A 113816-nucleotide genomic window follows, 5' to 3' on the forward strand; every position below is an offset into this window, starting at 1 on the left:
CTAGTGACCGGTGGCGGCTTCTACAGCACCGCCGACGACATGCTGCGCCTGAATCACGGAGTCCTTTCCGGCAAGCTCCTGTCGGCCGCATCCAGGAAGGCCCTGCTGACCGTCGAACGCCCTGGGTCCGCCTATGCCCTGGGTGGCCGTGTCCGGACCTATGAGACGAAGGAACAGGCCGCCCAGACTGTCGCGACGAACGACGGAACGAGCGGCGCCTATCGCACAGTGTCCTGGCGTGTGCTCGATGATGGCCGCACCGTCATCATCCTGAGCAACTTGCGGCCGGATGACTCGAAGCTCTTTGCCTTCACGGAATCGCTTCTCGGGCTTCAGAGCGCACCCAAAGAGAACTGATCATGAACATTCAACGATGGAGCATGCTGCTTCTCCTGGGATCGACGCAGCTGGCCTGGGGCGCACCCGACAAGGTGGATGCATTCCTACGCGCGGAGATGGCTCGCAATCACATCCCTGGCGCGGCGGTCGCGGTGGTTCGTGACGGCAAGGTCATCAAGCTCGCGGCTTATGGCACGGCGAACCTGGAATGGAACGCGCCGACCAGCACCCGCACGGCGTTCCAGATCGCCTCCGGCACCAAGATGTTCACGGCAGTGCTGTTGATGGACCTCGTGGGCCAGGGGAAACTCAAGCTGGCTGACCGCGTCTGCCAGTACATCGCCGACTGCCCAGTTGCGTGGAAGGACATCACGGTTCATCAGCTTGCGAGCCACACGTCCGGGATGAAGCCCGGGCCGGTGAACCCCGACGTATCCAGCGTCGCTGTGGCGGTAGAGGCGGCGAAGAAGGTCCCACTTGCGGCAACCCCAGGTGAGAAGGCTGCCTATGGATCTGACGACTTCGTCCTCCTTGCCCACATCCTGGAGAAGGCGGGCGGTGCGCCCTATCAGCAACTCCTGCGCGACCGCGTCTTCACGCCCTTGCAGATGACGAACAGCGGATTTGATCAGGCCACGCTCACCGAGGGACATGTCGTTCTGACCAGCGAGGTGGTCCGCGAGCGCTCGGCGACCTATCAGTGGAAGACCGACCACCAGCAGCAGTACTGGTTCGTGTATCCCCACTACACGCTCGCGGCCGGGGGACTCTTCTCCAGCATCACAGACATGGCGAAGTTCGCCGCTGCGCTGATGACGGACACGCTCTTGAGCGCGGAGCTGCGCAAGGCCATGTGGACGCATCCCACGCTCAACAGCGGCAAGCCCGGCAGCTTCGCGGTGGGCTGGACTGTGGCCCGGTATCGCGGGCGTCCCGAGGTGGGCCACAGCGGCGGTCCGGCGCTCTCCGATACGGTCTACTACCCGGACGAAAAGCTCGCTGTGGTCGTCCTGACGAACCAGCGAAAGCTGGTCCCCAACCTCGCGCATGGAGTGGCGAACTTCTACCTGTCTCCCCCGCCCTTCCTGAATGCCCCCGGCATCACCGACGCCGTCCCCGAGCGGACTGAGACGTTGAACCAGCTCCTGCCCTCGCTGGTCCAGGGCAAGGCGGAGTCCCATTACTTCACCGGGTCCGCGAAGGACGCGCTCGCGGAGCTGAACGAGTGGCTGCCAATCCAGCTTGGTGGAATGCCTCGGCTGAGCCGCCTGGTCCTCCTGGAGGATTCGGCGGACCACCTGTCTCGGACCTACCGCGCTGTGTATGGCAAGGACCAGACGCTGCGCTGGAAGGTCACGTTTGATGCGGCCGGGCTGATCTCGGAACTGGACGTCGCGGACGAGTAACCTACTCAGCGGTCCTCGCTCCGGATCCAGACGTGGTGTTCGACCTTCGACCAGTTCTTCTTGGCCGCGGGTGACAGCGTGGCGTAGCCCGGCCGGGAGGTTTCATCCAGGTAGTGCTGGTAGGCCTCCTGGAGCGTGGAGCCGATGCCCAGGACGTAGGCGTACAGGAAGAGCTCCGTGGAGTAGCCGTACTGGGCTGCGTTGTTCGGCTGCTCGTAGACGGTCGCGATCAGCACTCCGCCGTTCTTCGGCAGATGCGGCCCGACTCGCTCAAGGATCTTGTCCAGCTTCTCCTGGGTGCGCTTGTAGTTGGCGGCGGTGATCAGGCCGCTCATGAGCCACTCCACGACAGAGGCGGACCAGTTGTACGACTTCGTCCCTGTCACCACCTCGATCCCGTTCGAGGTCGGCACCCGGCGGAGTGTCACGGCCGTAACCTGGTATTGACGCGCGGGCGGTGACGGCTTCAGGGGGACTGGCGTCAGCTGCGGCTTCACTGTCGCCGTTGTTGGTGGCGTGGTGCTCACCGGCGCCAGGGGCACGGTGACCTGCGGCCCCGACTGTGGGGTCAACCGCGTCGTCTTTCCGACCAGCCGCGAGCCCGACAGGATGGCCTGTCCCTGTCGCTGGAGGGGCGCGTAGCCCTCCTTGGGCTTGAAGGCGAGGTGCTTCAACTTCGCCTCCTGCACCGCGTCCGCGTAGCGGATCTCCTGCGCCTGCATCTGCTGCGTCCCGTGGAAGGCCTGGTTCGACTCGAACACCTTCCCCATCAGGGACTCGAACTCGCCGCTCCGCTGGTTGGCTTTCGAGTCCACCAGGGCGCAGCGCACGTACCCGTAGCCGTACATCTTCCCGCGGTTCTTCGAGTAGATGTGGTCGACGTCGTGCCCTGAGACCACAGGTCCGAAGGCAGCGGCCCAGGCGTTGCGGTACCCGCCGTAATGCGGGCTGACCCACAGCTGCTTCTCCCCCGTGAAGCTCTCCACCACGAGGACGTCCTTGGACTGGTAGCGGGCCAGCGAGTAGCAGTGGCCCACGTACTTCTCCAGGGCCGCCTGATCCTTCGCGGCGACGGGAATCGGGGGATCGACGACGGGGGGCGGGCTCACGGGGAGTGCGGAGCCAAGCACGCCCCTCCACACCGGGGCAACACGGCCGACCGCCTGCGCTCCGAACACCTTTCCAGCGCCCGTCCGCCTACCTGCCTTGTACCCAAATCACCAGGGGAAACGGGGAGTTGAGGGCCGGCGAGCATTGAGGGCTTTCCTTGGTAGCGCAGCCAAAGGACTATTGAAGCGACGTGCAGGACGGCGAGATAGCACTTCGCTGTTTTGTCGTAGCAAGTGGCCGCAGCGAGAAAGCGCTTGAGGTCAAGTAAGAAGGACTTCCACTCGGTAGCGCGTACCGTCCGGTCAATGCCGTATTAGGGCGATTGAAGCCAAGCCCGGCCGTGAGCGGCGGGCACCGCGAGTTCCAGCGCAGAGAAGTGACGTGGTGAGCTGGCGTCAGGACGAGTCAGCAGCGCGAAGATGCTTCTATCCGTGCGGCAGCAACTCGCTGATGCGGGCGTTCAGGCGAGCTTGGACGCGCAGCAGTACGTCGACGAGGTAGGTCTCGGAATTGACGCCGTTGGCCTCGCAGGTGGCGACGAGAGCCTAAAGGCCGGCGAGGTTCTGCCCTGCGGCCTCGTGGCCGACGAAGGTAAGCGCCCGGTGGACGTCGTGCCGAGATGCTTGATGACAGACGCGGACCGTGCTCGGCGAGCACCGCGAGGAGCGAACTGTTCGGTGACTGAGTTGGGGGCGACTCGGGCGCCGTGCGTCGCCGCATCCACTCGCGGGGTAGTAGCTCACCGATGCGCGAGTGGGGATGCGTCTGCACACGCAGCAGCACGTCGCGCGGTTCGTAATTCTGACCAGCTCGGCCCGCTTTTCGTTAGGTTACAGTCCAGCACCGTCGACAGCGATCATCCTATCAATAACAACAGCAGCGACCAAATCCTTCAACTCTTGCTCGCTCGAGCCAGCATAACGCTTGATAATTTCATCATAAACACCAATAGCCTCGGAACGCTTCCCCTCCCGCTGCAGGGCCTCACCTTTTCCATGCATAGCCCTGGCAACAGACATCCTCAAATACGAATCAGAAGCCTCTCCGAATCGCCTCTCAACCTCATCATAAACAACGAGGCTTTCCGCCCATCTACCTCCATCAGAAAGCGAGTTCGCCTTGCCGGTAAGCGCCAGCGCCAGCATCCCATCTGAACCAGCCTTCGGCGCACTCTCAATGCGACGAATTAATTCACTATACGCCTCAACGCTATCTACATACCTTCCAATGTCATAACAACAACTACCTTTTCGAAACAAGGCAACAGCAACCATATCCCCCATCCCAGACTGTTCCTCGCCTCCGAAGCGCCTCACTATCTCCTCATACACTGCTACGCCGTCTGCGACCTTCCCCGCGCCCTCCAGCGACAAGCCCTTTCCAATAAGAGCTCCGGCAACTCGCTCCTTCAAAACGTCCTCGACGGCTTGGCCAAATCTCGTCAAGAAATCATCATATGCCGCGACAGCCTCGGAAAACCTTCCTGCATCTGAAAAAGCCTTGGCTTTATTGAACAACGCGTATGCAACACGCTCTTTTAGCCGAGCCTCCGAAACCCTGCCAAACCTTCGAACGACTTCATCATACACAACGACAGCACCATCAATATTGTTCATTGAAACCAGTGCCGCCCCCCGGCTATTGCTTGCCATTCCCCACCTGATGTTCCAGTGAGGATCACTTCCATCTGTGCGGTCTTGAGCAATCTCGCATAGGCGAATCCAGAGATTAGAAGCCTCAAGCCACATCGGAGCCCACTCGCGCTTCGCCTTGACGGTTTCGGATGCAATTCCACGACAAATCGCTTCAAGAGCACCATCTAAATCCGGAATCTGCGACTTAAGAAGCATTGTTAGATTGACACTCCTCGCAATCTCCAAAGCTTCCGGATACGCCGCCCTGCGAACAGCTCCATTCACCCCCATAAGAAACGCGGCCTGCATCGCCCTATCCGGACTTTGCTCGGCTTCCCGCCTAACCAAGTCTGCACCATCCTTGACGCGGCGAATCACGGACCTAATCAAGTACGTATCGTCATCATCCGGGACATCTGGAGCGACGAGACCCGAAAGAAATTTCTCAAAAAAATCCAAAGGGTCTCGAGTGAGCTCCGGCTCGTCAAGATTCAATTCTCGAACAAGTGCATCAAGAACCTGACGAGCTGGAAGAGTCGCGCTTGTTGTCTTCAAATCACCAGTTCCAACAGATGACGTAGTGCCTGTGCCAGCATCCTGTCTCATTCCGCCTGAACCAAGAATATCAGACGCTCCATCCTTACCTTGCAGTTGAATACTTGGGACAACGAGTCGAACATTGCCGTGCTCCACAAGCCAGCCTGGAAGTCTCTCGACCTCGGAGCGTTCAAAACAGAACCAGTAGAGATTGTGTCTCAGTGGCTCTTGTCGAAGTCGGCGCCGAAGGGCTCCCATGACGACATCTTTTTCCCATCCAGAGTACCCAACAACCAGCGGAGAGCGATGTGAAAGAATGCGATCAAGCAAATGGCGCATCCCGTCATTTGCCTCAGGGTCATTGGCGGCTCGAAGCTCAATCTCACCATTCAAATTGCAGCAGTCATAAAACCAATGAGTCCCGTGAACATGAACAATTTGGGGGTCGTTTCTTTCGACATCAATGCGACGCGTTGTTCCGGGATGATCGCAAACAATAACATCTAACCTAAAAAGCCGCAGTGCCTTTGCCAGCAACTCATCGAAATTTGTGGTGACTACAATATTCGCTAGTCTTCCTGAGCTAACCAAGTGTGCCAAGCGCAGGTTTGCGGCAGAAATATGTGCAGACTTGATCTGGTGATGAAGGAAAGCTCGCCTTTGCTCGGCGTGCGGATAGGCGGCCTGAAATAGGGCGGCATACCTATCCATGGCGCTACCGTCGAGATTGGGAACTTGCTCGCCGCGCTCTCGAATCGCGGCCATGCACTTCTCTTCGATTCCCCGCGCTAGCGGAATCGGCGGATATGAAATGCCAGCTCCGACAATAAAGAAGTAGGGTGCTGCTGGGCGCCCAGCGTGCCACGGCAATGTCCTGGTCGCGTTCGCTATTTCGCGCACTGCCTCTGGTAGGGACAACAATCTTGGACTCATTTGGTGCGCCACCCGCAGTCAGTCAACAGCAAACACATGGGCAACATATGGATGTCGAACAATTGTCTTTTGGCTTTCAGCCTATTCTTGAAGACTCATCGCCATTGCATGCCGTCGACTCTCTTTGTGTTCTATTAAACAAGAATCGCCTAAATCCGCTGTCTCTATATAAAGGCAAGTATCAGTCGAAGGTACGATGGGTTTCCTGTGACGTGAAATGCCCTCCGTGACGGTTTACTGCCAGTGCATCCTGACTTTGACGGCAGCAACATGGCTTTTGGTGCTGCTGTCCTTCCTCAAAGCAGTTTAGTACCTCGCGGCATCGAAGGCCGGAATCGCCGAGCAGTAAGGTCATCGACAAGGCGGCGCTAAACTCCCCTCCACGCGACTGCAGTAGAATGGTAGCCCGAGTCCCCAGTGCCTTCCCAGCGCCTGTCCGCCTGCCTCCCCTGCACTCAAATCGTCAGGAAAGTCGGGAAGTTGAGGGGCCAGCCGAGCGCGTGGTACGAACTCCCGTTCAGTCTCCCCCTCTCAATTTCAAAGTGCCTGGAGTCGGCTTCCATGAGCGAGCGCAATGACGTCACGCGGCCTTCGTCCTCCGCATCGGTGCCTCCCCCCGGAGCCCCCGAATCGACGGGCGCGGTCCAGGCATTGGCCCAGAACGTGACCACCCTCCCCGCTCCCGTCCCCACCGCCAGCGCCGAGGACGATGCCCGCGAGCGCATCGCTTCCATGGAGCGCGAGGCCAAGGCGCTCGCCACCACCGAGCCGCAGACCGCCGCCCTCCTCTTCCATGAGGTCGGTCTGCTCTGGGAAGAGCCGCTCAAGAATCCTCGCAACGCCGCTGTCGCGTTCCAGAATGCGTACAAGCTGGCGCCGCGCTTCCTCGCGAACATCCGCGCCGCTCGCCGCCTCTTCGCCGACGTCGGCAACTGGCAGATGGTCGTGCAGCTCATCGACGCGGAGCTCATCGCGTCGGACGATCCCCGCCAGCAGGCCTCGCTCCTCTTCGAGAAGGGGCAGATCCTCGAGGAGCGCCTGTCCCGCGACAACGACGCCGCGGATGCGCTTCGCCAGGCCCTGGACCGCAAGCCCACGGACGTCACGCTCCTCACGCAGCTCGAGTCCGTCTACGCGTCACGCAACGACGCGGGCGCGCTGGTGGAGATCTACCGGCTGCTTGCCGCCGCCGTCGTTCCTCCGTCCCTTCGCGCCCACTACCTCACCTCCGCGGGCATGGTCCTGGAGGAGCGCCTCAAGCAGAAGGAGGCCGCTGCGGCGGCGTTCCGTGAGGCGTTCGCGCTCGACCGCTCCGACCCGCTGCTCCAGGCCGCCATCAAGCGCGTCGCCGAGCGCGAGGGCCGCACCGATGAGTTGCTCTCCGCCCTCCTCTCCGAGGCCGAGGGCCAGGGCTCCCAGGGCGCCCCCGCGTACCTCCACATCGCCAAGGCCCATGACCGCCTGGGCCGCAAGGACGATGCCCTGTCCGCGCTGCTCGCCGCCCGCCGCGTGAGCCCGCATGAGCCCCTGGTCCTCAGCGCGCTCGCCGGTATCTACGAGACGCAGGGCCGGTTCGAGGAGCTGGCCGACGTGCTGCTCGCGTGGGTGGGTTCCATCAACGACGAGAGCGAGCTCGTCGCCATCAACCTGCGCCTCGCCGCGCTGTACGAGGACGACCTCAAGCGCGACCAGGAGGCCGCCGCCCGCTACCAGGCCATCCTCTCCCGCATCCCCAGCCATGCCGCCGCGCTCGCGGGCCTGGGCAAGCTGTCGTACCGGATGCAGAACTGGGAAGGCCTCGTCGCCGTCTTCGACGCGGAGGTCACCGCCGCCGAGGACGCCAAGGGCAAGGCCGCTCGCATGTACAAGGCGGCGGAGATCCTGGAAGAGCGTCTGGGCCGCCAGGAGGACGCGATTGCTCGCTACAACGCGTGCCTCCAGCTCCAGCCGGGATACCTCCCCGCGCAGAAGGCCCTCACCCGCCTCTACGAGCGCCAGGGCCGCTTCGCCGAGCTCGTGTCGATGTTCGAGCAGGACCTGCTCCAGACGTCCGACCGTGACCAGGTCATCACCACGCTCAACAAGATGGCGGTCATCTACGAGGACCGCCTGGGCGACCTCGACCACGCCATCGAGTGCATGAAGCGCATCCTCGACCTGGCGTCGGATCACCTGCCCACGCTGCGCAACCTGGCCCGCCTCTACGAGCGCGCCGGGCGCTACCGCGAGCTGCTGGAGACCAACGACCTGGAGGCGTCCTTCGCCGGCGACACCAAGCAGGTGCTGTCGCTCCTCCACCGCAACGCGGAGATCCTCGACGAGCACCTGAAGGACCGCGTGGGCGCCATCACCGCGTATGAGCGCGTGCTCGCGCTGTCGCCCTCGTACCTGCCCGCGCTCAAGGCCCTGGGCCGGCTGTACGCGCAGGACGGCCGCTGGGAGAAGCTCATCGACATGTACCGCGCGGAGTCCGAGATCTCGGCCTCCACCGACGCGGCCGCCGCGCTCATCTACAAGATTGGCGAGCTGTACGAGCACCGCCTCAAGCAGGAGAACGAGGCGCTGGCGTCGTACCAGGAGGCGCTGATGCTGGCGCCCAGCTACTTCCCGGCACTGCGCGCGCTGGCCCGCATCCACCGGGCCCACGGCGCGTGGGAGAGCCTCGTGGAAGTGCTTCGCGCGGACGCCGCCAACCGCACCGACCCGCTGGAGCGCGCCAACGCGCTCTACCAGGCCGCCGCCATCTGGGAGGATCAGCTCGGCCGTCCGGAGCTGGCCATCGACGGCTACCAGGAGGTGCTGCGTCTCACGCCGGGCCACGCAGCCACGCTGCGCGCACTGGAGCGCCTGTACGTCGCGCAGGACAACGTGAAGGAGCTGGTCTCCATCCTCGACCGCGAGACGCAGGTGGGCCAGACGCCCGCGGCCAAGGTGACCGCGTACCTCAAGCTCGCGCGGCTGTACCTGGACCGCTTCCAGGAGCCGTCCCGCGCCGCGCAGTGCTGCGAGTCCGTGCTGGGCCTGGAGCCCGGCAACCTCACCGCCCTGACGCTGCTGGAGCGCATCCGCGTTTCGGACCGCCCCCGCCGCGCGGAGCTGCGCACCCGCATCGCCGAGCGCGTCACCGACACGCGCCTGTCCAGCGCCCTGCGCCTGCTGGCCGCCGCGGATCAGGAGAAGGGCCCGCCCACCGAGCGCACCCTGGAGGTCTACCAGCGCGCGTTCGACGCGGACCCGTCCGACGCGAGGCTCGCCTTCAGCCTGGAGCGCGTGCTGCGCCAGAGCGGGGACACCGCCGCCCTGTCGCGCATGTACGGCATGCGGCTGGCCGTCACCACCGACGCCACGGAGGCGCTGGAGCTGCTGCTGCGCGCCGCCGAGCTGGCGGAGAAGAACCCCGACCTGGAGCAGGCCGCCGCCCTCTACCGGCAGGCGCTGGAGCTCCAGTCGCAGTGCCTCCCCGCGCTCCAGGGTGCCCGCCGCGTGGCCCTGCGCCGCGGCGACTTCGCCACCGCCCGCACCATGATGGAGACCGAGGCCCGCGCGAGCCGCGACGCCAAGAGCGCCATCGAGGGCTTCGTCGCCGCCGCGAAGCTCGCGGCCCAGAAGCTCAATGATCCCGACGGCGCCGCGGCCCTGTACCGCCTGGCGCTGGAGCGCGACCCGCTGCACCCGGGCGCCGCCACCGGCCTGGAGGAGCTGCTCGCGCAGCGCGGCGGTTCCTCCGACCTCGCGGCCCTGCACGAGCGGCGCGCCGAGGCCCGGCTCGCGCAGCGTGACGTGGAAGCAGCGGCGGCGGCGTACGTCACCGCGGCCCGGCTGCACAACGTGGCCCTGGGCGACCGTGCCCGTGCGCTCGCGGTGCTGGAGAAGGCCCTGACGGCCCGCCCCGGCTTCCCCGACGCGCTGGAGACGCGCGGCCTGCTCCTGCTGGAGGCGCAGCAGTACGCGGAGGCCGCGCAGATGCTCGGCCAGCGCGTGCAGCAGGGCGGTGACCCTCGCGTGCTCGCGCAGCACCACCTGACGCTGGGCGCGCTCTACCAGCAGCACCTGGGCGACCCGGGCCGCGCGGCCGCGCACCTCCAGACGGCGCTGGCCACCCTGCCCCGCCACCCGGAGGCGCTGGAGCGGCTGGCCACGGTGTACGCGCAGGGCCGCAACTTCGGCGGCGCGGTGGACTGCCTGCGGCGCCTGTTGGATCAGGACCTGCCCAACGACGCTCGCGCGCGCTTCACCGTGGAGCTGGCGCGCATCCACGACGAGGGCCTGGGCGACGTCGCCTCCGCCACGGCGCTCTACAAGAAGGCGCTGGAGCTGACGCCGGGTGAGCCCACGCTGGTGGACCGGCTGGTGGTCCTCTACGAGCGCCAGCGCAACCTGCCGGAGCTGGCGCAGATGCTGGAGGCCCAGGCGGCCGCTACGGCGTCCTCGGACGTCAAGCGCGCGGTGGCCCTGCGCATCCGCGTGGCCAGCTTCTACGCGGGTCCGCTGGCGGAGCCTGCTCGCGCCACCGTCATCTACCGGCAACTCGTGGAGCAGGACGGCCAGAACCTCCAGGCCCGCGCCGCGCTGGCGGAGCTGTATGGCCGCGACATGGCCAGCTACCCGCTCGCCATCGAGGAGCACCGGCAGATCCTGCGCCAGGACCCCTCGCGAGTGGACAGCCTGCACGCGCTGTTCAAGCTGTGGGAAGCGCAGAAGCAACAGGACAAGGCCTTCGCCGTCGCCGCGGTGCTGACGTTCATGCGCGCCACCAACGAGGTGGAGCAGGCCTTCTACTCGGAGGCGCGCGTCCGGCAGCCGCAGGAGCCCCGCGAGGCGCTGCCCGCCACGGACGTGGACACCGTCCTCATGCACCCGGCCGCGCGCGGCCCGCTGACGGAACTCTTGCGCGCCATGGGCGAGCACCTGGGCAAGGTGCACCCGCCGCAGTTCGAGATGCTCGGCGTCAATCCCAAGCAGGACAAGCTCAAGCCGGACTCGGCCGTGTTCAAGGCCGTGCGCGCGGTGGCGCAGACCTTCGGCGTGGAGGAGTTCGAGGTCTACCTCGCCCGGCGCGGCCTCTTGCAGTTGGAGACGACGGAGCCCCTGTCCCTGTGCGTGGGCCAGGACGTCGTGCGCCGCTTCAACGCCCGTGAGCAGAAGTTCCTCATCGGCAAGGCGGTGCTGGGCCTGCTCAACAAGACGGCCGTCCTCTCCAAGCTGTCCCAGGGCGAGACGGTGGACCTGTTTGGCAACGCCATCCGCGTGCACGTGCAGCAGTTCAACGGCCTGGGCCGGCGCAACGACGAGACGACGAAGCAGCTCAAGAAGGCGTTCAGCCGCAAGGCGATGAAGGCCTCGGAAGGCCCCGCGCAGACGCTGTCGGAGCAGTCGAAGATCGACGTGGCGACGGTGGTGGACGCGCTCGGCTACTCGGCGGACCGCGCGGGCCTGCTGGTGTGCGGCGACCCGTCCGTGGGCCTCACCATGGTGCTGCGCGAGGATCCGAACGTGGTGGCCAACAAGCAGGAGGGCACCGACGCCATCCTCCAGGCCGTGCGCGAGCGCGCGGACCTGAAGGCCCTGCTGTCGTGGCTGCTCACGGACGACTTCTTCCGGCTGCGCCAGCGGCTCGGCCTGGCGCTGTAGCCGTCTTCCGAGCCCTACCTACTCCCGGCGGACCAGCGCGTCCGTCGGGAGCCCCGTCAAGAGCCGGCCCACGGCGTCGTCCACGTGGGCCCGGTCCATGGCCTCCACCGTCACCTTCACGCGGTAGTCCATGGCCGCGTCGAAGACGGGATAGGAGCCGATGGCCACGTGGGGCATGTCCAGCGCCACGCGGTCCAGCACGGCCGCCAGGGCGCTCTCGCCCAGGTTGAAGTACAGGTTGATCAGGTGCACCGGCGTGCCGCTCAGCCGTGAGAGCACCGTCTCCAGCTGCAGCCGGAAGAGCTGCGGCACTCCCGGCAGCAGGAAGAGGTCCCCCACCGTCAGCACCGGGAACCACATGCCCGGCTGGGCCAGGAGCACCGCGCCCTCGGGCGCATCCGCCAGGCGCAGCGACTCCGGCGTCACCGGCGACGTGCCCGCGCGGGCCTGGATGGCCGACACCATCTCGGGCAGGCGCACCACGGGCCGGCCCAGCGCGAGCGCCACCGCGCGCACCGTGACGTCGTCGTGGGTGGGGCCAATGCCTCCGCTGGTGAAGACGTAGCGGGCCTTGCGCCGGGCGCGGGCCACCGCGTCCACGATGGCGTCCACGTCGTCCAGGATGGTCTCCACCGAGACCAGCGGGATGCCAAGCTCCCGCAGCCGCTGGATGAGGTGGGGGCCGTTCTCGTCCTTCACCTTGGCGGTGAGGACCTCGTTGCCAATGATGATCGCCGCCGCGCCGGTGCGCTCCATGGGACCGCGGACTCTACTCCAACGGACCCCGGGGGTGGACTCGCGTGCTGCTGCCGCGCGGACCCGCCCTGTCCTGGAGTCAGCAGGAGCGGACGGACATCCTTCGCGCATGGACTCCCATGAGACCCGGGACGCGATCCGCGCGTCCGTGCGTGCGCTGTGCAACCGCTTCCCCCCCAAGTACTGGCGGACCCTGGACGCGGAGCGTGAATACCCCCACGACTTCGTGAATGCCCTCACGGAGGCCGGCCTGCTGGCCGCACTGATTCCCACCGAGTACGGCGGCGCGGGGCTGGGGCTGCGCGAGGCGGCCGTCGTGCTGGGCGAAATCAACCACTTCGGCGGGAACGCGTCCGCCTGCCATGCGCAGATGTATGTGATGAACGTGCTGCTGCGTCACGGCTCCGTGGAGCAGAAGCAGCGGTACCTGCCGGAGATCGCGGCCGGGCGTCTGCGGCTCCAGGCCTTCGCGGTAACGGAGCCGAACTCCGGCTCGGACACCACCGCCATCGAGACGACGGCGGTGCGGCACGGCGACCGCTACGTCGTGAACGGCCAGAAGATCTTCATCTCGCGCGTGCTCCAGTCCGACCTGATGCTCCTGCTCGCGCGGACGACGCCCCGGGCGGAGGTGCGCAAGAAGACGGATGGGCTGAGCGTGTTCCTGCTCGACCTGCGCAAGACGCAGGGGCTGGAGGTCCGGCCCATCCGGACCATGCTCAACCACGCGACGAACGCGCTGTTCTTCGAGAACGTCGAAGTGCCCGCCGAGGGGCTGATTGGCGAGGAGGGCAAGGGCTTCTCGTACATCCTGGACGGCATGAACGCGGAGCGGGTGCTCGTCGCCTCGGAGGCCATCGGGGATGGCCGCTGGTTCATCGAGAAGGCCGTCGCGTATGCGCAGGAGCGCGTCGTGTTCGGCAAGCCCATTGGGGCAAACCAGGGCGTGCAGTTCCCCATCGCGAAGGCGCACACGGCGCTCACCGCCGCGTCGATGCTGACGGAGCAGGCGGCGACGCTCTTCGACAGCCATCAGTCCTGCGCGGCCGAAGCGAACATGGCGAAGTACCTGGCCGCGGAGGCCGCATGGGAGGCCGCCAACGCCTGCATGGACACCTACGGCGGCTATGGCTTCGCCGAGGAGTACGACGTGGAGCGCAAGTTCCGCGAGGTGCGCCTGTTCATCAACGCGCCCGTGAGCCGGAACATGGCCCTGTCGTACATCAGCCAGCACGTACTGGGGTTGCCCCGCTCGTTCACCTAGAGCGCCTGACACGACTGGTGGTGGCAGTCCCAGGATAACTTCTCCCTCTGGCAGCCCTTCACGCCATCCGTATCCTGAGCGCCATCAGAAGGCCCACCGGGGCGTCCGGTGGCCTGCGCTCAGGAGAGTTTTGTATGCGTTATCGGCTGTTCGGCCGTACAGGCCTCTACGTCTCGGAACTCTGTTTCGGAGCGATGACATTCGGCGGGAAGGGCTTCTACGAGCCCATTGGCAGGACGGCCCAGGCAGAGGCCGACGAGCTCGTGTCCATCTCGCTCGAGAACGGCATCAACTTCTTCGACACCGCTGACGTCTACTCCGAGGGCGAGTCCGAGAAGATCCTCGGCAAGGCCCTCGGTGCGCGCCGCAAGGACGTCGTGCTCGCCACGAAGGTGCGCGGCAAGGTCGGCACGGGTCCAAACCAGCAGGGCCTCTCCCGCGCTCACATCATGAGCTCCATCGAGGGCAGCCTGAAGCGCCTCGGGACCGACTGGGTCGACCTCTACCAGATTCACGGCTTCGACCCGGTGACGCCCTTCGATGAGACACTGCGCGCACTCGACGACGTTGTCCGTTCCGGGAAGGTGCGTTACGTCGGCTGCTCGAATCTCGCGGCATGGCAGCTCGCCAAGGCCAATGGCATCGCGGCGCGCCAGGGTTGGGCTCGCTTTGAGTCATTGCAAGCCCACTACACGATCGCCACCCGCGACCTCGAACGCGAACTCGTGCCTCTGCTGAATGACTCGCAGATGGGGCTCATGGTCTGGAGCCCGCTCTCCGGGGGCCTGCTGTCCGGGAAATATGGTCGTGACGGCAAGGGCCCTGACGGCTCGCGCCGAGCCAGCTTCGACTTCCCGCCCGTCAACAAGGACCGCGCCTTCGACTGCATCGACGTGATGCGGAAGATTGGCGACGCCAAGGGTACGGGCGTCGCATGCGTCGCGCTTGCGTGGCTGCTCGCGAAGCCCCACGTCTCCGCGATCATTGTCGGCGCGAAGAACGAGGCGCAGCTCCGGGACAACCTGAAGGCGAGCGACTTCGTGCTCGACCCCGCCGAGGTCACCGAGCTCGACAAGGTGAGCGCACTGCCCGCCGAATACCCGGGCTGGATGATCGAGTTCCTGGGCAACCTCGGCAGAGCGCCGAAGAACGCTCGCTAACGGCATCGGATGAGGATGACGATGCAAAAGCGCAAGCTTGGACAGGGATTGGAAGTCTCGGCGCTCGGCCTCGGCTGCATGGGTATGAGCTTCTTCTACGGTCCGCCCAAGGACACCGCGGAGATGACGAAGCTGCTGCGCGCGGCGGTGGACCGCGGCGTCACGTTCTTCGACACCGCGGAAGTCTACGGACCTTTTCTCAACGAGGAGTTGGTCGGTGCGGCACTCGCGCCCGTACGCGACCAGGTGGTGATCGCCACCAAGTTCGGCATCAAGCACGGCGAGAACGGGCCCAGCCCGCTGTCGGGGGTCGACAGCCGACCTGAGCAGATACGTCGAGTGACGGAGGCGTCCCTGAAACGCCTGCGGACCGACAGGATCGACCTGCTCTACCAGCATCGTGTCGACCCAGCGGTGCCCATCGAGGACGTCGCCGGCACCGTGAAGGACCTCATCGCCGAACGGAAGGTGAAGCACTTTGGCCTCTCGGAGGCCGGTGCGGCGACCATCCGCCGCGCGCACGCCGTGCATCCCGTGACGGCGCTGCAGAGCGAATACTCGCTCTGGATGCGGGAGCATGAGGCCGGAATCATTCCGACTCTCGAAGAGCTGGGCATCGGGCTGGTGCCCTACAGCCCCCTTGGGAAGGGCTTTCTGACTGGCAAGATGGACGCCAGCACGCCGTTGGCCGACGACGACCTCCGCCGGCTCCTGCCGCGCTTCTCCCAGGACGCGATGGATGCGAACCAGGCACTCGTCCGTCTGCTCCAGCAAATCGCCGACGACAAGCGAGCCACACCGGCCCAGATTGCTCTTGCCTGGGTACTGGCCCAGAAGCCCTGGTTCGTTCCAATCCCTGGCACCACGAAGTTGCACCGGTTGGAAGAGAACCTGGGCGCGCTCGACGTCGAGCTGACGCAGGGCGATTTGCAGCGCATCGAGGAGGCCTCAGCCCAAATTCGCATTCAAGGCGCGCGCGTGCCCGAACGGCTCCAGGCTCAGTTTGGACGCTGACTCTCTGAGGGGCGCGAGCGACCGGGACGTTATACTGCGGCCCGTGACCGCCGCTTCCCTGTCGTCTCCGCGCTCCGAGCTTGGGCACTTTCTCCGGACCCGCCGGGCGCGGCTGCGACCGTCCGACGTGGGGCTGCCCGAGGGTGGGCGGCGGCGCACGCCGGGGCTGCGGCGCGAGGAGGTCGCGCAGCTCGCCGACGTGGGGGCGAGCTGGTACACGTGGCTCGAGCAGGGGCGCGACATCCAGGTTTCGGAAGCGGTGCTCGAGCGACTTTCGAGCGCGCTGCGCCTCGATGCGGCGGAACGTTCGTACCTGTTCGAGCTTGCCCAAGGTCGCTCGCCCCGTCCGCTTGCCGCGACGCCGCCGATCGTGAGCCCCCTGCTCGCGGGCACGATCGAGGCGCATCGTCATCCGGCGACTGTCTCGACCCTGCGCTGGGACGTCGTCGCGATGAACGGGCCCGCGCTGAAGCTCTGGGGTGATCTGCGTGGCACGAATGCCCTGCGGAATCTCTTCCTCGGCAAGGGACCGCCGCTCGTCACGGTGGAGCGCGAGGCACACGCACGAAACCTCGTTGCGCGCTTTCGCTCGGAAGCCGCACGCGCGAGTGCCCACGAGCAGTTCCAGGAGCTTGCGGACGAACTGCTGGCAAAGAGCCCCGAGTTCCGCCGGCTCTGGACGCAGCATGACCTGGATGCCGAGCCCGAGGGCACGAAGGTCGTCGACATCCCCGGAACCGGCCGCATCGAGCTCGCGCACGTGACGCTGATGCACATCGAGCCGGACGCACGTACGCTTCGAGTCCTCTTCTATTCTCCCGTCGGCCCCGAGAGCGCGCAGCGAATGGCGCGTGCTCTCGCGGAACGTTGAAAGCAAGAAGACCGTCAGGCGCTCCTGGCTGCGGGCGGCGCCTCCCGGCCCTCGCGGACGTGGACCACCACCTTCCCAATGGCTCGCCGCTCCGCGAGGGTGCGCAGTCCTTCGGCGGTCGCTTCCAGGGGGAGCCGGAGGGTGATGCGCGGGAGGATGCGGCCCTGCGCGTACCAGGCGAAGAGCTGATCCATGGTTTCGCGCAGCGCGGCCGGGTCGTGGTAGCGGAAGTAGCGCAGCGACGAGCCCAGCACCGCGCGGTGCTTCACGAGCAGCCGGTGGGCGGGGATGCTCGGAGCCTGTCCCGCGGCGAAGCCCACGAGGACGTAGCGGCCCCCCCAGCCCAGCGTCGAGAGCGCCGGGTCGAAGAGCGGTCCGCCGACCGGATCCACGCAGACGTTCACGCCCGCTGAACCCGACTCAGAGAGGACCTGCTCCTTCCAGGCCGCGTCAGCGGAGCAGATGACCCGGTCCGCTCCGGCTTCGCGCGCGATGGCGAGCTTGTCCGGGGTGCTCGCGACCGCGATGACCGTGGCGCCCAGCGCCTTGCCCAGCTGCACCGCCGCGAGCCCCACGCCTCCGCTCGCTCCGAGCACGAGGAGCACCTCCGAAGGCTTCAGGTGGGCGACGCGGATCAGTGCCAGCGCGGTGCTCACGTAGGCGCTGGTCAACGCCGCGGCGACGTCGAAGGAGACTCCCGCCGGCAGCAGGAACGTCTCCTGGGCGGAGGCCACGGCCTGCTCGGCGTAGCCTCCGTGCCAGAGGATGGCCACGACCCGGTCCCCGGTCTTGAAGCCCGAGCCCTCCGGGGCGCTAGCGATGGTCCCCGCGGCCTCCAGCCCCGGAACGAAGGGCAGCTCGGGCCGGGTCTGATAGGTCCCGCCGATCATGAGGAGGTCGGCGAAGTTCACGCTGCACGCATGCACGTCGATGCTCACCTCGCCGGGCTTCGGAACAGGCTCGGGGACATTCGTGAGGGTGAGTTGCTCGGGTCCGCCCCACCTCCCACAGACCATTGCTCGCACGTCATCGCTCCTGGGTGGAAGTGAGGCTTCGCCAGAGGTCTTCGTTCGCGGGCAGGCTCAGTGCCTCCGACACCAACTGCTCGAGCTGCTCCGGGCTGCGCGCGCCAACGAGGATCGACGTCACGAAGGGGCAGTGCACCAGCCACCAGGTGGCGACGCCGGAGGGTGACAGCGCGTGGGCGGAGGCCAGGGCCTTCAAGTGTTCGACCCGGGCCGCGTTCTCCGGGGTCCAGGCCTTCGCGTAGAGGTCCCGGCGCTGTCCGATGCGCGTGCCCTCAGGAATCTCCCCCGCCATGGCGTACCTGCCGCTCAGCAGGCCGCCCGCCAGCGGTGAATAGGGCGTGTACTGAAGCCCCAGTTTCGCGCAGGCCTCCAGCACACCGTTCCGCGCGTCGTCCTGTTCGAGCAGGTTGAAGCGGTTCTGGACCCAGCCGAAGCCCACCGGGCCTCCAGCGCGTGGAGCTGCACAGCGCCAGAGGTCGCCTGCGGCGACGTTCGACAAGCCGAAACGGCGGACCTTCCCTGCCCTCACGAGTGACTGGAAGGTTTCGAGGACATCGTCCCAAGGCGTCGCGGGATCGGGCACGTGCGACAGGTAGAAGTCGAGCGTGTCGATGCGAAGACGCGCGAGCGAGCGGTCCACCTCCGCGAACACATGCTTCCGTCCGAGCCCACCGCGAAGGCCCACCTTGGACGAGATGAGCACCCGGTCCCGCATCGCGGCGCCGCGCGAGGCCAACCAGGCGCCGATGATGGCTTCGCTGGCACCGTCCGCGTAGGTGCCTGCCGTGTCGATGATGTTGATCCCCAGCGCCACAGCGCGATCCAGGAGCGCATGGGCTTCGGCTTCGGTCTCTCCCTGGCCGAGCAGCTTCCGGGAGCTGCCGATGCCGCCGAAGTTCGCTGCCCCCAGGGCGAAGACCGACACGTTGATGCCACCAAGCTTGCGGTAGATCACGTCCGCCACGCCTCCGGGAACGGCAACGCAAGGTCGCCCTCCCATGCACCCGAGGAACCGATCAACGTGAAGTGCGCCGTGTAGGTCGCTGCGGGCTCGCCCTGGTCGATGAAGACCTGCGACGTGGCCGTGAGCCGCACCTTGCCTCCCTGGCGAAGCGTGTCGGCCTCCAGCGGGGGCAACGCGTCACACCTAGCCCGGTAGTCGCACGCGATGGGCCGGTGGATGGCGAACTCACAGCGACGCAGCAGGATCTGCACGGCGATTCGCTCTGCCCAAGCCGCTCGCACGAGCAGCAGCCAGGGAGCGAGCCCCGCCGAAGTGAACACACCCGGGCCGAACGCCGTCCCCCGGTGGTTCAAGGAAGGGCCCAGCGGCGCCACAAGCACGATGCGGCCGGGCTCGAACTCCTCGAAGCGGATCCCCAGGAACTTCGTCATGGGAATGCGTTCATGAAGATCCCTCGCCAGATGCGCGAGCACGTCCTCTCGGTCATCGGGTTGGATGTTCATGGCGCCGCCACCTGAAGGTCGGGGCCGGCCTCGATCACGACGTGGTAGTGGTTGCCTCCGCTTCCCGCCGCGTTGACTGCCGCGAAGCGCGCATCCTTCAGACCCTGCGACTCCATGATGACGCGCAGGTTGTCGGCTGCTCCTACGAGCGGTGCCGTCACGCCCACTGTCGCGGGGACCTCCTTCGCGGCCAATGTGAACAGTGCCTTCATCAGGCTCGCGGCTCCCGCTGCCGCTCCGGTGTGACCGATGTTCGGCATGACCGAGCCGATGGGGAGTGCCCGGGCTCTCGCGGTGGCGAGTGTCCTTCCCAGGGCGGCCAACTCTCCCTGGTCGCTGGCGGGATGGCCACTGCCGAAGCACTCCACGAAGGCGAGCGCGTCCGCGGGCACGTCACACCGTGACCATGCTCGCCGGATGGCCAGGCTCATCGCGGGTTCAGAGACGAGGCCGTGGTCCTGGGGCGTTCCGAACGCGCTCCCGATCGCTCGAATGATCCCGAGCACCGGCTCGCCACGCTCCTGTGCGTCCGACAGGCGCCGCAGCAGGCACACCGTGGCGCCTTCTCCGGGCAGATAGCCGTCAGAGGACGCGTCGAACGCGGTTGGCGTCTCCCGGCGGGACAGCAGCCCCAGCGTGCCTTCGTCCGCCATGCGCGTCACTCCGAGCCGCATGTCCGCCGTCGCCCAGAAGACCGCGTCGGCTTCTCTCGATGCCAGCCGGCCGCAGGCGACCTCCAGTCCTCCCATGGAGGCCGCCGCGCCTCCCGCCTCGATGGCGCAGGTCGGTCCGGTCAGATCGAAGGCCCGGGCGATCCTCGCCGCCATGAAGCTGGGCGACAGGTTGAAGAGGCTTCCGGCCCACAGCTCCGGCAGGTCTCCAGACAGGCGCTTCACCGCCGCTCGCACCGTGCGGGCCACGCCCTTGGGGTCCTTGCCCGTCTCGCGCAGCACTCGCTGGAGGTGCTCTTCAATTTCCGGCAGTCGCGCCGCGGCGACCTGATGCAGGCCGTACTCGGTGCAGTGCTCCGCGGAGACAACCACCGGGATGTTGCTTCCCCGTTCGATGGCGACCTTCGAGGCCGCGCTCCGCGCCAGGTCCACCAGCAGGTAGTGGAGCGGATCATGCCGGACGATGTCGGCGGGCCGCTCGTCGTACTGGCTGGCGCTTCCGGTGAACCGGTGTGCCTCCAGGTCCATCGGCGCTCCCAGCCCGAACGGCAACCTCCGGAACGCCCGGCGGCCCTGGAGCAGGTTCTTCCACAGCGTCCCGAGGTCCGGGGCGTCCGCGAACGCTCCCGCCATGCCCACGATGGCGATGGGCTCGTCCGTCCTCGCGGGGCACTTTCGCGCGCCTCGCAGCAGCGCCTGGGCCCGCGCGGGTGACGGCCGGTCCTCCACCACCGCGTGGTAGTTCTGGCCTCCGCTCGCGATGGCGCTGACGCCTCCGATGCGCGGCTGCTCGCCCGCCGGCCAGGACCGGGCCGTCTTCTCGACCTCGATGAGACCTCCGGGTTCGAGCAGGCTCCTCGGCTTGTCCCCGTGCACCGGTCCCGGAATGCCCCCGGACTCGAACATGGCGAGCAGCGCGATCAGGTTCGCCAGCCCCGACGCCTCCTTCGCATGTCCCAGGTTCCCCTTGATGGACATGACGGGCACCGGCGACCCGGGTTGGGCCGCTTCACCGTGCGCCTTCAGGGCCCGGTCGAAGACCTTCGCCTCCACCGCGTCACCCGCGCGTGTCCCCGTGCCATGCGCGATGATCACGCCCAGCTCCCGGGGCGCCACGCCTGCCTGCTCGAGCGCTCGCCGCACCGCCAGCTCGTGGCCGCGCGGGTTCGGGACCAGCATGTAGCCTTCGGCCGCGCCGTCGTTCGCTCCGCCGACGCCACGGATCACCCCGTGGATGGGAAGCCGCTCCTGGGTGGCCCGCTCCAGGCTCGTGAGCACCAGCAGCACCACGCCGTCGGAGATGACCGTCCCGTTGCCCTTCTGCGCGAACGGGAAGCAGCCCTCGGACGACAGGAGGCGTGAGTTCGAATAGAGGACCTGGTTGACCGTGTCGACGTAGGACAGCGCGCCCGCGATGGCCCACGGGGCGCCCTTCGCCAGCTCCCGCGCCGCCAGTTCAATGGCGGCCAGACCGCCGGTGCAGTTCCCGTCCACCAGCATCGCCTTCTCCGTGGTCCCCAATGCCTCCGCGATGGCGCTTGCCAGGCGGTGCGTGGCGCGCTCCCTCGGGTCCTCCACGAAGTCCGGCCCGAACGACTCCCGGAGCGACTGGCGCACCTTCCGGGTGAGGTCCGTCAGCTCCTGATGGGAGAACTCGTTCGGATGCGCGCCGTGCACCAGGTACGGCTGGAGCTGCCCCGCCACCGCCAGCACCGCGGCGTCATAGAGCCCGTGCCCCCCCCCGCGTGAGTGCGCGAGGAAGACCGGAACGGGCTGCCCGCCCAGCGCGCCGGGAGCCAGTCCCGCCGAGGCCAGGGCCCGGTGCGCAGTCTCCACCACCCACCCGTGTGGAACCTTCGCATCCGGCAGCTCGCGAGCGCCCACGACTCCACCCAGCAGCGTGGACGTCCGCGCCGCGCCCACGGCCGCAGAGGGGTCCAGATACAGGGCCCGGGAAATGCGCTCCTCGGGCCATTGGCCATACGTGGTCTTTCCCCCGTGCAGCACTTCCGCCAGTTCATCGAGTGTGCGAGCGCCCGGCAAGGCAAACGCAAAGCCAGAGATCGCAACGGGCGCGATCCCATCCAGATGTCCCTTCAGCATTGCCAGACAAAATAGGGATCCGATCCGGACACGTCCACGACCAGCCAAATCACATACATCCCTGCCGACATGCGAAGGCGTCAGCAGGATCCTACCCGACGTATTCGAGGGGTTGCCCTCAAGGAGCCCCGTTGCCCTCCTGGGAGCGTCGTTCCAGGGCCTTGGGACGGGTGATAGGATTTCAAGCTGCGCGCTCCATCCCGAGTCCCAAAGGCTGTCTTTTCGATCAAAACCAGGGTGGATTGACGCCAGACTTTCCGATCAGTATATCAACACAGACATCGCGGCTTTGGCCTATCCACTGGCTGCCGCCCCATTCCCCCTCATCCCCTGGACAGCCCATGAAAAGACTCGATCCGAGCCGTATCAAGGATTCGTTCATCAACGTCTCCACCTTCCCGGCGGAGCTGGGTGAAGGCCGCTCGGCTGCTCCCGACGCCGCGCTGCTCGACGCCGTGGTGGAGGCCGTCGAGAAGAAGAACGGGTTCGCGGTGGTGTACGGCGTGAACAAGCTGCTCGCGGCGCGCGGGCTGGACCTCCATACGGAGTCCGGCGCCGCGCTGGCCCGGGACTACCTGGAGGGCATCTTCCGGGCCATCGCGCCGCGCTTCGACCTGAAGCGCTACAGCCCCACGCCCGTCGCCTACGACCGCGTCGCCAAGATGGACGTGGACGGCTTCAACAAGAACCGCAACTTCACGCCCAACAGCGACCACACGGAGAGCCGCGAGTTCGTCACCACGAAGTGCGTCCACTTCGACTCGGCGACGCCGTTCATCGCGAACCTCTACGGCCCCAACCAGAACATCAGCGGCGGCATGCCGATGATCTGCGACACGCGCCGGTTCTGCCAGGACAAGGGCCTGGATCCCCGAGAGCTCATCGAGAACATCCCCAACAACTACAACGTCGCGGTGAAGGCGGAGTTCTCCGAGGAGATCCTTCGCGACTACTCGTTCGCGCTGAAGCTCGACCTGGAGAACGACATCGTGATGATCGTCCTCCACAACGAGGTGGTGGGCGGACTCGCCCATGCCGCCACCCAGCCGTCCCTCACCGACGCGAGCAAGGCCGCGAAGCGCCCCATCCGCCACGTCGAGTACCAGGTCGCGGGCTCCGACGACCTCAAGCGCTGGTACGACTACTACGGCCTCTCCCTGGAGAAGGCGACGAACCACAAGGAGGACGCCAACATCACCCGCTTCGTCCGCGGCGAGCTCGCCCCCTACCCGAACATCATCGAGGTGCGGGCATGACCACGCGACAGCACGCGGAGCGCAACGCGGCGGAGATGAAGGACCTGCTCGCGTACCTGGACGCCCGGCCCTGGCCGGACGGCTACGAGGCGGCGCGGGTCCACTACGATTCGCTCGGGCTGCCCATCGCCAGGGACATCGGCGTGGAGCCCGTCAACGTGAACGGCGTCCGCGCCCAGTGGCTCACGCCGCCGGAGTGCGAGCAGGACCGCGCCCTGCTCTTCCTGCACGGCGGCGGGTTCGTCTTCGGCTCGCTGGTGAGCCACGGCCACATGGCCGCGGAGATGGCGCGGCAGGCGCGCTGCCGGGTGCTCCAGCTCGACTACCGCCGGGCCCCGGAGCACCCCTACCCGGCCGCGCTGGACGACGCGACCACCGCGTACCGCTGGCTGCTGGAGCGCGGGTTCGCGCCCGGCCGCATCTCCATCGCGGGTGACTCGGCGGGCGGCGGCCTGGTGGTCTCCATGCAGGTCAACGCCCGGGCCAAGGGGCTGCCGCTCGCGGGCGCCCTGGTGTGCATCTCGTCGTGGTTCAACCTGGGCATCCAGGGGGAGAGCTACCAGTCGCGTGAGAAGGCAGACGCGCTGGTGCAGCGCAAGGTGGTGGAGGAGGTCGCGCGGCACTACCTCAACGGGCAGGACCCGCGGCAGCCCACCATCTCTCCCATCCACGCGGACCTCACCGGCCTGCCGCCCCTGCTCATCCAGGTGGGCGAGCGGGAGCTGCTCTTCAGCGACTCGCAGGCGATGGCGAAGAAGGCCCAGGCCCAGGGCGTGGACGTCACGTTCGAGGAGTGGCCCGACATGGTCCACGTCTGGCACCTGCACTTCAACCGACTGTCCAGCGGCCGTGAGGCCCTGCAGCGCATTGGCCAGTTCGTGATGGACAAGACAGGAGCGCGGAAGTGACGACGCCCAGCGACGCGGTGATGGGTCCCCACCTGCACCGCAACAACCAGAAGATGATCCCCGCCAGCGAGAGCGCCTGGGCCGTGGCCCGCGACTCGCACATGCTCAACATCCGCGTGGAGGCCGTGCGCGGCCAGAACCACTTTCGCGAGGTGGACACCGGGCACGAGTTCGCCAACCTGTGCTCCTGCTCCTACCTGGGGCTCAACAGCCACCCGGACGTCATCCAGGGCGGCATCGACGCGCTCAGGAACGCGGGCATCACCGGCCTGTCCATGGCGGAGTTCCGCATCCGGCTGGGCCTGATGGAGCAACTGGAGGAGCAGCTGGCGGACCTCTTCGGTGGGCCCGTGCTGCCCGCCGTCACGTCCAGCGCGCTCACGGCCGCCATCCTCCCGGTGCTGGGGTCCGGCCACCTGACGGACAGCGGGCCGCTGGCGATGGTGTTCGACAAGTTCGCGCACTTCTCCATGGCGTTCGTGAAGCCCATCGTCGCCGACGAGACGCTGGTGCTGAACGCTCCGCACAACGACATGAACTACCTGGAGGACGTCTGCCGGAAGTACCCGCGCGTGGCGTACGTCTGCGACGGCGTCTACTCCACCGGCGGCGCGACGGACCTCCCCGCGCTGCTCACGCTCCAGGAGAAGTACGGCCTCTTCCTCTACATCGACGACTCGCACTCGCTCTCCACGCAGGGCAGGAACGGCGAGGGCTACATCCGCTCGCGGCTGCGCGAGATGAACGACCGGACAGTCATCATCGCCTCCATCGCCAAGGCGTTCGGCAGCACGGGCGGCATCGCGATGTTCGGGTCGCGCAAGCACTACGACTTCCTCTACCGGACGGGCCCCATGGGCTGGTCCCAGAGCCTGCGGACGGCGGCCATCGGCACCTCCATGGGGAGCATCAAGGTGCACCGCAGCCCGGAGCTGGCGAAGCGGCAGGAACAGCTGCGCCGGAACATCGCGCTGTTCGATGAGCACATCCAGACCGCGCAGCGCGGCGACGGGCTGCACATCAAGGTCGTGGAGGTGGGCGAACAGGAAAAGGCCGTGAAGCTGTCGCGCGAGCTCTACAAGCGCGGCTTCTACACCTCCGCGGTCTTCTTCCCCATCGTGCCGGTGGGCAAGGCGGGCATCCGGCTCATGCTGCGCGGCGACCTGCCCACGGAGATGGTGCAGGCGTTCATCGGCCACCTGAAGGAAGTCCTCCCGACGCTGTAGCTGGAGGAGCGCGCGATGGCTGCCTTCCTGCCCCACGACGTCGTCTCCGCGCACGGGAACCTGCAACGGCTCGTGCGCGAGCTGGAGGCGGCGCTCACGGAGGGCCTGCATGAGCGCGTGCAGGTCCCGCTGCGCGTCGCCGTCCCCTCCGCCACCCGGCACGCCGCGTTCGTGTCGATGCCGGCCGTGTCGGAGCACCTGGGCCTCTACATCAACAAGGTCGCGACCCTGTTCGAGCGGGCCGCGACGGAGCCGCTGCCCACCATGAACGGCGTGGTGGCGGCGTTCTCCACGCGCACGGGGGAGCTGCTCGCGCTGCTGGATGGCGCGGCGGTGACGGAGCTCAAGTGCGCCGCCGTGTCCGCGCTCGTCACCGACCTCTGCGCGCGCACGGATGCGCGGACGCTGGCGGTGGCGGGGGCTGGCGCGCAGGCCCGTCAGCAGGTGGCGGCGGTCCGCGCGGTCCGCCCCATCCAGGAGGTGCGGGTCTGGGCGCGCAACACGGCCCGGCGCGGCGCGTTCGCGGCGGAGCTGCGCGCATCGCTGGGCGTGGCGGTGCACGTCGTCGCCTGCGCCTCGCTGGATGAAGCCATCCGGGGCGCGGACGTGATTGGCACCGCCACGTCATCGAAGAAACCGCTGGGGAGCTTCGAGGGCCTTACCCCCAGCGTGCACATCAACTGCATGGGTGGACACACCGTGGAGACGCGGGAGGTGCCGCTCGAACTGCTGCGCTCATCGACGGTCATCGTCGAGGACCTGGCCACGGCGCTCGCGGAGGCCGGGCCGGTCCACGAGAGCGCCATCACCCTGGGGCAGCTCGTGCGCAGGGACAGCGGCCCCCTGCGTGCGGGCCGCACCGTCTTCAGCTCCACGGGCCATGCGTTCCTCGACGTCCTCACGGTCGCGCACGTGCTGCGCGAGCTGGAACTGATTCATTGAACCTGGAGGAGCACATGATGAAGGAGTTGCCCCGAATCGATTTGACGTCCGCGACGCCAGGGTCCGAAGCCGAGCGCCGGGCGGCGTTCGAGATCGACCGGGCCTGCAAGCAGGTGGGCTTCTTCACCCTGAGCGGCCACGGCATCGCGCCGGCCGTCTTCGAAGACGTCTATGCCCTGTCACGGGCCTTCTTCCGCCAGCCGCTGGAGGCGAAGAACCGCTGCCGGTTGCAGTCCGGCTTCACCATGGCCGCGGACGACTACACGCCCTACGGCTACAGCGGCATGCTGGAGGAGAACGCCTTCGCGTACATGGGCCGCAAGGGGTTGCCCAGCGACTACGTGGAGAAGTTCAGCGTGGGCCGGCTCATCGAGGACGACAGTGCGAGCCTGCCGTTCAGCGCGGACGCGGAAGGACAGAGGCTGCGCTCGGCGCTCAAGGCGTACTTCCGCGAGTGCGAGGCGCTGACGTCCCGGCTCACGGAGCTGTTCAGCATCGCGCTGGACCTGCCCCGGGACTTCTTCGCGAAGAAGACGTCCGCGTCCAACGACTCGCTCCGCTCCCTGCTCTATCCCCAGCTCAGCCCGGAGCTCGTCAACGATCAGGGCATGGGCGAGCACACGGACGGGACGCTGCTGACGGTCCTGGCGCAGACAGGCCCCGGCATCCAGGTGAAGGAGCGCGGGGGCACGTGGATCACCCCCACGCTGGAGCGGCGCGACCACCTCATCGTCAACATCGGAGACCTGATGGCCCGGTGGGCCAACGACGAATACGTCTCCACCCCGCACCGGGTCGTGCTGCACGGTGGCGAGCGCCAGTCCCTGGCGTTCTTCAAGCTCGCCAACGACGACGCGCTCATCGAGTGCTTCCCCAAGTTCTGCAAGGACACGCCCGCGAAGTACGAGCCCGTCGTCTACAAGGCCTTCTCCCTCCAGAAGATGAACGCGCTGTTCGGTGTCGGCGGCGACGCCGGACGCTCCTGAGGCCACCCATGATCGGTGAATTCAACGAAGCGTTCCTCGCCGCCCTGGAAGAGGGGTGGACGCCCGCGCGTGACGCCACGGCGCAGGCGAGCACGATCGCGGCGATCCACGACCTGGACTCGCCCATGTACGAGAAGAGCCAGTTCGCGCACCCGCTCCTCTTCAGCCAGGCGGAGTTCGTGGAGCTGAGCCAGGCGTGCCGCGCCCTGCTCTCCGCGCAGCTGAAGCTGATCCACCACCTCATCGGCACGCGTTCGCGGGAGGGGCTGCTCGACCTGCTGCGGATGCCCCGGCACCTCGCGCGCTTCATCCACTGGGACAACCTTCGCCACGGCGACGCGACGATTGGCCGCATGGACATCGTGCCCACGCGGCAGGGGTACTTCTTCTGCGAGTTCAACATCTTCCCCGGCGTGGGCGGCGGTGAAGCCTACGAAGGCTCGCGCGCGGCCACCGAGGCGCTGGGTTTTCCCCGCGCCGGGTTGATGGGCAGTCCCCTGCGGGACCTCGCGCTGCTGTACGCGGAGGAGTGCCGGAAGCGGGAGCTGCGCCGGGTGGTGATCCTCGATTCGCGGGGGCACTCGGGCCTGGGCTACCCGCGCCAGGAGTACCTGAAGCGTTACCTCGAGGAGCTGAACCCGGGCGTGCCGGTCCACATCCTCGACGAGGTGAGCTACCCGGAGGCCTGGCTGAAGCGGGATGAGGCGGAGCGCACGCTCATCCACCGCATGTTCACCTACGAGGAGGTCACGGATCACTTCGTGTTCCTGGAGAAGCTCTGGGCGAGCGGCGCGGTGCTCACCAACGGCTTCGAACCGGAGCTGCGGATGAGCAAGCGATTCCTCGCGCTGCTGTGCGAGCCGGGCCATCAGGCGCTGTTCAGCGAGGACGAGGTGTCCGCCATCCGGAAGTACCTTCCGCCTGCCTTCTCGCTGTCGGAGGAGAACCTGGCGGGCGCGCTGCGCGACAAGGCCGGGCTCGTCTTCAAGATCGACGACAGCAGCTCCTACGGCGGCAGCGGTGTGCTGATGGGGACGGACTGGTCCCCAGAGGAGCTGGAGCGGAAGCTGCGCGAGCCGGGCGTCGAGCGGTGGATCTGCCAGCGCGTCGTGGAGGCGGAGACCGTCCGGCTGCGCGCGGGCGGTGACTCAGCCCCGGAGGAGTACCGGCTGGTGCTGGGCTTCTACTCCTACGGCGGCAGGACGAACGGCTTCCTGGTGCGCGGCAGCCGCACTTCCAAGGTGGTGAACATCACCAGTGGAGGCAAGCTGGGGTGGGCGTTCGTCGTTTCCGAGGAAGGACGCCAGGCCTTCATCCGTCACGCGCGGGGCCGCGCGGAAGACGTCACTTCAAGGAGTGCATGAACCATGGCGGCGAACCTCATCCTTCTGGGCGCACGGCAGTTCATCACGGAGCGGGCGTGGCAGTTGGGCCTGCGGCCGCTGATCATCCAGCAGCCCGGGCTGTCCGATGACGTCGTGAACCGGCAGTCCGACCGGGTCCTGCTCATGAACTACGACGACCCGGCGCTCATCCCCATGCTGAAGGCCGCGCACGCCGTCACACCGTTCGTGAGCGCCATCACCGTCGCGGAAGAAGCGCTCATCCCCTGCGCGCGCATCAACGAGGCGCTGGGGCTGCGGGGCACGCCGCTGGACCTGGTGGAGAAGACGCGCGACAAGCCGGCCATGCGGCGGGTGCTCGACTCCGGCGGGTTCTCCCCCGTGCAGTGGGCCTCGGTGAAGACGCGCGAGGACGCCCTCGCGTTCGCGGAGCGGCAGGGCTACCCGTTCATCCTCAAGCCCGTGGACGGCGTGGGCAGCATCGACGTGCGGCTCGTGCGCTCCGCGGCGGACCTGGAGGGCGTGCTCAACGGCCGCGCGTCGTGGATCGCCGAGGAGTACCTGGACGGCCCCGAGTACTCCGTGGAGTGTTTCTCCTTCGCGGGACGCCACGTCATCCTGGGCATCAACGAGGAGACGAAGAGCACGGACCCCAACGCCAGCGCGTTCCTGGAGATTGCCCATCAGGTTCCCGCGCCGATGAGCCCGGAGCGCGATCGCGAGGTGCGCGACTTCATCCGGAGCTTCCTGGACGTGCTCGGCATCCAGGACGGGCCTTCGCACACGGAGCTGAAGTACACGTCGCGCGGTCCTCGCATCGTGGAGACGCACACGCGGCTGGGCGGCGACCGCCTGTGGGACCTGGTCCGGCTGACCACCGGGCACGACCTGCTGGACATGACGCTCCAGTGGGCCATGGGCACGCTGAAGCCGCTGGAGGCGGATCCGGTGCCCAAGGGCGGCGCGGCCATCCAGTTCTTCACGCCGCCGCCCGGCAAGCTCAAGCGGCTCAACGGCGCGCACGCGCTGCGGCGCCTTCCGGGAGTCGTGGAGATCTCCCTCCAGGTCGAGCTGGGCGCCACCGTCCGTCAGGCCCTGAAGTCGGAGGACCGCGCGGGCTTCGTGATCGCCTACGCGGACACCGTGCTGCAGGCGCAGGCCGTGTGCCGGGAGGTCAGCCAGCGGCTCGTGTTGGAGACCGCTTGAGGGGAGGCGTTCACCGGCGCGGCGGCGGAGATGGACGCCGCCGCGTCGGCCAGGGCCCTCAGCGCGTCCAGGCGCTACGCGACTCCAGGGATTGGCAAGACTGACGGGCGAGGGAGCTTCACGTTGTGCTGCGCGAGCTTCTCAACGACGCGTTCGAACGAATCGCAGTACTCGGCCCCAAGAGGGCGCAGTTCGGCGTGAACCTGCGGAATGTCAAAATCCCTGTGATTACGGCTGACAAACAGCTTGGGCCTCGTCTTCTCTCGCTTTCGCGCATCCGAGACGACATTCGCATAGATGATGGCGTCAGACGACGAGAGGTCATAGTCGCGCCGGTAGTTCAACGCCTGCTCGAACATTTCGACTGTCAATTCAATCCGGCTCGCGGTTCGCAAGGACCGCATGACCACTGAGTCGAGTGCGTCGGATTCAGCCGTCTCCAACCCTAGAAGAACCGCGGGAGCTGTCTCGATGGGCTGAATCGTGACCTGGTGCTGTCTGGAACGGCGAAGCTGCCGGAACTGCTCCTCCAGCTGGTTTCCGAGCTTCTTTCGCTCCCGGCCACGGTGGGCCATCGTCCCGAACGGTTCACTGAGCGAGAACGCTGGAATCACCAACTCGAACAGTCGCTGCTCTGCCCCGGAAAGAATCGACTCCGCTGAGGCAGCCCCCTCTTGCCCCAGTGCAAGCTCAAGGATGAAGTTCGATTCAACATAGACAATCAAGCGGGCGCCCCAAATGGATCCAGCGCGACTTCATGCATGACCTGAGCGCCGCGGATCGCATCAAGGAAGCCAAGCTTCTTCAGCTTCGTTTCGGTTCCCGATCTCGAAGGAGCCGCTTTCAGGGCCAGCTCGGTCAACCACTGGACCAACAGCAACTCCAATTGCGTTCCGTGAAGCCGGGCCCCCGGCCCTGCCGGCAAATACCGCTCAACGACCTTGCTCATCGGAAACTCGGCATCCGGAAGCGCATCAGGGTGGCTGGTGGCCGTGCCCTTCCAGAGGAATCCGCGCTCCTGGGTGAGCAGCAGGAAATAAGGAACGGTCGCGGGAAGCCCGTGCGCAAGCATCCGGCGACGCAGTTGCATGGCGAGCGTAGGCGTCAACTTCATTGAGCCTTTGGCTTCAACCACGGCAATGACTTTTCCGCTCGGGCTTCGGAGCACGATGTCCGCATTCATGTCCACGACCTCCAGCAATGCTCGCCCATTGAATCAGTCATGACACCACGGCCGACGTCATCCAAGGGAGGCCCCGGGATACCAGAAGGCGTTCACCCCGGGAACAGACGGGCCTGGAAAGGCTGTGCCACGCCCGGCCTCAGCGCTTGCGCGCGAGGACCTGCCGCACTTCCACGAGGCACGCTTCCGTCACGGCCTCCACGGACAGCTCACCGTCGATGTGCACGATGCGCTCGTGGTTCTCTCGCAGCTCGATGGCCTTGAGGTACTGGAGCGCGATGCGGCGCTGGGCCTCGTCCGCCTCGAACAGCTCCGCGGGGCCTCCACGCACGGCCCGGCGCGTCGCTGCGACCTGGGGATCCACGCCCACGAACAACGTCAGGTCCGGCGACACGGCGTGCGAGTTCACCGTGTTCACCCACTCCATGGACAGGCTCGCGCCCTGGTACGCCAGCGAGGACAGCACGTAGCGGTCGCACAGCACCACCTTGCCCTGCTCCAGCGCCGGCAGCACCCGCGCGTGCAGGTGATCCGTCCGGTCCGCCGCGAACAGCAACGCCAGCGTCTCCTGCGCCAGCGGCCCGCGGCCGTGCGGCAGGCCCAGGCGGCCCGTGAGCGCCTGTCGCAGCATCGTGCCCACCGGGCCGTCGGAAGGCTCGCGCGTCGTCACCACCGCGTGGCCTTCCGCCTTCAGCACGGACGCCAGCCGCTCCGTCTGCGTGGTGGTGCCCGCGCCGTCCAGGCCCTCCAGCACGATGAACCGTCCCGGAAGGGCGACCTTCCTCACGGCGCTCACCGGGGGAGGAGTGCGGCGGGGTTGTCGAGGTGCAGCTCGCGGCGCAGCGCCAGCAGCGCTTCATAGCGCTGGAGCTCGTCCACCAGCACCTTGCGGCCCTGGCGGTAGCTGCGGAAGCCGTACACCAGCAGCCCCAGCGCGATGGCGGTGGCGCCCCAGGCCAGCAGTGGCGTGCGCAAGGAGTCGTAGAACAGCTTCCCGGCCGCCCCTGAAATCAGCATGAAGGCGATGACGGAAACACCCGCGTGGGTGAAGTGGGTGGTGCTCTGCCGGGTCGCCAGGCTCTCCTGCAACTGGTTGAACCGGGCCCGCTTGTCCTGGATGTCTGCGCTCACGGAGCCGGGCATCCTACATCACCGGCCCCTGCCCGTCGAGTCGGCGGCCGGGCCGCTCCACCTACACGGACGCCCCGTCACAGGTTTCCCTCATCCCAGCCATTGAACGGACGCACGCTCGCTCCCCGGGCCTGGCTTGCCACCCCTCCCCCCTCGCGTTACATGCCGCGCACCATGCCTCTCCACGCCGTCAGCAGGACGAGCCCCTCCGACATGAGCCGAGACTCCGAGTTGAACACCATCGAGGAGGCCATCCGCGACATCCAGGCGGGCAAGTGCGTCATCGTCGCCGACGACGAGGACCGCGAGAACGAGGGCGACCTCATCATGGCCGCCGAGCTGGCCACGCCGGAGCAACTGGCCTTCATGGTCCGCCACACCAGCGGCATCATCTGCCAGCCCATGCTCGCGGAGCGGCTGGACGCGCTGCGCCTGCCCCAGATGGTGGCGGAGAACACCGAGTCCCACCGCACCGCCTTCACCGTCTCCGTGGACTTCCGCCACGGCACCACCACCGGCGTCTCCGCCAGCGACCGCACCAAGACGATCCGCGCGCTCGCCGACCCGAACAGCACCGCGGACGACTTCCTGCGCCCCGGCCACATCTTCCCGCTGCGCTACCGCGAGGGCGGCGTGCTGCGCCGCGCGGGCCACACCGAGGCGGCCGTGGACCTGGCGCGGCTCGCCGGCCTGCAGCCCTCCGGCATCCTCTGCGAGCTGGTGAAGGACGACGGCACCATGCAGCGCATGCCGGACCTGAAGCAGTTCGCGCGCGAGCACAACCTCAAGCTCGTCACCATCGCGGACCTCATCGAGTACCGCAGCCGCAAGGACCGGCTGGTGCGCCGCGAGCCCGGCCAGAGCGTCGTGCGCACCCGCCACGGCGAGTTCACCGCCTACACGTACACCTGGACGCCCGACGGCGCGAAGTCGCTGGTCCTGGTGAAGGGCGACCCCGCGAAGGCCCAGCCCGCCCCGCTGGTGCGCCTGCACGGCGCCTGCGCCATGGGTGATGTGTTCGGGTCACCGGATTGCAAGTGCAACCTGCTGCTGGACCGCGCGCTGGAGAACGTGGCGCGCGAGGGCCACGGCGTCATCGTCTACCTGCCCGGCATGCACGGCAACGACTTCGGCATCCACCACAAGCGCGCGGGCGACGGCAGCAACGCGTCCGTCAGCCGCGCGGCCAACGAGTCGCGCGACGTGGGCATGGGCTGCCAGATCCTCACCGACCTGGGCGTGAGCACCATGCGCGTGATGTCCAACACGGACATGACCTACCGGGGCCTTTCCGGCTTCGGGCTCACCATCGAGTCGCGCCTGCCGCTCGTCGTGGAGTAGCAGGACCCGGGAGGTTCGCCGGGCGCCCGGTGTCAGAGCGGAGTGGCAGGTTCGTGGCCACTCCAGTTCGACCCGGGCATGCGAACCTCCCCCTCCCAGACGACGCGCGCGCTCCCGCCCTTTTCGCGGTTCGCGCTGCTGTGGCTGGGGCAGACGGTGTCGGGCATGGGCTCGCACCTGAACGGCTTCGGCCTGAGCGTGTGGATGTATGAGCACACGCGCTCCACGTCGCTCTACTCGCTCATCGCCCTGGCCGCCTTCGCGCCGGGCGTGCTGGTGGCGCCGCTGTTGGGCGGCATGGTGGACCGGCACGACCTGCGCAAGGTGATGATGCTGGGGCACGCGGGCGGGGCCGTCTGCACGGTGCTCATCGCGCTGCTGCTCGTGCTGGATCGCCTGAGCGTGGGCGCCCTCCTCGCGCTCGTCGCGGCGGGCGCGGCGTTCAACAGCGTCCAGCGGCCAGCCTTCGCCAAGGCTACGACGCTGATGGTGGAGCCGGAGCGGCTTCCGCGCGCCAATGGCCTCATGCAACTGGGATTGGCGATGGGCTACATCCTCGCGCCGCTGCTGTCCGGCGTGCTGCTGCCTCGGATCGGCGTCACGGGACTGCTGACCATCGACGTCATCGCGGCGGCCCTGTCGCTGGCGGTGCTCCAGGCCGTGCGCATCCCCTCCGCGCCCTTGGAAGAAGCAGCGCCGGTGAAGGCGTCCCTCGGAGGCCGCGCGCTCCAGGACGCTGGCGTGGGCTGGCGCTTCATCCGCGAGCGGCCGGGCCTGCTGGGGCTCCACGTCCTCCTCACGCTGATGAGCTTCAACCTGGGCCTCCTCCAGGTGCTCGTCACGCCGCTGGTCATGTCCTTCAGCGACGTGCGCACGCTGGGCGCGGTGATGACGGCGGGTGGGCTGGGCATGCTCGCCGGAAGCCTGCTGCTGCTCGCGTGGGGCGGAGCGCGCGGTGTCTGGACCGTGCTGGGGTTCGTGCTGCTCCAGGGCCTGTGCATGGGGCTGGGCGCTTCACGTGCGTCCGCGTGGGGCGTGGGCGCGGGCGCGTTCGGCGTCCTGTTCACCGTCCCCGTCATCATGAGCTGCAACCAGACCCTCTGGCAGCGCAAGGTGCCCACCGGGTTGCAGGGCCGCGTCTTCGCCGTGCACGCCGCGCTGTCCGGCGGCGCCATCCCCGTGGCCTATCTGCTCTCCGGGCCGCTCGCGGATCACGTCTTCGAGCCGATGCTGGCCGTGGGCAGTCCCCTGGCCTCCACGCTGGGTGCCTGGGTCGGGGGCACGGGGCCGGGCCGGGGAATCGCGCTGTGCTTCCTGCTGCTCGGCGCCGCCACGGTGTTGCTCGTGGCGACGTGCGCGCTCCTGCCGAGCGTCCGGCGCGTCGAGCAGGCCCTGCCCGACGCGCCTCCGGATCCGCTCTCCGGTCTTACTTCCTGACCCGGCTGTTCAGCCCAGGTCCTTCAGGGCGGCGCGCACGGCGGACAGGTCCGCGGGCAGCTCCACCGGCGGGTTCGCGTGCGCGGCCTTCACGTCCGCCAGCGTCTGCCGGTGGTAGCCCACCTTGAAGTCCGCGAACTTCAGGCCGTGCGCGGTGGCCACCACCGCGACGCTGGCGCCCTTCGCCATCACACCCGACGCGGCCAGCTTCTCCACCGCCGCCAGCGCCACGCCCGTCTGCGGACAGGCGAAGGTGCCCTCTCGGTCCGCGCGGGCCGCGGCGTTGGCCAGCTCCGACTCCGTCGCCTCCTCCACCACGCCGTCGAACGCGCGCAGCATCCGCACCGCGCGGCGGAAGGACACCGGGTTGCCAATCTGGATGGCGGACGCGAGCGTGGCCCCCGCCTGCATGGGCACCAGGTCCTGGAAGCCGCCCCGGAAGGCACGCGCCAGGGGGTTGGCCCGCTGCGCCTGCGCCACCGCGATGCGCGGCCGGCGGGTGATGAGCCCCAGGTTGAAGAGCAGGTCCAGGCCACGGCCCAGCGCGCTCGCGTTGCCCAGGTTGCCGCCCGGGATGACGATCCAATCCGGCGGCTCCCAGCCCAGATCCTGGCACAGCTCGATGGCGATCATCTTCTGGCCCTCGATGCGCAGGGAGTTCATCGAGTTCGCCAGGTACAGCCCCGTGTCCGCCGTCACCGCCTGCACCAGCTTCATGCAGCCGTCGAAGTCCGTGTCCAGCGACAGCACGCGCGCCCCGTTGGCGATGGGCTGCACGAGCTGCGCGAGCGACACCTTGTTCTTCGGCAGGAACACCACCGCCGGGATGCCCGCCGCCGCGGCGTAGGCGGACAGCGCCGCGGACGTGTCCCCCGTGGACGCGCACGCCACCGCGCGGATGGGCGTGCCGCGCGAGCGCAGGTGCTTCACCGCGGACACCAGGACGGTCATCCCCCAGTCCTTGAAGCTGCCCGTCGGGGAGACGCCGCACTCCTTCAACATCAGCGAGCCCAGGCCCAGCTCCGCCGCCATGCGGGGCAGCGGCTTGAGCGGCACGCGCCCCTCGCCCAGCGAGACGATGTCCTCCGTGGGCAGCTCGGGCAGCGCCCACTCACGCTTGCCCCAGACGCCGGAGCCGTCCGGCAGCCGGGAGGTCGCGAAGCGGGACTCGAAGCGGCGCTTCCACTCCGCGGCGGGCACGGCGCGCAGGGCGGCCTCGTCGTGGGCCACCTCCAGCAGCCCTTCGCAGCGCGGGCAGCGGTAGACGACCTCCCACAGCGAGGCGGTGAAGCCGCAGCCCTCGCTGCACGCGTAGCCCGCCTTCAGCGCCGGAGCGGTCACGCCTCCGCCTCCACCTTCGTGCCGCACGCCACGCACGCGCGGCCCGGCCAGGCCGGCACGTGGCAGGAGGGACAGGGCACGCGCTCGCCCTCGTCCGCGCCCTTGCGCTTCGTGGCCGTCTGCGCCGCCACCCGGACGCGGGGCAGCCGCATGCCGCAGCCGTCACACAGCAGGCCTTCCGTCTGGACGTGGCGGCAGTAGCGGCACGTCACCGCGCCCACGGGAGCGGCGGTGCGCACGCCGTCGTCCTGCGCGCGGCCCGTGTCCAGGTCCGTCATCGCCGCGACCGGCACCTCGCCCGTGACGCCCGAACGGGTCAGCTCCAGGTCGGGCACGGACATGGCCGGCAGGTCCGGTCCCGAGCGCAGCCGCGTCAGGTCCAGCTCCGGCAGCACGGGCGCGTCCACGGGCACGCGGCCACCCGCGTGGTGCGTCAGCTCCAGCTCCGGCAGCGGGGCCACCACGGGCTCCGGGGTGTTCACGAGGCCGGGAAAGCGCTTGCCGCAGCCTTCACACTCTTCGCCTTCCGACTGCACGTGGTCGCAGACCGGGCAGATGATCATGGACGGGACGTTACCGGTCCCCTCCCCTCACGGCAACGCGACCCGGGACGCAGGAAGTGGGCGTGCAGGCGTGCGTCCTTCCGCACCCGCCAGCTCCCCTCGGCTCCTCAGCCCGGAACCGAGGCCTGCCCCGTCATCGGGACGAAGCGCACCGGCAGCAGCTGCTCGACCTTCGGCAGCATCCCTGGCTGGCCCCGGCGGATGCGCAGCAGCTCTTGTGTCCCATTCGTGGCGCCCACGGGGATGATCATGCGCCCCCCGGGCCTGAGCTGCCGCAGGAGCTCGCGTGGAATCTCCTCCGGCGCGGCGGTGGCGATGATGGCGTCGAAGGGCGCGGCCTCGGGCCAGCCCAGGGAGCCGTCACCCTCCCGGAAGAACACGTTGGTGAAGCCCAGCCGGTGCAGCAGGCGCCTGGCGGGACGGGCCAGCTCGCGGACGATTTCCACCGTGAAGACCTCACGGGCCAGCAGCGCGAGCACCGCCGTCTGGTAGCCGGAACCGGTGCCTATCTCGAGCACGCGCTCACAGCCGCGCAGGCGCAGGGCTTCCGTCATCAGGGCGACCACATAGGGCTGGCTGATGGTCTGCCCGTGCCCGATGGGCAGGGGCACATCCTGGTGGGCCGCGCCCCGCTCCCCCGCCGGCACGAAGTCCGCACGGCTCAGGTTGGCGATCGCCGCGAGCACCCGCCGGTCGCGAATGCCCTGCCGCGCCAGATACTCCGCTCGGCCCCAGTCTCCCATCGTGGACGTCCCCCCGTGCTCCTCGACGGGAAACGTAAGCACCCCGACAGTCCGAGACAATCCGAGGGCCAGGGGCAGGCCACCTCGTCCCTACCCCACCCGGGCAAGCGCGAGCCGGCCCTCCCAGCGCTCCTCCAGCGCCTTCACGAGCCCCTGGTGGTCCGGGTCCTGGAGCTTGGGGTCGGTGTCCATGATGCGCCGCGCTTCCACCTGCGCCAGCGACAGGAGGTCTCCGTCGCGCACGAGGTTCGCCACGGCCAGCTCCGGCAGACCGCTCTGCCGCGTGCCCAGGAACTCACCGGGGCCGCGGATCTCCAGGTCCTTCTCCGCGATGACGAAGCCGTCGCTGCTGCGCTCCATCACGCCCAGCCGCTCGGTGGACTCCCAGGAGCGCGCGGCGCCCGCGACGAGGAAGCAGTAGCTGGCCGCGGCGCCACGGCCCACGCGCCCGCGCAGCTGGTGCAACTGCGACAGGCCGAAGCGCTCCGCGGCCTCCACCACCATGACGGACGCGTTGGGCACGTCCACGCCCACCTCCACCACCGTGGTGCACACGAGCAACTGGATGCGCTTGTCGCGGAACGCCTCCATCACGGCGTCCTTCTCCTCCGGCTTCATGCGCCCGTGCAGCAGGCCCACGGAGGCGGAGGGGAAGACGACCTGCAGCTTCGCCGCGCCCTGGGTGGCGTCCTCCAGGTCCAGCTTCTCCGACTCCTCCACCAGCGGATAGACGACGTAGGCCTGGTGGCCCTTCGCCAGCTCCGCGCCCACCGCTTCGTAGACACGCGCGCGCTGCTCGTTGTTGAAGACGCGCGTGGTGATGGGCGTGCGGCCCGGCGGGAGCTGGTCGATGATCGACACGTCCAGGTCGCCGTAGAGCGTCATCGCGAGCGTGCGCGGGATGGGCGTGGCGGTCATCACCAGCACGTCCGGCGTGAGCCCCTTGCTCATGAGCGTGTGGCGCTGGAGCACGCCGAAGCGGTGCTGCTCGTCGATGACCACGAGCCCCAGCTTCTGGAAGGACACGCCGCCTTCGATGAGCGCGTGCGTGCCGACGGCCAGGTGTATTTCCCCCTTCGCCACGGCCTCGCGCACCTCGCGCTTGTGCTTCGCGGTGCCCGCCGCGCTGATGAGCCCCACGCGGTAGCCCAGCGGCTCCAGGATGCGGCGGAAGGTGCGCTCGTGCTGCTCGGCCAGGATTTCGGTGGGGGCCATCACCGCCACCTGGTAGCCGTCCTGGAGCGCCACCATGCCGGCCACGAGCGCCACGGCCGTCTTGCCGCTGCCCACGTCGCCCTGCACCAGCCGGTTCATCGGCTCCGGGCGCGCCATGTCGCGTGCGATGTCGCCCACCACGCGGGCCTGCGCGCCGGTGAGCTGGAAGGGCAGCGCGGCACGGGCCTTCTCCAGCCGCTCCGGGGTGACGTCGAAGGCGATGCCCTCCTCCGCCTTGATGCCCTGGCGCTTCAGGGCCATGCCGAGCTGGAGGAAGAACAGCTCGTCGAACGCGAGCCGGCGGTGCGCGGGGCTCTGGTGCGCGTCCAGCGCTTCCAGGTCCGCGTCGTCGGGTGGGAAGTGGATGAAGCGCAGCGCGTCCGGCAGCCCCATCAGGTGGTAGCGGCGGCGCAGGTCCGCGGGCAGCGGCTCCTCCAGGTGGTGCGCGTGCTGTTCGCTGATGCGCGAGGTCAGCTCGCGGAAGGAGCGCTGCTCACCGCGCTCGAAGCCCGGGTAGACGGGGACGATGCGGTGGAAGTGGACGGAGGTGGTGTTCTCCAGGTCCTCGGCGGGCTCAAGCTCCGGGTGGGCCATCTCCCGGCCGTTCATGGAGGCGCGCACTTCACCGGAGAGGACCAGCTGCTTGCCCACGGAGAAGCGGCTCTTGAGCCACGGCCCCGCGTTGAAATAGGTGGCGGCGATGCTGCCAGAGCGGTCGCCCACGACGGCGCGGAACATGCGCTTGCCGCCGCGTCCCGGGACGAAGTCGGCCGTCTTGACGGTGCCCACCGTGACGCCGCGCTCGCCGGGGATGAGCTCCGCGATGGTGCGCAGCCGGCGGCGGTCCTCGTAACAGCGTGGCAGGAGGAACAGGATGTCGCCGGTGCGGCGCAGGCCCTTCTTGTCGAGGGCGGCGATGAGGCGCGGCCCCAGGCGCTTGCCCAGCGTCTTGAGCGGCGCGGACAGCGGACCGGTGCGCGGCGCGATGGACAGGAGCTTCGCCTCGGAGCGGGACGCCTCCGCGCCCGCGGCCTTGGCCTTCTTCTTCCGGGTCTTCTCGGCGGGAGCACGGTCCGCCTGCGGAGCGCCCTTGCGAGGGTCCGTGCCGGGCTTCGTCGCGGGAGCGCGGGCCACCGCATTGCCGGGACCGGCGGCCGCGGCACCACGGGCAGCAGTCATGCGCGCACCGTAGGGCTGGGCGTCGCTCTGTACCGGACCGGCCGTGCCGTTACGGGAGGCCGCCATGCGCGCGCCATAGGGCACGGGCTCGCCCCTGGCCGGGCCTGGGTTCGCGGTCCTCGCGCTCAACGGGAGCGTTTCGGACACCGGGGCCTGACGGGCCTGCGGTGCCCCGCCCACCTGGGGCACGGGGTCCTGTGAACGCCAGGGCGGCACGGTGTTGCCTCGCGCCTCCTGCGTCCCTGGCGGCGGCGTCAACCGGCGACGGGGCGGCGCGGGGATGAGCTCCCCTTCGAGCACGTGCGCCCGCTCCGGCGCACGCGGGACCCCCGCCGCCACGGCGTTGATCTCCCCGGTGACGACCACCCGCTCCAGCTCCTCCGGCAGCGCCACGCCGCTGAGCTTCAGCGCGCCCAGCACCTGGCGCAGCGCGGCCTTGCGGTGCTCCGGCGGCGCGGGCGGATCCACGTGCGGCAGCGCCGCCTTCAGCTCCTCCAGCGCGCGCGCATCCACGCCCCCGGCCGCCGCCAGGGTGCGCTCCATCAGGGTGCGCAGGTCCTTGACGATGCCGAGCTGCGCGAAGTCACGCTGACACGCGTACTTGAGAGGTCCAACGAGGCTGGCGAGCGGGTGGTTCACGCGGATTTTCCAGCCTCCATCCTACGAAGCGCTCCTGACGCCGCGCGGAAAACGAAACCGGGGGAGCGAGCCCAGGCCCGCCCCCCCGAAGGACACCCGGCCAGCCGGGCTTCAGCTCTGGCTGACGGGCTCTTCCTGCGGATCCTCGAAGCTGATGGCCACGACCTCCAACTCGCGGACACCGCCCGGGCTCTGCACCGTCGCGATGTCGCCCACCTTCTTGCCGATGAGCGCGCGCGCCACCGGCGAGGTGACGGCGATCCACCGCTTCTTCAGGTCCGCCTCCGTCTCACCCACCAGCCGGTAGCTGATGGTCTTGTCGTTCTCCGTGTCCACCAGCTCCACGGTGGCGCCGAAGACGACCTTGTCGCCGCCCAGCTTCGCCGGGTCGATGACCTCCGCGCGGGCAATCCAGTCACCAAGGGTCAGGATGCGCCCCTCGATGTGCGACTGCTTCTCCTTGGCCGCGTGGTACTCGGCGTTCTCACGCAGGTCGCCGTGCGCGCGCGCGACCTCGATCTCACGCGAAATCTTGCCCCGCTCCACGGACTGGAGGTGCTTCAGCTCGTCCTTGAGCTTCTGCAGACCGTGGGGGGTCATCGGGATGTTGTCGCTCCCGCTCATCGAACCACCGCTCCTTCCATCACCTGGCTGCATGCATCGGGGGTCCGGCGCTCCCTCCTGGAACCCGGCCCGCGACTCGAAAGGGTCAATGTAGGGAACGAGCGACTCGCGGGTCAACGAAAGCCTCATCACGACCGTCCGGTAGTGGCTGGGCGCCCGACGGCCGACCCGTTAGGCTGCCTTCCGTGCTGTCCGTCCAGGAATTGCGCGCGCTCGCCTCCGCCCTGCCCGTGGGCGCCTTCCAGCATCAGCTGGGCCCCTTCGCACTGGTGCAGCGTCCGCCGTCGGAGCTGTCCGCCGCCGCGCTCGCGCCCACCCGCATGGCGGACCCCGGCGACGTCGAACAGGGCATGCTCGCCCTGCTCTTCGAGTTCGACGACCTGCTCGTCGCCACGCTCCCCAACCTGAAGGACTCCGACGTGCTGCGGATTGGCCGGCGGCTGGACTGCGAGCTGGTGCTGGACGACGGGTCCGTGTCCAAGCAGCACGCGGAGCTCAAGTGGAGCCGTGCGGAGGCCCGCTGCACCGTGCGCGACCTGGGCTCCACCAACGGCACCTTCGTCAATGCCAGCACCATCGGGAAGCGCGAGGTGCCGCTGCGGGGCGGCGACATCCTCAGCTTCGGCAACGTCCAGTTCTGGTACCTGCTCACCGACGCGCTGCACGAGCGGCTGCGCGCGGGCGCGGCCTCCGGCCTGGGCTCCCACTCCGGCTGAAGGCAGCTCCGCCAAACTTCACGGACAGGCGCCGCAGTCCGCCGCGCACGCGTTGTATGTGTTGGAGGTCCCGCAGGACTCCGTGATCTGGCAGACGCCGTCACCGCACACGGCCACCTCTGATTCACGCACGCGCGTGGTGAGCGGCTGGAAGCCGACCCCGCCCGCCGTGCAGCTCGCGAAGGCGAGCCCCGCCGTGCCATCCGGGGTGCACACCGCCGAGCAGCTCCCCACGTAGACCAGCGGCGCGCACGTCATGCGCGGCGCCCCGGAGCCATCCACCACGGCGCACGCGCGCGTGGTGCTCTGGTTCGCGGCGAGGGGCGGGTTGTTGCTGCCGGCGTAGATGCCCTGCCCCTGGAAGAGGTTGCCGAAGAAGCACGACTCCGGCCGGGTGAACGTGGCCAGCTCCTCCGCGGAGGAGGCAATCGGCTGTCCCATCCCACTCCGGCCCTGCACGGAGATGGGCACGCTCACGCCGAAGGGATTCGCGTGCGCGGCGAGACACGCGGAGACGATCTGCTGCTCGGCCACCGTCGCGGCCGCGCCCCCGGCCCAGCCCGGCGCCAGCCCCAGCAGTCCGTGCCAGGTGTGCAACGTGTTCGTTGGCGCATGGGTATACGCGCGCGACTGCCCCGCCGGGACGGCGCAGCGCACGACGTAGCGCATGACTTCATCCGCGAGCGCCGGATCCATGCTGAACCACGACGCGAAGGCCTCGGTGGACATGCCATTGAACGACAGGCCATTGAACGACAGCCCGTTGAATGACAAGCCATTGTAGGACAGCCCATTGGCGGACAGCTGGTTGTAGCTGAGCGCGTCCTGCTCCTGCGTGGCCAGCGTCTCCACTGGCGCGGGTTCCTTCGCGCCAGGGTCACAGCCCGCCCCGAGCACCGCCAGGGTCAGGCTCCAGGCCCCGAACAGCATGCGCACTCCCGCTCCACGACGACGCCCATTCTCCATGTTCCCCATGTGTGCACCCTCCTGCCGCCTTGGGGTCCTCGGTGGGACCCGGGTCATTCGGACGAGAAGGGCGTCAAAGACAAACGGGCGAGCAGCGCCCCCTCACGCACGAAAAGTGTGACCACGTTGTACGTGGGGCAAGGCATGAGAGGCATGGGAAACGCGGGAGCGAGGCCAGGGCCGACACTCGGGACGTCTGGGGTTGAACGCGCAGGCCAGCGTTCATCCAGGAACGTGAAGGCCGTGGCCCTCCGGGGTGAGGGGACGCATCCCTACCCCGGCGCCACGGCCGTCTGTTCCAGCCCGTGAGAGTTTGGGATTACCGCTGCTGCGCCATGCCGAGCTTCACCTGGCCCTTGTTCAGCTTCAGGGCGGTCAGCTCGCGGTTGATGTTGGCCAGGTCCGTCTGGGTGAGGACGCCCGGATCATGTCCGCCCGGGGGGCCACCGCCCTTGGGAGGCTTGCCTTCCGGGGCGACGGCGCCGCCGCGGTCCGGATCCACCAGGGACACGCCGCCGCTCTCCACGGAGGAGAGCGCCTTGAAGCCGGCGGTGGTGCTGGCCGCGTCCTTCTGGCTGAGCTGCTTCACCAGCGTGAGCTTTCCGGTGCTCCGGTCATACCGGTACATCCGGGTGCCCTTGGCGCCTTCATCCACGGCCACGTCCACCGCGCCGGTGGCCTTCTGCGTCGCGGGGCTGGCGATGGGCTTCGCCGCCGGAGCGGTCTTCACCGCATTGTTCGGGGTCCTCACCTGCTGGGCCCCGGCCTGCGTCGCCGACAGCGTGGCGATCCCCACGGCCATCCTTCCCACTGCGGACTTCCAACGCGTGATCATGCTTCCTCCCGGTTCCCATACGCGCGACGGCGCGGATATTCGCCGGGACTCTAACTATTCGAACGCGACCAGGTCCTGGACCCACCGGGCGCTGCCCTGCTGGAGCCACCTGGCACGTGTGTCCCGGAGCGCCTGGGCGGGCGGCGTGCCGCGTCGCAGCGCGTCCAGCAGCGCCTGGAAGAAGGCCCCGGCCTCCACGTCCGGAACCTCCGTGGACGGCGCGACCACGGCCCGGGCGCCCGCCTGGATGAGCGCGGCCGGCAGGCTCCACACCGCGTGGTAGCGCCACGCGCCCACGTTCGCGTCGCAGGCGGCCAGCATCACCACCGGGGCGCCCTGGAGCGTGTGACCCTCCAGGTCCTCCGCGGTGAGCGCGTAGCGGCCGGCCGCGTCCGGGGACAGCGCCAGGAAGGCCGCGTCGGACACGGCGCCGGAGAGGCCGTGCGTGTGCAGCTCCACCTCCGTGGCGTCCTTCATCTCCGCGAGCACGGCCTCCGGCGTGGCCGCGCGGCCCCGCAGGTGGACGTCGCCCGGGCCCGTCACGCCCTTCCACGGCATCAGGTGCGGCAGCCCCAGGGACGCGGGCGGCTCCACGTCGGACACCACCAGCCGCTTCGGAGCGGGCGCCGCGGCCGGGGCCTCCACGCGGTGGCCGCCGGGGGCCAGGTAGCTCCAAGCGCGGTCCGCCGGCAGCAGCCCGGGGCGCCCCTGGAGGATGGGCTCCGCCAGCACCCGCACGGCGTCGCAGCCCGCGAGCACCTGGAGGAGCGGCTCGGGCACCGCGGGCACCTGTTCACGCAGGGGGCGCTTCAGGGCGTTGAGGTACAGCCCGCTGCTCGCGCCGGTGGGGCCCCGGGCGACGAAGAGCATCCGTTCATCCTGGCCGGCCAGCGCCAGCAGGCACGACGTGGGCGCGGTGCGGTCCACCTCCTCCGCGATGAGGTCCACGGCGGGGCCCCACTCCTTCGCCCGGCCGGCGTCCATCACCAGCACGTGGTGGCTGTGGGCCCAGGCCTTGCGCGCCTCGATGTCCGTGGAGCGCTGGAGCGCGGAGCCGGTGATGACCCTGCGGAGGATCCGCTGGCCCTCCTCGCGATCGCGCTCGATGAGGATGCGCCCCTCGATGTGGTCCACGAGCAGCCGCTCGCCGGCCGTCAGCGACGGGTCGTCACGCAGCACGCGGATGCGCTCGCGCACGCGGTCCAGCTCGCGGCCCGGCACCGCGCTGCCCTCCAGCCGCAGCAGGTCTCCGGCGACGGCGACCTCCAGGAGCGTGGGCGCGCTGGGACAGGCGAGCGCGTCCTGCACCTCGCGCCGGGAGCGCTTCGCGTCCAGGTCCTCCACGAAGAGCAGCGCCCGTGCGTGGTGGTATTCCGAGCGGCGCGCGCAGTCCTCTGGATCGTGCTGGACGTACTCGTCCAGGAACGCGCGGGCCAGCGCCGGGTCGTGGCTCAGCCGCGCGCTCGTCACCAGCTCGGCCAGGAGCATCTCCTCCTGGAACCAGCTGTCGCTGCGGAAGGCCTCCTCCAGCGCGGAGCGGGCCAGGGACTCGGCCTCCTTGCGGCGGTCCAGCCGGTTGTAGAGGCCCGCCAGGTGCCGCTGGAGGTCGACGCAGCGGTACTGGAAGCCCGCGCTCCGGCACGCGGCCAGGCCGTCCTTGAGGGACGTCTCCGCCGTCTGCGTGTCGCCCCGCGCCTGCGCCGCCTGGGCCCGGCCGCGCGCGAGCGGGGCGTCGTACCAGGCGGGCTCGCCGGACTGACGCACGAGCGTCGTCAGCTCGTCGACGAAGTGGTCCTCCAGGTGGAGCAGCAGGATGGCGCCCATGAGCAGGTCGCGCTCGTTGGAGCGCCGCAGCCGCGCGAGGAACGCGTCCGCCTCCGCGCCCTCCAGCGTCCGCGTGCCTGCGAGGATGTCGCGGTAGGTGTTCGCCAGCGGGCCGCGCTTGAGGAAGTCCGCCGCCGCGACGCGGGCCACGTAGGCGCTCGCCGTCTTCGTGCGGGTGACGTCGTCCAGCAGCTCGGCCAGCGGCGCCAGCGCCTTCACGCGCTCCACGGACGTGGCGGCGCGCAGCGCGTGGTAGAGGTACAGCCGCGCGAGGTCCGGGTTGCGCCGCGCCATGGTGGCCGGGTACGGCGTGCCGTCCAGCGCCAGCGCCATGCCGGCCGCGTTCATGGCCTTCCACGAGTCCCGCCGCGCCAGCGCGCCCTTGCGCAGGCCGTCCGCGCGCTCGCGGGCCTCGGTGCTCCAGCCGGGCTCCTTCGCCTGCGCCACACGGGAGAACTCCGCCGCGGCGGCCAGCTCCAGCGAGAGCGCCTGGAGCGCGAGGCCCCGGTTCCAGTGCAGCCGCGCGTCGTCCGGCGCGGACTCCAGGCCGACTTCCAGCAGCGACAGCGCGCGCTCCGGCTGGGCCCGGCCCAGGGCCGCCAGCGACAGGTCGCCCATGACGGCGGGCGACGCGGGCAGGCGCTCCAGGATGCGCTCCGCGCGCTCGAAGTCCCCGGCCGCGAGCCAGGCGGTCGCGACGCCGTGCAGGTCCCCCTTCGCCTCCAGCTCCGTCAGGGCCTTGAGGTCCAGCTCCGGCCGGCCGTCCCCGCTGCCACGCATCGTGCCCGTGGCACGGTAGTCCGCGAGCCCCGGGTGGCTGAGCCGTCCCTCCAGCGGGCGCGCGGCGGCGAGCGCGAAGGGCAGCACGCGCTCCTGTTCGGACGAACGCCACGGACGCCCCACCGCCAGCACCGCGAGCACCACCGCGGCAGCCGCTGCCGCGAAGCCCGCCACGCGGCGGCGATCCCAGCTCGGGCGAGAACGTTCGGAGCGAACAGGCGAAGACCGCGACCCGGTGTCGGGCAGCGGAGCGGAAGGAGTTACCGTCCCCGGCACGGCCCGTAGTCCCGCACCAGGCCGGGCTTCCGCGCTCGACGACGCCTCGGCGCTCGCATGCGCACCGGGCCGGGCTTCCGCCTCGGGTGACTTCACGGTCGCTGCATGCGCACCGGTCGCGGTCTCTAGACCAGAAGGCGCTCCAGCCGAGGGTCGTGCACCGGCCTCCGCGCGTGCGTCCGCGGCGGCCTGGACGAGGAGGCTCGCCTGCACCTGGTCCTCCAGGGCGGCCTGGCACTCGGCGCAGTCCGCGAGGTGGACCTGGAAGGCCTCGGCCTCCTCGAGCGGAAGCTCTCCGTCCACGAAGGCGGCGAGCTGTTCACATGACACCGTCACGCTGGACCCTCCGCGGTGCCTTCACGGGCCAGCAGCAGCTCCTTGAGCTTCTTGCGCGCCCGGAACAGGCGGGTGCCCACCGTCATGGACGGGATGCCGAGCCGCCGGCCGATCTCCGCGTAGCTCTGTCGCTCCATGTCCTTCATGCGCACCACCTCGCGCAGCTCCGGGGGGAGCTGCTCCACCGCCTTCCACACGTCGTCCAACGTGTAGCGCGCCCAGGTCTCCGGGGCGGCTTCGGCCTCCGCCAGGGTGTCCCCCATCGCGTCGGTGAATTCCTCCTGGGGGTGGCGCCGGTCGTGCCGGCACCAGTCGAGGAAGCGTCGAACGAGGATGGACGCCAGCCACGCCATGGGGGGCGCGGACCGGTCATACGTATGGAACGCGCGGAAGGCGCGCTCGTAGGTCTCCTGCAGCAGGTCCTTCGCGTCCGCCGGGTTGCGGCCCCGGCACAGGATGCGGGCCCGTGCCTCCAGCGCCGGCGCGCACTGCGCGACGAGCGCCTGGAACTCCGCGGCGTCCTCACGGGAAGCCGAAGGCACCTCCGTGTCGGAGGCGGAGGACTCCCCGGGCCGGGGGGCGACGCGGGGCGATCGCGGGCGGAACACCACGGGGGCGTTCCTAGCAGGAGCCGCCCCGCCCGCGAAGTCTGTCGACACCCTCCCCCGCGCTTCCCACCCGCCAGGTGGGCCGCCCGGAACGGCGGCCCGGAGGGCTAGCAGGAGCTGGTCCCCAGGCGGACGCCCGTGCGCACCCGCGTCTTGAAGGCCCCCAGCGCCGCGCCCACGCCCGTGACGCGGATCTTGCTGTAGCCCGTCCCACCCGAGCCGATGTTGACGCGCAGGATGCACAGCCCGTTCGGGAAGAAGACCCCCGGCGGAATCCAGTTGCCCGTCGTCGTCACCGAGCCCATCGAGTACCAGAGGCTGTTCTTGTAGCCGAACGCGGAGCCGATGATCGCCACTCCCTTGCAGGCGCTCTCGCCGACGTTGCTCGACGCCGGGATGACCTCCACGAACGGCTGGGCGAACTTGCCCCCCAGGCCCGACACCTCCGTGACGAAGCGGTTGGGACAGTCCGTCTGGTCATAGGAGCTGTCATTGGAGGCCGCCGCCGCGTCCAGGTAGCCGCACGAAGGATGGACGGCCGTGACCGCCGCGCCGTCCGGCTGCGCCAGCACCACGCCCGGGTTCACGCAGGACTCGTCCATGCCCTGCTCCTGGCTGGCGATGGACTCGTCCGCGACGCTGGAGTCATCCACCTGCGCCTCCTCCAGCGGGCCCCCACAGGCGGTGGCGAGCGAGGCGGCGAACACGAAGGCGGCGGAAGGCAGGAAGCGCATGGGGGGACTCCGGGGCTGAGGGGAAGCCCGTGGCCGGGCTCCACCCTGTTACGTCGGCTGTCGCGCTTATTCCCCCGCGCCATTTCCACGCCGTTTTTCGGCCGTGCTAAGGCACCGCGCGTGGACATCGACAAGCCCTACCTGCTGTTCCTGGGAGACGTGAAGGATCAGCTCGCGGCCAAGACGGCCCACGGCATCGTGGACTGGCGGCCCGACTGGTGCGTGGGTCAGCTGCGCCTCCCGGGCTGCGCGGCGGACTGTGGCCTGCCAGACATGGACATCGCCCAGGCGAAGGCGAAGGGCGCGCGCACGCTGGTGGTGGGCGTGGTGAACCCGGGCGGCGTGCTGGCGGACGCGTGGGTGGACACGCTGGTGCGGGCGCTGGAGGCCGGGCTGGACGTGGCCACCGGGCTGCACAAGCGGCTGTCGTCCTTCCCCGCCGTGGCGGCCGCGGCGGCGAAGCACGGGCGCAAGCTGCACGACGTGCGCTTCCCGGACCGGGACTTCGCCACGGGCCAGGGCACGAAGCGGCCCGGCCTGCGCGTCCTCACCGTGGGCACCGACTGCGCGGTGGGCAAGAAGTACACGGCGCTGGCGCTGGAGAAGGAGCTGCGCCAGCGCGGTTGGAAGGCGGACTTCCGGGCCACCGGGCAGACGGGCATCCTCATCTCCGGGCGCGGCGTGGCGCTGGATGCCGTCGTGTCCGACTTCGTCGCCGGCGCGGCGGAGTGGCTCACCCCCGCGAACGACTCGGACCACTGGGACGTGGTGGAGGGTCAGGGGTCGCTGTTCCACCCCTCCTTCGCGGGCGTCACGCTGGGCCTGCTGCACGGCGCGCAGCCGGACGCCTTCATCGTCTGTCACGAGCCCACGCGCACGCGCATGCGGGGCGTGAAGCACCCGCTGCCGTCCATCCAGGACGTCATCGACCGCACGGTGCTGGAGGGCCGCCTGACGAACCCGGCCATCCAGTGCACGGGCATCGCCATCAACACCGAACACCTGGGCGAGGACGAAGCGCGCTCGCTCCTGGAGGCCACCGGCCGGGCGCATGGCCTGCCCTGCGTGGACCCGCTGCGCACGGGCGCGGGCCCCCTGGCCGACGCGCTGGCGAGCCGCTTCCCGCGCGGGTGACACACCGCCCTTTCCGCGAAACCCTCTCCACCGGAGCGGGTCACGGTATATTGAGGAAACCATGGGACGCATTTTCGAGACACGCAAGGCGACGATGTTCGCCCGCTGGAACAAGATGGCGAAGGTCTTCACGCGCATCACGAAGGACATCGTGATTGCCGTGAAGGCGGGCGGGCCGACGATCGAATCAAACCCCGCGCTGCGCCGGGCCGTGCAGAACGCCCGCGCGGCGAACATGCCGAAGACCAACGTGGACGCCGCCATCAAGCGCGCCAGTGGTCAGGACCAGGCCGACTACCAGATCCTCCTCTACGAAGGCTACGCGCCCCACGGCGTGGGCATCCTGGTGGAGGCCGCGACGGACAACGTCACGCGCACCGTGGCCAACGTCCGCTTCCCCTTCACCAAGCTGGGCGGGAGCATGGGCACGGCGGGCAGCGTGTCCCGCCTCTTCGAGCACATGGGCGCCATCCGCCTGGACGCCGAGGGCGTGAACGCCGAGGAGCTGGAGCTGGAGCTCATCGACCACGGCCTGGAGGAGATGGGCGAGACGACCGGCGAGAAGGGCGAGAAGCAACTGCTCCTGCGCTGCAAGTTCGCGGACTTCGGCAAGCTCATGTCCGCGATTGAAGCCAAGGGCATCGCGCCCGTGTCCACGCAGTCCGAGTACATCCCCCTGCCCGGCACCCTCAAGGAGCTGCCCGAGGACCAGGCCACGGAGGTCCTCAAGCTGGTGGACATGCTGGAGCAGGACGACGACGTGCAGCACGTCTTCCACAACCTGGCCTGACGCCCCCCGCGGACTCAGGCCCCCGTAGCCGGGGCCTGCGTCCCGGCGCTCGGCAGGACGCGCTGCATGACCCAGCCCAGCACCAGCACCAGCGCGCAGCCGATGACGTTGAACCAGAGGTAGCCCACGTCCGAGAGGAAGAAGAGGGCAATCACCGTCGCCTGGGAGAGGACGGCCGCCGCGAACACGGCATGACCGCGCACGTGTTTCACGAAGAAGGCCACCAGGAAGATGCCCAGCACCGTGCCGTAGAAGATGGACCCCAGGATGTTGATGGCCTGGATGAGGTTGTCCAGCAGCGAGGCGAAGGTCGCGAACGCCACCGCGACCAGCCCCCAGAACACGGTGAACAGCTTGGACGCCACCAGCACGTGCCGGTCCGAGGCGCCGGGCTTGAACACCCGCCGGTAGAAGTCCACCGTCGTGGTGGTCCCCAGCGCCGTCAGCTCGCTGGAGATGGAGCTCATGGCCGCGGACAGGATGACGGCGATGAGCAACCCGAACAGCCCGCTGGGCAACCAGCGCTTCACGAAGGCGATGAAGATGTAGTCCGAGTCCTTCGTCTCCGCGCCCGGGAGCGCGCGCGCCACCATGGCCTTGGCCTCCTTGCGGACCGCGCTCGCCTGTTTCTGCGCGTCCTGGAGCAGCGCCCGTGAGGCCTCGCCGGCCGCCGCGTCACCGGACTCGACGGCCGCCAGGTAGCGCTCCACCTCCGCGCGCTTGCCGGACTGGACCTGCTCCCACTTCGCTTCCAGCCCGGCGTACTCGGCCGCCTGCGGCGTGCCCTGCACGCGGGTGCGCAGCGCGTCGTTGAAGAGCAGCGGCGGCGTGCTGAACTGGTAGAAGACAAAGACGAGGATCCCGACGAAGAGGATGAAGAACTGCATCGGGATCTTCAGCACGCCGTTGAAGAGCAGCCCCAGCCGGCTCTCGGAGATGGAGCGGCCCGTCAGGTAGCGGCCCACCTGGGACTGGTCCGTGCCGAAGTACGACAGCGACAGGAACAGCCCTCCCGTGATGCCGGACCAGAAGTTGTAACGGTCCTGCATGTCGAAGTCGAAGCTCACCACGTTCATCCGGCCGAACGCGCCCGCGACGTCCACCGCCTTGCCGAACGACACGTGCGCGGGCAGGCGCCAGAGGATGACCGCGGCGGCCACCACCATGCCGCCCATCATCACCACCATCTGCTGCTTCTGCGTCTGGCTCACGGCCCGGGAGCCCCCCGTCACCGTGTAGAGGATGACGAGCGCGCCCATGACGATGACCGTGGGCTCCAGCGGCCAACCGAGGATGGTGGAGAGGATGATGGACGGCGCGTAGATGGTGATGCCCGCCGCCAGGCCGCGCTGGATGAGGAAGAGGAAGGCGCCCAGCAGCCGCGTCTTCAGGTCGAAGCGAGACTCCAGGTATTCGTACGCGGTGATGACGTTCAGCCGGTAGTAGATAGGCACGAAGACGGCGCTGATGATGACCATCGCGATCGGCAGTCCGAAGTAGAACTGCACGAAGCGCATCCCGTCCTCGTAGGCCTGCCCGGGGACGGAGAGGAAGGTGACGGCGCTGGCCTGCGTGGCCATGACGGCCAGGCCAATGGTGGGCCACTTCAGCTCACGGCCTCCCCGCATGTACTCGTCGCTGGTGGCCTGCCCCCGGGACTTCCAGAGGCCCCACACCACGATGAACGCAATCGTCCCGCCCAGGACCAGCCAGTCGAGCCCCGTCACGCGTACGCCCCGGTGAGCGCCCAGAACAGGGCGACGAACAGCACGAAGACGCCCAACACCAGGATGTAGATGTTGCGCCAGGAGCCCAGGAGCGGCGGTGCGTCATCGAGCTCGGGCCGGTGCGCGGGGGCGGCGCCGGCGGGCTCGCGGGGAGTCAGATTGGGAGCGGTGCTCATGGGGAGAGGATGTTGGCCAACAGGCGGTAGGCGCCGGGAACCCCGGCGGGGAGCTGACGGAAGAAGGCGAGGCCCGTGTAGATGAACGTGCCCTTGCCGTGACGCGCGACCAGCAGCGCGCCCTGGAGCGGCGCCTCGCCGGCATCGTTCATGGCGAACACGGGCTGATAGTGGGCGTCCCACGACGACGCGAAGTAGAGGCCCCGCTCCTGGACCCAGCCCGCGAAGTCCGAGGCCGTCAGCGCATTGGGCACGCGCAGCAGCGGTTCATTGGCGCGCAGCGGCGTCATCACCGCCGTCTCATCCGTCACCCGGTCGCGGCCAATCTCCATCGGATGGGGCCCGACGAAGGACGTGAGCGGCCCCACGCGGCTGTTGGTGTTGTACTGCACCACCAGCCGCCCACCGCCCTCCACGTACTGGAGCAGCCGCTCCCGGTGGACGGTCAGGTGCGGGTTGGCGTTGAAGGCGCGCACGCCCACGAGGATGGCGTCGAAGCGCTCCAGCGGCTCGCGGGCCAGCCGCTCCTCGGGAAGCAGCGTCACGTCATAGCCCACCGCGCTCAGGCTCTCCGCGACGCGGTCACCCGGACCGGGGATGTAGCCGATGCGCTTGCCCTTCGTGGCCAGGGAGAACGGCACCACCGTGGCCGTGGAGGGCTGGCGCACCGTCAACGGCGGGATGTGGGGATGGGACACGGAACGGGCACGCCACGACCACGCGCGGCCTGCCACGTCGACCTCCACGGAGAGGACTCCCTGCTGCGTCGCGCCCTGGGGCGGCGTGACCTGGAAGGTGGCGGTGCGCTCGTCTCCGCGCGCCGCGAGCTTGAACTCGACCGAGGCGGGCTCCACGCGCCAGCCGGGCGGCGCCACCATCCGCACCTTGCCCGGCACCTGGTCCATCCCCGCGACCAGCACCACCGGCACGGCACGGGACTCGCCGTTGGGGAACATGAGCACGTCCTGCGCCAGGGTGGCGGTGACGGGCGGGCCGAGCTCGAAGTCACGGTAGAGCTCGCCGCGAACCGGATCCGTCCAGGCGTGGACCACCGGACGCTCCGCGCGGAAGCGCCGGCCCGCGACCTGATACTCGAACGTCACCGATAGCGCGGGAGGACCCTCCGGCTGGCCGGTGAGCGCGCGGTCCTCTCCCTTGAGCGTGTAGAGCCCGCCGGTGATGGGCTCCCGGAGCCAGTAGGGCGTGGAGATGGGCGCCGTCGCCGGCAGCGTCACCGTGCGCGACAGCTTCAGGGGCACGTTCGCGCCGAGCGCCTTCCCCACGGCCTCAGGCTTCTCGCCTGGCAGGGTCAGCCCCACCCACTCGACGGCGGCGGGCGAGCGGTTCAGCGCCACCACGTCCAGCGCCACGGGCAGGCCCGGGATGCCCAGGGGCGCGGCGGCACGCACCTCCAGGAACAGCCCCGCGCAGGCGGCGATGAGCGCCTCCGTCTCACGCAGCTTGGGCGCCTTCCATGGGTGGCTGTCCGGCAGCGCGGTCAGCGCGTCGTGGACGCGGACGAGCGCGGGCAGGGAGCGGTGGGGGGCGCGCGCATCGAACGCCTTCGCCGCGGCGGCCACCGCGCTGGCGACGGCCTCCGAGCCCTTCCAGCGCTTCCAGGAGAACTCGAGCCCCTCGAACACGTCGCGCTTCGGGAGCGTGCCCGCCAGCGGCGTGAAGTACTCCATGGCGGGCCCCCGGTCCGCGGCCTGGCCGAAGCCCTGGCTCTTGTGCTGGCTGCGGCTCTCCGCGGCCACCTCCCCCCACGAACGCCCGAGCAACGCGTCGTAGCCGCCCACCTCCAGCTTCACGTAGCGGGACAGGTCCTCATCGGGCTTGAACGACCACGAGGAGGCGTTCTGCAGCAGGCGGTCCGCCTTCCACGGCTTCACCTCGGACAGCTGCTCGGGGAAGCGCTTCGGATCCGCGGCGGCGATGAAGGCCTCCGCCGCCAGCAGCGCGGAGGCCGTGTGGTGGCCGTGGTTCGGCGGCTGCGTGGTGAAGCGGGTGATGATGACGTCCGGCTGGAAGCGCCGGATGGCGAGCACCACATCCGCCAGCACCGCGTCATGTCCCCAGATGCGCAGCGCCTCTTCCGCGCTCTTCGAGTAACCGAAGTCCCGCGCTCGCGTGAAGTACTGCTCCGCGCCATCCACGCTCCGCGCGGCGAGCAGCTCATGCGTGCGGATGAGCCCGAGCAGGGCGTCCTGCTCGGTGCCGATGAGGTTCTGCCCACCATCCCCGCGCGTGAGGGACAGGTAGCCCGCGCGCAGGCCGCGTTCTCCCACCAGCCACGCGAGCAGGCGCGTGTTCTCGTCGTCCGGGTGGGCCGCGACATAGAGGACGCTGCCCGTCACACCGAGCCGCTTCAGGCCCGCCGCGATCTCACCCGCGTGGGGCTGCCGTGAGGGCCGCGCCATCGCCGTCGACCCGAATCCAAGGCTCATGGCCAGCGTCATTCCAAGGAGCAGGTTCCGCATTCGCACGGACCCTATACCAACCGGTGCGGTCCGCATTCATTCCGGAATGACGCTCGCCGCCATGCACGGACGCAAGGTGCGAGTCCGCACTTCCGGTGGCGTGCCCGCCGCGACCTGTTATCACGACAGGCCGTGACGTCCTCGTTCTCGACCGCGTGGCTGCGCGGAGATGCGTCCGCGCTCTCCTTCCTGTCCAATGACTATCTGCACCGCGAAGCGCGCGCCCGCGCCGTGGCCGCCGCCGCGTCGCGCACGGTGTCGCCCGCGCTGCTGGACGTCCTCGCCGCGCAGAACGCGCGCCTCGCGCCGAGTCCCGCCCGGGAGCGGAACCTCGCGCTGCTCGCGCGGCCCGGCACCGTGGCGGTGGTGACGGGACAACAGATGGGCCTGTTCCTGGGCCCGCTGTACACGCTCTACAAAGCCGCGTCCGCCATCGTCACGGCGCGCGCGCTCCAGGAAGAAACCGGCCGGCCCTGTGTTCCCGTCTTCTGGCTCCAGACGGAGGACCACGACCTTCCGGAGATCGACCACTGTGTCATCCCACGTCCGGGCGGAGGGCCCTGTCGTCTGGCGCTCGAGCTTCCGGATGCGGCCACGTCTCGAGCGCCCATCGCCCACCGCCACCTGGGCCCGAGCGTCCTCACCGCCCTGGCCACCCTCCGCGCCCAACTGGGAGCGGAACCCCACGCGGAGGAGTTCCTCTGCCTGCTGGAGGGGGCCTACCGGCCCGAAGCCACGCTCGCGGGCGCCTTCACCGACGTGCTGTCGTCCCTCTTCGCCGACGAGGGCCTCATCTTCCTCGACCCGAGGGACGCACGGCTGGCACCACTGGCCGCGCCCGTGCATCGCTTCGCCCTCCAGGAAGCGGGACCCCTCTCCGCGGTGCTCGCGGCCCGCGCGGAGGCGCTCACCCGCGCGGGCTACGCGGTGCAGGTCCATGTCCGCCCGGGTTCGCCGCTCAGCTTCTTCTCACCGGATGCGCTCGATGGCCCGCGCTACCGGCTGGACCCGGCGGAGGCGGGCACCTGGAGCCTGGTGGGCCAGCCGGAAGGCAGCGCCATCACCCAGGACGCGCTGCACGCCGCCCTGGAGCGCGAACCCATGCGCTTCACCACGTCCGCGCTGCTGCGTCCCCTCCTCCAGGACACCTGGCTCCCCACGGCGGCGTATGTCGGCGGCCCGGGCGAGCTGGCCTACTTCGCGCAACTGGCACCGCTCTATGCCCACGCGGGCCGGCCGATGCCGCTCGCCATCCCCCGGGCCCGCTTCCGCGTGCTCGATGACCGCGCGCGCCGGTGGCTGGGCAAGGCGGGGCTCCAGCCGGATGAGGTGAACGTGCCGCGCGACACGCTGCTCACGCGGCTGGCCACGCGGAATGCCCCGGAAGCGCTGGAGACGCCCGAGGCCCTGGAGGCCCGCCTCTTCGGCGCGTTCTCCTCCGAGCTGGAGCGCGTCGCCGGACAGGTGTCGGCGGTGGACGCGAACCTCCAGGACGCGCTGCGCCGAACCCGGGGCACCGTGCGGGTCGCGGTGTCCCGGCTGGCGGGCCGCTACCGCCGCGCGCTCGCCCGGCGCGATGCCACGATGGCCGGACAGGTGGACCGCCTGCGCACGTTCCTCTTCCCGCAGGACGCGCCCCAGGAGCGTGTCCTGGGGCTGCCCTACTTCGCCTGCCGCATCGGGATGCGTGCCTTCACGAAGCAGGTGCTGGACGCGTGTGTCCCCTTCTCCGGTGACTCGAAGGACCTGACGCCATGAGCACGACCGGCACCGCCTACGGCATCGACGTCCTCGCCTTTGGCCCCCACCCGGATGACGTGGAGCTGTTCTGCGGCGGGCTGATGGCGAGCATGGCCACCCGCGGCTACCGCACCGGCATCGTCGACCTGACGCGCGGCGAGAAGAGCTCGCGCGGCACACTGCAATCCCGCGCGGAAGAGACGGAAGCCGCCAGCCGCGCGCTGGGGCTGGCCCACCGTGAGAACCTGGAGCTGCCCGACGGATGGCTCAATCCGTGGGCGGGCTTCGACACGCCCGAGCCCGAGCGCGCCCGCACCGCCGCCGTGGCCCGCGTGGTGGAAGTGCTGCGCCGCCTGCGTCCGGAGCTGGTCGTCGTGCCCTGGGAGCAGGAGCGGCACCCGGACCACGAGGCGGCCAGCGCGCTGGTGACGCGCGCCCTTTTCTTCGCGGGCGTGCGCAAGTTCGACGCGGAGCCCCCAGCGGAGCCCTTCACGCCCCGGCAGGTTCTCTACTACCCGCTGCGGCACCTGGCGGAGCCCAGCGTCGTCGTCGACGTCTCCTCCGTCTACGCGCAGAAGCTGGCGGCGGTGCACTGCTACGCCAGCCAGGTGCTGCCCCGCCCGGACGCCCCTCCCACGCTGGTGGGCTCACCGCTGTCGCTGTCCTCGCTGGAAGCCCGGGACCGCTTCTACGGCGCGCGAATTGGCGTCACCCACGGCGAGCCCTACGTCCTGCGCGAGACGCTGGGGCTGGCCGACCCGCTGGACCACTTCCGCAGGAATAGCTTCGCCCGGCCCCTGTTCTTCCCGGCACGCACATGAACGCCCCGCTCAACGTGGCCATCACCTGCTTTCCGACCTTCGGTGGCAGCGGCATGGTCGCCACGGAGATTGGCCTCGCGATGGCGGACCGGGGGCACCGCGTCCACTTCATCGCCCGGGACCTGCCAGTCCGGCTCCATGGCGCGAACCGGAAGGTCGTCTTCCACGAGGTGACCGAGAGCGACTACCCGGCGCTCCAGCAGTCCAGCACCTATCCCATCGCGCTGGCCTCCAAGATGATCGAGGTCGCCAGCTACGAGCGCCTGGACATCCTGCACGTCCACTACGCGGTGCCGCACGCCACCGCCGCGTGGATGGCGCGCGAGGTGCTGGGCCCCAGGGCGCCGCGCGTCGTCACCACGCTGCACGGGACGGACACCACGCTGGTGGGAATCGACCCCAGCTACCTGCCGATTACACGCTTCTCCATCCTGCGCAGCGACGCGGTGACGGTGCCGTCGGCGTACCTGCGCCGCGCGACGTGGCAGGGCTTCGACATCCCCGAGAGCGTCCCCATCGACGTCATCGCCAACTTCGCGGACACCGCGCGCTACGCCCCGATACGCGACCGCGCCTGCCTGCGCGCCCTCTTCCCGGACCTGCGAGACACCGAGCCGGTGCTCATCCACGTCTCCAACTTCCGGCCGGTGAAGCGCATCACCGACGTGGTCGCCATCTTCACCGAGGTCCACCGCCAGCGTCCCTGCCGGTTGGTGATGGTGGGAGACGGTCCGGAGCGCTCCCCCGCCGAGCGGACGCTGCGGGAGAAGGGCCTGGAGGACCGCGTCGCGTTCCTCGGCAAGCAGGACCGCTTCGAGGAGCTGGTCGCCGCCTCCGACGTCTTCCTGCTCCCCAGCGAGCAGGAGAGCTTCGGGCTGGCCGCGCTGGAAGCGTTGAGCTGCGGCATTCCCGTGGTGGCCAGCGACCTGGGCGGAATCCCGGAGCTCGTCACGCATGGAGAGACGGGCTTCCTGGCGCCGCTGGGGGACGTCCCCGCCATGGCCCGGCACGTGCTCACGCTGGTCGAGGACGCGAAGCGCTGGCAGGCCTTCTCACACCGCGCGCGGGAGCGGGTCCTGGACCGCTTCCAGAAGGACCCCGCCATCGACCGCTACGAGGCGCTCTACCGCCGGCTCCTGACGGGGCCCCTCGAACGCTGAGGAGCCCCGGGAGCACGAGCGGGCTACTTCTTGTTCTTCCAGTCCGCCAGCGCCTTGGAGACCTGATCCTTGGCGAAGAAGTTCGGGTCCTTCTGTCCCAGGTCCCACGCGGTCTGCGCGGCCTTGCGGGCCTCGGCGTACTTGCCCATCTGCGCCAGGACGCCGGCGCGGGTCCAGTGGGCGTACCAGGTGGGGTTGGTGGCCACGGCCGCGTCGGCGTGCTTCAGCGCGGCGGCGGGGTCCTTGCCGGCGCCCGCCAGATAGGAGGCCGCGCTCGTGTGCATGCTGGCCGCGCTCTTCTCCCCCTGCTCGATGTTGGCCTTCACCAGGGCGGCGGTGTCCACCTTGATGGGCACGGAGACGCGCAGCTTCTCCCACTCCAGGTCCAGCCGCGTGCCGGTGTCCGTGGTGTCGGAGAAGAGGTACGTCAGGCGCTCGCGCGCCGGAATCTCCGTGGTGGTGGCGCTCACCGAGGCCACGTCCTTGGACGCGTCATAGGGCGCGGCGCCCCGCCACAGGCCCAGGTCCGTGTTCAGCATCACCTTCCAGCCCTTCTGCGAAGGCAGGCTGACGATGGCGTAGGAGCCGGCCGGGACGGCCTTGTCGCCGAAGGTGACCGGGTGGCTGAAGGTGATCTTCGTCGCCGCGTTGGCGCCGCTGCGCCACGCCTTGTCATTGGGGACCAGCTCGCCCCAGATCTTCCGGCCCTTCACCGCGGGGCTGGAATATTCGATGGAGATTTCGGAGACCCCCACCTCCTGCGACACCTTCGCCCCGGGGCTGGGCGCCGGCAGCTTGAGCTGCGCCAGCGCGGGCATCGCCGACAGGATCATGAGCGCGGAGGCCATGCGGCCGAAAAGCGGGTTCCTCATTGTCTTCACTTCGTCCTTTCCGACCCGGGAGGGGTCGCGGAGCCGACGGAGTGTATAGACGAGGTTCCGCGCGGCCTCACCCTCCCAAATTGAAGGGACGCGGCGCCTGTGCTTGAAGAGTGCCCGGGCCGGGTAGCGCGCGGATGCATGAGGGGAAGTCCATGTCGGACGAGGGTGAAGGGCAGGACCTGCGGGACACGGTGAAGCGGCTGGAGGCGACGGTCGCCGCCCTGGAGACGCGGCTCGCGACCCTGGAAGCGCGGGAGGTGCCGGTGCCGCGCCCCGTGGCCACGCCCTCCGTTCCCGTCGCGGCGCCCCCGGTAACCGCCGCGCCCGAGCAGCGGGACCTGGAGGCGCATGTCGGCACCTACTGGCTGAGCCGCCTGGGCATCGTGGCGCTCATCATCGGCATCGCGTACCTCATCACCTACCACTTCGGGGAGCTGGGGATGCTGGCGCGCGTGGGCGCGGGCTACCTGCTCAGCGCGGGCCTGGGCGCGTTCGGGTTGTGGCTGGCGCGGCGGCACCAGTTGTTCGGCCGCATCGTCTTCGGCGGCGGTCTGGCGCTGGCGTACTTCGTCACCTACGCGCTGCACTTCATCCCGGCGGTGCGGGTCATCGACAGCGAGGTGCTGGCGCTGGTGCTGCTGGCGGGCTTCGTGGTGGCCATCGTCACCATCGCGCACCGGATGCAGTCGGAGACGGTGGCGGGCATCGCGCTGTTCCTGGGATTGCACACGGGGATGCTCAGCGACATCACCGCGTTCACGCTGCTGTCCACCACGCTGCTGGCGGCGGGCGCGCTGTTCTTCCTGGTGCGCAACCGCTGGGTCATCGTTCCCCTGTCCAGCCTGGTGGCCGTCTACAGCACGCACATCGTCTGGGCGGTGCGCACGGGCCACATGGCCCCGGGGGCTCCGGAGGATGACCGGCTGCTGTTGAGCCTGGGCTTCCTCTCGCTCTACTTCCTGCTGTTCTCCGTGGCCCTGCTCGTCCGCCCGCGCGACCTGCCCGTGCGCGCCAGCCTCGCGTTCACGCTGCTCAACTGGGTGGGCCTGACGTCGCTGGGCGCGTACGAGGTCTCCCAGGAGCAGGACTCGGGCCTCTTCACGTTCCTGCTCGTCGTCGCGCTGGCGCATGGCGCGGGGGCGGTCGTGTCGCGGCTCCAGCGTGCGCCCGCGGCGCTGACGCACGCGTACCTCGCGCTGACCGCGGTGACGCTCGCGCTGGCCATGCCCGCCCGCTACGACGACGTCGCGCTGGTGGCGGCATGGACGGTGACGGGGCTCGTCGCGGGTGTGGCGGCGCGCGGCGTGGCGTCCCCGGTGCTGCGCGGCGTGGGCGTGCTCATCCTCTACGTGGCGCTGGGCGCGTGTGAATGGGAGACGCCGGGACGGCTGACGCTGCTCGCCGGGCTGGTGGTGGCGTTCGTGCTGGTGGAGCGCGGCGGGACGGTGCGCGTCGCCGGCCTGCCCGAGCCCGAGGCCCGGACGCTCTTCACCGCCATCTGCGCGGTGGGCGCGGGGCTGTCCCTGGTGGCGCTGGTGGGCGCGAGGATGCCCGAGGGGCTCGTCACGCTGGGCTGGGTCATCGCCGCGTTCCTCCTCTTCGGCGTGGGCTTCGCGGTGCGCGAGCGCTGGTACCGGCTGGCCGCGCTCGCGGTGCTGGGACTTGGCCTGGGCCGGCTGGTGCTGGTGGACGTGGCGAAGCTGCCGCCGGATCAGCGCGTCCTGACGTTCATCCTGCTCGGCGTCATGCTGCTGCTCGTTTCATACACATACACCCGGCTGCGCGACCGGCGCGGCTGAGGACAGACACCCCACGGAGACGTCATGCGCGGTTGCCGACTGGATGCGTTGTTTCCCCCGCGAGTGCTGGGCTTCATGGCTTGGGGTGTCCTCGCGACCCAGGCGGGCTGCGCGCCCCTCCCAGAGCCGGAGCAGGACGACCTGGGCCGCGCCACGGCCGCCATCACCAGCGGCAACATCCTCTTCGTGGGCAACAGCTTCACGCACGGCAACGAGGAGCCCGCCTATTCGTACAACAAGGCCGCCGTCACCGACACGAACGGCTCCGGTCAGGGCGGCATCCCTGGCATCTTCAAGAAGCTGACCACGCAGGCCGGCTTCGCGTTCAACGTGAGCCTGGAGACGGCCAGCGGCCAGTCGCTCCGGTGGCACCACACCAACAAGGCGGCAATCATCGGCCAGGCCACCTGGAACGCCGTCGTGCTCCAGGAGCAGAGCACCACGCCGCTGCCCACGGCGCGCGGCGGCTCGCCCACGAGCTTCACGGATGCCGCGCGGGACCTGCGCACGCTGGTGCGCGCCGCGAACCCTTCCGCGAACCTGTTCCTGTACGAGACGTGGTCGTCCCCGGCGTCCGCCGGCACGCAGGGCTATCCGAGCGGCACCGCCGGGTTGCAGGCGATGCAGATCGACCTGCGCGACGCCTACTTCAAGGCCTTCCGCGACCTGGGTTTCACCGGCGTCGCCCGCGTGGGGGACGGCTTCATGCGCGCGGTGGACCAGAACCTGGCCGACCCGAACCCCGCGGATGGCATCTCCCCCGGGATGTTCAACCTGTGGAGCGCCCAGGACAGCCGGCACTCCAGCAAGTACGGCAGCTACCTGTCCGCGGCGGTGCTGTTCGCGAAGGTCACGCAGGCCGACCCTCGCACCCTGGCGACGGGCGCGGGCAGCGCGGCGGCGGACCTGGGCATCAGCGCGGCCGACGCGGCGAACCTCCACCGCGTCGCCTACGAGATCAACGCGCTGGCGGATCCGGTCGTGAGCGTCCCCACGCGCCTGCGCATCACCGGCGCGACGTTCTCGGGCTCGGTGACGGCGGGGACGCCGGCCAACCTCACCGGAGATGCTCAGCTCGCGTCGCTCACGACTTCGGAGGGGACGTTCACCAACCTCGTGGGCGCGACGGCCAATGGCATCACGAGCACCAACACGCCCAGCGCCCGGGGCATGGTGCCCGCGAACGCCAACGCGGCGGCCACGGGCTTGAGCGCCCATGACGGCGCGAACAACGTGAACACAGGCCACTTCCAGTTCGGCTCGGCCTTCACCGCGAAGACGCGCTTCTTCATCCTCGACAGCACGCCCACCTCCACTGCACTGGGCGACGACGCCACCGTCACGCTGGTCAACGCGTCCAACCAGGCCGTGGGCATGTACTCGCTGGCGCTGCTCGCGAGCGACTTCACCGTTTCGGCGGCGGGCAACGCCTCCACCGCGCTGGCGACCGTCTCGTACACGAGCGGCGTGGCCAGCCTCACCGGCAACCCGGTGGGCACGGTGCAGTCCAAGCTGGGAGGCGTGTCGTTCTCGCTGGCGGACCTGGGCGTGACGGACGCCGCGAACGTCAGCGGCGCCACTGGCCTGCGCATCTCCAGCGCCACGCTGGACCCGAACGTCGTCGGGCTCTACACCGTGCCCTGACGGGGCGGACTTCTAGATGTCGGTCTCCAGCCGCTCCGTCACCCGGTACTCCTGCCGGTAGGCCTTGCCCCCACGCTCGAAGGTCTCCACCACGGTGGCGCCGTCCTCGGAGATGACGAGGCGGTAGTTCGTGTCCGCCGTGGACGAGATCGCCCTGTAGGTTCCAAACGGGAGCAAGAAGGTCACCCGTGGGGGGCGGTCCGGACAACAGGCCGTCAACAGCGAGGAGGCCAGGGCACTCGTCAGCATGCCCGCGAGCACGATGCCGGCCTTCCTCATGGCGCCCTCTCCAGGGTGAGGTCCCGGTAGAGCTCGCCCGTGCCTTCCGTCGGCTCGGCCTCGAAGAGCGTGGCCTTCGCGAACTCGTTGGGCGCGCCCTCCGCCGGCCGCACGGCCCACACGTTGTAGACGGCGCCAATGGGGCCCGGCCCCTGCGCGGGGATGATGGAGACGCCATCCGCGGTCGCCGACACGAGGCGCAGCCGGATGCCCTCGGCTTCGTCATTCAGCGGATCACAGACATTGCCCTGGAGCTTCGCGCCCGCGAACAGGGGCCAGCCCAGCGCGAGCCCCGCGCAGAAGAGTGCCGCGGGCACGACCTTGCGACGATGCGAGGATGGAATTGGCATGGGCCGGGAGCCTGCTCCAACTCCGACGTGAAACGCCATACACCCCGGGAACAGGGTAGCCTTGTGTCTCTTTGCGTCAGGAGCCTTCATGAATCCCGCCTACCGCCGACAGAGCACCTTGCACCGGGGCTGCACGCTGAGCTGGTTCGTGGAGGGAGACGGGCCTCCGGTGGTGATGATCCAGGGGGTGGGCATCGGCGCCACCGGCTGGCGGCCCCAGGTGGAGGGGCTGGCCTCGCGCTTCCGCTGTCTCTGTCTGGACAACCGGGGCTTCGGCGCCAGTCAGCCCGCGGGCGACGCGCTGACGGTGGAGCTGATGGCGGAGGACGTGCTCGCGCTGATGGATGCGCAGGGGTGGAAGAGCGCGCACGTCATGGGGCACTCGCTGGGTGGGCTGGTGGCGCTGTACCTCGCGCACCGGGCCCGCGAGCGGGTGCGCAGCCTCGCGCTGCTGTGCACGTTCGCGACGGGCGCGGTGCCCACCCGGCTCACGCCGCGGATGCTGCTCATGGGCCTGCGCACGCAGCTCGGCACGCGGCGCATGCGGCGCCATGCCTTCCTCCGGATGGTGCTGGCGCCCCAGGAGCTGGAGCACGCCGACAAGGACGCGCTGGCGGCGCAGCTCGCGGAGCTGTTCGACCATGACCTCGCGGATCAGCCCCCCGTGGCGATGCGCCAGTTCCGCGCCATGGCGAAGGCGGACGCCACGCCGTTCCTCCAGGGGCTGGCGGGCCTGCCGACCCTGGTCGTGAGCGCCACGCACGACCCCATCGCGCCGCCCACCGCCGGGCAGGCCCTGGCGGTGGGAATCCCTGGTGCGCGCTTCGTGGAGGTTCCCAATGCCTCACACGGCGTCACGCTGCGCTTCGCGGCGCGCGTCAACGCACTGCTGCGGGAACACCTGGACGCCGTGGAGGACTCCCTTCAGGTCGCGCGGTCCGGGTAGCGCCTGGTCACGGAGGACAGGGCCGGTCGAAGTACAGCGCCAGCCGGGGCCACACCGCGTCCGACGCGCCGTAGGGCGAGTAGAACTCCACACCGTCCGAGGAGTCGCTGCGCAGCCCGAACTCCAGCCGGAACCCCGTGCCGTTGCCCCCCAGCGTGCCACTGCTGTTTCGCACGAGCTCCGTCATGTCCAGCTTCACCGTGGTGAACCGGGGGATGGGCCCCATCTGCGCGATGGGGGTGGGCTCCAGTTGGGGACGCGAGTTCCAGGTGCGGCTCCCTGGCGTCCAGGTCCCCGGCACCACCCTGTAGAGGCCGGGGCCGTGCTGGGTGCCGTCATCGCGCGAGCTGAAGGCCAGGACCGCGCGTTTGATGTCACGTCCACGCGGGTCCACGATGAAGCTGAGGAAGGTCTCACGTGCCACGTCCGCGTCCACCCAGAGCGACGTCTTGCGGGACAGGCGTGAGTCCGGCGAGGACTCGGACACGTAGAACACGCGGTCCGGGTGATACACCTCGTAGCTCTCCACCAGGGTGCCGGGCGTGCAGTTGGCGGGCTCCGTGTTGACGAAGAGGATGGGCCGCAGCTGCTCCAGGGTGCTGTTGCGCGACACGAAGCTGGCGCCGTCCGGCGAGCCCATTCCCACGCCGAAGCTGTACGTGCCGTCCCCCTGCACCACCTCCGTGGCGTCCAGCTCCACCCAGGACTCGTCCTCGACAGGGAGCGACGAGTGAATCACCGGCCCGCCTTGATACAGGGGGCGGTTGTCCCAGGTGATGGTGGATTCGGTCCAGGTGTTGGACACGGGCCACGCGGTCAGCGTGCTCTTGGAGCCAGTGGTCGCGTACAGGCGCAGCTTCGCGTTGTTCACGGGCGCGCCCAGCCCCACGAAGTCGAAGCGCAGGAAGGACTCGGAGGCGGGAGAGCCGTCCGCGCGCAGCCGCGTGGTGTCGCCGTAGTTCGTCTGCTCCGAGCTCGCGTCCGTCCGTGCGTCAGCGCTCGGGCGGGCGGAGTTCGTCCGGCCCGGTGACAGGGCGGAGGCCTGTTGCCCCTCGGGCATCGGGGCCACCTCCTCGTCCGCGAGCTCCAGTGCGTCCAGGTCGCCCGCCTCCTCTCCTTGCGGCCCACAACCCGTTCCCGCCAAAAGCAGCAGGCCCAGGCCCGCCACGCTCCCCGCGCACTTCAGTGCCATACCCACCCCCAGGATGTACCCGCGCGAAGTGCATCCCGTATGCCCACGAAACAACGTCTCAACCCGAGGCGAGCGGGGAAGCGCGGGTGCGTGAGGAGGACACGCCGGTACAACGCGAGGGCATCCGGCCTGCCCAGGGGAGGAACGGCCTTGGGTCGATCTGGTTTAGGCTCGTGGCCAGCCCTATGAGCCAAGACTCCACGCCCCCTGTCGCAGAGAAACACGGTCCGCTCGGTCCGCTCGCGCTGTCGCTGTCCGGCGGCGGCTATCGCGCGGCGGCGTTCCACCTGGGGACGCTGCGGTTCCTCGACACCGTGGGACTGCTGTCGGATGTCGTGGGCCTGTCCACGGTGTCCGGCGGAACGCTCACGGGCCTGGCCTGGGTGGTAAGCCAGCTGGACGGCAAGCCGTTCAAGGTGTTTCACGAGACGTTCTCCGCGTACCTGCTGCGGACGAATGTGATTGCCGAAGCGCTGACCGTGCTGACGTCCAACCGCGATCACGGCAGCCATGCGTGGGCCAGCCTCATCCGGTCCGCCTCGGACGTGTATGCCCGGCCCGACTTCCTCGGCGACCGGCGCCTCGGAGAGGTCCTGGACGCCAGCGGGCTCCAGCTCCAGGAGGCCACCTTCAACACCACCGAGTTCCACTCGGGCCTGGACTTCCGCTTCCGGCGCAGCGGCAACCCGAGCACGATCCTCGGCAACAACAGCTACCGGCTGCCGCGCCCGGTGGCGCAGCACGTGCGGCTGGCGGATGTCGCGGCCGCGTCGTCCTGCTTCCCGGGCGGTTTCGAGCCGCTGGTCTTCCCGCAGCAGTTCCACTGGCCCCAGGCCTACCCGCTCGACACCGCGCTGGCGGCGCTGGGGCCGAACTTCCAGAGCGGCCTGCCGCTGATGGACGGCGGCATCTATGACAACCAGGGCATCGACAGCCTGTTGCTCGCGTACGCCCGAGTGGATCCGCCGCCCACGCTGGTCATCTCCGACGTCAGCGTCCAGAGCTCGCAGATGTACAACGTCCCGGAGAATCCCACGAAGCGCGGCTGGGTGACGCTGAATGGCATCTCCTGGATGGCATATGGGCTGTTCTTCCTCACCCTGCTCTCCGCCGCCATCCTGGCGTGGCGAGGGTTCGAGACCGCCCGCGAAGGGAACTGGGAGCCCCGGGACTACTTCCTCTATCTGATTCCCGGGGTGCTGACCGCGTCGGTGGCGACGGCGCTGGTCTGGGGCCGTGCCCGCCTGGAGGACGTCATGGCCCTGCTCAAGCGGCAGATGGACCTGGACGTCTGGCCGTCGTTCAAGAAGCTCACGGTGCTGGAGTTCGCGCAGATGCTGGTGCTGCGCGTGACGTCGATGCTGGCGCTGACGTCGCAGGTGTTCATGAAGCGGGTGCGCGGGCTGGTGTTCGGTCAGGTGTATGGGGACACGCGGTTCAAGGACCGGCGCATCTCCAACCTCATCGGCGCGCTCACGGTGGACCGGCCGAACCTGTTCGCGAAGCACCCCTGGCTCAAGCCCGGAGCGCACCTGGTGTCCCTGGGCACGCAGGCCTGCCAGATGCCCACGACGTTGTGGTTCACGTCCCCGGCCCAGTTCACGACGGTGGAGGGCGCCGGAGCCGCCACCATCTGCTTCGTGCTCCTGCGCCACATCGTGGAGCACCACGTGGGACAGTACGAAGCCCCGGGCCAGCCGCTGAATGCCCTGTACCAGCGCCTGCGCCAGGAGTGGGCCGTGCTCAACCAGGCCGGCGCGCCGTCGACGGAGCGGCAGGTCGTGGCGGCCTAGTCTTCTGAATGGGAGGGCGCCATGACGCGAGAGCGAAATATCGATGCCCTCCCTGGCGATGAGGAGGGCGTGGTTCGACGCTGCGAGCGCGAACTCGCGGTCGCGGTCCGGAGCGTCCTCGATGTCAGGCATCCCAATGAGCGTTGGTCGCGCGTGGACTCCGTGGCCCTGGCATTGGAGTACCTGCTGCGTGTGCGCCTGTCCGAGCTTGAAGCGGCCCAAGGCTTCGGAAGCCCCGACGGACTCCTGGTGCGCCGACTTGAGGCCTCATCTCCACGATCGCTTGAGCTCAACGGCTGGGTCATCGAGGTGACAACCCAGAGGTGTGAGCCCTTCGAGGCCCGGGTGGAGTTGACGGACGACGGGGCGGACATCCGTACCTACCGGCTCGCACTGGTCGACGCCGGGAAGGGACTCCAGCGGCTCCCGGTCGACTCGCGCGAGGTACGCCTGGAAGAGCCTGCCGTGGGGGATTGGCTCCTCGTTTGGAGATGCCTCGGGTAATGCGTGCATTGGCGGATGCCATGAGTAGGATTCGGGCAGCCCCCTGCCCGGAGACCCGATGGCATCCCCCACCGACACGCAGGACCCCATCGAGCGCATCTACCGCGTCTGCGAACAGGTGCCCTCCGGACAGGTGGCCACCTACGGAGACATCGCCGCCATCGTCGGTGGCGGCTGTGATGCGCGCACCGTGGGGCACGCGATGGCGGCGCTCGGCTCGCGCGCGGCGACCGTGCCCTGGCAGCGGATCATCAACCGCACGGGAGGCATCAGCACCTCCGGCCACCGCCAGCGCGAGCTGCTGGAGGCCGAGGGCGTCGCCTTTGACGACGCGGGCCACGTGCGCATGGATGCGCACCACTGGAAGGGCCCGAGCGAGGCCTGGGCACGCGCCCACGGCTTCACCGTGCTGCCGCCCCGGGACGCGCCCGCACCCGACGCGCAGCTCAAGCTCTTCTAGGGCTCACGGACCGTCCAGGCATGCGGGCACGAGGCGAAAGCGCTCGGCTGCCCGTCTGCTTTTCAGCGCGGAGTAAAGGCGTCAGCCTTGTGTCCCCGCCAACTGCTTGGACCTCCGAAGAATGTCCTCTCCCCTGCTCCGCTGGGGCCTCGTGCTCCTCGTTTGTCTGCTGGCCCCCGTGGGGTTCGCGAAGGAAGTGAAGGTCCGCAAGGCGAAGGCGAAGGCGCCGCGCCTGGTGCGGATCCACAGCGGCCACCGGCTCCACCGCGACGCGGCGGCGGCCTTCGAGCGCATGGCGGCGGAGGCGCGCACGGCGGGGCAGCCGTTGCTGGTGACGAGCGGGTGGCGTTCGTACCAGAAGCAGCGCTACCTCTGGCGTCTGTACCGCAAGGGGCTGGGGCCCAAGGCCGCGCGGCCGGGCCGCTCCAATCACAACCGCGGGCTCGCGGTGGACCTGGTGGTGGGCAGCGAGGAGGCGTCGCCCACGTATGACTGGCTCGCGGGCAACGCCTGCCGTTTCGGCTTCCGCCGCACCGTGGCGTCGGAGCCATGGCACTGGGAGTACCGGCCCCGGAGCACCTCCACGCCCGAGTCCGGCGAGGACTGCCTGGGCCGTCCCCTGAACGTGGGCCCCACGCCCGCCGTGGTCCGCCAGGACGCGAGCTAGGCGCGGTCCGTGGGCGTGCGAGGCGGCAGCTCCACGATGAACGTCGCCCCCTGCCCCGGCTCGCTTTCGACACGGATGCTTCCGCCGTGTGCCTCCACCAACTGGCGCGTGATGAAGAGCCCCAGGCCAAGCCCTCCGTAGTTGCGGGAGGCGGCGCGCTCGAAGCGCTCGAAGATGCGGGCCTGGGCTTCGAGCGGAATGCCCATGCCGTGGTCCTCGACGACGAGCCGCGCTCTTCCCTCGTGGCTCGTCACCTCCATCCGGATGGGCCGCCCCGCGCCGTACTTCATCGCGTTGGTCAGCAGGTGGAGCATGATCTGCTCCATCCGCAGCCGGTCCCATGCGCCCCATACCGGCTCCGGCGCCAGCAGCTCGAACCGGCAGCCCGCCTTCTGGAACTGCTCCGCCAGGTGGTCCGTCACGTCCCGCGCCAGCGACGTCAGGTCCAGCTCCTCCGGGCGCAGGGTGAGCCGCTTCTCGTTGATCCGCGAGACGTCCAGCAGGTGCTCCGCCAGGTGTGACAGCCGCTGGAGCTGGGATTTGAAGACCTCCAGCAACTTCGCCACCCTCTCCACGGGCAGCGTGCGCGAAGCCGCGACGGCGGACTCCAACTGCTGCACGCGCAGCCGCATGGAGGTGAGCGGGGTCTTCAGCTCGTGCGAGGCGATGGACAGGAACTCATCCCGCGCACGGATGGACTCCTGCGCCGAGCAATACAGCTGCGCGTTGTCGATGGCGACGGCGGCCCTGCGGCCCAGCTCTTCCGTCAACGCCAGCTCCGCTTGCGTATACGTGCGCCCCGGCGCGGGAGAGACGAGGTACAGCACGCCCAGGGTGCGGCCTCGCGCCCTGAGGGGCACGCCGAGCGTCGGCCGGCCCTGGAGCGTCCGCACCAGCGCCCAGCGCTCCTCCGCCAGCCCCAGCGGATCCAGCAGCCCCTTCGACGCCTCGGACGTCTCCAGGCTCCCGGTGGACACGATGTGGGCGGGACCATGGGGCGCCTCCGGATCGGGCGGGTGACGCTGGAGGAACTCGCGCACGGCCGCGGCGCGGGCGGGTGAATGGTCCGCCATCGCCACCGGCCGCAGGGGCTCCGTCTCCGTCCGCACGAAGACGACACACAGGTCCGCGAGCACGGGCACCGCCAGCTCCGCGACGCGCTGGAGCGTGGTCTCGTAGTCGAGCGAGGCCACCAGCTCGCGGCTCGCCTCGGCGAGGAAGCGCTGGGAGACCTCCATCTGCTTGCGCTCGGTGATGTCCGTGGCGATGCCGCAGAGCGCGTAGACCGTGCCCGTCGCGTCGCGGAGCGGGAACTTCTGCGTGAGGTGGATGTGGATGCCGTCGTCGTGGGCCAGCCGCTCCTCCCGCTCCACGGAGACGCCGGCCTTGAAGATGTCCCGGTTGGCCCGGTGCAGGGCCTCGGCGATGTCCGGGCGGAAGACGTCGAAGACGGTCCTCCCCGCGACCTGCTCCCGGGTGCGGTGGAAGAGCCGCTCCCATTCTCGGTTCACGAACAGGAACCGCTCCTGGGTATCCAGCAGGAAGAACACCGTCGGCGCGTTGTCCAGGATGGCGCGCAGCCGCTTCTCGCTCTCCAGCAGCGCGCCCTCCGTCCGCTTGCGCTCCGTCACGTCGATGAGCACCGCGAGCGAACGGACCACCTTGCCGGAGACGTCCCGCTCCGCGATGGCGGACAGCAGCACGTCGATGGGCTCTCCGTTCTTCTTCATGATCTGGTACGGCACGTTCCAGCAAGCCCCCGTCCTGAAGTACTCGGGGAGGACGACCTCTCGCGCGAAGCGACGGGACTCCGGCGTCAGGAACTCCACCGAGTCGTGCCCGAGCACCTCCGCGCGCTCGTAGCCCAACGTGCTCAACCAGCAATCGCTGACGCTGATGAGGCGCCCATGCGTGTCGATGGAGTGCATCATCACGGGCGTGTTGTTGTAGAGCGACCGGTACTTGTCGCCGGCCGACCGCAGCGTGTCCTCGAACCGCTTGCGGTCGGTGACGTCGCTGACGACGGAGACCCCGCCCCGGACCTCGCCTGTCTCGTCGCGAACCGGGCTGGAGCTGACGTGCAGCCAGGTCCCCGCCGGCCGCTCGGCGTTGCACAGGAAGACCTCCTCGCGACTGACGACCTCGCCACGGAGCGCCCGGCTCATGGGCAGGCGCTCGGGCGGATAGAGCGTGACCTGGTCCGGCAGATAGAGCCCGTAGTGCTCGGGCCAACGGCTGACAGGCTTGTCCGTGGGCCCCATGCCCAGGATGAGCTCCGCCTTCGGGTTCATGAACACGAGTCGCTGCAGGTCGTCCGCCACCATGAGCCCCTCGCCCATGCTGGCGAGGACGGCCTCCAGGAGTCGGCTCTGCCCTCTCGGCGTGGCGCTCGGGGACGGATGCGCGGGGCTGTCGTGCAAGCGATCCATGGGACGTGTGGCTGGAACGGACTCCTCCCTCTCCAACGATGGGGGCTCGCCAGCCCATGTGCCAGACGTCGCTTGCCTCTCTCCCAGGCGCGGGCGTGACACTGTCACCTGCCATCCGGGGGCACGGGTTGGACAGGAATTCCTGGGTGAGAGCAGGATTCCGGGCCGTGAACTCCTACACGATGGTGCACCTGGCGCTCAGCGGCGCCTTCACCGTGCTCGCGCTGGTGCATTTCGCCACGTGGGTGGCGGTGCGTTCGCAGCGCGTCCAGCTCTGGCTGGCGTGCAGCTTCCTGGGCTTCGCGGCCATCAGCCTCACGGCGGGCATGACACGCGCCGAAACCGCGGTGACGCTCACGGACTCGCGCGCGTGGCTGCTGTTGGGGGCCCTGACTTCGATTCCCCTGCCCTACACCCTGCTGCGCGTCGTCTGGTCGCTGCTGGACCTGCCGCTCACGCGCTGGCGGCGGACCGTGCTGGGGGTGGCGGTCGCGCTGGGCGCGGTGCGGGTGCTGGACGTCGTGCGCTCGCTCGGGGCCTCCGCCGTGGAGGGGATGACCGCGAACCAGTTGGAGCACGCGACCGCGGAGCTGGGGCTGCCCCTGTTCTGGCTGCTCTCGGTGGGCGTGGGAACGCTCTGGACCGTCGAGGCGGCGCGGCTGCTGAAGCGGCGGGGCGCGATGGCGGCGGCCGTGCTCGCCGCGGCGCTCTGTGCGCTGGCGCTCCTGCTGCGAGAGCTCGCGGTGGACCTCGGGTGGGTGGATGGCTTCCACGTGCTGCCGCTGGTGGGGCTGCCGTTCCTGCTGCTGTCCTCCACGGCGCTGGCCATCCTGACGGCGCGCTCGTTGCGCGGCGCGGACCTGGGGACGGGCATCCACCGCTACCGGCGGCTCTCACGCCTGGGGCGAGGCGGCATGGGCGAGGTATGGCTGGCATTGCGCACCGGCCGGGCGGGCTTCCACCGGCTGGTCGTCCTCAAGCGGATGCTGGAGGGGGACGACGGGGACGAAGCGGAGTCCGCGGAGGTCCGCGTGCAGCGCTTCATCGGCGAGGCGCGCACCTCCGCGCGCCTGCACCACCCGAACATCGTGTCCGTCCATGACCTGGGCCAGGTGGACGGCGCGTGGTTCATCGTCATGGAGTACCTGAGCGGCGTGAACGTGCTGGAGCTCGTCCAGCGCGCCACGAGCGCCGGGGCGCTGCCGCTGGAGGTGATGGTCGAGATCTGCCAGCAGGCGCTGCGCGGACTGGCCTACGCCCACGAGCAGGGCGTCACCCACCGGGACATCAGCACGGACAACCTGGTCGTCTCCTTCGACGGCGTGGTGAAGGTGGTGGACTTCGGCATCGCCCAGCGGGCCGGGGCGCCCCCGGAGCGAGTCACCGGGGTGTCCCGGCCGGCTGGCGACGGCCGCCTCACGCAGGTGGGCGGCATCATCGGGAAGCTGGCGTACATGCCTCCCGAGCGGATGGAAGGTGCCGACGCGACTCCGTCCGGTGACCTCTTCGCGCTGGGCTGCGTCCTCTTCGAACTGCTCACGCGCACGCTGTCGCGGATGATGCCTCCATCCCCCAGCCAGTTGAAGGCCGTGGAGCGGGTGGAGGCTCCCGAGGCCTCGCGCATCCTCCGGCAGGTCCTGGAGGTGGCGCTCCAGCCGCACCCGGAGCACCGCTTCGCGAGCGCCAGCGCCTTCCACCGGGCGCTGGAGCCGGTGCGTCAATTGTTGCCGGCGGTGGACCTCGCCGTCTGGCTGCGTGCGAACTCCCCGGAGCGTTGGGCCCGTGAGCAGCGATTGCTGGCATTGAGCGACCCCACGCCCGGAGAGGTGGAGGCCCTGCTGCGGAGCAGGCCCTCCGTGGCGGCAACCGTGGTCTCGGACACGCTCGAGACCACGGCGCCCACCGAGGTCATCGCCTCCAGGCCTGTGGCGGAAGAACCCACCCTGCCGCTCCGGTCGCGACGCTGAAGCGGACGGACGGCCCGCGCTGAATCACTGTAGGTCCTTGAGCAGGGCCGCCTGGAGCGCCTTCCGGTTCTCGGGGAAGTGCTGGTTGGGATAGGGCCGCGCGCCGCTCAGGATGGCTTCGTACTGCGGGTACATCGGGTCGGAGCGCGCGGGTTCCTGCTGATAGAAGGCGCGGTTGGCCTGAAGCAGGTAGCGAGGCCGGGTGCCCGCGGGGCCGTCCTCACTGAAGGCGATGAGGCTGCGCGTCGCGGGGGCCTGCATGAACGACGTGAAGGCCCGGGCGTCCTCCGCGCACGTCCCGGTGCAGCTCGCGTTGAGCACCAGCGCGTCCACGAAGACCGCGGGCGCGGAGCCCGTGCCCAGCGGAACCGAGATGACCTCCGGGAGCGGCATGGAGGGATTGGCCTTGAGGATGTAGAACAGCCGCTCGGTGTAGCCCATGAAGCCGTTGGCCTGCTCCGCGGCGAAGGACTCTTCCGCCACCGAGTTGTCCGCGTAGGTGCCATCCAGGCACGGGTTCACGCCCGCCTCGAGCGAGCAGCTGTCGACGACCTCCTCGAACGCTCCCACCGTCGCGGAGTCGAGCGGCAGGGAGATGGCCTTCGCGAGCGCATCCCCCGGATGCGTGTCCGCCCAGGCATCGATGTACGAGGAAGGCAGCGTCCAGCTCCCATCGAGGTTCGTCGCCAGCGGGCGCTTGCCAGGAGCCGCCTCGCGGAGGATCCGCACCAGCGACGCGCTGTCGGTGGCCGAGCGGATGTTCGTGGTCCGCGAGTAGACGACGTTGGTGCACAGGTAGGTGGGCACGCCGTAGCTCTGGCCGTCGATGCGGACAGCCTCCTCGGCCGCGGGATGCATGACGCCCGCCTCCGGCCCGACGGGCTGGATCCACCCCTTCGCCGCGAGCGAGCCAAGCAGCAGCGTGTCCACCTCCACCACCTGGGCGGCCCCAGCCTCCGCGCCAAGGAGCTTGTTCAGCGTCCCCCCTTCATCCAGGTCATAGACATCCAGGCTGGCGTCGAACACGACGTCCAGGTCGATCTCCGGATGGGCCTTCTCGAAGTCCGTCTCCAGCCGCTGCTCCAGGCTGGCGAAGTTGTCCCCGACGGAATCCGGGATGTATGGGAACAGGACTGCCTTCAGCGGACGCCTGGGCGTGGGGTCGGGATCAGAAGACTCCGAGCAGGCGCTCAGGAACAGGACAACGGGGAGGCTCAGGGTTCTCCAGCTCATGACAGGTGACCTCTCTTGATTGGATGATGGTCCGACGATGCGTGATCCGAAGCGGATGCTGGCGGTGGGGGTGTTCCTGGCGGCGGTGCCCGCCTGGGCCAGTGACATGAGCGGGCTCGTCGGGCTCGTGTTGCTCCCGCCTGTCTACCTGTGGGTCCTCATCGCGGGCATCATCGGCCTGACGGTGAGCCAACCCCGCTCCGCGCGAATCTCCATGGGCGTGCTGGTCGTCGGCGGGCTCCCCGCCCTGGGCGCGGCGCTGCTCGGCATCGCCGCCTCCTTCCACGACGACGAGCTGCAGCACGAGACGATGTTCGCTTACGCGGTGGGCGCGATCGTCCTGTTGATCGCGTCCCACGCATGGGCCTTCCGGCGGCTCCTCACGCTCTTGCCGAAGCGTGAGGAGAACTCCTAGCGCGCGAGGAAGGCGCGCATCGCGGAGACGACCTCCGCATGCCGCGTGAGCCAGAGGTAGTGTCCCGCCCCTGGGAGCGTGACCACCTTCCAGTTCGGCAGGCTCTTGAGCAGGGCCTCCTGGGCGGCCTCGTGCTGGCGCAGCTCCGGGAGGAAGACCCGGGCCCGCTCGCGCAGGTCGGCCGGGACGTTCTCCGCCTGGGACAGGTATGCCACCCAGCCCGCGAAGGCCTGATCGTCGGAGATGGCCAGCACGGGGCTCCGCAGCTTCGCGTAGTCCGGCTCGGCCGAGCCCCGGATGCTCTGCTCGGTCGACTCGGGATGCCGGTGGTAGCGCAGGTATGCACCGGTGGTGGCGTCGAACTCATACGCCTGATCAATCTCGTGCGGAGGGAACGGTCCGCCCAGGTCGCGCGCCAGCAGCGCCGTCACCGCCTCACGTGATGGCTGCCCGTCCAGCACCGTGAACGGCAGCGGCGGCAGCGGACCGGGCTTCAGGAACGTGGCGATCTCCCCCCGGTTGTCCGTGGCGTCCAGGAAGATGAGCGCCTCCACCCGGTCCGGATGGTTCAGCCCCATCCAGCTCAACTCATCCCCCGCGAGCGAGTGCCCCGCGAGCGTCGCCTTCTGGAGGCCCAACCCATCCAGCGCGGCCAGCACGTCGTGCCCCAGCGTCGCGCTGTCGTAGCCGGTCGCGGGCCAGCTGGACGCGCCAAAGCCTCGCCGCGTGAAGGCATAGACGTGGTGCGTGGCGAGGAACTCCGGCGCCAGCACGTCGTAGACGTGGCCGGTGCTCCCCAGGCCCGGCAGGAACACCAACGCCGGCCCCTTGCCGCCATAGTCGAGCACCTCCAGCTCGACCTCCGGCGCCACCTTCACCCGACGCACCTGGTGCAGCGGATCCACTGTGCCGCCCGGCCGCGGCGACGGAGTGGTGGCACAGGCGGAGAGCAACAACACCCACGACAGACGGAGCCAGGACGTTCGCATGGGCGACAACCTTTGCATGGCCCCTTGCGACAACGGAACAGACTCAAATCCGCAAATCACGCCTGACCCGACTTCAGCGCAAATTTCCACCCCTCGCTGAATCCCCCCTGGAGACAGATGATGCGCTTCAACTGGATGACGTGGTCCCCTGCCCTGCTGGTGTCCGCGGGCCTGATGCTGGCCGCGTGCGGCGGCGCGGAGGTGGAGGCGCCCGGGCCGGACGTGTCTGCCATTGGCACGGTGGAGGGCGAGGCGAACTCTCCCATCTACGACCGGGCGCGCGCGTTCGCCGCCGCCAATCCCAAGCGGGACGGCGGTTCGTGGAACCAGTGGTGCGGGTCGCTGATGGTGCGCTTCGGGCAGCTCCCGGACTCCGCCGTGCGCCCCACGGCCATCGAGGCGTACCGCGCGTCGCGCATCGTCTCCCTGGACGCGTCCAAGGCGCTGACGGGGGCGTTCCACTGGTGGGACATCGGGTCGGCGGGCCATGTGGGCGCGGACTTGAACGGCGGTGGCGGCACGGTGTTCATGGCCACGTACAACCTCTCCCAGTCGTGGGGGGATGCGATTGGCGTCAACAGCGTGTCCGGGTACTCGGCGAAGACGGGCGCGCGCTACCTGGGCTGGTCCATGGACTACGCGGGCGGGAAGATCGCGGGCGGTGGCCAGGCGCCGGGCGGCTCCAGCAGCCTGCCGCAGACGACCACCGAGTTCGACGGCATCCCGGGTGAAATCTATTACAAGCGCATCCAGACCGTGGGCCAGCGCGACTACGGCTACACGGGGCCCATCGACGGCGTGACGGGCCCCAACACGGAGAAGATCCGAGTGCGCATCACCGCGCGCGAGTTGAACCGGCGCGGCGGCCCGCGCACCTCCGCCGAGGACGATGGCATCCCTGGCTCCATCTACTGGACCCGTGTGCAGACGGTGGGCCGCGAGTTCGGCTACACGGGCCCCATCGACGGCATCCCTGGCGCGAACACCTCCAAGGCCGAGCACAAGATTTGCGCGTACGCCGTGAACCGCGCGTTCTGACCGCGCGCCGGTGCCCACGGCGCGGTGCGTGATCCGCGCTGTCACCGTCGCCTTGCATGGGGGCCTCGGGGTAGCGTGCGGCCCTCTCCACGGAAGAGGGGGCCCATGCGCGTCGTACCGTCCGTCCTGGAATCCGTCACCGTTCACGCCGAGGGCGCGCTGTGCACCCGCGCCCTCGTGCTCTCGCCCGAGAACGGGCGCCTGCCCGGCCAGGTCCGCGTCGACGGGCTGCCCCTCGCGCTGCGCACGGGCTCGCTGCGCGCCCGGGTGGTGGAGGGGCCATCGGGGCTCCTCGTCCGCGACCTCAAGCCCACGTTCGACGTGCGGCTCCCGCCAGAGTCGGAGCTGCCCGCCGAGCAGCACTCGCTCGAAGCGGCGGAGGCCACGCTGTCGGCCGTGCACAGCCGGCTGGAGCGGGTGCGCGCCGAGATCCAGGCGCTCCGGGACCTGACGCCCACGTGGCCGGCCCAGCGCAAGGGCCATCCCCCGCGCGAGGCTCCGCTGACGGCGATGCTGTCGCTCACGGGCTTCGTGGACGCGGAGCTCGCGCAGCTGCAGGCCCAGGAGCTGGACCTGGCGCGCCAGCACCGCGACGCCACGAACGAACTGGAGCTGCGCCGCCGCCGCGTGCAGGAGCTGTCCTCCGCGCGGAGCGTGGACCGGGCCCGGCTGTTCCGCGCGGCGCTGCTGACGCTGTCCGGCCCCATCGCGGCGGACAGGGATGCACGGCTGCTGCTGGAGTACGCCGTGGCCGGCGCGCGCTGGGTGCCCACCTATGACCTGCGCCTGCCACGCACGCTGGAGGAAGGCACGCTGCGCATGCGCGCCGCCGTCATCCAGCGGACCGGCGAGGACTGGACGGGAGTACGCCTGTCCGTCTCCACCGCGAGCCTGGAGCGGCGCGCGGAGGTGCCGGAGCTGAAGTCGCTGCGCATCGGCCGCAGCCAGCCGCCGCCCGCGCGCTCGGGATGGCGCGAACCCGCGCCGGGCCTGGAGGAGCTGTTCGCGGGCTACGACACCCTGCATGGGGCGCTCCCGCAGGCGGGGCTTCTGAAGCAGGCGCCCATGGCTCCGCCGTATGAGGAGGAGCCCCTTCCGGAAGCGGATGAGGACGGCTACGAGGAGCAGGAGGTCTCCAAGGAGATGTCCACGTTCGGAGGCGCGCCAGGAGGTGCGCCCAGCGTGTCCCGCCCGCCTCCGCCGCCCGCCCCCATGGCGGCACCGAAGTCCTCGGGCGCCTTCCTGGGCGGCGTCCGTCCCTCCGTCCCCCGCCGTAGTGAGACCGGCGCCATCCCCGAGCAAGCGCCGAGCAGGTCCGCACCCCGGGGCGGTGGCGGCATGGAGCGCATGCGCAGCAAGAAGCGCGCGGTCATGGCGGAGAGCGTCGAAGTCGCGCCGATCAAGGACCTGCTGGGCAGCGACGACGACGACGCCGGAGCCGTGGATGAGCTCAGCGGTGCGGCCAGCCTGGAGCCGGCCGACAGCCTGTTCGACTACGACTCGCTGACACTGGCCTCCGCGGCCTCCGCGGAGCAGCGGGGCCGGCTGCGTCCCCGCCCCGCGCTCGTGTCGCAGGCGATGCTGTCCTTCACCTCCGTCAACGTGCGGGTGGAGGTGGTGCGCCTGGAGGCCCAGGCCTTCACCGTCGCCGAGTCCATCCACACCGTGGCGCCCCCCACCTGGGCCGTGCCGCCGCGCGAGTCCGCCCGCCACTTCGATGCGCGCTTCGACGCGGAGGCCGTCGCGGACGTGCCGTCCGATGGCGCCTGGCACACCGTGCCCATGCTCACGGTGCCCCTGGAGCTCAAGGCCGAGTACGTGTGCGTGCCCTCGGTGGAGCCGCGCGTCTTCCGGACGGTGCGGATGGACAACGCCTCGCCGCACCCGCTGCTCGCGGGGCCCGTGGACGTCACGCTCGGGGACGAGTTCCTGATGACGTCCCCGCTGCCCACGCTGGGGCCGGGCGAGACGCAGCGCTTGGGCTTGGGCGTGGAGGAGGCGCTCCAGGTGGCGCGAAACACGCGCTTCGAGGAGGCCACGGGCGGCATGTTCGGCAACAGCACCGTGCTCACGCACCACGTCACCGTGGACGTGGCCAACCACCTGTCGCGCCCCGCGAACATCGTCATCTCCGAGCGCGTTGGCGCGGTCCCCGAGTCCCAGAAGGACCTCAAGGTGGAGGAGGCGGAGGTGGTGCCGCCCTGGCAGAAGCCCACGCCCCTGCCAGGTGAAGCGGCGGTGGAGGGCGAGCGCGTGTGGCGCGTGAGCGTCCCCGCCGGAGAGAAGCGTTCCATGAAGGCGACGTGGGTCGTGAAGCTGCCCGCCAGCAAGATGCTGAACGGCGGGAACCGGAGGACGTGATGCGCACTTCCATTCTGTTGCCCCTGGTCAAGGTGACGGTCCTGGAGGACCGGGCCCTCATCGAGCGCAGCGGCGCGGTGACGCTGCCTCCGGGCCCCTGCCGCCTCGTGGTGGACGGGCTGCCGGCGGTGGCGGTGGACCGCTCGCTCCAGGCGAAGCTCACCGGCGGCACCGTGACCCAGGCCAGCCTGCGCCGCACGATGCGCGCGGTGCTGCCCGAAGCGCTGCGCGAGCACCACTCGGAGCTGGCCCGGCGCGCCTTTGAACGCGAGCAGGTGCTGGCCCGCGCCCAGGCGGAGGTCCGTCGCCTGGAGGCGAGGCACGAGCTGCTGGAGACCGCGCGCCAGGACATCCTGCGCGCCATCTCCGAGCGCACCGGCGCCGGTGAGGCGGATCCGGCGCAGTGGAAGGAACAGCTCGCGACGATCCGCAAGGAGCAGACCGCGGCGGATGATCAGCTGCGCCAGGCCCGCCGTGAGCTGGGGCGTCTGGAGCGGCAGCACATCCAGGAGAGCCGCGACGTGCTGGCGCGCACGGAAGCGCCGGAGCCCACCGTGGACGTGCGTGCGGAGCTGGACGTGAACCACGCGGCGGGCGGGGAGGCGACGTTGACGCTCAGCTACCTGGTGCCGTGCGCCGCGTGGCGGCCAGCCTACCGCGCGGTGCTGGAGAGCGCGGAGGCTTCGGCGTCCACGGTGACGTTGGAGTGCGAGGCCGTCGTCTGGCAGAACACCGGCGAGCCGTGGAAGGACGTGACGCTGGCCTTCTCCACGGCGCGGCCCACGCTGGGGGCCACGCCGCCCCGGCTCACCGAGGACTGGCTGACCCTGCGGGACAAGACGGCGCGCGAGAAGCAGGTGGTGGACGTCTCCGTCCGCGAGGAGTCGCTGCAGGAGACGGGTGAGGCGGGGGTGAAGGCCGCGGACGCCCTGCCCGGCATGGACGACGGCGGCGAACCGGTGACGCTGTCCGCGCCGCACAAGGCCACGGTGCCCTCGGATGGCGAGGCCCACCGCGTGGCGCTGTTCTCCTTCACCGCGCCCGCCACGTCGGAGCTCGTGGCCTGCCCCGAGCATTCGCCGCTGGTGCACCGGGTGGCGCGCTTCGACAACACCGGACCGGCGGTGCTGCTCGCGGGGCCGGTGGACCTGGTGCGCGCCAATGGCTACGTGGGCCGCGCGCAGCTCAGGTTCGCGGGCCGGAACGAGCGCGTGAAGCTGGGCTTCGGCAGCGAGGACTCGCTGCGCGTGTCGCGGCAGCAGGACACGGGCGCGGAGATCGCGCGCATCACGGGCCGCCGCACCATCACGCAGAAGATGAAGTTGATCGTCTCCAACATGGGCGCGAAGCCCGCGGCGCTCGCGGTGGAGGAGCGCATGCCGGTGTCGGAGGTGGAGGCGGTGGAGGTGTCGCTGCTCAAGGACGCCACGAAGCCCGCGCCCACGAAGGTGAACGCCGACGGCATCGTGCGCTTCGAACTGACCGTGCCGCCGCGCTCCCGGCAGACCGTGACCTTCGGCTTCGCGGTGGCCAGCACCTCGAACATCGTGGGCCTGTAGGGAGCCATGCCCTTCGCGACAAGGTCCGGCCGCCGCATCCACTACGAGGTCCAGGGCCACGGCCCTCCCCTGCTCCTCCTCCACGGCCTGCTCCAGCTGGGCTCGCACTGGTCGCTCAAGGGCTACGGGCCCGCGCTGGCGGACGCGTACACGGTGGTGACGTTCGACTCGCTGGGGCATGGCCAGAGCGACACGCCGCATGAGCTGGAGGCCTACGGGCTGCGTCGCCGGGTGGAGGACGCGCTGTCGGTGATGGATGCGCTCTCCATCGACCGGGCGCATGCGTGGGGCTACTCGATGGGCGGCTGGACGGTGTGTGGCCTTGCCTCCTTCGCGCCGGAGCGGCTGGCGTCCTACGTGGTGGGCGGGTGGGATCCGACGGTGGGCCTGCCCGTGGCGTACGCGGCGCTGGACAAGCAGCTCCGGCCCGGGAAGGACGTGGACTGGTTCCAGGTGCTCCTCTTCGGCGCACGGCGCGCGCCGGAGCTGGCGGAGGCCATCGATACAGGGGACCTGGAGGCACTGCGGCTGTGCCTGAAGGCCTGTGAGCAGTCGGCGGGCCTGGATGAAGCCCTGATCCGATCCGGACGGCCGGGGCTGCTGTATTGCGGCGCGCTGGACCCGTATCACGACTCGATGAAGGCCGTGGCCGCGCGGGCCGGCGCGGCGTTCGCGACCATCGAGCACGCCGACCATGGCGGGGCCTGGGCGAAGGCACCGAAGGTGCTTCCCCACGTCCTGCCGTTCCTGGCCTCCGTCGCGCGGTCCTGATCAGTTCGCGGACTGGATGGCGATCACGCGGACGTCGACGTCCTTGCAGGCGTCGTCCCTGCACTCGCCATGGAGCCACGCCTCGCCCTGGCCGAACATCACGCCCTGCTCGTTGACGAAGAGGTCCGCGTAGCGCTGCCGGGTGATGACGTTGGCGATGACCGGCGTGACGATGGCGTCGTAATGCCGGATGAAGGACGCGGCGTCTGGCAGCTTCACCCTCCTGCCTCCAAGGGTCGCGGTGAAGGGATACGCCACCAGGGCCGAGACCGCCTTCGCGTCGTGCGCGGCCACCGCCCTCTGGAACGCGGCGAAGACCTGCTCGTACTTCGCGGGCCCACCGAGGACGGCCCGGATGCGGGCGTTGACCGCGGCGGTGGCTTCGTCCGCGACGACGGCGTTGGGAGGCGCGGGAGGCCGTGCGGCGGCCACGGGCGGTTCAGCACGTTGACAGGCGGCTGCGGACACGAGGACGACGGCGGCAAGACGCGGAGGCTTCGTCTGCATGGGTACCCCCCCCGCCAGGACGGACAGCAAAGCCCTGACAAAGACAGACCCAATAGAACCCGATTCCTGTCAGCGCAGACCCTGCACCAGGGTCTGAAGTTGACGTCTGGCGGCCGACTGCGGGGTCCAGCGGAATAGTGCATCGCGGACAGAGCGAGCCACCGGGTTCTCCCACTGGGCCACCTGTCCCACCCGGCGGGACATCACGACCAGCGAGTTGGCGCGCTGGACGCGGCGGGACTCATAGGCGCGCAGCGCGTCCTCCACGCTGCCCGGGGCCGCGAGGCATTCTCCGAGCACGACGCCGTCCTCGATGGCCTGACAGCCGCCCTGCCCAAGGTTCGGGGTCATCGGATGCGCGGCGTCGCCCAGCAACGTCACGCGGCCCCTGCTCCAGCTTCGCACCGGGGGACGGTCGTGGATGTCCGTGCGCAGGACCCGCTCCGGCGGCGTCGCCGCGAGCACCTGCGCGATGGGCGCGTGCCATCCAGCGAAGCGCTCCTGGAGGACGGCGAGCGTCTGGCCCGGAGCATCCTCCGACCCCTGCGGCGCATTCAGCGTGGCGTACCAGTACACCTCGCCATGTCCGATGGGCACGATGCCGAAGCGGGCCCCGGGTCCCCACGTCTCCGAGAAGTGACCGGCCTTCACCAGGTCCGAGGCCGCGCAGATGCCACGCCAGCTGGTGTAGCCGGAGTAGCGCGTGGGCTGCGCGCCCAGCAGGCGGGCCCGCACGACGGAGCGCAGGCCATCCGCGCCCACCAGGACGTCGCCGGAGACGGTGCCGCCGTCCGACAACGCCACCGTGACGCGGGCGCCGTCATCCTGGAAGCCCGTGACGGAGACGCCCAGCCGCACGGCCTCTTCCGGGCCCGCGTGAGCGCGGAGGACGGCCTGGAGGCGGGCGCGGTGGATGGACACCAGCGGGGCATCCAGCTCCTGCTGGAGCGAGCCCACGTCGACGCGGGTGATGGGGACGCCCGAGGGGTCGAGGATGAGGGTCTGCACGGCGCGCTGGCCCTCCGCGGCCACCGCGTCACACAGGCCGATGCGGCGCAGGGCGACCGAGGCGTTCATCTGCACGGTGATGCCCGCGCCCGCCGGCCGCAGCGCTTCGGCGCGCTCGAACACGGTGGCGCGGACGCCCGCGCGGCGCAGGGCACAGGCCAGCGTGAGGCCGCCAATGCCTGCTCCAGCGATGAGGACGTGACGCGAGGATGGGGACGTCATGGCGGCCTCCAGACGGGCCGGCGCTGGCGTTCACCCGAACCAGCGGCCGGAGTCAGGAGCAAAGACTCGCACGCGTTCGAGCAGCGCCGCTGGCAGCCGGGCCTGGAGCGTCGCGTGGACCTGCGCGGGGCTGTAAGCCTGACTGAAGTGCATCAGGACCAGGGCCTCGTTCTGGAAGCGGTCCGCCATGGAGGCGATCTCCTCCAGGTGGATGTGGGCCCGCTCCTGCGCGTCGCGCACGGTGCGCTCCGCGTCGATGAACGTGCATTCGAGGATGAGCACGCGGCTGTCGAACAGGGACGGCTGGCGCTCCAGCACGTTGGAGAGGGTGTCGGTGCAGTAGGCAAGCTCCAGGCGCTCGACTTCATCGAACAGCGGCTCGCCCGCCTGGCGGCGGCGGCCGATTTCAGCCGGGGGCAGCTCGCGGAACTCGGGCTTGAGCTTCGCGACGCGGCGGAGGAACTGGTAGCCCAGCGACGGCACGGGGTGGTGCGTGCGAAAGGCACGGACCCACAGGTCCTGCTGCACCTTCACGGTGTCACCGGGCCGCAGCGGGACCGTGCGGATGTCGGACTTCATCCGGTGCAGGCGCCCCAGGGCCGCGAGCGCCTCCTGCACGGGCGCTTCGATCTCCGCCGGCAGGTAGACGAACGGAGGCCCCTTTCCCACGAGCGCGCGGATGCCCAGCAGCGACCCCAGCGCGCTCGCATGGTCCGCATGTCCATGGCTGAGGAAGATGCGGTCGGTGGTGGCGAAGGAGCGGATGGGGATGCCCGCGTCGAGCAGCACCCCCAGCTCCGGCACCAGGAGCGACGTGTACACGCCGCCCACGGACACGCCGCGCACGGTATACGGTCCGGCCTGCACCTCGGTCAGCATGCGCGGCAGCTTATGCGGACTCCGGGAGGAAGACGTCCATGCGGTTGAGCCCACGGCGCACATGGCTTCTCGCGGGCACGGTGCTGCTCCAGGCGTGCGGAGGTGCGCACCGGCGGAGTCAGTACGACTTCGACAGCGCGACGAACTCCTGCAGGACCCAGCCCGCCTACTGCGCCCGGGCCGCGGGCGAGGAGGCGGTGGTTCCCAGGGCCGTGCGGACGTTCGCAACCGCGGGAGGCGCCGCGGCGGCGGCCGTGAAGCTCCTGGATGACGCGCTGAAGCAGCAGGTGACAAAAGCGCTGGAGGAGTGCGCGGACATGGCTCGGGCAGAGGTCATCCTCGCGAACTTTGGAAGCCGGAGTCCTACCCCGAAGGAATGCCGCGAGGAGCTTCGCGACGCCCAGGGACGGACCATCACTCGCGCAATGAAACTGGGAGAGGAAATGCACCGGGCCGCCCTGGAGTGCGCCGAAGCGAAGCTGAGCCAACTCCGTCCGGGAGGCTTCAGTCTGGAGCCTACGTATCTCTATGACCCGGCCAGCGGTAAGACGACCTGGCTGTCGCCCGCCGAAGTGGCTCGCATCCGGCGGCGTGGCAGTCTGGGAGAGCTGAAAGGATCTCTCGTTCCTGACGTGGTGCTTCACACGGGCGACCCAGCGCAGGTTCAAGACATCTACGACTTCAAGTTCCCCTGTGCCGACCTCACACGCATCGTCCCCTGGAGAGACTACCCTTCAGGACATCCCTATTTCGGAAGCAACCAAGGCGACATGTACAGCAGGGCCTTCAACGTGGAAAAACCCGTACAGATCCAGCCCTGGCTTGGAGCGAGCTTCTGACGATGACCTCCCCAAGACTGCAGATCATGCGGAAGAACAGGGCCGTCACGCAGCAGGACGTGAGCATCTGTTTCTATTTCTCCAAGCCCACGGCCGAGGTCTCGCAAGCCATCTCGCTGTCTCTTCAATCTTTTATCGACGCCATTGGTATCCACACGCTCAACTACTACTTCGGGGCGGACGGTGAACCCTGGGAGTTGGATGAGACCGGATGGGCATTCATTCGCACGAAGCTTCATCACCCGGTCACGCCCTCCGTCGTGCTCTTCACGGATGCGCCCTATCCGGAGAAGTTCGAGTTCGAGTATCTGGGCAAGGACATCCACGCCCCCATCTTCCGTCGCGATCCGGGGCCCGTAACCGCGGTTCGCTTCATCGTGCCCCTGTCGTGGATGAACACGCACGGCCCCGACGGCGTCCGGAAGCTTGCGCTGGCCCTGGCGGCGCCGCTGCCATTCAGCTCCGGGCACGTGGGACTGTCCGTCACCGGCTTCCTCGGTGTGGGCACTGTCACATCGGAAGTGGTTCCCCAATTGGTCCAGTACCCCGGTATCGACCTCATTGAACTGGATCTGGTCGCCTGGGAGATTGGCACCCGACTGCGCGTCCCGCACTGGATGACCTTCATCGGCGAGCCGTCGCTGCGGGCCATGGGCGGCGTGGACTTCCTGCGCTCCCAGCTCCACACGCCTGGCACCAGCGTCGAAGCCCTCGACGCGTCTCGGGCCGTTGTCACCCTGGGCCCCGAGCCGCTCGCTGGCGGTCCGGACCAGCCGCTTCCGGCCTACCGGGAGCTGGCCCGGGTCCTGGAGCCCTGGGCCTTCCATGCCACCCGGCGCCCCGCGGACTTTCCCGATGACGTCTTCTTCGCGTGGGACCGCCGGTTCCTCGACTGAACCGGCGTCCCTTCCGCGCGCTTCAGTTCTTCGCGCGCTCGTACTGGTGCGGCCACAGCACGTCCGAGCGCAGCTCCTTCGCGGCGCGCAGCGGCCAGTACGGATCCCTCAGCAGCTCCCGCGCGATGATGACCACGTCCGCCTGTCCCGTGGCCAGGATGTGCTCGGCCTGGTACGCGGAGCGGATCATCCCCACCGCGCCCGTCAGCACGCCCGCCTCCTTGCGCACCTTCTCCGCCAGGTGCGTCTGGTAGCCCGGCCCCACCGGGATCTTCGCGGACGGCACCACGCCGCCCGACGAGCAATCCACCAGGTCCACGCCCTCCTTCGCCACCAGCCGCGCCAGCGCCACCGAGTCCTCCGGCGTCCAGCCACCCTCCACCCAGTCCGTCGCGGAGATGCGCATGAACAGCGGCAGCGACTCCGGCCACTTCGCCCTCACCGCTCGCGTCACCTCCAGCGCGAAGCGCGTCCGGTTCTCGAACGTCCCGCCGTACCGGTCCGTGCGCTGGTTCGACAGCGGCGACAGGAACTCGTGCAGCAGATAGCCGTGCGCCGCGTGCAGCTCGATGACCTGGAAGCCCGCCGCCTTCGCCCGCACCGCCGCGTCCGCGAACGCCTTCACGATGCGCTGGATGCCCGCCTCGTCCAGCGCCACCGGCACCGGGTAGCCCTCGTCGAAGGCCTCCGTCGTGGGCCCCAGCACCTGCCAGCCTCCGTGCTCCGGGGCCACGCGCTTGCCCGCGTCCCACGGGCGCGGCGTGGAGGCCTTGCGTCCCGCGTGCGCCAACTGGACGCCGGACGCGGCCCCGTTCTGGTGCATGAAGCGGTTGATGCGCGCCAGTTGCTCCACGTGCGCGTCCTTCCACAGCCCCAGGTCCTGCGGCGAGATGCGGCCCTCCGGCTCCACCGCCGTCGCCTCCGTCAACACCAGCCCCGCGCCACCCACCGCGCGGCTGCCCAGGTGCACCACGTGCCACTCGTTCGCGAAGCCGTCCTCGCTCGAGTACTGGCACATGGGAGAGACGACCACGCGGTTGCGCATGGTGATGTCCCGCAGCTTCAGGGGGCTGAACAGCTTGCTGCTCATGTCGGATCCTTTCGGGGAATCGAAGGCGTCTCTTCCGGCAGCCCCAGCGCCGCGCGCACCTGGGCCGTGCTCTTGCCCAGCCAGTGCCGCCGGTGGTTGTCCTGTGTCGACAGGCTGCGCGTCTCCATGCGGTCCACGTAGAGCGTGCCGTCCAGGTGATCCAGCTCGTGCTGGAGGATGCGCGCGTACCAGCCCCGCGCCGACACCGTCACCGGCTGCCCGTTCTCATCCAGCGCCTCCACGCGCACGCCGCGCGCCCGGGCCACCAGCGCCGCGAAGCCGTTCACGCTGAGGCAGCCCTCGTGGAACTCCGCCAGCGTGGGGTCCTCCACCACCAGCTTCGGGTTGATCAGCACGTGGAAGGCCACCGGTGCCCGCTCCCGCAGCGCCAGGTCCGCGGGCGAAGCACCGGCCTGGTACTCCGCCCGGTCCTCGATGACCACCAGCCGCACGCCCACGCCCACCTGCGGCGCCGCGAGCCCCACGCCGGGCGCGTCCCGCATCGTGTCGCGCATCAACTGGATGAGCCGCCGCGTGTCCTCGCTGCCGATTTCTTCCGGGGTCAGCTCTCGCGCGCGCTGGCGCAACACCGGTTCCCCTGCCTGGACGATCTTGAGCACCATGGTGGCCCCCACCGTAACAACCGCTCACCCGCCGCGCCGCAACGCTGTGGAGCCGGCATGGGCCCGGCCGCCCGGTTCCCCACGGAGGGGGCAGCCCCTGGCGTGAGGGGGTGCCACTGACGGTAGGCTGTGTCGCACCATGGCTCGCCGCAAGAAGGCCGACGAAACCACCGCGCGGGTGCGCAACCTGCTCGCCCTCGACGCCGCCGGCATCATGCGCCGGCTGGCCGCGCGCCGGGAGGAGATGTTCCTGCTCTTCTCCCGCCTGCGCAGCCGCGACCCGCTGGTGGAGACGGTGGCCTCGCGCTACGCGGACGGCGCCTTCGCCCAGCTCATCCACCTCTCCGAACAGGAGCAGGCGGTGGTGGACCACTTCTACGGCCGCCTGGACGAGCTGCGCTGGTACTTCACATACACCGAGGACATGCCCGGCACCGCGCACCAGACCTTCAGCGCGCTGCACCGCCGCCTGGAGGAGAGCTACCGCCTGTTCGTGGAGACGCTGGGCCTGCCCGTCCAGCCCGACGGCGTGCGCGTGGTCAACGCGGAGGCCGTCCGCCAGGAGGACTCGGCCACGGAAGCCACGCCCGTGGCGCTCGCCCCGCTGCCCCGCCGCCGCCGCGCGCCGCCCGCCTGATGCTTCAGGCCGCGGAGGCCTCCGCGCGAGCATCCGCCGCCGACATGGCGGGCGCCGAGGCCTTCACCAGCCGCTTCATGGACGCCTTGCCCACGACGACGTCCACCATCTTCCGCGCGCGAGTCCAGACGCTCTCCTGCACGTAGGGGATGCCGTACTTCTCGCAGAGGGCGCGCACGTGCGGCTGCGCCTCGCGGTACTTCAGCATCGGCAGGTCCGGCCAGAGGTGGTGTTCAATCTGGTAGTTCAGCCACAGGTGGGCGTAGTCGTTGAGGTCGCCTCCGGTGGCGTAGTTCGCGCTGCCCACCACCTGCTGCACCATGCGCTCGGCCTTGTTCGCGGGCGCGGAGTCGAAGCGGTACAGGTCCTCGCCGGTGTGGTTGGGCCCCACCACGAAGAACGTGTGCAGGTTGGTGACGACGTCCGCCAGCACGGAGTTGCAGAACACGCTGAACGCCGCCCACGGCCCCAGCACCAGGAACGCCGCCGGGTACAGCCCGAAGAAGACGGTCGCGTACGGCAGGTAGCAGCGCGTGAACAGCTCCCACAGCTCCGCGCGCGTCAGCGCCCCACCCTCGCGCCGCCCCTTGCGGCGCAGCGACCCCAGCGTCTCCGGCGCGTAGTAGCTCGCGCGCCACGTGACGGCCAGGAGCGCCAGCTGCACGTAGCGCAGGGGCAGCGGCCGGCGGTTGTCGCGCAGCGAGCCCTCCGCGTTGCGCTCCAGCAGGTCCGGATCCGCGTCCTCGCCGGTGTGCGAGTGGTGCAGCACGTTGTGCTCGAAGACCCACGCCTCCGGCAGCATCCAGTCCAGCCAGTCCACGAACCGGCGCGACCCCTTCGCGAAGCCCTTGCTCGTGCGCGACGCGGGCATGCCCGGCACGCGGTCATAGCCCCGGTGCCCCACGTGGTGCATGAGCAGCCAGCGCGTGGAGCGGCCCAGGCCCAGCGCCACCGCGCTCAACGGATTGGGTGCGATCCACGCCGTGGCCACGCCCAGCACCGACGCCACCTTCCCCCAGCGCTCCATCTTCCGCAGGTGCGCCGCGTCCGGCTCGCCCAGGTTCGCGTCCAGCCGGGCGCGCAGCTCCTTCAGCTCCCGGTAGAAGCCCTCCACGTCCACGGAGGCCAGGTCGAAGTCAGGGGTGGCGCGGGACATGCGAAGGACTCCTCGGGAGCGGGACGGGGACCACGGCCGATGCCGGCCGCACGGTAGCCTCCACCCGCGCTCACGCAAAGCGTCACGTCCTGCTCACCCGCTCGCCGGGCGGCGGGGCAACACCAGCTTCGCGACCAGCACCTGCACCACGTCGCCCTTCTGGTTGCGCGTCTCGCTGCGCACCGTGGCGATGCCCCGGTCCGGCCGCGTGCGCGAGGGCGTCACCTCCAGCACCTCGCTCTCCACGTGAAGGACGTCCCCTGGGCGTGTGGGCCTGGGCCAGCGGATGTCCCCGCCCGCCCCCACGATGCCACCCTTGAAGGGCAGCCCGCTCTGGACGTTGAGCTTCATGGTGAGCGCCGCCGTGTGCCAGCCGCTCGCCGCCAGCCCCTCGAAGAGCGTGTCCTTCGCCGCGGCGTCGTCCAGGTGGAAGCCCTGCGGATCGAACTCCCGCGCGAAGGCGATGATCTGCGCCGCGTCCAGCGTGTGCGTGCCGCTGATGAACTTCTGCCCCACCGACAGGTCGTCCAGGAACAACGCCTGCCGCCCACCCTCTTCCGTCGAAGCCATGCCCGCGCCCCTCCTGGATGCATGCATATCCAGATGATGAGGATAATGCATCCTCCTGGTGAGGACTGTTCTCCAGGGTGCACCGGCGTATTGAACCAGCCGGAGCCCGAGGGGCGTGCGGTATGAGCAGGGTGTGCCGCTCCCCCGCTTCCGCCATCACCTGTCCGTCCTCGCCGTCGCCCTGGCGGGACTGAGCGCCCCCGTGGCCCACGCCGACGAGGAGCCGCCCGTGTCCCCCACGCTCCACCGCCCGGAGGTGGCGGAGGTGACCGTGGAGGGTGCGAACAAGACGACGTCCTCGACGGTGCGCTCGTTCGGGCAGTTGGACGTGGGCGACGAGGTGGACGGCGCGGAGCTGGAGAAGGTGGAGCGGCGGCTCCTGGCCACAGGGCTGTTCCAGGACGTGCACGCGAGCACGGAGCCCCTGGACGACGGGCGTGTGCGGCTGGTGCTGCGGGTGAAGGACAAGGCGTCGTGGGTGGTGGCCCCCACGGTGGCGCTGTCCTCCGCGAACACCGGCGGCGGGCTGCTCTACGCGGAGAACAACCTGGGCGGCCGCGCGAAGAAGCTGGCCGTCGCGGCGCAGGTGAGCACTGGCGAGAGCGGCCTGTACGTGGGCTTCCTGGACCCCATCGTCTTCGGCCTGCCGCAGCTCAAGTTCAGCCTGGAGGGACAGCTGCGCAGCGACCGCGTGGACGAGTACCGCCCGGACGCCAGCCAGGACGACCCGGAGATCCTCCGGCGCACGCGCCTGAACTCCGCGTCCCTCAGCTCCGAGCTGGGCTTCATCCTCTTCGAGCGCGTGCGCGCGGCGGCGAAGTACCGCGTGTCCAGCATCGACGCGCAGTCCCCGGATCCGAAGAAGCCGGTGACGTCGGAGGCCTTCTCCACCGGCCCTTCCCTGCGCGACACGTCGCTGCGCTTCATGGTGGGCCTGGACTCGCGCCAGACGCTGCACGCGGTGACGGAGGGGCTCAACCTGGAGGCCTCCTACGAGGTGTCCGTCCCGGGCGTGTGGAGCGAGTTCCGCTACCGCAAGTTCGGCCTCCTCTACCGCCAGGGCCTGCGTTTCTTCAGCGAGAACAACCTGGTGCTGCGCGGCGAGCTGGCCGTGGGCAAGGACCTGCCCTTCCACCAGGAGCTGACGATGGGCGGCACCACGCTGCGCGGCTTCCAGTACCGGCAGTTCCGCGGCGACACCCGGCTCACCTTCACGGCCGAGTACCACTTCCCCCTCTTCAAGGTGAAGTCGCTGGCCTTCCGCGGCGTGGGCTTCTCCGACACGGGCGCCATCGCGTGGCGGGACCTGCCCTCCGACGGAATCCTGTTCGACGCCAGCGGACGCAACATCCGCGGCTACCTGCGGGAGTCGTATTCGCCGACCCAGCCGACCGTCACCGTGGCCCAGGGCGTGGGCGCGGGCCTGCGGCTGTACCTCAACAACGTCGTGCTGCCGCTCCTGGGCGTGGACGTCGCCTACGGCGTGAACTCCGGCCAGGTGCGCTTCTACCTCGTGGCCGGAGTCACGCCCTCGTGAGACAGCCTGCTAGCTGGCGCGGGCGCTGACGGCCCCGTCCGCTTCCGGCGTGGGCAGCACCACGCCGGGCCACGCCTCCGGCGGCAGGCCCAGGCTGAACGGCGGCGCCTCGCCGCGCACCGTCCGCCACAGCGCCTTGTCCGCGCACAGGGCCTGGGCGATACGGCCGGACGTCGTGCGCACGCGCTCCACGACGGCCTGGTGCTCCTCGGGCGTCTGCGCCTCCAGCATCGCGACGACGTTCTCCCAGACGCGCTGCCGCCAGACGATGAGCATCTGCATGACGGCCCGCTCCACCACGGGGCGGCTGAAGGGCACCTTCAGCAGCAGCTTCGTGGACGTGCAGTGATAGCGCTCCGCGAGCAGGTCCAGGCACTCCGGGATGCACGAGCGGAGGATCTCGTTCACGTGGAAGTAGTCGTGCCGGTAGCGCGCCATGCGACGCGCGTCCGCCGGCGGGGACTGGTGCGCGATGTTGTCGTAGACGACCATTCCCAGGTCGTGGTTGATGTGGGCGCTCACGCCCAAGAGCGCGTCCTGATACGGCTGCGTGAGCCCCTGGGCGGGATAATGCGTCGCGAAGCGCCACGCCGCGGTGGGCAGCGGCAGGTTCTTCAGCGAGTCGCGCACCGCGATGAGGGCTTCTTCCGCGAAGCGGCCCGTCAGGTGCGACAGCCACTCGGGCTCCATGAAGCCGCCCGCGTCCGGCCTGCTCAGCAGGTGGACGACCTTGCGGGTGACGATGGCGTAGATGTCCAGGAAGATGGCGCGTGAGTCATTGCGCGCGTTCAGCCGGCCGAGGATCTTCTCCAGCCCCTCCAGCGCCTCCTCGGCGTTGACCGGGTTCCAGAGAACGTCATCCAACTGGATGGGGCCCTGCGCGTCCGGCGCCTTCGTCTCGTGGAGGTGGACGGGCTTCTTCGGACGCTGCGTGCGGTGGGACGAGGGGGACGCCGGTGAAACAGTCATGGAATGACGCTCCGCGGGTGGGGGAACGACTTCGCATGAAAGCTTATATCAACCTGAACTTCCGGTGACACCGGCCCACCCCGGAACGGATGAAACCTTTGCACTGACCCCCGCGTGTCGACACTCACGCGGGGGCATTTGTCACACCGTCGTCAAACTCAGGGGGCGGTGCCTTCGCTGACGCCGCCGCCCGTCTTGCCCAGGACGTACTTCGCGAGCGCCAGGGCGTTGTTCTCGTCGACGAGGGACTCGTAGGTGGGCATCTGCGTGCCGGGCTTGAAGGACTCCGGGTTGCGGATCCACTTGGCCACCTCTTCCGGGGCCTTGCCCTTGGCGCCCTGGAGCTTGGCCTCGTAGGCCTTGCCGGGGGCGTGGCAGGTCGCGCAGCCCAGGGAGCTGAACATCTTCTCCGGGTCCGCGGAGGGCTCCGCCTTGGGACGGCCACCGGCGGGGGGCGGCACGACCTTGTCGTTGGGCTTCATGGAGCGGATGAAGGTGTAGAGGGCCGAGAGCTCCACGTCGTCCGCGTAGCGGTACTTGGGCATGGGCGGGCGCAGGATGTAGCCGCCCGGCGTCACGCCGGTGACCATCGCGTGCTTGAACTCATCCAGCGTCCACTTGCCGATGCCGGCCGTCTCGCTGGCGGAGATGTTGGGCGACAGCAGCTTGCCCTCGCCGCCCAGCGGGGTCAGGTCGAACTCGAAGCCGCCGCTGAGCACCGTGTCCGGGTGCTGCAGCTTCACCGCGCTGCCGTCGAAGCCCGGCGAGTGGCAGAAGACGCAGTCGTAGACGCTGCCGGCCAGGTAGCGGCCGTACTCCACGGAGTCCGCCGACTTCGCGGGCACGGCCACCGGCTCCGTGCGGCTCTTGTCGTTGATGCCCATGGCGAACGCGAACACCATGCGGCCCGGGGGCGTCAGCTCGGAGCGCGGCGGCTGGGCCTTCTCCGGCGCGAAGTCCGGGTGCCCGGAGCGCATGAAGCCGATGACCGCCGCGATGTCCTTGTCACCCATGTTGGGGAACGCGGGCATGGGGCGGAAGTGGTGGTTCTTGTCGATGCCGTTGATCACCATGCGGGCGATCTCCTGGTCCGTCCAGGCGCCCACGCCCTTCTCCATGTCGGACGTGATGTTCGCCGAGTAGAAGGTGCCCAGGTCGGGCGGGAAGTCGTGCATCCGGCCGCCGACGGGCTTGGTGTTGCCACCGCCCGCGTGACACTCGCCACACACCGCGCGGAACACCTGCTCACCGCGGGCAATGCCCTCCGGCGAGCTGTCGCGCGTGATGTTGGGCAGCGCCACATAGTCATACGTCTTGTTGATCTTGTGGGTGGCCACGCCCATGGCGGTACCCGCGCCAATCAAGACCAGGGCGACCAGCACTCCAATGGCCAGCAGGATCTTCTTCATCATGGGGAATGTTGCTCCGGACGAACGGGGACGAAACACGGACGCTCCGTCCTCCCCACGGGGAGGGGAAACGGAGCGCAGGCGTTGGGACGGGTGCGGCGGCTAGCGACTACTGCCCGGGCACGCAGGTGCTGGGCGGGGGAAGCGAGGGGGTCGCCGAGGGGACCGCGGGCGCCATCTGCAGGCCCGCGAACGTGACGAGGCCCGGGATCTGCGGAAGGTCGAGCGGCATCAGCGACCAGGGGCGGTTCTCCGCCGCGCTCGTCGTGGCGTCCTTCGCCGTGTACCGCACCACGCCCGGAGGTCCCATCAGCGGCGGGTGGACGATGGCGACCAGGCCCAGGCTGCTGTTGGGCGCCGGCGTACCGCCAGGAGGCGTGGGCGGGATGAAGAAGCCACGCGTGGACTGGAAGGCCGCGAGCGCCGGCGGCAGCGCGCCGACGGGCGCCCACTCGATGTTGAGCACGCGGCCGGACGTGGCCTCCACGGTGGTGTTGGCCGCGGGCACGCGGAACACCGGGAAGCCCGGCTGGTACAGCCAGAAGACCGTGATGCCGCCGAAGCGGGCCGGGTTGAGCAGGTCCGCCACCGTCACGGGCGCGCCACCGGTGGCGGTGAGGTACTTCGCCACCGCCTCCAGGATGCCCTTGTCGCTCACCTGGAGCGCTTCCAGGCCCACGCACGCGCTGTGCGCCGGCACCACCGGGCGGATGGTCAGCGTGGTGACGTAGTTACCTTCCGGCACCGGCGGCAGCGGGAACGGACCCTGGACGTCGTTGGCCAGCTGGGCCTGGCCGGGCGCCCCGGGCACGGACAGGACGAAGAACGGCGGGCCCCGGCGCGTGGGCACCTTGTCCAGGGTCCACAGACCGGCGGCGTTGGAAACCGTGGGCGGCGGCGGATCCGGCGGTCGGCCCGTGGCCGGGTCCGGCACCGTGTCCTGCAGGGTGACGAGCGCGTTGCGCACCACCGCGCGCTGCAACAGCGGGCTGAACTCCGCGTAGAGCGGCGGCAGCGCGCAGCGGGCGGGCGGCGGCGCGCAGTTGGCCAGGTTGATGAAGTAGGCCTCCGGGTCCACCGTGAAGCCGGTCAGCCGGGAGGTGAGGCCCTCCGGCTCGCGGTTCTCATAGGTGGGGCGCGGCGTGAACGTGGACGACGCGGGGGAGTTGGAGGATTCCGTGCAGGCGGCGTTCAGCAGGGCCGCGCCGAGCAGGGTTCCGACGTAGAGGGCTTTTCGCATGGCGGGTCGCATCCCCTACTTCGCGGGGAGGATGTGGCCGGCGGGGAGCTGATCGCCCCCGTGGCACGTCTGCGCGCAGTTGCCGAACTTGCTGGGCGTGCCGCGCTGGTTGAAGGCGATCTGGAAGAACTCGTCCCCGTGCTGGGAGATGTGGCACGAGCCGCACAGCGCCAGGCTGGGCCGCTCCGTGCTCTTGCGCGTCAGGTGGCACACGGTGCAGTCCGCGCGGTTCGCCGGGTAGCTGGGCGAGTTCATGTGGATGCGGTGCACCATCTCCTGCGTGCGGCCCACCGTGTCCGTGTCGTAGTGGTGGCAGACCTTGCAGCTCTCGATGTGGTCCACCGACAGGCCGTGGCGCAGGTTGTCCAGCGACAGCACGCCGCGGTGGCAGATCTGGCAGTTGCCCACGTTGCCCGGGTACGTCGTGGGCTCGTCCTGGCCCACCTGGAAGAAGAACGGGTTGAGCTTCGCGACGCGCTCGCCCATGGACGCGCGGTTGAACTTCACCAGCGCCACGTAGGTGCCCGGCTTCGCGTCCGGGGGCAGCGTGAACGTCTGGCGCGTGGGCCACTTGTAGTCCATCAGGCCCGGCGTCAGGCCCGTGAGCGTGGCGTCATCCAGCACCGCGAACGGGAATGGCTTCGCGAAGAACTGGGGCTTGTCGCTGGGGTTGCCCAGCACCTGGAGGTCCTGGAGGGGACCGGCGATGGCCACGTTGGAGATGGAGTCGTTCTCCGTGACGGTCGCGATGACGTTGGGGACGAACGTCTGGATGCCGTTGGACTGGCCGCTGATGATCTCCTTCGCGCTGGGCAGCAGGTCCTTGGAGTGCAGGTGGGCGCCCGCGCTGTCGCGCAGGTCCACGTAGACGCTCACGTCCTCGCCGGGCTTGTAGAAGCTGCCCTCCTTCGGAGGAGCGAACACCAGCCGCGAGTCCAGGCCCGGGCTGCACTGCACCGGGTTGCCGGCGTCGTCGGTGCAGGTGGAGGGGCGCTCATCCGGGATGACGTACGTCACCGGGAAGTAGAACGGCTTGTCCGGCAGCTGGCTCCAGGTGGCCTTGAGCGCGCCGGGGCCCGACAGGCGCGGGATGCGCAGCACCTTGAACGGGTTGGTGCTGCCCACCATGTCCACGCGCGCGATGGTGCGGGTGGTGGCGCTCTGGTCCAGGCCGCCCGCGAAGCCCGTCACGGTGCCGGGGTCCTTGTCGCCGGGGAAGCGCGGCGGCTTGAGGTTCTCAGACCGCCAGGAGAAGCGGCTGTGGCCCGCGTAGGGCGAGGACGCCAGGAGCTCCGAGCGCAGGTAGGTCTGGCTGGCGCGCGAGGTGCCCGTCTCGTCCAGCACCTCCACGGTGATGGTGTCGTCCTTCGCCTTCTGCCAGTTCGCGTTGCCGAACTGCACCTCACGGGTCCAGCAGTCCTCCACGGCGCCGGCGAGGCTGTAGAAGCTCCACTCGTCCGGACCCTGGTTGACGTTGGTCCAGTCCAGGCCCGCGAAGACCGTCTGGGTCTTGATCCAGTTGAGCGCGGCGGTCTGGTCGTTGGGGTTGTTGTGCTGGTTGACCACCGTCTCCGACACGGAGAACTGGTTCAGGAAGTACTGGTTGTCCGAGAGGATCTGCAGCGTCCCGGTGGGCGGCGACAGCGTCAGCGGGTTCTGCGCGAGCGGCGTGATGCACACGTCCGGGTACGGGACGGGCACGCCGTTCTTCGCCACCATCTGGCCGTTGGGCAGGAAGGCGCAGCCATTGATGTACTGGAGGCTGAGCCGGATCGCGCCGGAGTTGAGCCCCTGGTAGGGGTCGAACCGCTTGGCACCGCGACCCGTGGTGGACCCCTCGTCGTCAGTGACCTTGAGGAGGTTGCAGGACAGCAGGGGCACCAGCAGGGCGCACCACGCGCTCTTCAGCAGGATTGAGCGATTCATGGAAGACGAGGCCGGAGGCAGTCAGGGGGAGGAAAAGGAGCAGGTGTCCTCACGCGCGGGCCCACGCGTCCCACCCTTCCCCACGCCGCCAGCGCTCCGCCACGCGGAGACGGTGAGGCCCGGGAAGGGTTGGGAGGAGAACACCTCATCGGTTCAAACTGACCACATTATGAGAGTCCGCGCAATTCGAGGACTTCAGAAGCTGAGGCCCACGGAGAGCAGCAGCGCGAAGACGAGTCCCAGCCCCGCCGTCTTGCCCAGATGCGGGTTGAGCGCGCTGCCGTCCTCCCTCCAGATGGCGCGGATCTGCTTCACCGCGAGCGGCAGGGCCGCCAGCGTGAAGAGCCAGGCCCAGCGGTGCTCCGGCATCAGCAGCCAGGCGAGCACCGGCAGCACGAACGCGCCGCCCACCGCCAGCGTGTACTCCCACTGCCCGAAGCGCTGACCGAAGCGCACCACGAGCGTGCGCTTGCCGGCGACGACGTCCGTCTTGCGGTCGCGCAGGTTGTTCACCGCGAGGATGCCCGCGGAGAACAGCCCCATGGACAGCCCCGCCAGCCACACGGCCGGCGTGACGTGGTGCGTGAGCACGACGTAGCTGCCGCTCACGCCAAAGAGGCCGAAGATGATCAGCACCAGCACGTCCCCCAGCCCCAGGTAGCCCAGGGGGATGGGGCCCGCGGAGTAGAAGACCGCGCCCGCGAGGCAGAAGGCGCCGCCCGCGAACACCCACCACCCTTCCGCCTGCGTCAGGAGCAGCAGCGCGAGCGCCGAGCCGGTGAACGCCAGCGCCGCGGCCGTCGCCACCTCGCGCGCGGACAGCCAGCCCTTCTGCGTGACGCGCGCGGGCCCCAGGCGCGCCTCGGTGTCCGCCCCGCGCTCGAAGTCCGCGTAGTCGTTCACCAGGTTGCTGACGATCTGCATGAGCACGAAGCCCACCAGGAACGTGAGCGCGGGCACCGGCCGCCAGCTGCCCTCCGCGTTGGCGAAGGCCCAGCCCAGCACCGTGGGCGCGATGGAGGCGGTCAGCGTCTTGGGCCGCAGCGCGAGCCACCACACGCGGGCCAGAGGGGGTCTTGCTTCAAGCGTGACACTCGACGACGGGAGACTCGGAGTGGCCATGGATGTCCGGGGGAGGGCAGCAGGCGCACGGTAAAGCTACAGGCCCGCCAGCCGCAAGAGCACCCAATGCTTCGCATTCATTGCCCTCATGTATCACCTGATACATGCCCGTACCGACGGTAGTAGACGCGCCTTGTCAACATTCCGTGTGCCTACCGCCTGACTCAAAGTCAGACGCCAGTCCCACTTCAGGTGAATTCTAGAACAACTTGAATTCATTGAATAACTTGTACGGGGAATGGTACAAGGCGCCCATGAACCCTTCCTCCTTCTCCTCCCCTGCCCTGTCCCTTTCGCGCCGGGGTGCCCTGGCGCTGCTGGGCGCGTTCGCGCTCGTGTTCGCCGGCTGCCAGCCGGTCCTCTCCATCGCCGACGCGCGTACGCGCGCCAACGGTTCCGAGGTGACGGTGCAGGGCGCGGTGACCGTGGCGCCCGGCACCTTCGTCTCCGCGATGGGGGACGAGGGCTTCGCGCTCCAGGACGACACCGGCGGCCTCTACATCAAGATGGCGGAGAAGCAGTCCTTCGGGCTGGGGGCCCGCGTGCGAGTCACCGGCACGCTGGATGAGCAGAACCAGCTGCGCATCCTCAAGACGGTGCCCATGGACGTGGACCTGAAGCCCGGCACGGAGCAGGTCGCGCCCCGGACCGTCTCCACCGGCGGCGTGAACGAGTCCGTGGAGGGCCAGCTCATCCGCGCCAGCGGCGCCATCACCCAGGCCTTCGTGGACGACTCGCCCTACGGCTACAAGCTCTACATCGACGACGGCAGCGGTGAGGTGCAGGTGTTCGTCCACGTGTCCGCCGGGTTCGACAAGGCGGCGCTCCAGGCCCTCACCGTGGGGCAGCGCATCAGCGTGGTGGGCCTGGCAGCCCAGTACGAGACCACCTACGAGGTGGCGCCCCGCATGCCGAGCGACCTGGCTGTCGAGACAATCATCCCCTGACGGGCAGGCGGGCGCCCCTGGGTATGTAGCACCCCAGGCGCCAGTCGAGCGGACGACGGGCCGTTGGCTTTCGTGCAGCACCCCGGATGTGTGCCCGGGGCCGGATGCACGAAAGACAACGCGCGCCTGGCAAGCAGTCAGCCGGGCAGGTTCCAAGCGCACCGGCAGTGCCAATCCATCGGGGTCCCTGGCGGACGAACGAGGGCTGGCATGGACGGACTTCGAGGAACAGCTGCGGTCTTGCTTGCGTGCGCGGGCCTGTGGGCCCCGGGCGCCGCGTGGGCTCAGGCCCCCGGTGAGGACGACTCCGGCGACGTGATGTCGGAGGAGAAGCTGGAGGCCCTGCTCGACACGCCGACGGCGCAGCCCTCCCAGGACGAGGTGACGGCGGAGGCCTTCGGGCCGGAGCGCCTGACGCCCTACTTCGCGGAAGGCCTGCTGGCGAAGGCGAAGGCGGAGTTCGACCGCGGCCGGTACAAGTCCGCGCGGACGCTGCTCGCCACGGAGTCGCCCCCTTCCCTCCCCGGCCGCTTCCTCCAGGCGCAGGCCGCGTTCCTCGCGCGCGACTTCACCACCGCCGCCGCGGAGTTCACCGTGCTCGCGGAGGACTACGTCCCCTTGCGCGACCACTGCCTCATGAAGGCCGCGCAGTCGCATGAGCGGCTGCGCAAGCCGCTGCGCGCGGCGGAGCAGTATGGCCAGGTGAGCCCCAGCTCCCCGCTCTACCCGCAGGCCCGCTTCACCATGGCAAGCGTGCTCAAGCGCCAGCTGAAGATCCCGGAGGCGCTGGCCGCGCTCCAGGAGTTCATCGACAGCCGGCAGGCCCGCGGGCCGGACGCGCTGCGCATGAAGGCGCTGCTCGCGTACTGCGACCTGGCGCGCGCGGCGGGCCAGTACAACGCCGAGCACCGCGCGCTGCTGGAGGTCTGGGCCACCGCCCCGCTGTCGAGGGAGGCGGACCGCGCGCGCGCCCTCTTGCGCGACCTGCCCCTGCCCATGAAGTGGCGCGTGCGCCGCGCGGAGTCACTGGTGGAGCTGCACCAGAACGTCGCCGCCATGAACATGCTGGCCCGCTCCGGGCCCCGCACGGAGCTCCCGGACGAGCTGGCCTGCCGCGCCCAGCTCACCCTGGGCCGCGCGCTGCGCAAGGAGCGCCAGCACCGCCGCGCCATCCAGGTGCTGGAGCCGGTGGCGCGCGAGTGCCAGTCGCCCGAGCAGCGGCCGCAGGCGCTCTACCTGCTGGCCTATTCGCAGTCCGTGGTGCAGCCGGAGGCGGCGGTGGAGACCTACGCCACGCTGGCGCGGGACTACCCGGAGCACGGCTACGCGGACGACGCGCTCTTCTTCGAGGCCTGGACGCAGCAGCGTCTGGGCCGCGCGGACGAGGCGCTGCGGAACTATGAGGCGCTGGCGAAGCGCTACCCCGCCGGCAACTTCGCCGCCGAGGCCCTCTTCCGCGCCTTCTGGCTGCACCTGCGCAAGGACGAGACGCAGCCGGGCCTGGCGTCGCTGATGGCGGTGGAGCAGTTGCCGGAGGCCGCGCGCACCGACGAGGCCCTGTGGCGCGCGCGCTACTGGCAGGCGCGCGTCCAGGAGAACGGCGGCGCGCTGGAGGCGGCGCTCGCGCGCTACGAGCTCATCGCCACCGAGCGTCCCACGGCCTGGTACGGCCTGCTCTCCCGCACGCGGCTGGCCCAGCACGCGCCGGAGCGGCTGGCGCGGCTGACGGAAGCCTCCGCGCAGGCCGTCCCCGCCAGGACGCTGAACACCGCCGCGCCGGCAAGCGACGAGGTCTGGCCCCTGCCCCCGGGTCCGCTCCAGAAGGATCCGCGCTTCGCGGCGGGTGTGGAGCTGCTGCGCCTGGGACAGCCGGGCGTGGTGGAGGAGCTGCTCGCGGTGGACACGCGCGGCCTGGCGGAGGCGCCCGCGCGGCTGCTCTACCAGACCATGCGCCGCACCGGCCGGGGCCGGGCCACGCGGCAGGTGGCCCGCGTGACGCTGCGCCAGGAGGCCGCGGGCCCCTTGAGCGCCGCGTCCCGCCCGGTGTGGGAGGCGACGTGGCCGCTCGCGTTCCGGCCGCTCATCCAGAGCTACTCGAAGGCCGCACGCGTGGATCCGGACCTGCTGCAGGGCCTCATCCGCGAGGAGAGCCGCTTCAACCCGACCGCGCGCTCCTCCACCGGCGCGCTGGGGCTGGCGCAGCTCATGCCGCAGACGGCGCGGGAGGTGGCGGACTCGCTCAAGCTGGCGTCGTTCGAGGTATCGTCGCTCCTGCAGCCCGCGCAGAACATCCGGCTGGGCGCGGCGTACCTGGGCTCGCTGCTCAAGCACTTCGACGGCAACCCCGCCTACGCCGTGGCCGCCTACAACGCGGGCCCCGCGGCGGTGGAGCGCTGGCGCAAGGCTCTGCCCCAGGCGGAGCTGGACGAGTGGGTGGAGCACATCGCCTTCGACGAGACCCGCGACTACGTGAAGCGCGTGCTCAGCAGCTACAGCGCCTACAAGCTGCTCTACGCGAATGAAGTCCCGGCCTCCTTCGCGCCCGCGCGCAAGGCTCCGCTGGAGGCCAAGCGCACGCCCGCGGTGAGCCCCGCCACCGGCGTGGGTGGCAGCGGCCGGAACGTGGCGACGCCCACGTCCTCCGTCTCCGGAGGACGCTAGCGGTACGACGCCGGACGGGAGGGGGGAAGACCTCCGTCCGGCACACGCCTTCCCGGACTACTTCACGCCCGTGGGCTGCGTGATGGACTCCGACCGGATGGTGTACTGGCCGGCGATGGCGTTCGTGTCGATGCCCGTGAAGTGACGGTACGGGTACGCGCCATCCGCGATGGTCTCGATGAACTCCACCGAGTCACCCGTGATGGACTTGCCGCCGACGTTGACCGTGAAGGTGTTCTTCTCCGCGTCCACGCGCCACACGCACGCGCCCACGTTCGTCTCCGCGGAGCCGGTGGACAGCCCGTCGATGTCGAAGTCGTTCAGGAAGTGGTGGTGCATCTCCGCCCAGCGGAGGAAGTCCCGGAAGTTGGTGAAGACGATCATCATCCCGGCCGGCTGCTGGCTGGTGCCCTGGAGCACGCCGCCCCGGTAGATGTTCATCCGGTACGCGGAGCCGCCCGGCGAACCCGTGAACGTGGGCACCATGTTGACCGTGTTCGCCTCGCGGCCCGGGGTGACCTTCAGCGTGCTGACGACCTGGTCGCCGTCGCGCGCGGCCAACTGGTAGCCGCCCTGCGCGCCCAGGCTCATCGCCACGCGCTGCTCCCACTTCACGGCCTGCGCGAAGCTGCTGGAGACGCCGTCCTTCTGCGTGAGCAGCCCGGACACCGCCAGCCCGTCCGCCACGGCGTCGACCTTCGCCTGGCCCAGCGCACAGGTCGTGATGCCCTCGAACTTCTTCACACACTGGGACGCCGCGGACTCCTGCGCGCTCAGCGGACCGGCGGCCTGGGTGTCGTCGCCGCCCGCGCAGCCCGTGATGCTCAGCAACATGGAAGCCAGCAGGGAGCCCGTCATCTTCAGGTGCATGCACTACCTCGTGGTGTGGGGTGGACTGCCGGCCGCCCCACTGCACTCCCCGAGCCAACACATGGAGTCCGTCTGTTTTCACTCTTGCAATTCATTGCATGAGAAAACAAGAGTAGCGTTTCATGTTACATGAAACATACGCCATGTAACAGCCCGGGTCTCACGCGGAGCGGCAGGGCGCCCCACGCGCGGCGGAACTTTGCCGTGGCGCACAACTCCCGGGGTGGCCGGTCGGATAATCTGGGGAGCGCGGTTCCTCCCCCGGACTCCCCACCATGGCCTCGAAGATCAACGACAGCTCGCGTCCCCTCACCTCCGTCTCGCGGCTGTCCTCGCAGGACGCCCGGAGCGCGGAGGCGAAGCCCCGGAACCGCCCCCTCGCGTTCAAGGACGGCTTCGAGTCCTCCGGCGCGCGTCCTGGCGCCAGGCTGCCGCAGCTGCCGGCGCCGCCGCCGGTGCTGTCGCTGCCGCCGCCCGCCACCACGCCGCCGGTGCCGCCGGAGACGCCCACCGAGCCGCCCGTGTCGCTCGACTCGGATCCGATGAAGCACATCGAGTACCTGGCGTCGGACGCGCTGAAGGGGCGTGACAGCCCCTCCGCGGGCCTGGACGCGGCCTCCGCCTACGTGCAGGCGCACGCGGAGAAGTACGGGCTGGTGGGGCCGAACTCCAACAACCCGGAAAACCCCTTCCAGCAGAAGTTCAACGTCTACTCCTGGCTGGGCGCGGACAAGGGCGGCGGGACGGAAGGGGCCCACGCGGGCCACGCCGAGCACAAGCAGTTCGGCCACAAGATGTTCCAGGAGGGCTTCTACCTGGACGAGAAGATGCCCAAGGACACGCTGAAGCTGCTCAACCAGCAGTACGAGCAGACGATGAAGGCGGCGGGCCAGACGGTGGTGCCGGCGCGCGCGGGCCAGCAGCGCAGCGTGGAGGAGCTCAAGCAGGTGGCCACCGCCACGGGCCAGGCCGTGAACACGATGGCGATGCTGCCCGGCACCGGTCCGCACAAGGACGAGGTGATTGTCGTCATGGCCCACCTGGACCACGTGGGCGTGGACCGCAAGGGCAACGCCTACAACGGCGCGGACGACAACGCGTCCGGCAGCGCGGTGCTGATGGCGGCGGTGCCGGAGCTGGCGGAGGCCGCGAAGAACGGCAAGCTGGACCGCTCCGTGCTCTTCGTCTGGACGGGCGCGGAGGAGAAGGGGCTGGTGGGGTCGCAGTACTTCGTGGACCACCCCATCCCCGGCCTGGAGCTGAAGAACATCGCGGGCGTCATCAACACGGACATGGTGGGCCGCTGGGATGATCAGCGCCTGTCCGTGGTGGACACCAACACCAAGGGCCAGCCCAACTACTTCCGCGACGTGGTGGACCAGGCGAACCAGCAGCTGGCGGATCCGTTCGACCGCATCAACCGCGACATCAACGTCTACCGCGACCGGCAGGACGGCGCGTCCTTCGGGCGCAAGGGCGAGGACGTCCTCTTCCTCTTCGAGGGCCTGTCCAACCCCGAGGGCGGCGGCGACCTCATCCCCGAGTACCACCGGCAGGATGACGACATCGAGAAGATCATCGAGGACAACGGCGGCAACAAGCCCCGCCGCGTGAAGGACCTGCTGCTCAACGTCATCAACATCGCGGCGAACCGCACGACGGAGCCGCAGCAGCCGCAGCCCAAGTAGCGCGGCCCCCTTCCGCCGGAAGCAGCTGCCTTCCGGCGGAAAAGGCCCTGGACCGCTAGCAGGCTGCTGAAAAACTCCGGTGCGGGGTCGACCTCCCGCACCGGGGCATGATCTCCTCCTGCCCTGGAGGGTCGCGGACATGCGTGGAGAGGTTAGGGGTCAGTCGAGCTTCAGTCTGGTGCAGCCGGCGCAGCGGGTGCCCCAGGGCCACCCCATCCGGCGCATCAAGGACCTCGCGGATGCCCAACTCAAAGGACTCTCGCCCGTCTTCGACGCCATGTACTCGGGCACGGGGCGTCCGGGGATTCCGCCCGAAATGCTGCTCAAGGCATGCCTGCTCATCGCGCTCTACAGCGTGCGCAGCGAGCGACAGTTCTGCGAGCGGCTGGAGTACGACCTGCTCTTTCGCTTCTTCTTGGACATGAGCCTGGACGAGCCGAGCTTCGATGCGTCGAGCTTCGCGAAGAACAAGCAGCGGCTCTTGGACGCCGACGTGGCTCGCCGCTTCTTCGAGGGCGTGGTGGGCCAGGCCAAAGGCCAGGGGTTGATGTCGGCGGAGCACTTCACGGTGGACGGCACGCTCATCGAGGCGTGGGCCGGAGTGAAGTCCTTCAAGAAGAAGGGCGGCAAGGACGAGGGGCCGCCGGACGACAAGGGCAACCCCACCGTCAACTTCCACGGGGAGAAGCGAGGCAACGCCACGCACGAGTCGACGACGGACCCGGAGTCGAGGCTGGCGCGCAAGGGCGGCAACGGCGCGAAGCTCTCCTACTCGGCCAGCGTGCTGATGGAGAACCGCACCGGGCTGGTGGCGGACATCACGGTGGAGTTGGCGACGGGTGAAGCGGAGTGGGTGGGCGCGCTGCGGATGCTCGACCGGCAGAAAGAGAAGGGGCTGGTGCCCACGACGCTGGGGGCGGATGCCGGCTACGACGTGCAGCGCTTCGTGGATGCCACGCGCGAGCGCGGGGTGACACCCCATGTGGCCCAGACGCGCGACGTGCGCCGCGCCAGCCGCGTCGACGGACGCACGACACGCCACGGGGGGTATGCCCTGAGCCAGCGCGCCAGAAAACGAGTCGAGGAGATATTCGGCTGGATGAAGACTGTGGGCGGCTTCAGGAAGACACGCTACCGAGGCCAGGCGAGGACGGGCCTGTGGGCCTACTTCGTCGCTGCCGCGTACAACCTGACACGCATGGCTCGACTCATGCCCGCCTGACACGTCGCTTGCCTGCCGGGTAGCAATTCGCCCCGGGTGGCCTGGCGACAGGGCTGCACCGCAGCGGGGCGCCTCCCCGGTCGCCAGAAAACCTCTCATTGACGAGCCGGACCTTCGTGGAGCAGCGCGTCCGGCCCGAAACCGACTTCTTCAGCAGCCTGCTAGGCGGCCAGCTTCTCCCCGCTGTTCGCCGCGGGCCGGCCAGCGAGCGCGTCGACCTCGTGCTCGCTCAGCACCAGCTTCTCCTCGGAGCCGCGCCACACGAACGGGATGCCCGGCTGACGGTAGAGGTTCGCGGGGATGTCGCGCGCCAGCTGCGCGTGCAGCTCCGGCAGCTTGGACCAGTGCAGCCCGTGCCGCGTGTGGTGCGCGGTGTGGTAGCCCAGGTTGCCCGTCATCAGGTTGTAGCCCTTGTGGAGGATGTTGTACGAGGCCTCCGAGTGGTTGGCCGTCTCCAGCCCCACGTGGTGGAAGTACGTCGCCCAGACCGTCACGTAGAGCGACGCCATCATGGGCAGCAGGAAGACGAACAGCGCGTTGTAGGGGTTCACCCAGAACAGCCCCGCCAGCAGCACCACCTGGAGCGCGGCCATCCACACGAACACGCGCAGCGCCTTGGGGTGCTGCTTCTTCCCGACCTGGAACGCGCGCGGGTACGCCGTCAGCGCCGTGCTCAGCGAGTACTCCAGCTCCGCCATCGTGGAGCCGTCCGCGCGCTTCCAGCGCGACTCGTCCTGCGTCTGGTCCAGGTAGTTCTTGTGGTGGCCCAGCACGTGGTGGAGGAACCACGCCTGCGACGTCACGCCCGTCTGGAAGCCGAAGACGATCTCCAAGAGGCGGTTGGGCAGCGCGTGCTTGAAGAAGGACAGGTGCTGGTGGTGGTGGTTCCACGAGCAGATCCACCCCTTGGGGATGATGCCCAGCCCGAACCACAGCACCGGCACCCACCAGCTTCGCGCCGTGAGGAACACCGTCACGTCGAGCGCGAACACGCTCAGGAACATCAGGACCGGGATGCGATCTTCAGGGTGCCGGAACAGGGTCATGAGCCTTCCACGACAAGGGGGACGAGGCAGAAATGCCGATTTTCTGACTGTAGGACGGCAGCCCCCACCCCGAACAGCCCGCCCTTGCCTGCCTGCACGTTCCACACTGACGGTAAACAACGTAGTCGTGTTGAACTTGTCTTTCCACTATTCCAAGAATCGCAGTCCTGCGTTGTGATAAACGCCGACCCAGCCCTTTTGGACCCAACCTGGAGGCGGCAATGCGGAACCAGACCATCGAGGCGGCGCTCGCGAAGAATCCCCACCGTGAGCAGCTCATCAAGCATCGGTTCTTCGAGGTGGTGGATGAGAAGGCCTTCAGCCGGGACCAGGCGGAGATGGTGCTGGGGCAGTGGTGGCACCCCCTGCACTACTTCCCCAACTTCCTGAGCAAGCTCATCGCCGTCTGTCCGCAGATGGAGATGAAGACGGCGGTGACCCACATCCTGAACCAGGAGGTGGGCGAGGGAGACCCGGCGCGCGCGCACGAGCGCTTCTTCATCCAGACGATGACGGACGCGGGCTTCACGAAGGCGGGCGTGTCGGAGGCGGACATGACGCCCGCCACGCGCCGGCTCATCGACGGCTACCAGCGCTCCACGGAGAACCACCTCACCGGCCTGGGCTTCCTCTACGGCACGGAGGTGGCGGACCTCACCATGGTGGCCAAGCTGGGCAAGCTGGTGCGCCGCACCACGGGCCTCAAGTCCCTGCCCTGGGTGGACATCCACGTGAAGCAGGAGCCGGACCACGTGGAGACGGCCGGCCACACGGTGGGGCTCCAGTACACCGACGAGGAGCTGGCCACCATCACCCGGGGCGCCGAGGAGATGTGGCAGCTGTGGGTGGGATTCTTCGAGGAGCTGCGCAACCGCGTCGTCTGAGCGGCCCCTTGCGTCAAGCGCAACCCCCTGGAATCCGTACGTTTTCGCACGGAACACTGGCGAATCTCTCCAGGTAGGGTAGTCACTCCCCGCGTCACGGGAGCGTCACACCCCAGCGCCACCTCCCGCGGCGGACCGCGCCTGTCCCTCCAGGCGCCGAGGGAGACCCCATGCTCGAAAAGCTGATGCCGAAGTCGGACGAGTTCTTCGACGACTTCGACGCGCAATGCGCAAGGACCGTCGAGGGAGCGAAGCTCCTGCACGCGCTCCTGGCGGACTACCGGGACGTGCCCACGCGCGTCCAGGCCCTGAAGGACGTGGAGCACAAGGGCGACGAAGTCACCCACGCCGCCTTCAACCGCCTCCACCAGCAGTTCATCACCCCGTTCGACCGCGCGCAGATCCACACGCTCCTGTCGCGCATCGACGACGTGCTGGACCTGACCAACGCGGCGGCCGCGCGCCTGCTGTACTACGAGATCGAGACCAGCCGGCCGGACGCCACGGAGCTGGCGCGGCTGCTGGTGCTCTCCACGCAGAAGGTGCAGGAGGTCGTCGCGGCGCTGCGGCTCATCAAGAAGCCGGAGCAGATCCTCGCGGGCTGCATGGAGATCAAGCACCTGGAGACGCAGGCGGACGAGGTCCTGCGCGCGGGCATGGGCCGGCTGTTCAAGAGCGGCGTGGACACCCTGACCATCATCAAGTGGAAGGAGATCTACGACCTCATCGAGACGGCCACCGACAAGTGCCAGGGCGTGGCCAACGTCATCGAAGGCGTCGTGCTGGAGCACTCCTGAGATGCTGCTCGCCGCGGTCGTTCTCATCGTCATCGTCGCGCTCGTCTTCGACTTCATCAACGGCTTCCACGACGCGGCGAACTCCATTGCCACCGTGGTGTCCACGCGCGTGCTGTCGCCGAACCTGGCCGTGGCGTGGGCCGCGTTCTTCAACTTCGTGGCGGCCTTCGCGGGCGGCGTGCACGTGGCCAACACCATGGGCAAGGGCATCATCAACTTCGAGATGCTCCGCGCGGCCGGCCCCACGGCGGTGCTGATGGTCATCTTCTCCGCGCTCATTGGCGCCATCGCGTGGAACCTGCTCACGTGGTGGTGGGGGCTGCCCTCGTCCTCGTCGCACGCGCTGGCGGGCGGGATGATTGGCGCCACCCTGCCGGTGCTGGGCTTCCAGGGGCTGGTGGGCAGCGGCATCGCGCGCATCGCCGCGTTCATCGTGCTGTCGCCGCTCATCGGCATGACGCTGGGCATCGGGATGATGGTGGCCAGCACCTGGGCGGTGCACCGTCAGACGCCGCTGCGCGTGGACACCTGGTTCCGCCGGCTGCAGCTGGTGTCGTCCGCCATCTTCTCCTTCAGCCACGGCACCAACGACGCGCAGAAGGTCATGGGCATCATCGCGGTGGTGCTCTTCGGCACCATCTGGCGCGACCGCCCGTTCCACATCGACTGGTGGATGATCATCTCCTGCCACGCGGCCATCGCGCTGGGCACGTTCTTCGGCGGCTGGCGCATCATCCGCACCATGGGCCACAGCCTCACGAAGCTGGCGCCCATTGGCGGCTTCAGCGCGGAGACGGGCGGCGGCGTCACCATCATCGCGCTGGCGGAGATGGGCATCCCCGTCTCCACCACGCACACCATCACCGGCGCCATCGTCGGGGTGGGTTCCACGCGCGGCTGGCGCGCCGTGAAGTGGGGCGTCGCCGGCCGCATCATCTGGGCGTGGGTGTTCACCATCCCCGCCGCCGCGCTGGTGTCCGTCATCGTCTACGGACTCACGCTGGCGGTGGTGCGGATGGTGGGCTGAAGCAGCACCCGGGCGCGGGGGGAAGGCCCCCGCGCCACGGTCCTACCGCCCTTCCCTACCGGACGTTGAGCGCCGCCGCCGGCCCGCCCACGGACGGCGGAACGAAGGGAATCACCTTCTTGTTCTGCCACTGGACCAGCTTCAGCGACGGGTCCTCCAGCGGCACGTCGAAGGTGTAGGAGATGCGCGTGGGGAAGTTCCCGTCCATCTCCTCAATCCGCACCTTCATGCCCTTCATGTCGAACTCCTGCCCCAGGGTCACCGGGTGGCGCGCGGCGCGGTGGATGCGCTCCTCGATGGAGTCCAGGAAGTGGCCGCCCTTGGGCAGTGACAGCTCCAGGGAGTTGGGCCCGGTGCGCGTCACCTTCTGCTCGTTGAGCGAATAGGACAGCACCCACCAGGCCTTCGGCAGCGGCATGCCCGTGGACCACCAGCGCACGGAGCCGTAGATGCCGATGATGCCGTTGGGGGCGTTGACCACCACCACCCGCTGCTCGGGCAGCTTCGACTCGTCAAAGGCCTCCTCGTAGCGGGCCTGCACGCGCGCCATGAGGGCGTCCGTCTGCGAGTAGGCCTCCATGGTCTGCCACCAGATGTAGGGCGCGGCCACCACGTGCAGCAGGGCCATCACCGCGGCGCCGGCCAGCACCGCGCCCGCGCGGAGCGTGCGCGCGCGGCCCCGCCACGCCTGGCGCAGCACCACGGCCATGCCCACGGCCATGCCCAGGCTGGGCACGATGAGCGTGCGCGAGCCGGCGAACGCGGAGTTGGACAGCCACGTGGACACGAACGCGCCCGTCAGCATCCAGCCCACCGTGCGCCGCTCCGCGGCCGCCAACTGGGGCCACACGCCCCACACGAGCAGCGCGAACAGCGCGAGGCCCACGGCGCCGAGGATGCCGAACAGGGGCACCAGGGACTGGTCGAAGATGAAGTCCGGGGGCGCGTTCAGCGTCAGGCCCGCGATGGCGGCCGGGACGCGGGTGAGCATGGCCTTGAACCAGTCCACCGGCGTGCCCACGGCGTCCAGGTACATGTCGGACGCGCCCGCGCCGTAGCCCATCGCGCGGTACGCCACGAAGTAGCAGGCCATCAGCACGGCGAACGGGATGAGCCCCTTGAGCTTGTCCTTCGCCTGCCCCGGTCCGGAGAAGGCCTCGTAGGCCAGCACGTACGGGCTGAGGATGACCATGGTCTCGCCGCACAGCAGCGCCAGCGCGAAGGACACCAGCGCGCCCACCAGGAAGTTCGTGCGCTTCTCCTCGCGCCACTTCACGTGGAAGTAGAGGCCGAGGATGCCGAAGAGCAGCGACATCACCACGCTGCGGTACGACAACCAGCCCAGCACCGCCGAGTGCGAGCCCCAGATGGCGAAGAGGAACATGGACACGCCCGCCAGGGCCGTGGGCAGCACGCGCTTGAGCAGCACGCCCGCCAGCACCACCAGGCCCACGTACCAGAGCACCGAGTGGATCAGGTAGCCCGTGGCGGCGCGGTTGTAGAGCAGGTGATCCAGTCCGTAGAGCAGGCTGCCCAGGGGCCGGAAGAACGAGACGCGCACCGAGGGCTCCACCCACCACGGGAAGACGCCCACCTCCGCCAGCCGCAGCGTGTGCTCCGGGATGCCGGTGGCCGTGCGGTACACGTCCAGGGGCGTGTTGCCCAGCGGCGCGGGCGGCGGCACGTGGTCCCAGACACCCAGCCAGATGTAGTCATCCGGCATGAAGCCCGCGCGCAGCGCCAGCAGGCCCAGCACCAGCGCCAACACGGTGGAAATCCAGAAGTATCGTTTAAACGGCCAACCCGGGGCGGCTGGCGGGGGAGAAGTATCCATGTTTCAAAGATCTATCAGCACGGCCCCCACACGAGATAGGTCCTCCTGGGTCGTCCGCTGACACCGGAAACACGCGCGGTGTGGCGCGTGCGACGGAGATCCTTTGCCACTGCCCGGACTCCGGGTGATCCTCGGCGGACGAAGGGGGACGCAGTCTGGCAGGTGCAACCACGCACGGGCGCGGACCGTTTCCATCCGCGCCGCCGCCGGGCTCGCACGCATGCGCATCGCCATCATCGCCACGTACACCCATCCGACCCGGCTGCGGATCAAGGAACCCTCCATCATGCAGTCCTCGGTGCCGGAGCTCATCGCGGGCCTGTGCCCGGAGCACGCCGAGGTGGAGATCTTCAACGAGAAGGAGGCGGACCTCCCGTTGGATCGGCACTGGGACCTGGTCTTCTTCTCGTACCTGCACTCGTACTACGAGCACACGAAGGTCCTCTCCACCCTCTTCCGCCAGCGAGGCATGACGACGGTGGCGGGCGGCCGGCACGCGAGCCACTTCCCCGACGACGCGGCGAAGTACTTCGACGCGGTCATCACCGCGGAGCCGGAGTCCAACGTGCCCGCGCTCATCGCGGACTTCGAGAAGGGCGAATTGAAGCCGCGCTACAGCCTGCCGTCCCACGGCGCCGCCGCCATCCGGCCGTACCGCTACGAGCTCATCGACTTCACGCACAACAAGGTGCGGCTGCCGGGCATCGAGGCGTCGCGCGGCTGCCCCTTCACCTGCAACTTCTGCGTGCTCACCGGCCACGAGCGCTACCGCTTCCGGCCCGTCCCGGAGGTCATCGACGAAATCCAGACGCGCATGCGCTGGAACCCGAACTTCCTGGGGCTGATGGGGGACGCGTTCGTCTTCCTCGACAACAACCTGGGCGGCTCGCCCAAGTACCTGCGCGCGCTGTGTGAGGCGCTCATCCCGCTGAAGAAGACCTGGGGCTGCGCCCTCACCTTCAACGTGCTCAAGGACGAGTCGCTGGTGAAGCTGATGGCGAAGGCGGGCTGCCGCTACGTCTACACCGGCCTGGAGTCGCTCAACCCGGACTCGATCAAGGCGATGAACAAGGGCCAGAACAAGCTGTCGGAGGTGGATGCCGTCATCCGTCGCGTCTTCTCCGCCGGCATCCTGTTGTCCTTCGGGCTCATCGTCGGCTCGGACGGGGACACCAACGAGTACCTGCACCGGCTGCCGGAGTACCTGGCGGACCTGAAGTACTTCTCCGTCACGTTCCTGGGCATCGTGTGCCCGTACCCGGAGACGCCCTTCTTCCGTGAGCTTCAAGCGGAGGACCGGCTGCTGCCCGGCACCACCAGCCGCGACTACGACGGCTACACGCTGTGCCACCGGCCCAAGCAGATGCACGCGTCGGAGGTGGTGGAGCACTTCCAGCGGCTGTGCCACACGCTGGGGAGCCTGCCCAACGTCGCGCGGCACTACGCGTCCAAGCTGATGATGAGCGACCTGCCCCGCTACAAGCAGACCATCCTCTTCTCCGGCCCGGAAATCGTCAGCATCCGCAACCCGGTGAAGAACCCGGCGCGCCGCTACATCGCGGGCCTGGATGCGATTGAAGCCTGGGACGCGGAGCAGATGGCCCGGCTGGGCCTCACGCCGCAGGTCTTGACTGGACCCGGGACGGCAGGCGCACGTCCCACGCCAGCCCCAGGCCTCGCAGCGCACGGATGAAGAGCCAGCCCGGGTCCCACTGCCACCACACCCAGCCGTGCCGCGCGGACGCGGGGAAGGCGTGGTGGTTGTTGTGCCAGCCCTCGCCCAGCGCCAGCACGGCCACCCACCACACGTTGCGGCTCTGGTCGCGCGTGTCGTGGACGCGGTGGCCGAACGCCGCGTGGCACACGGAGTTCACCGCGTAGGTGCTCTGCATCCAGCACACCACCGGCAGGAAGAAGTACGCGGGCACCGTGCGCCAGCCGAACGTGAGCCCCACGAACAGCACCGCCAGCACCTGCGGCGCGATGCGGTAGCGCAGGAGCCAGTGGTAGTAGCGGTCGTCCGCCATGTCGCGGCACCAGGTGCGCCAGCCGTCCTCTTCCGTGGAGGCCTCGTTGAGGATCCACCCCATGTGCGCGTACCAGAAGCCGCGCACCGGCGAGTGCACGTCCCCTTCCGCGTCCGCCTTCGCGTGGTGCAGCCGGTGGTTCGCGGCCCACAGGAGCGGACTGCCCTGCGCCGTCAGCATGGCCACCGTCACCAGCGCGTACTCCACCCAGCGGGGACACGCGAACGCGCGGTGGCAGAGCAGGCGGTGCAGCCCCACCGTCGTGCCCAGGCCAATGGACACGTACACGGCCAGCGCCACCGGCAGCGCGTACGGCGGCCAGGGCAGGAAGAACGCCAGCGCGGCCAGCGCGTGCACCACGAGCATGTAGCCGACGATGACGGGACTGAGCTGGAAGCGGAGCGGTGCGGTGGTCATGGCCCGGTGCGGATGCGAGGAAGAAGCACGCAGTCTAGGAGCCCCGCCTGACGGGACAAGGAATGCGCTTTCCGCGCGTCACATCACGCGGACGTCACGGGCGCCGGGGGCCTGGGGCAGCGGCAGCGCCTCCGCGGGCGGAAGCTGCGTCGCGGCCTGGAAGCGGTCCACGCGGCGCAGCTCCGCGCGGGCCTCCACC

At 69.4% G+C, this 113816-nt stretch carries 95 protein-coding genes and 1 pseudogene (2 of these 96 running past the window's edge); 47 read left to right on the plus strand and 49 right to left on the minus strand.

The genetic code is table 11. From position 1 onward, the window contains the following. Together JYK02_RS11180 and JYK02_RS11185 are read left to right on the plus strand one after the other, a co-directional pair. Positions 1-357, plus strand: the final stretch of a protein-coding gene (locus tag JYK02_RS11180) for a serine hydrolase domain-containing protein (protein WP_207050910.1). 744 nt of this gene lie to the left of the window's left edge; 357 of the gene's 1101 nt are visible here — the last part of the coding sequence; its start codon lies beyond the left edge, outside the window; the stop codon is at positions 355-357. Positions 358-359: 2 nt separating this feature from the next. Continuing rightward, the gene (locus JYK02_RS11185) at positions 360-1745 is read left to right on the plus strand and encodes a serine hydrolase domain-containing protein (RefSeq protein WP_207050911.1); all 1386 of its coding nucleotides are present in this window, start codon (positions 360-362) and stop codon (positions 1743-1745) included. A gap of 5 nt (positions 1746-1750) precedes the next feature. On the opposite strand, the gene JYK02_RS11190 is transcribed toward JYK02_RS11185, so the two are convergent. The 3 genes and pseudogenes from JYK02_RS11190 to JYK02_RS11200 all read right to left on the minus strand — a co-directional run bounded on the left by JYK02_RS11190 (position 1751) and on the right by JYK02_RS11200 (position 5791). Next, on the minus strand, positions 1751-2875 hold the full coding sequence (locus JYK02_RS11190) for a hypothetical protein (RefSeq protein WP_207050912.1): 1125 nt from the start codon (positions 2873-2875) through the stop codon (positions 1751-1753). A 405-nt stretch (positions 2876-3280) separates the two neighbouring features. Further along, a pseudogene (locus JYK02_RS11195) lies at positions 3281-3445 on the minus strand (transposase domain-containing protein); the annotation flags it as partial. A gap of 240 nt (positions 3446-3685) precedes the next feature. Beyond that, positions 3686-5791, minus strand: a complete 2106-nt coding sequence (locus JYK02_RS11200) for a tetratricopeptide repeat protein (protein ID WP_207050913.1) — start codon at positions 5789-5791, stop codon at positions 3686-3688. Between the two features lie 729 nt (positions 5792-6520). On the opposite strand from JYK02_RS11200, the gene JYK02_RS11205 reads away from it, so the two are divergent. Further along, positions 6521-11590: a tetratricopeptide repeat protein gene (locus tag JYK02_RS11205; protein ID WP_207050914.1), complete on the plus strand. Its 5070-nt coding sequence runs from the start codon at positions 6521-6523 to the stop codon at positions 11588-11590. Positions 11591-11608: 18 nt separating this feature from the next. On the opposite strand, the gene JYK02_RS11210 is transcribed toward JYK02_RS11205, so the two are convergent. After that, positions 11609-12346: a competence/damage-inducible protein A gene (locus tag JYK02_RS11210; protein ID WP_207050915.1), complete on the minus strand. Its 738-nt coding sequence runs from the start codon at positions 12344-12346 to the stop codon at positions 11609-11611. 109 nt (positions 12347-12455) lie between these two features. Here JYK02_RS11210 and JYK02_RS11215 point away from each other — a divergent pair, with 109 nt between their 5' ends. The 4 genes from JYK02_RS11215 to JYK02_RS11230 all read left to right on the plus strand — a co-directional run bounded on the left by JYK02_RS11215 (position 12456) and on the right by JYK02_RS11230 (position 16655). Further along, the gene (locus JYK02_RS11215) at positions 12456-13610 is read left to right on the plus strand and encodes an acyl-CoA dehydrogenase family protein (RefSeq protein ID WP_207050916.1); all 1155 of its coding nucleotides are present in this window, start codon (positions 12456-12458) and stop codon (positions 13608-13610) included. A 134-nt stretch (positions 13611-13744) separates the two neighbouring features. Next, entirely contained in the window at positions 13745-14770 is a 1026-nt protein-coding gene (locus JYK02_RS11220) for an aldo/keto reductase (protein ID WP_207050917.1), read from the plus strand. Positions 14771-14791: 21 nt separating this feature from the next. Next, positions 14792-15784: an aldo/keto reductase gene (locus tag JYK02_RS11225; protein WP_207050918.1), complete on the plus strand. Its 993-nt coding sequence runs from the start codon at positions 14792-14794 to the stop codon at positions 15782-15784. A 43-nt stretch (positions 15785-15827) separates the two neighbouring features. Further along, entirely contained in the window at positions 15828-16655 is an 828-nt protein-coding gene (locus JYK02_RS11230) for a helix-turn-helix transcriptional regulator (protein ID WP_347402465.1), read from the plus strand. Between the two features lie 14 nt (positions 16656-16669). Here the strand turns inward: JYK02_RS11230 and JYK02_RS11235 are convergent, their stop codons facing one another. From JYK02_RS11235 to JYK02_RS11250, 4 genes are read right to left on the minus strand one after another with little or no spacing between them, the layout of a single operon-like run. Then, positions 16670-17671 (minus strand): NADPH:quinone oxidoreductase family protein, encoded by a 1002-nt coding sequence (locus JYK02_RS11235; protein ID WP_242588691.1) that lies wholly within the window; start codon positions 17669-17671, stop codon positions 16670-16672. 10 nt (positions 17672-17681) lie between these two features. Next, on the minus strand, positions 17682-18638 hold the full coding sequence (locus JYK02_RS11240; RefSeq protein WP_207050920.1) for an aldo/keto reductase: 957 nt from the start codon (positions 18636-18638) through the stop codon (positions 17682-17684). Further along, complete coding sequence (locus tag JYK02_RS11245) at positions 18635-19150, minus strand: YiiD C-terminal domain-containing protein (RefSeq protein ID WP_207050921.1); 516 nt, start codon at positions 19148-19150, stop codon at positions 18635-18637. Before JYK02_RS11245 ends, JYK02_RS11240 begins: the two co-directional genes overlap by 4 nt. Further along, entirely contained in the window at positions 19147-21924 is a 2778-nt protein-coding gene (locus JYK02_RS11250) for a polyketide synthase (RefSeq protein WP_242588651.1), read from the minus strand. The genes JYK02_RS11245 and JYK02_RS11250 overlap by 4 nt, the downstream gene beginning before the upstream one ends. A gap of 341 nt (positions 21925-22265) precedes the next feature. Between JYK02_RS11250 and JYK02_RS11255 the strand changes: the two genes are divergently transcribed. From JYK02_RS11255 to JYK02_RS11285, 7 genes are read left to right on the plus strand one after another with little or no spacing between them, the layout of a single operon-like run. After that, positions 22266-23180: a hypothetical protein gene (locus tag JYK02_RS11255; protein WP_207050923.1), complete on the plus strand. Its 915-nt coding sequence runs from the start codon at positions 22266-22268 to the stop codon at positions 23178-23180. Continuing rightward, positions 23177-24088, plus strand: a complete 912-nt coding sequence (locus JYK02_RS11260; protein ID WP_207050924.1) for an alpha/beta hydrolase — start codon at positions 23177-23179, stop codon at positions 24086-24088. The genes JYK02_RS11255 and JYK02_RS11260 overlap by 4 nt, the downstream gene beginning before the upstream one ends. Beyond that, complete coding sequence (locus JYK02_RS11265; protein ID WP_207050925.1) at positions 24085-25314, plus strand: aminotransferase class I/II-fold pyridoxal phosphate-dependent enzyme; 1230 nt, start codon at positions 24085-24087, stop codon at positions 25312-25314. The genes JYK02_RS11260 and JYK02_RS11265 overlap by 4 nt, the downstream gene beginning before the upstream one ends. Positions 25315-25329: 15 nt before the next feature. Beyond that, a complete protein-coding gene (locus tag JYK02_RS11270) occupies positions 25330-26256 on the plus strand; it encodes an ornithine cyclodeaminase family protein (protein ID WP_207050926.1) in 927 nt (308 codons plus the stop codon). A gap of 14 nt (positions 26257-26270) precedes the next feature. Beyond that, positions 26271-27242 carry an isopenicillin N synthase family dioxygenase gene (locus JYK02_RS11275; protein WP_207050927.1) on the plus strand — a complete coding sequence of 324 codons (972 nt, stop codon included), beginning with the start codon at positions 26271-26273 and terminating at the stop codon, positions 27240-27242. Positions 27243-27250: 8 nt separating this feature from the next. Continuing rightward, the gene (locus JYK02_RS11280; protein WP_207050928.1) at positions 27251-28606 is read left to right on the plus strand and encodes a hypothetical protein; all 1356 of its coding nucleotides are present in this window, start codon (positions 27251-27253) and stop codon (positions 28604-28606) included. A gap of 3 nt (positions 28607-28609) precedes the next feature. Further along, positions 28610-29791, plus strand: coding sequence for an ATP-grasp domain-containing protein (locus tag JYK02_RS11285; protein ID WP_207050929.1), 1182 nt, complete (start codon positions 28610-28612; stop codon positions 29789-29791). Positions 29792-29865: 74 nt separating this feature from the next. On the opposite strand, the gene JYK02_RS11290 is transcribed toward JYK02_RS11285, so the two are convergent. The 4 genes from JYK02_RS11290 to JYK02_RS11305 all read right to left on the minus strand — a co-directional run bounded on the left by JYK02_RS11290 (position 29866) and on the right by JYK02_RS11305 (position 32105). Then, positions 29866-30516: a hypothetical protein gene (locus tag JYK02_RS11290; protein ID WP_207050930.1), complete on the minus strand. Its 651-nt coding sequence runs from the start codon at positions 30514-30516 to the stop codon at positions 29866-29868. After that, positions 30513-30974, minus strand: a complete 462-nt coding sequence (locus JYK02_RS11295; protein ID WP_207050931.1) for a hypothetical protein — start codon at positions 30972-30974, stop codon at positions 30513-30515. The genes JYK02_RS11290 and JYK02_RS11295 overlap by 4 nt, the downstream gene beginning before the upstream one ends. A gap of 139 nt (positions 30975-31113) precedes the next feature. Beyond that, positions 31114-31770 carry a dTMP kinase gene (gene tmk, locus JYK02_RS11300; RefSeq protein WP_207050932.1) on the minus strand — a complete coding sequence of 219 codons (657 nt, stop codon included), beginning with the start codon at positions 31768-31770 and terminating at the stop codon, positions 31114-31116. Next, positions 31767-32105, minus strand: a complete 339-nt coding sequence (locus JYK02_RS11305) for a hypothetical protein (protein WP_431603476.1) — start codon at positions 32103-32105, stop codon at positions 31767-31769. Before JYK02_RS11305 ends, tmk begins: the two co-directional genes overlap by 4 nt. A 213-nt stretch (positions 32106-32318) precedes the next feature. Between JYK02_RS11305 and ribB the strand changes: the two genes are divergently transcribed. Then, the gene (gene ribB / locus JYK02_RS11310) at positions 32319-33446 is read left to right on the plus strand and encodes a 3,4-dihydroxy-2-butanone-4-phosphate synthase (protein ID WP_207050934.1); all 1128 of its coding nucleotides are present in this window, start codon (positions 32319-32321) and stop codon (positions 33444-33446) included. 78 nt (positions 33447-33524) lie between these two features. Further along, positions 33525-34883: an MFS transporter gene (locus JYK02_RS11315; protein WP_207050935.1), complete on the plus strand. Its 1359-nt coding sequence runs from the start codon at positions 33525-33527 to the stop codon at positions 34881-34883. Positions 34884-34892: 9 nt separating this feature from the next. On the opposite strand, the gene thrC is transcribed toward JYK02_RS11315, so the two are convergent. The 5 genes from thrC to greA form a co-directional block, all read right to left on the minus strand. Then, a complete protein-coding gene (thrC, locus tag JYK02_RS11320; RefSeq protein ID WP_207050936.1) occupies positions 34893-36224 on the minus strand; it encodes a threonine synthase in 1332 nt (443 codons plus the stop codon). After that, positions 36221-36787, minus strand: a complete 567-nt coding sequence (locus JYK02_RS11325; RefSeq protein ID WP_207050937.1) for a hypothetical protein — start codon at positions 36785-36787, stop codon at positions 36221-36223. The genes thrC and JYK02_RS11325 overlap by 4 nt, the downstream gene beginning before the upstream one ends. Positions 36788-36894: 107 nt before the next feature. Next, entirely contained in the window at positions 36895-37530 is a 636-nt protein-coding gene (locus tag JYK02_RS11330) for a protein-L-isoaspartate(D-aspartate) O-methyltransferase (protein ID WP_207050938.1), read from the minus strand. Positions 37531-37620: 90 nt separating this feature from the next. Further along, positions 37621-40563, minus strand: coding sequence for an ATP-dependent DNA helicase RecG (recG, locus tag JYK02_RS11335; protein WP_207050939.1), 2943 nt, complete (start codon positions 40561-40563; stop codon positions 37621-37623). 111 nt (positions 40564-40674) lie between these two features. Beyond that, positions 40675-41187 (minus strand): transcription elongation factor GreA, encoded by a 513-nt coding sequence (greA, locus tag JYK02_RS11340; RefSeq protein ID WP_207050940.1) that lies wholly within the window; start codon positions 41185-41187, stop codon positions 40675-40677. A 185-nt stretch (positions 41188-41372) separates the two neighbouring features. On the opposite strand from greA, the gene JYK02_RS11345 reads away from it, so the two are divergent. Continuing rightward, positions 41373-41903 carry an FHA domain-containing protein gene (locus tag JYK02_RS11345; RefSeq protein WP_207050941.1) on the plus strand — a complete coding sequence of 177 codons (531 nt, stop codon included), beginning with the start codon at positions 41373-41375 and terminating at the stop codon, positions 41901-41903. Between the two features lie 18 nt (positions 41904-41921). Here the strand turns inward: JYK02_RS11345 and JYK02_RS11350 are convergent, their stop codons facing one another. The 5 genes from JYK02_RS11350 to JYK02_RS11370 form a co-directional block, all read right to left on the minus strand. Then, positions 41922-42833 carry a hypothetical protein gene (locus JYK02_RS11350; RefSeq protein WP_242588697.1) on the minus strand — a complete coding sequence of 304 codons (912 nt, stop codon included), beginning with the start codon at positions 42831-42833 and terminating at the stop codon, positions 41922-41924. A 355-nt stretch (positions 42834-43188) separates the two neighbouring features. Beyond that, positions 43189-43671, minus strand: coding sequence for a hypothetical protein (locus JYK02_RS11355; protein ID WP_207050943.1), 483 nt, complete (start codon positions 43669-43671; stop codon positions 43189-43191). A gap of 87 nt (positions 43672-43758) precedes the next feature. Then, complete coding sequence (locus tag JYK02_RS40750; RefSeq protein ID WP_207050944.1) at positions 43759-46920, minus strand: CHAT domain-containing protein; 3162 nt, start codon at positions 46918-46920, stop codon at positions 43759-43761. Then, positions 46917-47528, minus strand: coding sequence for an RNA polymerase sigma factor (locus tag JYK02_RS11365; RefSeq protein ID WP_347402466.1), 612 nt, complete (start codon positions 47526-47528; stop codon positions 46917-46919). Before JYK02_RS11365 ends, JYK02_RS40750 begins: the two co-directional genes overlap by 4 nt. A 107-nt stretch (positions 47529-47635) precedes the next feature. Beyond that, positions 47636-48262: a hypothetical protein gene (locus JYK02_RS11370; protein ID WP_207050946.1), complete on the minus strand. Its 627-nt coding sequence runs from the start codon at positions 48260-48262 to the stop codon at positions 47636-47638. Positions 48263-48382: 120 nt separating this feature from the next. Here JYK02_RS11370 and dgcN point away from each other — a divergent pair, with 120 nt between their 5' ends. Both dgcN and JYK02_RS11380 read left to right on the plus strand, forming a co-directional pair. Continuing rightward, on the plus strand, positions 48383-49396 hold the full coding sequence (gene dgcN, locus JYK02_RS11375; protein WP_207050947.1) for an N-acetyltransferase DgcN: 1014 nt from the start codon (positions 48383-48385) through the stop codon (positions 49394-49396). Between the two features lie 61 nt (positions 49397-49457). Further along, entirely contained in the window at positions 49458-50186 is a 729-nt protein-coding gene (locus JYK02_RS11380) for a YebC/PmpR family DNA-binding transcriptional regulator (protein ID WP_207050948.1), read from the plus strand. A 14-nt stretch (positions 50187-50200) separates the two neighbouring features. Here the strand turns inward: JYK02_RS11380 and JYK02_RS11385 are convergent, their stop codons facing one another. From JYK02_RS11385 to JYK02_RS11395, 3 genes are read right to left on the minus strand one after another with little or no spacing between them, the layout of a single operon-like run. Next, complete coding sequence (locus JYK02_RS11385; protein WP_207050949.1) at positions 50201-51913, minus strand: sodium:solute symporter family transporter; 1713 nt, start codon at positions 51911-51913, stop codon at positions 50201-50203. Next, on the minus strand, positions 51910-52089 hold the full coding sequence (locus JYK02_RS11390; RefSeq protein WP_207050950.1) for a hypothetical protein: 180 nt from the start codon (positions 52087-52089) through the stop codon (positions 51910-51912). The genes JYK02_RS11385 and JYK02_RS11390 overlap by 4 nt, the downstream gene beginning before the upstream one ends. Beyond that, complete coding sequence (locus JYK02_RS11395; protein ID WP_207050951.1) at positions 52086-54569, minus strand: PIG-L family deacetylase; 2484 nt, start codon at positions 54567-54569, stop codon at positions 52086-52088. The genes JYK02_RS11390 and JYK02_RS11395 overlap by 4 nt, the downstream gene beginning before the upstream one ends. A 132-nt stretch (positions 54570-54701) precedes the next feature. Between JYK02_RS11395 and bshC the strand changes: the two genes are divergently transcribed. Genes bshC through bshA form a run of 3 tightly spaced genes read left to right on the plus strand, consistent with a single transcriptional unit; the run spans position 54702 to position 58290 of the window. Continuing rightward, on the plus strand, positions 54702-56327 hold the full coding sequence (gene bshC, locus JYK02_RS11400) for a bacillithiol biosynthesis cysteine-adding enzyme BshC (protein WP_207050952.1): 1626 nt from the start codon (positions 54702-54704) through the stop codon (positions 56325-56327). Further along, on the plus strand, positions 56324-57130 hold the full coding sequence (gene bshB1 / locus JYK02_RS11405) for a bacillithiol biosynthesis deacetylase BshB1 (RefSeq protein WP_207050953.1): 807 nt from the start codon (positions 56324-56326) through the stop codon (positions 57128-57130). The genes bshC and bshB1 overlap by 4 nt, the downstream gene beginning before the upstream one ends. Continuing rightward, entirely contained in the window at positions 57127-58290 is a 1164-nt protein-coding gene (bshA, locus tag JYK02_RS11410; protein WP_207050954.1) for an N-acetyl-alpha-D-glucosaminyl L-malate synthase BshA, read from the plus strand. The genes bshB1 and bshA overlap by 4 nt, the downstream gene beginning before the upstream one ends. Positions 58291-58313: 23 nt before the next feature. On the opposite strand, the gene JYK02_RS11415 is transcribed toward bshA, so the two are convergent. Further along, entirely contained in the window at positions 58314-59171 is an 858-nt protein-coding gene (locus tag JYK02_RS11415) for a DUF2911 domain-containing protein (RefSeq protein WP_207050955.1), read from the minus strand. Positions 59172-59323: 152 nt separating this feature from the next. Between JYK02_RS11415 and JYK02_RS11420 the strand changes: the two genes are divergently transcribed. Both JYK02_RS11420 and JYK02_RS11425 read left to right on the plus strand, forming a co-directional pair. Then, a complete protein-coding gene (locus JYK02_RS11420) occupies positions 59324-60970 on the plus strand; it encodes a DUF2339 domain-containing protein (RefSeq protein ID WP_207050956.1) in 1647 nt (548 codons plus the stop codon). Between the two features lie 75 nt (positions 60971-61045). Further along, entirely contained in the window at positions 61046-62614 is a 1569-nt protein-coding gene (locus JYK02_RS11425) for a cell division protein FtsK (RefSeq protein ID WP_242588654.1), read from the plus strand. A 12-nt stretch (positions 62615-62626) separates the two neighbouring features. Here JYK02_RS11425 and JYK02_RS11430 read toward each other — a convergent pair whose 3' ends face one another. After that, a complete protein-coding gene (locus JYK02_RS11430) occupies positions 62627-62893 on the minus strand; it encodes a hypothetical protein (RefSeq protein ID WP_207050958.1) in 267 nt (88 codons plus the stop codon). Next, positions 62890-63243, minus strand: a complete 354-nt coding sequence (locus tag JYK02_RS11435; protein WP_207050959.1) for a hypothetical protein — start codon at positions 63241-63243, stop codon at positions 62890-62892. The genes JYK02_RS11430 and JYK02_RS11435 overlap by 4 nt, the downstream gene beginning before the upstream one ends. Before the next feature lie 88 nt (positions 63244-63331). On the opposite strand from JYK02_RS11435, the gene JYK02_RS11440 reads away from it, so the two are divergent. Next, positions 63332-64189, plus strand: a complete 858-nt coding sequence (locus JYK02_RS11440) for an alpha/beta fold hydrolase (protein WP_207050960.1) — start codon at positions 63332-63334, stop codon at positions 64187-64189. A gap of 7 nt (positions 64190-64196) precedes the next feature. On the opposite strand, the gene JYK02_RS11445 is transcribed toward JYK02_RS11440, so the two are convergent. After that, positions 64197-65381, minus strand: coding sequence for a DUF7594 domain-containing protein (locus JYK02_RS11445; protein WP_207050961.1), 1185 nt, complete (start codon positions 65379-65381; stop codon positions 64197-64199). Positions 65382-65566: 185 nt separating this feature from the next. Here JYK02_RS11445 and JYK02_RS11450 point away from each other — a divergent pair, with 185 nt between their 5' ends. The 4 genes from JYK02_RS11450 (at position 65567) to JYK02_RS11465 (ending at position 68805) form a co-directional block, all read left to right on the plus strand. Further along, a complete protein-coding gene (locus JYK02_RS11450) occupies positions 65567-67174 on the plus strand; it encodes a patatin-like phospholipase family protein (protein ID WP_242588655.1) in 1608 nt (535 codons plus the stop codon). A 21-nt stretch (positions 67175-67195) separates the two neighbouring features. Beyond that, positions 67196-67678, plus strand: a complete 483-nt coding sequence (locus JYK02_RS11455; RefSeq protein WP_207050962.1) for a hypothetical protein — start codon at positions 67196-67198, stop codon at positions 67676-67678. A gap of 58 nt (positions 67679-67736) precedes the next feature. Then, the gene (locus JYK02_RS11460) at positions 67737-68138 is read left to right on the plus strand and encodes an MGMT family protein (RefSeq protein ID WP_207050963.1); all 402 of its coding nucleotides are present in this window, start codon (positions 67737-67739) and stop codon (positions 68136-68138) included. Between the two features lie 121 nt (positions 68139-68259). Further along, positions 68260-68805, plus strand: coding sequence for a M15 family metallopeptidase (locus JYK02_RS11465; RefSeq protein WP_207050964.1), 546 nt, complete (start codon positions 68260-68262; stop codon positions 68803-68805). Here JYK02_RS11465 and JYK02_RS11470 read toward each other — a convergent pair. Further along, on the minus strand, positions 68802-71234 hold the full coding sequence (locus tag JYK02_RS11470; RefSeq protein WP_207050965.1) for a PAS domain S-box protein: 2433 nt from the start codon (positions 71232-71234) through the stop codon (positions 68802-68804). The two genes, JYK02_RS11465 and JYK02_RS11470, sit on opposite strands and share 4 nt — an antisense overlap. Positions 71235-71401: 167 nt before the next feature. On the opposite strand from JYK02_RS11470, the gene JYK02_RS11475 reads away from it, so the two are divergent. Continuing rightward, a complete protein-coding gene (locus tag JYK02_RS11475; protein WP_347402467.1) occupies positions 71402-73201 on the plus strand; it encodes a serine/threonine-protein kinase in 1800 nt (599 codons plus the stop codon). A gap of 24 nt (positions 73202-73225) precedes the next feature. On the opposite strand, the gene JYK02_RS11480 is transcribed toward JYK02_RS11475, so the two are convergent. Beyond that, positions 73226-74434: an extracellular solute-binding protein gene (locus JYK02_RS11480; RefSeq protein ID WP_207050966.1), complete on the minus strand. Its 1209-nt coding sequence runs from the start codon at positions 74432-74434 to the stop codon at positions 73226-73228. A 37-nt stretch (positions 74435-74471) separates the two neighbouring features. Between JYK02_RS11480 and JYK02_RS11485 the strand changes: the two genes are divergently transcribed. After that, positions 74472-74849, plus strand: a complete 378-nt coding sequence (locus tag JYK02_RS11485; protein WP_207050967.1) for a hypothetical protein — start codon at positions 74472-74474, stop codon at positions 74847-74849. On the opposite strand, the gene JYK02_RS11490 is transcribed toward JYK02_RS11485, so the two are convergent. Beyond that, entirely contained in the window at positions 74846-75838 is a 993-nt protein-coding gene (locus JYK02_RS11490; RefSeq protein ID WP_207050968.1) for an alpha/beta fold hydrolase, read from the minus strand. The genes JYK02_RS11485 and JYK02_RS11490 overlap by 4 nt on opposite strands. Before the next feature lie 117 nt (positions 75839-75955). On the opposite strand from JYK02_RS11490, the gene JYK02_RS11495 reads away from it, so the two are divergent. The 4 genes from JYK02_RS11495 to JYK02_RS11510 all read left to right on the plus strand — a co-directional run bounded on the left by JYK02_RS11495 (position 75956) and on the right by JYK02_RS11510 (position 81567). Next, positions 75956-76876 (plus strand): hypothetical protein, encoded by a 921-nt coding sequence (locus JYK02_RS11495; protein WP_242588656.1) that lies wholly within the window; start codon positions 75956-75958, stop codon positions 76874-76876. A 105-nt stretch (positions 76877-76981) separates the two neighbouring features. Then, positions 76982-79237: a DUF4139 domain-containing protein gene (locus JYK02_RS11500; protein WP_207050969.1), complete on the plus strand. Its 2256-nt coding sequence runs from the start codon at positions 76982-76984 to the stop codon at positions 79235-79237. Then, a complete protein-coding gene (locus tag JYK02_RS11505; protein ID WP_207050970.1) occupies positions 79237-80796 on the plus strand; it encodes a mucoidy inhibitor MuiA family protein in 1560 nt (519 codons plus the stop codon). Before JYK02_RS11500 ends, JYK02_RS11505 begins: the two co-directional genes overlap by 1 nt. A 6-nt stretch (positions 80797-80802) precedes the next feature. After that, complete coding sequence (locus JYK02_RS11510; RefSeq protein WP_207050971.1) at positions 80803-81567, plus strand: alpha/beta fold hydrolase; 765 nt, start codon at positions 80803-80805, stop codon at positions 81565-81567. Here JYK02_RS11510 and JYK02_RS11515 read toward each other — a convergent pair whose 3' ends face one another. From JYK02_RS11515 to JYK02_RS11525, 3 genes are all read right to left on the minus strand, one after another. Further along, entirely contained in the window at positions 81568-81999 is a 432-nt protein-coding gene (locus tag JYK02_RS11515) for a hypothetical protein (protein ID WP_207050972.1), read from the minus strand. 144 nt (positions 82000-82143) lie between these two features. Next, positions 82144-83304 carry an FAD-dependent monooxygenase gene (locus JYK02_RS11520; RefSeq protein ID WP_207050973.1) on the minus strand — a complete coding sequence of 387 codons (1161 nt, stop codon included), beginning with the start codon at positions 83302-83304 and terminating at the stop codon, positions 82144-82146. A gap of 30 nt (positions 83305-83334) precedes the next feature. Then, positions 83335-84183, minus strand: a complete 849-nt coding sequence (locus JYK02_RS11525; RefSeq protein WP_207050974.1) for an MBL fold metallo-hydrolase — start codon at positions 84181-84183, stop codon at positions 83335-83337. 38 nt (positions 84184-84221) lie between these two features. On the opposite strand from JYK02_RS11525, the gene JYK02_RS11530 reads away from it, so the two are divergent. Both JYK02_RS11530 and JYK02_RS11535 read left to right on the plus strand, forming a co-directional pair. Next, a complete protein-coding gene (locus JYK02_RS11530; protein WP_242588657.1) occupies positions 84222-85022 on the plus strand; it encodes a hypothetical protein in 801 nt (266 codons plus the stop codon). A 26-nt stretch (positions 85023-85048) separates the two neighbouring features. Next, a complete protein-coding gene (locus JYK02_RS11535) occupies positions 85049-85918 on the plus strand; it encodes a type VI immunity family protein (protein ID WP_207050975.1) in 870 nt (289 codons plus the stop codon). 22 nt (positions 85919-85940) lie between these two features. Here JYK02_RS11535 and JYK02_RS11540 read toward each other — a convergent pair whose 3' ends face one another. Together JYK02_RS11540 and def are read right to left on the minus strand one after the other, a co-directional pair. Then, the gene (locus JYK02_RS11540) at positions 85941-87008 is read right to left on the minus strand and encodes an NADH:flavin oxidoreductase/NADH oxidase (protein WP_207050976.1); all 1068 of its coding nucleotides are present in this window, start codon (positions 87006-87008) and stop codon (positions 85941-85943) included. After that, positions 87005-87631 carry a peptide deformylase gene (gene def / locus JYK02_RS11545; RefSeq protein ID WP_207050977.1) on the minus strand — a complete coding sequence of 209 codons (627 nt, stop codon included), beginning with the start codon at positions 87629-87631 and terminating at the stop codon, positions 87005-87007. Before def ends, JYK02_RS11540 begins: the two co-directional genes overlap by 4 nt. A gap of 139 nt (positions 87632-87770) precedes the next feature. Here def and JYK02_RS11550 point away from each other — a divergent pair, with 139 nt between their 5' ends. Beyond that, complete coding sequence (locus JYK02_RS11550; protein ID WP_207050978.1) at positions 87771-88268, plus strand: hypothetical protein; 498 nt, start codon at positions 87771-87773, stop codon at positions 88266-88268. 4 nt (positions 88269-88272) lie between these two features. Here the strand turns inward: JYK02_RS11550 and JYK02_RS11555 are convergent, their stop codons facing one another. Further along, positions 88273-89424 carry a fatty acid desaturase family protein gene (locus JYK02_RS11555; RefSeq protein WP_207050979.1) on the minus strand — a complete coding sequence of 384 codons (1152 nt, stop codon included), beginning with the start codon at positions 89422-89424 and terminating at the stop codon, positions 88273-88275. A gap of 93 nt (positions 89425-89517) precedes the next feature. Then, on the minus strand, positions 89518-89994 hold the full coding sequence (locus tag JYK02_RS11560; protein WP_207050980.1) for a MaoC family dehydratase: 477 nt from the start codon (positions 89992-89994) through the stop codon (positions 89518-89520). 133 nt (positions 89995-90127) lie between these two features. Here JYK02_RS11560 and JYK02_RS11565 point away from each other — a divergent pair, with 133 nt between their 5' ends. After that, positions 90128-91531, plus strand: coding sequence for a BamA/TamA family outer membrane protein (locus JYK02_RS11565; RefSeq protein WP_347402468.1), 1404 nt, complete (start codon positions 90128-90130; stop codon positions 91529-91531). Between the two features lie 9 nt (positions 91532-91540). On the opposite strand, the gene JYK02_RS11570 is transcribed toward JYK02_RS11565, so the two are convergent. The 5 genes from JYK02_RS11570 to menA all read right to left on the minus strand — a co-directional run bounded on the left by JYK02_RS11570 (position 91541) and on the right by menA (position 98197). Beyond that, complete coding sequence (locus JYK02_RS11570) at positions 91541-92500, minus strand: DUF5995 family protein (RefSeq protein ID WP_207050981.1); 960 nt, start codon at positions 92498-92500, stop codon at positions 91541-91543. 158 nt (positions 92501-92658) lie between these two features. Continuing rightward, positions 92659-93912, minus strand: coding sequence for a c-type cytochrome (locus JYK02_RS11575; protein WP_207050982.1), 1254 nt, complete (start codon positions 93910-93912; stop codon positions 92659-92661). Between the two features lie 106 nt (positions 93913-94018). Then, entirely contained in the window at positions 94019-95149 is a 1131-nt protein-coding gene (locus JYK02_RS11580) for a hypothetical protein (protein ID WP_207050983.1), read from the minus strand. A gap of 15 nt (positions 95150-95164) precedes the next feature. Then, positions 95165-97075 (minus strand): hypothetical protein, encoded by a 1911-nt coding sequence (locus tag JYK02_RS11585; protein ID WP_207050984.1) that lies wholly within the window; start codon positions 97073-97075, stop codon positions 95165-95167. A gap of 195 nt (positions 97076-97270) precedes the next feature. Then, on the minus strand, positions 97271-98197 hold the full coding sequence (gene menA, locus JYK02_RS11590; protein ID WP_207050985.1) for a 1,4-dihydroxy-2-naphthoate octaprenyltransferase: 927 nt from the start codon (positions 98195-98197) through the stop codon (positions 97271-97273). A 254-nt stretch (positions 98198-98451) separates the two neighbouring features. Here menA and JYK02_RS11595 point away from each other — a divergent pair, with 254 nt between their 5' ends. Further along, positions 98452-99144 (plus strand): DNA-binding protein, encoded by a 693-nt coding sequence (locus JYK02_RS11595; protein WP_207050986.1) that lies wholly within the window; start codon positions 98452-98454, stop codon positions 99142-99144. A gap of 210 nt (positions 99145-99354) precedes the next feature. Beyond that, the gene (locus tag JYK02_RS11600; protein WP_207050987.1) at positions 99355-101805 is read left to right on the plus strand and encodes a transglycosylase SLT domain-containing protein; all 2451 of its coding nucleotides are present in this window, start codon (positions 99355-99357) and stop codon (positions 101803-101805) included. Positions 101806-101862: 57 nt separating this feature from the next. Here the strand turns inward: JYK02_RS11600 and JYK02_RS11605 are convergent, their stop codons facing one another. Then, a complete protein-coding gene (locus tag JYK02_RS11605) occupies positions 101863-102675 on the minus strand; it encodes a hypothetical protein (protein ID WP_207050988.1) in 813 nt (270 codons plus the stop codon). A 275-nt stretch (positions 102676-102950) separates the two neighbouring features. Here JYK02_RS11605 and JYK02_RS11610 point away from each other — a divergent pair, with 275 nt between their 5' ends. Both JYK02_RS11610 and JYK02_RS11615 read left to right on the plus strand, forming a co-directional pair. Further along, positions 102951-104363, plus strand: a complete 1413-nt coding sequence (locus JYK02_RS11610; RefSeq protein ID WP_207050989.1) for a M28 family metallopeptidase — start codon at positions 102951-102953, stop codon at positions 104361-104363. Between the two features lie 139 nt (positions 104364-104502). Next, a complete protein-coding gene (locus tag JYK02_RS11615; RefSeq protein ID WP_207050990.1) occupies positions 104503-105585 on the plus strand; it encodes an IS5 family transposase in 1083 nt (360 codons plus the stop codon). A gap of 161 nt (positions 105586-105746) precedes the next feature. Here the strand turns inward: JYK02_RS11615 and JYK02_RS11620 are convergent, their stop codons facing one another. Beyond that, the gene (locus JYK02_RS11620) at positions 105747-106631 is read right to left on the minus strand and encodes a fatty acid desaturase family protein (protein ID WP_207050991.1); all 885 of its coding nucleotides are present in this window, start codon (positions 106629-106631) and stop codon (positions 105747-105749) included. Between the two features lie 221 nt (positions 106632-106852). On the opposite strand from JYK02_RS11620, the gene JYK02_RS11625 reads away from it, so the two are divergent. The 3 genes from JYK02_RS11625 to JYK02_RS11635 all read left to right on the plus strand — a co-directional run bounded on the left by JYK02_RS11625 (position 106853) and on the right by JYK02_RS11635 (position 109339). Then, a complete protein-coding gene (locus JYK02_RS11625) occupies positions 106853-107515 on the plus strand; it encodes a TenA family transcriptional regulator (protein ID WP_171432689.1) in 663 nt (220 codons plus the stop codon). 170 nt (positions 107516-107685) lie between these two features. Beyond that, on the plus strand, positions 107686-108312 hold the full coding sequence (locus tag JYK02_RS11630; protein ID WP_207050992.1) for a DUF47 domain-containing protein: 627 nt from the start codon (positions 107686-107688) through the stop codon (positions 108310-108312). Position 108313: 1 nt separating this feature from the next. After that, the gene (locus JYK02_RS11635; protein ID WP_207050993.1) at positions 108314-109339 is read left to right on the plus strand and encodes an inorganic phosphate transporter; all 1026 of its coding nucleotides are present in this window, start codon (positions 108314-108316) and stop codon (positions 109337-109339) included. Positions 109340-109394: 55 nt separating this feature from the next. On the opposite strand, the gene JYK02_RS11640 is transcribed toward JYK02_RS11635, so the two are convergent. Continuing rightward, positions 109395-111107 (minus strand): hypothetical protein, encoded by a 1713-nt coding sequence (locus JYK02_RS11640; RefSeq protein ID WP_207050994.1) that lies wholly within the window; start codon positions 111105-111107, stop codon positions 109395-109397. Between the two features lie 286 nt (positions 111108-111393). Between JYK02_RS11640 and JYK02_RS11645 the strand changes: the two genes are divergently transcribed. After that, on the plus strand, positions 111394-112866 hold the full coding sequence (locus JYK02_RS11645; protein ID WP_207050995.1) for a B12-binding domain-containing radical SAM protein: 1473 nt from the start codon (positions 111394-111396) through the stop codon (positions 112864-112866). On the opposite strand, the gene JYK02_RS11650 is transcribed toward JYK02_RS11645, so the two are convergent. Beyond that, positions 112787-113617 (minus strand): acyl-CoA desaturase, encoded by an 831-nt coding sequence (locus JYK02_RS11650; protein ID WP_207050996.1) that lies wholly within the window; start codon positions 113615-113617, stop codon positions 112787-112789. The two genes, JYK02_RS11645 and JYK02_RS11650, sit on opposite strands and share 80 nt — an antisense overlap. 78 nt (positions 113618-113695) lie before the next feature. After that, on the minus strand, positions 113696-113816 hold the 3' portion of the coding sequence (locus JYK02_RS11655) for an AAA family ATPase (RefSeq protein ID WP_207050997.1). The gene runs 4181 nt beyond the window's last position; 121 of the gene's 4302 nt are visible here — the last part of the coding sequence; its start codon lies beyond the right edge, outside the window; the stop codon is at positions 113696-113698.

The organism is Corallococcus macrosporus (assembly GCF_017302985.1).
Lineage (GTDB): Bacteria > Myxococcota > Myxococcia > Myxococcales > Myxococcaceae > Corallococcus > Corallococcus macrosporus_A.

What these genes read in the sequence shown, in the direction of transcription:
- JYK02_RS11185 (WP_207050911.1), top strand. Translation starts at nt 360, where the DNA reads ATGAACATTCAACGATGGAGCATGCTGCTTCTCCTGGGATCGACGCAG.
- JYK02_RS11200 (WP_207050913.1), bottom strand. Translation starts at nt 5,791, where the DNA reads ATGGCCGCGATTCGAGAGCGCGGCGAGCAAGTTCCCAATCTCGACGGT.
- JYK02_RS11205 (WP_207050914.1), top strand. Translation starts at nt 6,521, where the DNA reads ATGAGCGAGCGCAATGACGTCACGCGGCCTTCGTCCTCCGCATCGGTG.
- JYK02_RS11210 (WP_207050915.1), bottom strand. Translation starts at nt 12,346, where the DNA reads ATGGAGCGCACCGGCGCGGCGGCGATCATCATTGGCAACGAGGTCCTC.
- JYK02_RS11215 (WP_207050916.1), top strand. Translation starts at nt 12,456, where the DNA reads ATGGACTCCCATGAGACCCGGGACGCGATCCGCGCGTCCGTGCGTGCG.
- JYK02_RS11220 (WP_207050917.1), top strand. Translation starts at nt 13,745, where the DNA reads ATGCGTTATCGGCTGTTCGGCCGTACAGGCCTCTACGTCTCGGAACTC.
- JYK02_RS11225 (WP_207050918.1), top strand. Translation starts at nt 14,792, where the DNA reads ATGCAAAAGCGCAAGCTTGGACAGGGATTGGAAGTCTCGGCGCTCGGC.
- JYK02_RS11235 (WP_242588691.1), bottom strand. Translation starts at nt 17,671, where the DNA reads ATGGTCTGTGGGAGGTGGGGCGGACCCGAGCAACTCACCCTCACGAAT.
- JYK02_RS11245 (WP_207050921.1), bottom strand. Translation starts at nt 19,150, where the DNA reads ATGAACATCCAACCCGATGACCGAGAGGACGTGCTCGCGCATCTGGCG.
- JYK02_RS11250 (WP_242588651.1), bottom strand. Translation starts at nt 21,924, where the DNA reads ATGCTGAAGGGACATCTGGATGGGATCGCGCCCGTTGCGATCTCTGGC.
- JYK02_RS11255 (WP_207050923.1), top strand. Translation starts at nt 22,266, where the DNA reads ATGAAAAGACTCGATCCGAGCCGTATCAAGGATTCGTTCATCAACGTC.
- JYK02_RS11260 (WP_207050924.1), top strand. Translation starts at nt 23,177, where the DNA reads ATGACCACGCGACAGCACGCGGAGCGCAACGCGGCGGAGATGAAGGAC.
- JYK02_RS11270 (WP_207050926.1), top strand. Translation starts at nt 25,330, where the DNA reads ATGGCTGCCTTCCTGCCCCACGACGTCGTCTCCGCGCACGGGAACCTG.
- JYK02_RS11275 (WP_207050927.1), top strand. Translation starts at nt 26,271, where the DNA reads ATGATGAAGGAGTTGCCCCGAATCGATTTGACGTCCGCGACGCCAGGG.
- JYK02_RS11280 (WP_207050928.1), top strand. Translation starts at nt 27,251, where the DNA reads ATGATCGGTGAATTCAACGAAGCGTTCCTCGCCGCCCTGGAAGAGGGG.
- JYK02_RS11285 (WP_207050929.1), top strand. Translation starts at nt 28,610, where the DNA reads ATGGCGGCGAACCTCATCCTTCTGGGCGCACGGCAGTTCATCACGGAG.
- JYK02_RS11295 (WP_207050931.1), bottom strand. Translation starts at nt 30,974, where the DNA reads ATGAATGCGGACATCGTGCTCCGAAGCCCGAGCGGAAAAGTCATTGCC.
- ribB (WP_207050934.1), top strand. Translation starts at nt 32,319, where the DNA reads ATGAGCCGAGACTCCGAGTTGAACACCATCGAGGAGGCCATCCGCGAC.
- JYK02_RS11315 (WP_207050935.1), top strand. Translation starts at nt 33,525, where the DNA reads ATGCGAACCTCCCCCTCCCAGACGACGCGCGCGCTCCCGCCCTTTTCG.
- JYK02_RS11325 (WP_207050937.1), bottom strand. Translation starts at nt 36,787, where the DNA reads ATGATCATCTGCCCGGTCTGCGACCACGTGCAGTCGGAAGGCGAAGAG.
- JYK02_RS11330 (WP_207050938.1), bottom strand. Translation starts at nt 37,530, where the DNA reads ATGGGAGACTGGGGCCGAGCGGAGTATCTGGCGCGGCAGGGCATTCGC.
- greA (WP_207050940.1), bottom strand. Translation starts at nt 41,187, where the DNA reads ATGAGCGGGAGCGACAACATCCCGATGACCCCCCACGGTCTGCAGAAG.
- JYK02_RS11350 (WP_242588697.1), bottom strand. Translation starts at nt 42,833, where the DNA reads ATGCTGTTCGGGGCCTGGAGCCTGACCCTGGCGGTGCTCGGGGCGGGC.
- JYK02_RS11355 (WP_207050943.1), bottom strand. Translation starts at nt 43,671, where the DNA reads ATGGCCGTGGGGATCGCCACGCTGTCGGCGACGCAGGCCGGGGCCCAG.
- JYK02_RS11370 (WP_207050946.1), bottom strand. Translation starts at nt 48,262, where the DNA reads ATGCGCTTCCTGCCTTCCGCCGCCTTCGTGTTCGCCGCCTCGCTCGCC.
- JYK02_RS11380 (WP_207050948.1), top strand. Translation starts at nt 49,458, where the DNA reads ATGGGACGCATTTTCGAGACACGCAAGGCGACGATGTTCGCCCGCTGG.
- JYK02_RS11390 (WP_207050950.1), bottom strand. Translation starts at nt 52,089, where the DNA reads ATGAGCACCGCTCCCAATCTGACTCCCCGCGAGCCCGCCGGCGCCGCC.
- JYK02_RS11395 (WP_207050951.1), bottom strand. Translation starts at nt 54,569, where the DNA reads ATGCGGAACCTGCTCCTTGGAATGACGCTGGCCATGAGCCTTGGATTC.
- bshB1 (WP_207050953.1), top strand. Translation starts at nt 56,324, where the DNA reads ATGAGCACGACCGGCACCGCCTACGGCATCGACGTCCTCGCCTTTGGC.
- bshA (WP_207050954.1), top strand. Translation starts at nt 57,127, where the DNA reads ATGAACGCCCCGCTCAACGTGGCCATCACCTGCTTTCCGACCTTCGGT.
- JYK02_RS11420 (WP_207050956.1), top strand. Translation starts at nt 59,324, where the DNA reads ATGTCGGACGAGGGTGAAGGGCAGGACCTGCGGGACACGGTGAAGCGG.
- JYK02_RS11425 (WP_242588654.1), top strand. Translation starts at nt 61,046, where the DNA reads ATGGCTTGGGGTGTCCTCGCGACCCAGGCGGGCTGCGCGCCCCTCCCA.
- JYK02_RS11430 (WP_207050958.1), bottom strand. Translation starts at nt 62,893, where the DNA reads ATGAGGAAGGCCGGCATCGTGCTCGCGGGCATGCTGACGAGTGCCCTG.
- JYK02_RS11435 (WP_207050959.1), bottom strand. Translation starts at nt 63,243, where the DNA reads ATGCCAATTCCATCCTCGCATCGTCGCAAGGTCGTGCCCGCGGCACTC.
- JYK02_RS11440 (WP_207050960.1), top strand. Translation starts at nt 63,332, where the DNA reads ATGAATCCCGCCTACCGCCGACAGAGCACCTTGCACCGGGGCTGCACG.
- JYK02_RS11445 (WP_207050961.1), bottom strand. Translation starts at nt 65,381, where the DNA reads ATGGCACTGAAGTGCGCGGGGAGCGTGGCGGGCCTGGGCCTGCTGCTT.
- JYK02_RS11450 (WP_242588655.1), top strand. Translation starts at nt 65,567, where the DNA reads ATGAGCCAAGACTCCACGCCCCCTGTCGCAGAGAAACACGGTCCGCTC.
- JYK02_RS11455 (WP_207050962.1), top strand. Translation starts at nt 67,196, where the DNA reads ATGACGCGAGAGCGAAATATCGATGCCCTCCCTGGCGATGAGGAGGGC.
- JYK02_RS11460 (WP_207050963.1), top strand. Translation starts at nt 67,737, where the DNA reads ATGGCATCCCCCACCGACACGCAGGACCCCATCGAGCGCATCTACCGC.
- JYK02_RS11465 (WP_207050964.1), top strand. Translation starts at nt 68,260, where the DNA reads ATGTCCTCTCCCCTGCTCCGCTGGGGCCTCGTGCTCCTCGTTTGTCTG.
- JYK02_RS11470 (WP_207050965.1), bottom strand. Translation starts at nt 71,234, where the DNA reads ATGGATCGCTTGCACGACAGCCCCGCGCATCCGTCCCCGAGCGCCACG.
- JYK02_RS11480 (WP_207050966.1), bottom strand. Translation starts at nt 74,434, where the DNA reads ATGAGCTGGAGAACCCTGAGCCTCCCCGTTGTCCTGTTCCTGAGCGCC.
- JYK02_RS11485 (WP_207050967.1), top strand. Translation starts at nt 74,472, where the DNA reads ATGCGTGATCCGAAGCGGATGCTGGCGGTGGGGGTGTTCCTGGCGGCG.
- JYK02_RS11490 (WP_207050968.1), bottom strand. Translation starts at nt 75,838, where the DNA reads ATGCGAACGTCCTGGCTCCGTCTGTCGTGGGTGTTGTTGCTCTCCGCC.
- JYK02_RS11495 (WP_242588656.1), top strand. Translation starts at nt 75,956, where the DNA reads ATGATGCGCTTCAACTGGATGACGTGGTCCCCTGCCCTGCTGGTGTCC.
- JYK02_RS11500 (WP_207050969.1), top strand. Translation starts at nt 76,982, where the DNA reads ATGCGCGTCGTACCGTCCGTCCTGGAATCCGTCACCGTTCACGCCGAG.
- JYK02_RS11505 (WP_207050970.1), top strand. Translation starts at nt 79,237, where the DNA reads ATGCGCACTTCCATTCTGTTGCCCCTGGTCAAGGTGACGGTCCTGGAG.
- JYK02_RS11510 (WP_207050971.1), top strand. Translation starts at nt 80,803, where the DNA reads ATGCCCTTCGCGACAAGGTCCGGCCGCCGCATCCACTACGAGGTCCAG.
- JYK02_RS11520 (WP_207050973.1), bottom strand. Translation starts at nt 83,304, where the DNA reads ATGACGTCCCCATCCTCGCGTCACGTCCTCATCGCTGGAGCAGGCATT.
- JYK02_RS11525 (WP_207050974.1), bottom strand. Translation starts at nt 84,183, where the DNA reads ATGCTGACCGAGGTGCAGGCCGGACCGTATACCGTGCGCGGCGTGTCC.
- JYK02_RS11530 (WP_242588657.1), top strand. Translation starts at nt 84,222, where the DNA reads ATGCGGTTGAGCCCACGGCGCACATGGCTTCTCGCGGGCACGGTGCTG.
- JYK02_RS11535 (WP_207050975.1), top strand. Translation starts at nt 85,049, where the DNA reads ATGCGGAAGAACAGGGCCGTCACGCAGCAGGACGTGAGCATCTGTTTC.
- JYK02_RS11540 (WP_207050976.1), bottom strand. Translation starts at nt 87,008, where the DNA reads ATGAGCAGCAAGCTGTTCAGCCCCCTGAAGCTGCGGGACATCACCATG.
- def (WP_207050977.1), bottom strand. Translation starts at nt 87,631, where the DNA reads ATGGTGCTCAAGATCGTCCAGGCAGGGGAACCGGTGTTGCGCCAGCGC.
- JYK02_RS11550 (WP_207050978.1), top strand. Translation starts at nt 87,771, where the DNA reads ATGGCTCGCCGCAAGAAGGCCGACGAAACCACCGCGCGGGTGCGCAAC.
- JYK02_RS11555 (WP_207050979.1), bottom strand. Translation starts at nt 89,424, where the DNA reads ATGTCCCGCGCCACCCCTGACTTCGACCTGGCCTCCGTGGACGTGGAG.
- JYK02_RS11560 (WP_207050980.1), bottom strand. Translation starts at nt 89,994, where the DNA reads ATGGCTTCGACGGAAGAGGGTGGGCGGCAGGCGTTGTTCCTGGACGAC.
- JYK02_RS11570 (WP_207050981.1), bottom strand. Translation starts at nt 92,500, where the DNA reads ATGACTGTTTCACCGGCGTCCCCCTCGTCCCACCGCACGCAGCGTCCG.
- JYK02_RS11575 (WP_207050982.1), bottom strand. Translation starts at nt 93,912, where the DNA reads ATGATGAAGAAGATCCTGCTGGCCATTGGAGTGCTGGTCGCCCTGGTC.
- JYK02_RS11580 (WP_207050983.1), bottom strand. Translation starts at nt 95,149, where the DNA reads ATGCGAAAAGCCCTCTACGTCGGAACCCTGCTCGGCGCGGCCCTGCTG.
- JYK02_RS11585 (WP_207050984.1), bottom strand. Translation starts at nt 97,075, where the DNA reads ATGAATCGCTCAATCCTGCTGAAGAGCGCGTGGTGCGCCCTGCTGGTG.
- menA (WP_207050985.1), bottom strand. Translation starts at nt 98,197, where the DNA reads ATGGCCACTCCGAGTCTCCCGTCGTCGAGTGTCACGCTTGAAGCAAGA.
- JYK02_RS11595 (WP_207050986.1), top strand. Translation starts at nt 98,452, where the DNA reads ATGAACCCTTCCTCCTTCTCCTCCCCTGCCCTGTCCCTTTCGCGCCGG.
- JYK02_RS11600 (WP_207050987.1), top strand. Translation starts at nt 99,355, where the DNA reads ATGGACGGACTTCGAGGAACAGCTGCGGTCTTGCTTGCGTGCGCGGGC.
- JYK02_RS11605 (WP_207050988.1), bottom strand. Translation starts at nt 102,675, where the DNA reads ATGCACCTGAAGATGACGGGCTCCCTGCTGGCTTCCATGTTGCTGAGC.
- JYK02_RS11610 (WP_207050989.1), top strand. Translation starts at nt 102,951, where the DNA reads ATGGCCTCGAAGATCAACGACAGCTCGCGTCCCCTCACCTCCGTCTCG.
- JYK02_RS11615 (WP_207050990.1), top strand. Translation starts at nt 104,503, where the DNA reads ATGCGTGGAGAGGTTAGGGGTCAGTCGAGCTTCAGTCTGGTGCAGCCG.
- JYK02_RS11620 (WP_207050991.1), bottom strand. Translation starts at nt 106,631, where the DNA reads ATGACCCTGTTCCGGCACCCTGAAGATCGCATCCCGGTCCTGATGTTC.
- JYK02_RS11625 (WP_171432689.1), top strand. Translation starts at nt 106,853, where the DNA reads ATGCGGAACCAGACCATCGAGGCGGCGCTCGCGAAGAATCCCCACCGT.
- JYK02_RS11630 (WP_207050992.1), top strand. Translation starts at nt 107,686, where the DNA reads ATGCTCGAAAAGCTGATGCCGAAGTCGGACGAGTTCTTCGACGACTTC.
- JYK02_RS11635 (WP_207050993.1), top strand. Translation starts at nt 108,314, where the DNA reads ATGCTGCTCGCCGCGGTCGTTCTCATCGTCATCGTCGCGCTCGTCTTC.
- JYK02_RS11645 (WP_207050995.1), top strand. Translation starts at nt 111,394, where the DNA reads ATGCGCATCGCCATCATCGCCACGTACACCCATCCGACCCGGCTGCGG.
- JYK02_RS11650 (WP_207050996.1), bottom strand. Translation starts at nt 113,617, where the DNA reads ATGACCACCGCACCGCTCCGCTTCCAGCTCAGTCCCGTCATCGTCGGC.